111 protein-coding genes and 2 riboswitches (1 of these 113 running past the window's edge) are annotated in these 115,343 nt (G+C 44.5%); of the genes, 76 read left to right on the top strand and 35 right to left on the bottom strand.

Annotated elements, in window-relative coordinates; all coding sequences use genetic code 11:
- The 6 genes from J7I80_RS01230 to buk form a co-directional block, all read left to right on the top strand.
- A protein-coding gene (locus tag J7I80_RS01230) for a DUF2254 domain-containing protein (RefSeq protein WP_353050074.1) crosses the window boundary here: on the top strand, positions 1–1,091 show its 3' portion. The gene continues 211 nt to the left of window position 1, outside the view; the window shows 1,091 of its 1,302 coding nt (coding positions 212–1,302); its start codon lies off the left edge, out of view; the stop codon is at positions 1,089–1,091.
- Between the two features lie 177 nt (positions 1,092–1,268).
- On the top strand, positions 1,269–3,509 hold the full coding sequence (locus J7I80_RS01225; protein WP_214735609.1) for a GGDEF and EAL domain-containing protein: 2,241 nt from the start codon (positions 1,269–1,271) through the stop codon (positions 3,507–3,509).
- Positions 3,510–3,641: 132 nt separating this feature from the next.
- Entirely contained in the window at positions 3,642–4,766 is a 1,125-nt protein-coding gene (locus J7I80_RS01220; protein WP_214735608.1) for an NADH-dependent flavin oxidoreductase, read from the top strand.
- A gap of 321 nt (positions 4,767–5,087) precedes the next feature.
- Entirely contained in the window at positions 5,088–6,158 is a 1,071-nt protein-coding gene (locus J7I80_RS01215; protein WP_214735740.1) for a Glu/Leu/Phe/Val family dehydrogenase, read from the top strand.
- Between the two features lie 19 nt (positions 6,159–6,177).
- Positions 6,178–7,098, top strand: coding sequence for a phosphate acyltransferase (locus J7I80_RS01210; RefSeq protein WP_214735607.1), 921 nt, complete (start codon positions 6,178–6,180; stop codon positions 7,096–7,098).
- Positions 7,099–7,111: 13 nt separating this feature from the next.
- Positions 7,112–8,170 carry a butyrate kinase gene (gene buk, locus J7I80_RS01205; RefSeq protein WP_214735606.1) on the top strand — a complete coding sequence of 353 codons (1,059 nt, stop codon included), beginning with the start codon at positions 7,112–7,114 and terminating at the stop codon, positions 8,168–8,170.
- 62 nt (positions 8,171–8,232) lie between these two features.
- Here buk and J7I80_RS01200 read toward each other — a convergent pair whose 3' ends face one another.
- The 8 genes from J7I80_RS01200 to pepT all read right to left on the bottom strand — a co-directional run bounded on the left by J7I80_RS01200 (position 8,233) and on the right by pepT (position 16,391).
- On the bottom strand, positions 8,233–9,162 hold the full coding sequence (locus J7I80_RS01200; protein ID WP_214735605.1) for a ketopantoate reductase family protein: 930 nt from the start codon (positions 9,160–9,162) through the stop codon (positions 8,233–8,235).
- 70 nt (positions 9,163–9,232) lie between these two features.
- Complete coding sequence (locus tag J7I80_RS01195) at positions 9,233–9,385, bottom strand: hypothetical protein (protein WP_214735604.1); 153 nt, start codon at positions 9,383–9,385, stop codon at positions 9,233–9,235.
- 2 nt (positions 9,386–9,387) lie between these two features.
- Positions 9,388–10,839 carry a carbon starvation CstA family protein gene (locus J7I80_RS01190; RefSeq protein ID WP_214735603.1) on the bottom strand — a complete coding sequence of 484 codons (1,452 nt, stop codon included), beginning with the start codon at positions 10,837–10,839 and terminating at the stop codon, positions 9,388–9,390.
- A 140-nt stretch (positions 10,840–10,979) separates the two neighbouring features.
- Positions 10,980–11,135, bottom strand: coding sequence for a hypothetical protein (locus J7I80_RS01185; RefSeq protein ID WP_214735602.1), 156 nt, complete (start codon positions 11,133–11,135; stop codon positions 10,980–10,982).
- Positions 11,136–11,361: 226 nt separating this feature from the next.
- Entirely contained in the window at positions 11,362–12,093 is a 732-nt protein-coding gene (locus tag J7I80_RS01180; protein WP_214735601.1) for a LytR/AlgR family response regulator transcription factor, read from the bottom strand.
- 3 nt (positions 12,094–12,096) lie between these two features.
- Positions 12,097–13,830: a sensor histidine kinase gene (locus J7I80_RS01175; protein WP_214735600.1), complete on the bottom strand. Its 1,734-nt coding sequence runs from the start codon at positions 13,828–13,830 to the stop codon at positions 12,097–12,099.
- A 284-nt stretch (positions 13,831–14,114) separates the two neighbouring features.
- Positions 14,115–14,978 (bottom strand): LiaG family protein, encoded by an 864-nt coding sequence (gene liaG, locus J7I80_RS01170; protein WP_214735599.1) that lies wholly within the window; start codon positions 14,976–14,978, stop codon positions 14,115–14,117.
- 180 nt (positions 14,979–15,158) lie between these two features.
- Positions 15,159–16,391 carry a peptidase T gene (pepT, locus tag J7I80_RS01165; protein ID WP_214735598.1) on the bottom strand — a complete coding sequence of 411 codons (1,233 nt, stop codon included), beginning with the start codon at positions 16,389–16,391 and terminating at the stop codon, positions 15,159–15,161.
- Between the two features lie 125 nt (positions 16,392–16,516).
- Here pepT and J7I80_RS01160 point away from each other — a divergent pair, with 125 nt between their 5' ends.
- From J7I80_RS01160 to J7I80_RS01125, 8 genes are all read left to right on the top strand, one after another.
- Positions 16,517–16,654, top strand: a complete 138-nt coding sequence (locus J7I80_RS01160) for a hypothetical protein (protein ID WP_214735597.1) — start codon at positions 16,517–16,519, stop codon at positions 16,652–16,654.
- Positions 16,647–16,802, top strand: a complete 156-nt coding sequence (locus tag J7I80_RS01155; RefSeq protein WP_214735596.1) for a hypothetical protein — start codon at positions 16,647–16,649, stop codon at positions 16,800–16,802. Before J7I80_RS01160 ends, J7I80_RS01155 begins: the two co-directional genes overlap by 8 nt.
- A 57-nt stretch (positions 16,803–16,859) precedes the next feature.
- Positions 16,860–16,969: riboswitch (TPP riboswitch) on the top strand.
- 71 nt (positions 16,970–17,040) lie between these two features.
- Positions 17,041–17,802, top strand: a complete 762-nt coding sequence (locus tag J7I80_RS01150) for a 3-oxoacyl-ACP reductase (RefSeq protein ID WP_214735595.1) — start codon at positions 17,041–17,043, stop codon at positions 17,800–17,802.
- Between the two features lie 15 nt (positions 17,803–17,817).
- Complete coding sequence (gene thiM, locus J7I80_RS01145) at positions 17,818–18,627, top strand: hydroxyethylthiazole kinase (protein WP_214735594.1); 810 nt, start codon at positions 17,818–17,820, stop codon at positions 18,625–18,627.
- Positions 18,627–19,469 (top strand): bifunctional hydroxymethylpyrimidine kinase/phosphomethylpyrimidine kinase, encoded by an 843-nt coding sequence (thiD, locus tag J7I80_RS01140; RefSeq protein WP_251027522.1) that lies wholly within the window; start codon positions 18,627–18,629, stop codon positions 19,467–19,469. Before thiM ends, thiD begins: the two co-directional genes overlap by 1 nt.
- Positions 19,442–20,098 (top strand): thiamine phosphate synthase, encoded by a 657-nt coding sequence (thiE, locus tag J7I80_RS01135; RefSeq protein ID WP_214735593.1) that lies wholly within the window; start codon positions 19,442–19,444, stop codon positions 20,096–20,098. The genes thiD and thiE overlap by 28 nt, the downstream gene beginning before the upstream one ends.
- On the top strand, positions 20,095–20,598 hold the full coding sequence (gene thiW / locus J7I80_RS01130) for an energy coupling factor transporter S component ThiW (protein WP_214735592.1): 504 nt from the start codon (positions 20,095–20,097) through the stop codon (positions 20,596–20,598). Before thiE ends, thiW begins: the two co-directional genes overlap by 4 nt.
- Positions 20,599–20,702: 104 nt before the next feature.
- Complete coding sequence (locus J7I80_RS01125; protein ID WP_214735591.1) at positions 20,703–21,317, top strand: exonuclease domain-containing protein; 615 nt, start codon at positions 20,703–20,705, stop codon at positions 21,315–21,317.
- Between the two features lie 224 nt (positions 21,318–21,541).
- Here the strand turns inward: J7I80_RS01125 and trhA are convergent, their stop codons facing one another.
- Positions 21,542–22,189: a PAQR family membrane homeostasis protein TrhA gene (gene trhA / locus J7I80_RS01120; RefSeq protein WP_214735590.1), complete on the bottom strand. Its 648-nt coding sequence runs from the start codon at positions 22,187–22,189 to the stop codon at positions 21,542–21,544.
- A gap of 132 nt (positions 22,190–22,321) precedes the next feature.
- Between trhA and J7I80_RS01115 the strand changes: the two genes are divergently transcribed.
- Together J7I80_RS01115 and J7I80_RS01110 are read left to right on the top strand one after the other, a co-directional pair.
- Positions 22,322–22,906, top strand: coding sequence for a DUF1836 domain-containing protein (locus tag J7I80_RS01115; RefSeq protein ID WP_214735589.1), 585 nt, complete (start codon positions 22,322–22,324; stop codon positions 22,904–22,906).
- 5 nt (positions 22,907–22,911) lie between these two features.
- The gene (locus J7I80_RS01110; protein WP_483297678.1) at positions 22,912–23,142 is read left to right on the top strand and encodes an excisionase family DNA-binding protein; all 231 of its coding nucleotides are present in this window, start codon (positions 22,912–22,914) and stop codon (positions 23,140–23,142) included.
- Positions 23,143–23,185: 43 nt separating this feature from the next.
- Here J7I80_RS01110 and J7I80_RS01105 read toward each other — a convergent pair whose 3' ends face one another.
- Complete coding sequence (locus tag J7I80_RS01105; protein WP_214735588.1) at positions 23,186–24,880, bottom strand: PAS domain-containing sensor histidine kinase; 1,695 nt, start codon at positions 24,878–24,880, stop codon at positions 23,186–23,188.
- Positions 24,881–25,046: 166 nt separating this feature from the next.
- Positions 25,047–25,421, bottom strand: a complete 375-nt coding sequence (locus J7I80_RS01100) for a hypothetical protein (RefSeq protein ID WP_214735587.1) — start codon at positions 25,419–25,421, stop codon at positions 25,047–25,049.
- Positions 25,422–25,560: 139 nt separating this feature from the next.
- Between J7I80_RS01100 and J7I80_RS01095 the strand changes: the two genes are divergently transcribed.
- Together J7I80_RS01095 and J7I80_RS01090 are read left to right on the top strand one after the other, a co-directional pair.
- Positions 25,561–26,061, top strand: a complete 501-nt coding sequence (locus J7I80_RS01095; RefSeq protein WP_214735586.1) for an NUDIX hydrolase — start codon at positions 25,561–25,563, stop codon at positions 26,059–26,061.
- 4 nt (positions 26,062–26,065) lie between these two features.
- Positions 26,066–26,875: an alpha/beta fold hydrolase gene (locus tag J7I80_RS01090; RefSeq protein ID WP_214735585.1), complete on the top strand. Its 810-nt coding sequence runs from the start codon at positions 26,066–26,068 to the stop codon at positions 26,873–26,875.
- Positions 26,876–26,900: 25 nt separating this feature from the next.
- Here J7I80_RS01090 and J7I80_RS01085 read toward each other — a convergent pair whose 3' ends face one another.
- Positions 26,901–27,845 (bottom strand): Gfo/Idh/MocA family protein, encoded by a 945-nt coding sequence (locus J7I80_RS01085; protein WP_214735584.1) that lies wholly within the window; start codon positions 27,843–27,845, stop codon positions 26,901–26,903.
- A 248-nt stretch (positions 27,846–28,093) separates the two neighbouring features.
- Here J7I80_RS01085 and J7I80_RS01080 point away from each other — a divergent pair, with 248 nt between their 5' ends.
- Positions 28,094–30,445: an immune inhibitor A domain-containing protein gene (locus J7I80_RS01080; protein ID WP_214735737.1), complete on the top strand. Its 2,352-nt coding sequence runs from the start codon at positions 28,094–28,096 to the stop codon at positions 30,443–30,445.
- A gap of 130 nt (positions 30,446–30,575) precedes the next feature.
- A complete protein-coding gene (locus tag J7I80_RS01075) occupies positions 30,576–31,868 on the top strand; it encodes a GntP family permease (protein WP_214735583.1) in 1,293 nt (430 codons plus the stop codon).
- Positions 31,869–31,904: 36 nt separating this feature from the next.
- Here the strand turns inward: J7I80_RS01075 and J7I80_RS01070 are convergent, their stop codons facing one another.
- The 4 genes from J7I80_RS01070 to J7I80_RS01055 form a co-directional block, all read right to left on the bottom strand.
- Positions 31,905–32,255, bottom strand: coding sequence for a hypothetical protein (locus tag J7I80_RS01070; protein WP_214735582.1), 351 nt, complete (start codon positions 32,253–32,255; stop codon positions 31,905–31,907).
- 90 nt (positions 32,256–32,345) lie between these two features.
- Positions 32,346–32,843: a GNAT family N-acetyltransferase gene (locus J7I80_RS01065; RefSeq protein WP_214735581.1), complete on the bottom strand. Its 498-nt coding sequence runs from the start codon at positions 32,841–32,843 to the stop codon at positions 32,346–32,348.
- An 817-nt stretch (positions 32,844–33,660) separates the two neighbouring features.
- Positions 33,661–35,319 (bottom strand): glutamine--tRNA ligase/YqeY domain fusion protein, encoded by a 1,659-nt coding sequence (locus J7I80_RS01060; protein ID WP_214735580.1) that lies wholly within the window; start codon positions 35,317–35,319, stop codon positions 33,661–33,663.
- 150 nt (positions 35,320–35,469) lie between these two features.
- On the bottom strand, positions 35,470–37,122 hold the full coding sequence (locus J7I80_RS01055) for a M20/M25/M40 family metallo-hydrolase (RefSeq protein ID WP_214735579.1): 1,653 nt from the start codon (positions 37,120–37,122) through the stop codon (positions 35,470–35,472).
- A 276-nt stretch (positions 37,123–37,398) separates the two neighbouring features.
- Here J7I80_RS01055 and J7I80_RS01050 point away from each other — a divergent pair, with 276 nt between their 5' ends.
- The 5 genes from J7I80_RS01050 to J7I80_RS01030 all read left to right on the top strand — a co-directional run bounded on the left by J7I80_RS01050 (position 37,399) and on the right by J7I80_RS01030 (position 41,206).
- Positions 37,399–37,854 (top strand): OsmC family protein, encoded by a 456-nt coding sequence (locus tag J7I80_RS01050; protein ID WP_214735578.1) that lies wholly within the window; start codon positions 37,399–37,401, stop codon positions 37,852–37,854.
- A 104-nt stretch (positions 37,855–37,958) separates the two neighbouring features.
- Positions 37,959–38,558 carry a DUF421 domain-containing protein gene (locus J7I80_RS01045; protein ID WP_214735577.1) on the top strand — a complete coding sequence of 200 codons (600 nt, stop codon included), beginning with the start codon at positions 37,959–37,961 and terminating at the stop codon, positions 38,556–38,558.
- Between the two features lie 168 nt (positions 38,559–38,726).
- Positions 38,727–39,878, top strand: coding sequence for an MFS transporter (locus J7I80_RS01040; RefSeq protein WP_214735736.1), 1,152 nt, complete (start codon positions 38,727–38,729; stop codon positions 39,876–39,878).
- Between the two features lie 110 nt (positions 39,879–39,988).
- Complete coding sequence (locus tag J7I80_RS01035) at positions 39,989–40,747, top strand: threonine/serine exporter family protein (protein ID WP_214735576.1); 759 nt, start codon at positions 39,989–39,991, stop codon at positions 40,745–40,747.
- Between the two features lie 15 nt (positions 40,748–40,762).
- Positions 40,763–41,206 carry a threonine/serine exporter family protein gene (locus tag J7I80_RS01030; RefSeq protein ID WP_214735575.1) on the top strand — a complete coding sequence of 148 codons (444 nt, stop codon included), beginning with the start codon at positions 40,763–40,765 and terminating at the stop codon, positions 41,204–41,206.
- Positions 41,207–41,372: 166 nt separating this feature from the next.
- Here J7I80_RS01030 and J7I80_RS01025 read toward each other — a convergent pair whose 3' ends face one another.
- Positions 41,373–41,948: a hypothetical protein gene (locus J7I80_RS01025; protein ID WP_214735574.1), complete on the bottom strand. Its 576-nt coding sequence runs from the start codon at positions 41,946–41,948 to the stop codon at positions 41,373–41,375.
- Positions 41,949–42,151: 203 nt separating this feature from the next.
- Here J7I80_RS01025 and J7I80_RS01020 point away from each other — a divergent pair, with 203 nt between their 5' ends.
- Positions 42,152–42,787: a histidine phosphatase family protein gene (locus J7I80_RS01020; protein WP_214735573.1), complete on the top strand. Its 636-nt coding sequence runs from the start codon at positions 42,152–42,154 to the stop codon at positions 42,785–42,787.
- A gap of 57 nt (positions 42,788–42,844) precedes the next feature.
- Here the strand turns inward: J7I80_RS01020 and J7I80_RS01015 are convergent, their stop codons facing one another.
- Entirely contained in the window at positions 42,845–43,834 is a 990-nt protein-coding gene (locus tag J7I80_RS01015; protein ID WP_214735572.1) for an NADPH:quinone oxidoreductase family protein, read from the bottom strand.
- A 411-nt stretch (positions 43,835–44,245) separates the two neighbouring features.
- On the opposite strand from J7I80_RS01015, the gene J7I80_RS01010 reads away from it, so the two are divergent.
- The 7 genes from J7I80_RS01010 to J7I80_RS00980 all read left to right on the top strand — a co-directional run bounded on the left by J7I80_RS01010 (position 44,246) and on the right by J7I80_RS00980 (position 50,138).
- The gene (locus J7I80_RS01010) at positions 44,246–45,415 is read left to right on the top strand and encodes an MFS transporter (protein ID WP_251027520.1); all 1,170 of its coding nucleotides are present in this window, start codon (positions 44,246–44,248) and stop codon (positions 45,413–45,415) included.
- The gene (gene fdhF / locus J7I80_RS01005; protein WP_214735571.1) at positions 45,396–47,525 is read left to right on the top strand and encodes a formate dehydrogenase subunit alpha; all 2,130 of its coding nucleotides are present in this window, start codon (positions 45,396–45,398) and stop codon (positions 47,523–47,525) included. The genes J7I80_RS01010 and fdhF overlap by 20 nt, the downstream gene beginning before the upstream one ends.
- A gap of 14 nt (positions 47,526–47,539) precedes the next feature.
- Entirely contained in the window at positions 47,540–48,091 is a 552-nt protein-coding gene (locus J7I80_RS01000) for a 4Fe-4S dicluster domain-containing protein (RefSeq protein ID WP_192469519.1), read from the top strand.
- 238 nt (positions 48,092–48,329) lie between these two features.
- Positions 48,330–49,070 (top strand): Mrp/NBP35 family ATP-binding protein, encoded by a 741-nt coding sequence (locus J7I80_RS00995; RefSeq protein WP_214735570.1) that lies wholly within the window; start codon positions 48,330–48,332, stop codon positions 49,068–49,070.
- An 18-nt stretch (positions 49,071–49,088) separates the two neighbouring features.
- On the top strand, positions 49,089–49,616 hold the full coding sequence (locus J7I80_RS00990; RefSeq protein WP_214735569.1) for a QcrA and Rieske domain-containing protein: 528 nt from the start codon (positions 49,089–49,091) through the stop codon (positions 49,614–49,616).
- Complete coding sequence (locus J7I80_RS00985; protein ID WP_214735568.1) at positions 49,609–49,806, top strand: hypothetical protein; 198 nt, start codon at positions 49,609–49,611, stop codon at positions 49,804–49,806. Before J7I80_RS00990 ends, J7I80_RS00985 begins: the two co-directional genes overlap by 8 nt.
- Before the next feature lie 110 nt (positions 49,807–49,916).
- Positions 49,917–50,138, top strand: coding sequence for a hypothetical protein (locus J7I80_RS00980; RefSeq protein WP_214735567.1), 222 nt, complete (start codon positions 49,917–49,919; stop codon positions 50,136–50,138).
- 59 nt (positions 50,139–50,197) lie between these two features.
- Here J7I80_RS00980 and J7I80_RS00975 read toward each other — a convergent pair whose 3' ends face one another.
- Positions 50,198–50,479, bottom strand: coding sequence for a hypothetical protein (locus tag J7I80_RS00975; RefSeq protein WP_214735566.1), 282 nt, complete (start codon positions 50,477–50,479; stop codon positions 50,198–50,200).
- Complete coding sequence (locus J7I80_RS00970; protein ID WP_214735565.1) at positions 50,454–50,963, bottom strand: hypothetical protein; 510 nt, start codon at positions 50,961–50,963, stop codon at positions 50,454–50,456. The genes J7I80_RS00975 and J7I80_RS00970 overlap by 26 nt, the downstream gene beginning before the upstream one ends.
- A gap of 376 nt (positions 50,964–51,339) precedes the next feature.
- Here J7I80_RS00970 and J7I80_RS00965 point away from each other — a divergent pair, with 376 nt between their 5' ends.
- The 4 genes from J7I80_RS00965 (at position 51,340) to J7I80_RS00950 (ending at position 58,557) form a co-directional block, all read left to right on the top strand.
- On the top strand, positions 51,340–54,084 hold the full coding sequence (locus tag J7I80_RS00965; protein ID WP_214735564.1) for a dynamin family protein: 2,745 nt from the start codon (positions 51,340–51,342) through the stop codon (positions 54,082–54,084).
- A gap of 408 nt (positions 54,085–54,492) precedes the next feature.
- A riboswitch (SAM riboswitch) is annotated at positions 54,493–54,599 on the top strand.
- 102 nt (positions 54,600–54,701) lie between these two features.
- On the top strand, positions 54,702–55,799 hold the full coding sequence (locus tag J7I80_RS00960) for a sugar ABC transporter substrate-binding protein (RefSeq protein WP_214735563.1): 1,098 nt from the start codon (positions 54,702–54,704) through the stop codon (positions 55,797–55,799).
- Between the two features lie 267 nt (positions 55,800–56,066).
- The gene (locus J7I80_RS00955) at positions 56,067–57,551 is read left to right on the top strand and encodes a sugar ABC transporter ATP-binding protein (protein ID WP_214735734.1); all 1,485 of its coding nucleotides are present in this window, start codon (positions 56,067–56,069) and stop codon (positions 57,549–57,551) included.
- A 1-nt stretch (position 57,552) separates the two neighbouring features.
- Positions 57,553–58,557, top strand: a complete 1,005-nt coding sequence (locus J7I80_RS00950) for an ABC transporter permease (RefSeq protein WP_214735562.1) — start codon at positions 57,553–57,555, stop codon at positions 58,555–58,557.
- A gap of 573 nt (positions 58,558–59,130) precedes the next feature.
- Here J7I80_RS00950 and J7I80_RS00945 read toward each other — a convergent pair.
- The 3 genes from J7I80_RS00945 to J7I80_RS00935 form a co-directional block, all read right to left on the bottom strand.
- Positions 59,131–59,910, bottom strand: coding sequence for a formate/nitrite transporter family protein (locus J7I80_RS00945; protein WP_214735561.1), 780 nt, complete (start codon positions 59,908–59,910; stop codon positions 59,131–59,133).
- Between the two features lie 141 nt (positions 59,911–60,051).
- Positions 60,052–61,266, bottom strand: coding sequence for an MFS transporter (locus J7I80_RS00940; RefSeq protein WP_214735560.1), 1,215 nt, complete (start codon positions 61,264–61,266; stop codon positions 60,052–60,054).
- A 174-nt stretch (positions 61,267–61,440) separates the two neighbouring features.
- Positions 61,441–61,815, bottom strand: coding sequence for a VOC family protein (locus J7I80_RS00935; RefSeq protein WP_214735559.1), 375 nt, complete (start codon positions 61,813–61,815; stop codon positions 61,441–61,443).
- 174 nt (positions 61,816–61,989) lie between these two features.
- Between J7I80_RS00935 and J7I80_RS00930 the strand changes: the two genes are divergently transcribed.
- The 8 genes from J7I80_RS00930 (at position 61,990) to J7I80_RS00895 (ending at position 67,816) form a co-directional block, all read left to right on the top strand.
- On the top strand, positions 61,990–62,811 hold the full coding sequence (locus tag J7I80_RS00930; RefSeq protein ID WP_214735558.1) for a basic amino acid ABC transporter substrate-binding protein: 822 nt from the start codon (positions 61,990–61,992) through the stop codon (positions 62,809–62,811).
- Between the two features lie 129 nt (positions 62,812–62,940).
- Positions 62,941–63,597: an amino acid ABC transporter permease gene (locus J7I80_RS00925; protein ID WP_214735557.1), complete on the top strand. Its 657-nt coding sequence runs from the start codon at positions 62,941–62,943 to the stop codon at positions 63,595–63,597.
- Entirely contained in the window at positions 63,594–64,316 is a 723-nt protein-coding gene (locus J7I80_RS00920) for an amino acid ABC transporter ATP-binding protein (RefSeq protein WP_214735556.1), read from the top strand. Before J7I80_RS00925 ends, J7I80_RS00920 begins: the two co-directional genes overlap by 4 nt.
- A gap of 21 nt (positions 64,317–64,337) precedes the next feature.
- Complete coding sequence (locus J7I80_RS00915) at positions 64,338–64,490, top strand: hypothetical protein (protein ID WP_214735555.1); 153 nt, start codon at positions 64,338–64,340, stop codon at positions 64,488–64,490.
- Positions 64,491–64,736: 246 nt separating this feature from the next.
- On the top strand, positions 64,737–65,444 hold the full coding sequence (locus J7I80_RS00910) for an MBL fold metallo-hydrolase (protein WP_214735554.1): 708 nt from the start codon (positions 64,737–64,739) through the stop codon (positions 65,442–65,444).
- A 14-nt stretch (positions 65,445–65,458) separates the two neighbouring features.
- Positions 65,459–66,028: a TetR/AcrR family transcriptional regulator gene (locus J7I80_RS00905; RefSeq protein ID WP_214735553.1), complete on the top strand. Its 570-nt coding sequence runs from the start codon at positions 65,459–65,461 to the stop codon at positions 66,026–66,028.
- An 86-nt stretch (positions 66,029–66,114) separates the two neighbouring features.
- A complete protein-coding gene (locus J7I80_RS00900; RefSeq protein WP_214735552.1) occupies positions 66,115–67,305 on the top strand; it encodes a M14 family metallopeptidase in 1,191 nt (396 codons plus the stop codon).
- 82 nt (positions 67,306–67,387) lie between these two features.
- Positions 67,388–67,816: a hypothetical protein gene (locus J7I80_RS00895; RefSeq protein WP_214735551.1), complete on the top strand. Its 429-nt coding sequence runs from the start codon at positions 67,388–67,390 to the stop codon at positions 67,814–67,816.
- A gap of 36 nt (positions 67,817–67,852) precedes the next feature.
- Here J7I80_RS00895 and J7I80_RS00890 read toward each other — a convergent pair whose 3' ends face one another.
- Both J7I80_RS00890 and J7I80_RS00885 read right to left on the bottom strand, forming a co-directional pair.
- Positions 67,853–70,231, bottom strand: a complete 2,379-nt coding sequence (locus J7I80_RS00890; protein WP_214735550.1) for a M14 family zinc carboxypeptidase — start codon at positions 70,229–70,231, stop codon at positions 67,853–67,855.
- A gap of 215 nt (positions 70,232–70,446) precedes the next feature.
- Positions 70,447–70,815, bottom strand: a complete 369-nt coding sequence (locus J7I80_RS00885) for a DUF948 domain-containing protein (protein ID WP_214735549.1) — start codon at positions 70,813–70,815, stop codon at positions 70,447–70,449.
- Between the two features lie 268 nt (positions 70,816–71,083).
- Between J7I80_RS00885 and nirB the strand changes: the two genes are divergently transcribed.
- The 6 genes from nirB (at position 71,084) to J7I80_RS00855 (ending at position 77,309) form a co-directional block, all read left to right on the top strand.
- Positions 71,084–73,507 (top strand): nitrite reductase large subunit NirB, encoded by a 2,424-nt coding sequence (gene nirB / locus J7I80_RS00880; RefSeq protein ID WP_214735548.1) that lies wholly within the window; start codon positions 71,084–71,086, stop codon positions 73,505–73,507.
- A gap of 14 nt (positions 73,508–73,521) precedes the next feature.
- Positions 73,522–73,842, top strand: coding sequence for a nitrite reductase (NAD(P)H) small subunit (locus J7I80_RS00875; RefSeq protein ID WP_214735733.1), 321 nt, complete (start codon positions 73,522–73,524; stop codon positions 73,840–73,842).
- A 49-nt stretch (positions 73,843–73,891) separates the two neighbouring features.
- Positions 73,892–75,352: a uroporphyrinogen-III C-methyltransferase gene (cobA, locus tag J7I80_RS00870; RefSeq protein ID WP_214735547.1), complete on the top strand. Its 1,461-nt coding sequence runs from the start codon at positions 73,892–73,894 to the stop codon at positions 75,350–75,352.
- 27 nt (positions 75,353–75,379) lie between these two features.
- Positions 75,380–76,108 (top strand): sirohydrochlorin chelatase, encoded by a 729-nt coding sequence (locus J7I80_RS00865; RefSeq protein WP_214735546.1) that lies wholly within the window; start codon positions 75,380–75,382, stop codon positions 76,106–76,108.
- Positions 76,109–76,222: 114 nt separating this feature from the next.
- Complete coding sequence (locus J7I80_RS00860) at positions 76,223–76,849, top strand: precorrin-2 dehydrogenase/sirohydrochlorin ferrochelatase family protein (protein WP_214735545.1); 627 nt, start codon at positions 76,223–76,225, stop codon at positions 76,847–76,849.
- A 139-nt stretch (positions 76,850–76,988) separates the two neighbouring features.
- Positions 76,989–77,309: a YciI family protein gene (locus J7I80_RS00855; RefSeq protein ID WP_214735544.1), complete on the top strand. Its 321-nt coding sequence runs from the start codon at positions 76,989–76,991 to the stop codon at positions 77,307–77,309.
- Positions 77,310–77,365: 56 nt separating this feature from the next.
- Here the strand turns inward: J7I80_RS00855 and J7I80_RS00850 are convergent, their stop codons facing one another.
- Positions 77,366–78,856, bottom strand: coding sequence for a hypothetical protein (locus tag J7I80_RS00850; protein ID WP_214735543.1), 1,491 nt, complete (start codon positions 78,854–78,856; stop codon positions 77,366–77,368).
- Between the two features lie 19 nt (positions 78,857–78,875).
- A complete protein-coding gene (locus tag J7I80_RS00845) occupies positions 78,876–79,748 on the bottom strand; it encodes a hypothetical protein (RefSeq protein WP_214735542.1) in 873 nt (290 codons plus the stop codon).
- A 257-nt stretch (positions 79,749–80,005) separates the two neighbouring features.
- On the opposite strand from J7I80_RS00845, the gene J7I80_RS00840 reads away from it, so the two are divergent.
- From J7I80_RS00840 to J7I80_RS00785, 12 genes are all read left to right on the top strand, one after another.
- Entirely contained in the window at positions 80,006–80,923 is a 918-nt protein-coding gene (locus J7I80_RS00840) for a DMT family transporter (protein ID WP_353050069.1), read from the top strand.
- 377 nt (positions 80,924–81,300) lie between these two features.
- Positions 81,301–82,068 (top strand): 3-hydroxyacyl-CoA dehydrogenase, encoded by a 768-nt coding sequence (locus J7I80_RS00835; protein WP_214735540.1) that lies wholly within the window; start codon positions 81,301–81,303, stop codon positions 82,066–82,068.
- 164 nt (positions 82,069–82,232) lie between these two features.
- Positions 82,233–84,281, top strand: a complete 2,049-nt coding sequence (locus tag J7I80_RS00830; protein ID WP_214735539.1) for a sigma-54-dependent Fis family transcriptional regulator — start codon at positions 82,233–82,235, stop codon at positions 84,279–84,281.
- Positions 84,282–84,742: 461 nt separating this feature from the next.
- Positions 84,743–86,266 carry a class I adenylate-forming enzyme family protein gene (locus J7I80_RS00825; RefSeq protein WP_214735538.1) on the top strand — a complete coding sequence of 508 codons (1,524 nt, stop codon included), beginning with the start codon at positions 84,743–84,745 and terminating at the stop codon, positions 86,264–86,266.
- A gap of 27 nt (positions 86,267–86,293) precedes the next feature.
- On the top strand, positions 86,294–87,439 hold the full coding sequence (locus J7I80_RS00820) for an acyl-CoA dehydrogenase family protein (protein WP_214735537.1): 1,146 nt from the start codon (positions 86,294–86,296) through the stop codon (positions 87,437–87,439).
- A 30-nt stretch (positions 87,440–87,469) separates the two neighbouring features.
- Entirely contained in the window at positions 87,470–88,624 is a 1,155-nt protein-coding gene (locus J7I80_RS00815; RefSeq protein WP_214735536.1) for a thiolase family protein, read from the top strand.
- Between the two features lie 229 nt (positions 88,625–88,853).
- On the top strand, positions 88,854–90,425 hold the full coding sequence (locus J7I80_RS00810) for a fatty acid--CoA ligase (RefSeq protein WP_214735535.1): 1,572 nt from the start codon (positions 88,854–88,856) through the stop codon (positions 90,423–90,425).
- 18 nt (positions 90,426–90,443) lie between these two features.
- Positions 90,444–91,529, top strand: a complete 1,086-nt coding sequence (locus J7I80_RS00805; protein ID WP_214735534.1) for a CaiB/BaiF CoA transferase family protein — start codon at positions 90,444–90,446, stop codon at positions 91,527–91,529.
- A gap of 36 nt (positions 91,530–91,565) precedes the next feature.
- Positions 91,566–93,185, top strand: a complete 1,620-nt coding sequence (locus J7I80_RS00800) for a long-chain fatty acid--CoA ligase (RefSeq protein ID WP_214735533.1) — start codon at positions 91,566–91,568, stop codon at positions 93,183–93,185.
- A 219-nt stretch (positions 93,186–93,404) separates the two neighbouring features.
- Positions 93,405–95,129 carry an ABC transporter ATP-binding protein gene (locus tag J7I80_RS00795; protein ID WP_214735532.1) on the top strand — a complete coding sequence of 575 codons (1,725 nt, stop codon included), beginning with the start codon at positions 93,405–93,407 and terminating at the stop codon, positions 95,127–95,129.
- Positions 95,123–96,913, top strand: a complete 1,791-nt coding sequence (locus J7I80_RS00790; RefSeq protein WP_214735531.1) for an ABC transporter ATP-binding protein — start codon at positions 95,123–95,125, stop codon at positions 96,911–96,913. The genes J7I80_RS00795 and J7I80_RS00790 overlap by 7 nt, the downstream gene beginning before the upstream one ends.
- Before the next feature lie 389 nt (positions 96,914–97,302).
- Positions 97,303–98,598: an ATP-binding protein gene (locus tag J7I80_RS00785; RefSeq protein ID WP_214735530.1), complete on the top strand. Its 1,296-nt coding sequence runs from the start codon at positions 97,303–97,305 to the stop codon at positions 98,596–98,598.
- A 353-nt stretch (positions 98,599–98,951) separates the two neighbouring features.
- Here the strand turns inward: J7I80_RS00785 and J7I80_RS00780 are convergent, their stop codons facing one another.
- From J7I80_RS00780 to J7I80_RS00765, 4 genes are all read right to left on the bottom strand, one after another.
- Positions 98,952–99,203: an alpha/beta-type small acid-soluble spore protein gene (locus tag J7I80_RS00780; RefSeq protein ID WP_214735529.1), complete on the bottom strand. Its 252-nt coding sequence runs from the start codon at positions 99,201–99,203 to the stop codon at positions 98,952–98,954.
- A gap of 487 nt (positions 99,204–99,690) precedes the next feature.
- Complete coding sequence (locus tag J7I80_RS00775) at positions 99,691–99,876, bottom strand: YfhD family protein (protein WP_214735528.1); 186 nt, start codon at positions 99,874–99,876, stop codon at positions 99,691–99,693.
- A gap of 88 nt (positions 99,877–99,964) precedes the next feature.
- Positions 99,965–100,084 carry a YfhE family protein gene (locus J7I80_RS00770; RefSeq protein ID WP_214735527.1) on the bottom strand — a complete coding sequence of 40 codons (120 nt, stop codon included), beginning with the start codon at positions 100,082–100,084 and terminating at the stop codon, positions 99,965–99,967.
- Positions 100,085–100,151: 67 nt separating this feature from the next.
- The gene (locus J7I80_RS00765) at positions 100,152–101,048 is read right to left on the bottom strand and encodes a TIGR01777 family oxidoreductase (RefSeq protein ID WP_214735526.1); all 897 of its coding nucleotides are present in this window, start codon (positions 101,046–101,048) and stop codon (positions 100,152–100,154) included.
- Positions 101,049–101,148: 100 nt separating this feature from the next.
- Here J7I80_RS00765 and recX point away from each other — a divergent pair, with 100 nt between their 5' ends.
- Complete coding sequence (gene recX, locus J7I80_RS00760) at positions 101,149–101,961, top strand: recombination regulator RecX (RefSeq protein ID WP_214735525.1); 813 nt, start codon at positions 101,149–101,151, stop codon at positions 101,959–101,961.
- Between the two features lie 17 nt (positions 101,962–101,978).
- Here recX and J7I80_RS00755 read toward each other — a convergent pair whose 3' ends face one another.
- The gene (locus J7I80_RS00755; RefSeq protein ID WP_214735524.1) at positions 101,979–102,656 is read right to left on the bottom strand and encodes an SDR family NAD(P)-dependent oxidoreductase; all 678 of its coding nucleotides are present in this window, start codon (positions 102,654–102,656) and stop codon (positions 101,979–101,981) included.
- Between the two features lie 89 nt (positions 102,657–102,745).
- Between J7I80_RS00755 and J7I80_RS00750 the strand changes: the two genes are divergently transcribed.
- On the top strand, positions 102,746–103,081 hold the full coding sequence (locus tag J7I80_RS00750) for a YfhH family protein (RefSeq protein ID WP_214735523.1): 336 nt from the start codon (positions 102,746–102,748) through the stop codon (positions 103,079–103,081).
- A 64-nt stretch (positions 103,082–103,145) separates the two neighbouring features.
- Here J7I80_RS00750 and J7I80_RS00745 read toward each other — a convergent pair whose 3' ends face one another.
- The gene (locus J7I80_RS00745; RefSeq protein WP_023625563.1) at positions 103,146–103,328 is read right to left on the bottom strand and encodes a small, acid-soluble spore protein K; all 183 of its coding nucleotides are present in this window, start codon (positions 103,326–103,328) and stop codon (positions 103,146–103,148) included.
- A gap of 117 nt (positions 103,329–103,445) precedes the next feature.
- On the opposite strand from J7I80_RS00745, the gene J7I80_RS00740 reads away from it, so the two are divergent.
- Complete coding sequence (locus J7I80_RS00740; RefSeq protein WP_214735522.1) at positions 103,446–103,718, top strand: YfhJ family protein; 273 nt, start codon at positions 103,446–103,448, stop codon at positions 103,716–103,718.
- A 263-nt stretch (positions 103,719–103,981) separates the two neighbouring features.
- On the opposite strand, the gene J7I80_RS00735 is transcribed toward J7I80_RS00740, so the two are convergent.
- Positions 103,982–104,968: a metal-dependent hydrolase gene (locus J7I80_RS00735; RefSeq protein ID WP_214735521.1), complete on the bottom strand. Its 987-nt coding sequence runs from the start codon at positions 104,966–104,968 to the stop codon at positions 103,982–103,984.
- 129 nt (positions 104,969–105,097) lie between these two features.
- Between J7I80_RS00735 and J7I80_RS00730 the strand changes: the two genes are divergently transcribed.
- On the top strand, positions 105,098–105,394 hold the full coding sequence (locus J7I80_RS00730) for a hypothetical protein (protein ID WP_214735520.1): 297 nt from the start codon (positions 105,098–105,100) through the stop codon (positions 105,392–105,394).
- A gap of 81 nt (positions 105,395–105,475) precedes the next feature.
- A complete protein-coding gene (mutY, locus tag J7I80_RS00725) occupies positions 105,476–106,549 on the top strand; it encodes an A/G-specific adenine glycosylase (RefSeq protein WP_214735732.1) in 1,074 nt (357 codons plus the stop codon).
- A gap of 69 nt (positions 106,550–106,618) precedes the next feature.
- Here mutY and J7I80_RS00720 read toward each other — a convergent pair whose 3' ends face one another.
- Positions 106,619–106,843, bottom strand: a complete 225-nt coding sequence (locus J7I80_RS00720; RefSeq protein ID WP_192469471.1) for a hypothetical protein — start codon at positions 106,841–106,843, stop codon at positions 106,619–106,621.
- A gap of 184 nt (positions 106,844–107,027) precedes the next feature.
- Between J7I80_RS00720 and fabL the strand changes: the two genes are divergently transcribed.
- From fabL to J7I80_RS00680, 8 genes are all read left to right on the top strand, one after another.
- Complete coding sequence (gene fabL, locus J7I80_RS00715; RefSeq protein WP_214735519.1) at positions 107,028–107,777, top strand: enoyl-[acyl-carrier-protein] reductase FabL; 750 nt, start codon at positions 107,028–107,030, stop codon at positions 107,775–107,777.
- Between the two features lie 89 nt (positions 107,778–107,866).
- Positions 107,867–108,058: a gamma-type small acid-soluble spore protein gene (locus J7I80_RS00710; RefSeq protein WP_192469469.1), complete on the top strand. Its 192-nt coding sequence runs from the start codon at positions 107,867–107,869 to the stop codon at positions 108,056–108,058.
- A 214-nt stretch (positions 108,059–108,272) separates the two neighbouring features.
- A complete protein-coding gene (locus J7I80_RS00705) occupies positions 108,273–108,527 on the top strand; it encodes a YgaB family protein (RefSeq protein ID WP_192469468.1) in 255 nt (84 codons plus the stop codon).
- A 237-nt stretch (positions 108,528–108,764) separates the two neighbouring features.
- Positions 108,765–109,295 carry a nucleoside tri-diphosphate phosphatase gene (ntdP, locus tag J7I80_RS00700; RefSeq protein WP_041967592.1) on the top strand — a complete coding sequence of 177 codons (531 nt, stop codon included), beginning with the start codon at positions 108,765–108,767 and terminating at the stop codon, positions 109,293–109,295.
- 94 nt (positions 109,296–109,389) lie between these two features.
- Positions 109,390–111,138 (top strand): ABC transporter ATP-binding protein, encoded by a 1,749-nt coding sequence (locus J7I80_RS00695; RefSeq protein WP_214735518.1) that lies wholly within the window; start codon positions 109,390–109,392, stop codon positions 111,136–111,138.
- 329 nt (positions 111,139–111,467) lie between these two features.
- Positions 111,468–112,481, top strand: coding sequence for an ABC transporter ATP-binding protein (locus tag J7I80_RS00690; protein ID WP_214735517.1), 1,014 nt, complete (start codon positions 111,468–111,470; stop codon positions 112,479–112,481).
- On the top strand, positions 112,456–113,424 hold the full coding sequence (locus J7I80_RS00685; RefSeq protein ID WP_214735516.1) for an ABC transporter ATP-binding protein: 969 nt from the start codon (positions 112,456–112,458) through the stop codon (positions 113,422–113,424). Before J7I80_RS00690 ends, J7I80_RS00685 begins: the two co-directional genes overlap by 26 nt.
- Before the next feature lie 94 nt (positions 113,425–113,518).
- Entirely contained in the window at positions 113,519–115,120 is a 1,602-nt protein-coding gene (locus J7I80_RS00680; RefSeq protein ID WP_214735515.1) for an ABC transporter substrate-binding protein, read from the top strand.
- Positions 115,121–115,343: the final 223 nt, after the last annotated feature.

Here is a 115,343-nt window from a genome sequence, read left to right as displayed (position 1 = left end):
TTACTTTTTCAACGATCATGGTCGTATTGACTACATATTCATCTCAATTTTCTCCAAGGACGCTGAGTAACTTCGTCGAGGATCCTGTGACGCTGCGGGTGCTGGGAATCTTCATGGGAGGATTTGTCTACTCGATCCTTTCTTTGCTGTTCATGAGTGAAACCTGGTATGAGAGCGAGGTGATCTCGGCAACGGTTGGAGTCTTCATTGCGTTCATCTGTCTCGCGTTCTTCGCCTATTTTATCCATAATGTCGCCACCTCCGTCCAGGTCAGCACGCTGATCAGGGAGATTACGGAAGGTGCTTTAAAGGTTATTAGAAGACAGGAGGATACACTGGAGAGTGAATACACAAATGTGATTGATGACAGGAAAGATGCAGGGTTCACCTATGAATTTGTTCGGGATGTAAAATGCAGGGGATACGGTTATGTTCAACTTACAGATTATCAAGGGCTTTTGAAATATGCATCTGAAAACGAACTCGGGGTTGAAGCTAATTTCCTGAACGGTGATTTTCTGACAGAAGACAGCATTGCCTTCAGAGTCCACCATAGTGGTGAAATCAATGAGGATATTGATGCCGTCCTGAATCAATATTTAAGGCTCGGAAAAGAGCGGTCATCGATCCAGGATCCTGAATTTGCGCTGCAAAAGATTGTCGAGGTAGCCTTGAGGGCCATCTCACCGGGTATTAATGACCCGAATACCGCGAGAGTCTGTATTTCCTATCTGGGCATGGCCCTGTCCCATCTATGCCGGGTCCGTTCAAATGGACGGTATATTGCTTATTATGATGAAGATCTGCAGCCAAGAATCATCGGAAAGCAAAAACGCACGATGGATATCCTGTATTTATCCTTTTATCAAATTGTCCATTATGGGAGCCAGGACTTTTCCATTCTTACTGCTTTAATCGACGCTTTTCTGCTTATTGGAAAAACAGCCGACGATTCCCTGAAGAAAAGCATATGGGAGCTGTATATCTACAGCATGGAAAAATTCGATTCAAACGAGTTGAAGGAGCTCGACCAGATCTATTTGAACGAGAAAAAAAGAGAACTATCAACGGTGCTGGGGATCGCTCTTTAATGGATTCCTGCCTTTTCTAGACAAAAAATGACAAAATTCATCAATTTTATGGGCCATATGTAATAATTCCGTTGTGCGATACCAGGTTTGTTTGTTATTTTAATAATGGAACTACTTCAGAATATTTAAAATTTCCAACAGACATTCATGCGGCTAGGCACAGGAGGATTTATTTTAATGGGCAATGAAGGGAAGATACAACGATACACTGGATTATCTATACTTATTTTTCTTCTGTTCGCGGAGCTGATTGATTGGCTGACTTCGTTTTATTTTTCCATAAGTGAAGCGGAAGGCTTCTTGATTGATTTGGCTGTGTCCTTTGTTTACATCACATTGGTCTTCCTTGTAATTAAAGGATTAAAAAATGCAGCAGAAGATCTGGATGGGCACAAAAAAAGACTTAGAAACATATTTGATACCCTGGATGTAGCGATTTGGTCCCATGATTTAAAGTCGGGTACACTGCTGATCACAACTGGAATCGAAAAATTATACGGACATTCATCTGAAGAATTTTATCAAGACAATATGCTCTGGAAAAAGGTTATCCATCCTGAGGACCTGCACATTTTAGCCGAGAGGGAAGCTGGATTTTCAAAAGGGGAAGCTGTCACCAGTATCTATCGGATCATTCGTCCCGATGGAGAGGTGCGCTGGATTCAGGATAGAGGCATTCCTGTTATTGATGAAAATGGGAAATTTGTTGATTTTACCAGTGTCCTTTTCGATATCACCGACCGTCAGGAAAGTGAAGGACGCTACCGAAGCCTTGTGGAAATGTCGCCTGATTTGATTGCTGTTTACAGCAGAGGGAAGCTGGATTACATCAATGAAGCCGGCTGCAGGCTGTTCAAGGCGGAAAGTCCGGCAGAATTAGTCGGACAGCCGATCTCTAAGCTGATTCCCTCTGAAGTATTGTCCCGGATAAAAAACCGTGAATTGACAATAGATGAAGATTTTGGGGAAAAACTGTGGTTCGAATTTAAGGCAACACAGATGGATGGGCAAGAGATTGATGTTGAAATGTCCGCGATGCCGATTTTATATGAAGGCAGAATGGCTGAACAAATTGTTGGCCGTGATTTGACGCAGCGCAAGAAGGCAGAAAAAACCATTAAATATATGGCCTATTATGACGTGCTTACCGGGCTGCCGAATCGGAACATGGTAAGAAAGCACCTGAATGCAGCACTATCAAACAGCAGCGAGATGGTCGCAGTACTCTTCCTTGACCTCGACCGTTTCAAGATTATCAATGATACCAAAGGACATCGTTTTGGCGATCTGTTGCTAAAGATTGTTGCCAGCAGGCTGAAGAATGCAGTCAAGGATCAGGGGCTGGTATCACGCCAGGGCGGTGATGAGTTCATCATTGTACTCAAAGCTGTCAGCAGGGAACAAGTCATCGAAGTTGCGGACAGGGTCCTGAACGAATTTATTGAGGGAATCACCATCGAAGGCCAGGAGTTTTTTGTGACTCCAAGTATCGGAATCAGCATGTCACCAGAGGATGGCCAGGATGAGGAAACGCTGATCAAGCATGCGGATACGGCGATGTACCTGGCGAAAGACAGCGGAAAGAACAATTACCAATTTTACACGACTCAGCTGCACGGGCTTTCGTCACGAAAAATGGAGCTGGAGAATGGCCTTAGAAAAGCATTGGAGCAGAATCAGCTTATGCTTCACTATCAACCACAGTTTAATATGGAAACAGGGGAAATCATCGGAATAGAGGCACTTGTACGCTGGATGCATCCAGAGAAAGGTCTAATATCACCAACTGAGTTCATTCCCCTGGCCGAGGAAACAGGGTTGATCGTCCCGCTTGGCAAATGGGTGCTGGAAAAGACAGCGGCTCAAAACAAGGAGTGGCAGGAGAAAGGCTGCAAACCGATACCGATGTCAGTGAATATTTCTGTGCGGCAGCTCCAGGAAGAGCGATTCATTGATACGGTAAAACAAGTATTGAAAGATACGCAGCTTGCACCGAATTATCTAGATTTTGAGATCACAGAGAGTGTCATGCAGAACAGCGAGAAGACAGCGAGGACCCTGGACCAGCTGAAGGAGCTTGGCATAACGCTTGCGATTGACGATTTTGGTACCGGATATTCATCGTTAAGCTTACTGAAGCATTTTCCGATTGATAAAATCAAAATCGATAAATCCTTCGTTGATGATATCATCCATCATTCCAACCAAGGAGCGATGGTCAAAACGATCATTGACATGGGGCATAATCTGCAATTCGATGTCATTGCTGAAGGCGTCGAGGAACTGGAGCAGGTTGCATTTTTGCTCGAAAATGGCTGCGTGATCGGACAAGGTTACCATTTCAGCAGACCTTTGCCAGTAGAAGAAATGGAAGCAAAGCTTTTAAAAAATAGTAAGCATGAAGGCATTCTGCAGTAGCGGAATGTCTTTATTTTTTGTCCAAGTTGACAGACTTTTTTTCATGAAGGTTGTAAATAATAATCAGGATGTTTAACTGTAGCCTGTTTAGGCTATTACACTTTCGTATACTAAAGAAGGAGGATCACATCTATGAATGAAAAATATAAACCATTATTTGATACTTTTACGTTCCAGAATGGCATTAACCTGAAAAATAGACTTGTCATGGCGCCGATGACCAATTTTTCATCGAACGAGGATGGAACGGTTACGGATGCAGAGGCAGAATATTACGCCCGCCGTTCGCAAGGCGTCAGCATGGTAATAACTGCATGTACATATGTAACCCGGAACGGGAAAGGGTTTCATGGAGAATTCGGTGCCGATACCGATGAAATGATCCCAAGCCTTAAGAAGCTGGCAGCTGCAATCAAAGCAGAAGGTGCCAAAGCGGTGCTGCAAATTTTCCATGGCGGCCGCGAATGTCCTCCAGAGCTTGTGCCAAACGGTGATATCGTCAGTGCGAGCGATGTTCAATCAGAGCGCAATAGCGCGAAAGCACCGCGAGCATTGTCTGGAGAAGAAGTGGAGCAGATAATTACTGCTTTTGGCGAGACAACCCGCCGAGCGATTGAGGCAGGCTTTGATGGCGTTGAAATTCATGGAGCCAATGGCTATTTGATTCAGCAATTCTTTTCGCCTCATTCAAACAGACGTGATGATCAGTGGGGCGGCTCCCTGGAAAAAAGAATGGCATTTCCATTGGCGGTTGTTGATGAGGTAAAAAGAGTGACCGCAGAGCATGCAAAGGAACCGTTTATTGTCGGATACAGATTTTCGCCGGAAGAACCTGAGGAGCCGGGTATTACGATGGCAGATACTCTCGAGTTGATCGATGTCCTGGCAGATAAGGACCTAGACTACTTGCATGTTTCATTGAACGATTTCTGGTCGAAGCCAAGAAGGGGTGTCGACGATGACCGATCCAGAATGGAAATTATCCACGAGCGGGTCGGAAGTAAAGTTCCTGTCATCGGTGTCGGTTCGCTTTACAGCGCGGATGATGTAAACAAAGCGTTTGGAACTGGAGTACCATTGCTTGCCTTAGGCCGCGAACTGATCATTGATCCAGACTGGGTCGAAAAGGTTGCATCTGGCCGTGAAAATGAAATCGAAACAAAGATCGATACAGGTGCGCAGGCTCGGCTAGTCGTTCCGGATCCATTGTGGCAGGCAATCGTCAATACTCCAGGCTGGTTTCCAGGCATTCAATAAAAAATGCATTTATAAGAACCAAAACTGCTGTTTTGGTTCTTTTTTTCGGTCATTTTAAGCAGATTTTCCTTAACCGAGAGTTTTATTGGCGAGGTTCACAACTTTATTGGCTAACTGGAAACTATCCACTTTTTTTTCCAGTTCATTTGCCATAAAAGTGTAAGATATATCACCGTAAGCAGCAGGTGAAGTCTTTATAATGAAATTATGTAAGGGCTTACATTTACTTGGGACCTGAAACTGCCTAGACTGACGCAGCATTGCAAGGACCGATTACGGGAGGGGATGTTTGTGTTGCTAACAGAAGAACAGAAAATGGTGCTGGATATTTTTGAGGAAATGAAAAACCATGGGCATGAACAGGTGATTTTCAATTATGACAAGGCAACTGGATTGAAGTCGATCGTTGCAATCCACAATACGACGCTCGGTCCTGCGCTTGGTGGATGCCGGATGTGGGATTATGAATCGACTGAAGATGCGTTGCGGGATGTTCTGCGCCTTTCCAAAGGAATGACCTATAAATGTGGCGTTTCGGGAGTGACTTATGGAGGCGGGAAAGCGGTCATCATCGGTGATCCCAAGTCGGAAAAATCGGATGAGCTTTTCCAGGCTTTCGGCTCTTTCATTGAAACACTAAAGGGACGATTTTACACAGGAACAGATGTCGGTACGGTTGGCATGGATTTTGTATCCGCATCAAAGCAAACATCGTATCTTGTTGGGTTGCCTGAAGAATATGGCGGCAGTGGGAACTCTGCTGTCATTACCGCCTTCGGTGTGTGGAAGGCAATCAAGGCAACAGCGAAAGAGATTTTTGGCACAGACTCACTTCTCGGACGGAGAATTGCTGTCCAGGGCCTTGGAAAGGTTGGCCGCTTTCTCGTTGGCCACCTTCATGAAGAGGGCGCTAAGCTGATCGTCACCGATATTTTTGAAGAGAATGTAAAAGAAATCAAGGAACAATTCCCGGATATTGAAACAGTTGACCCTCTCGATATTTACAGCGTAGAGTGCGACATATTTTCACCAAATGCATTGGGTGCCGTCATCAATGATATTACGATACCGAAACTCAAGTGCCTGGCTGTTGCCGGAGCAGCGAATAATGTGTTGGCAGAAGAACGCCATGGTGACATGTTGCACCAGAAAGGCATCCTCTATGCTCCTGACTACGTGGCAAATGCAGGCGGTTTGATTCAGGTTGCGGATGAACTTAACGAGTACAGCAAAGACAGGGCGTTCAGGAATGCAAGCATGATTTACGACATTATAGAAAAAATTTACAAAATATCCAAAACTCACGATATCCCAACGTATAAAGCTGCAAATATATTAGTAGAAGAGAAGATTGAAAAAATCAGCATGATTCAGAGCAAGTATACAGGTTGAACAGCAGGAGGTGGGAAGCATGCGTTATAGAAGCTTTGCAGATGTTATTGATGCTGCACGGACGAGGCCGCCTGTGAAAATGAGTGTCGCAGCCGCACACGACCGGGATGTGCTCGACGCTGTCAAAGCGGCTGTGGAGCTCGGAATCATCGCACCTTATTTGGTCGGTGACCCTCAGAAAATTTTTGAACTGGCAAAGGAAATCGGCTTTTCTGTAAAGGAGTATCCAGTTTATCCTGCCTATACAGAAAAGGAGAATGCTTTTATTGCCGCTAAACTGGCAAGTGAGGGACATGTGCAGATTATCATGAAAGGATTCGTGAATAGCACGCCATTTTTAAAAGGGGTTCTTCATAAGGAGCTAAATTTAAAAACTGGCTCGGTCATCAGCCATATCTCCGTTTTCGATATCCCGGGGGCACAACGGCTGATCAGTATGAGTGATGGCGGCATCAATGTAGCCCCAGATTTTCAGCAAAAAAAGCAAATCATCCTGAATGCTGCAGAGTTCCTGGTCAGAATTGGAGTCGGCCGGCCGCGGGTAGCGATTTTGGCAGCCAACGAACGAGTCAGTGAGAAGATGCCGGTGACCGTGGAAGCCGACCATCTGGCCATGCTGATAAAAAATGAATCAAGCCTCAGCCTGCTGATAGAAGGACCGCTCCCGCTCGACCTCGCCATCAGCAGGGAGTCGCTCCTGCATAAAGAGCTGGAAAGCGAGCTTGAAGGCGAAGCGGATCTGCTTATTGTCCCAACGATCGAGGCAGGAAACTTCCTTGGCAAGGCGATTACCTATTTTGCAAAGGGAACAATGGCGGGAATCGTGCTTGGTGCGAAAGTGCCGCTCGTATTGAACTCCCGGTCAGATACAGCGGAGGCTAAATTGGCCTCGATTGCACTGGCCGTCGTTGCGGCATCCAATACAACGGTCAGCGTCTAGATAGGAGAGGTATATGAAAATCCTAGCGATAAATCCAGGGTCTACTTCTACAAAGCTTGCAATTTATGAAAATGAGAGTTTACTTTTAGAACAGATCATCCGCCATCCTGATGCTGAAATCATGAAGCTTCCGGAACTAGAAGAACAGCTGCCGTACAGGCTTGAGTCCATCTTGGAAACTTTACGGCAGCAGGATTTCACTCCTTCAGAGTTGGAGGCAGTCGTTGGCCGGGGTGGAATGCTGAAGCCAATGGACAGCGGTACATACATCGTTGATGAAAATTTGCTGAATGATGCACGCTCTGGCAAATATGGAAATCATGCTTCGAACCTTGGGTCGATGATTGCTGCCGAAATAGCTGGCGCTCACCAAATACCGGCATTTATTGTTGACCCAGTATGTGTGGACGAACTGATTCCTGAGGCAAGAGTTTCCGGCCTGGCTGATATAGAAAGAAAAAGCCATGTTCACGCACTCAATATCAAGGCCGTTTCCCGTAAAACTGCAGCTGAAATTGGAAAGGATTTAGTTGAAACAAGCTTTGTCGTGGTACATCTAGGAGGCGGCATTTCAGTCGCTGCACTTCGGAATGGCAGAATCATAGATGTCAACAACGCGGAAAATGAGGGACCGTTCTCTCCCGAACGGGCAGGCGGACTCCCGGCAAAACAGCTTGTCCAGCTTTGTTTTTCAGGGAAATATACCGAAAAAGAATTGCTTCAGCGGATGACAAAGCAGGGTGGGGTGTTTTCCTATCTCGGCACCAAGAATCTCATAGAAGTTGAGAAACGGACCGCTGAGGGTGACACGGAGGCTGGTCTTATTTTAAACGCGATGGTACATCAAGTTGGAAAAGAAATTGGGGCAATGGCCACCGTACTCGAAGGGAAGCTTGACGGAATCATTCTTACCGGGGGAATCGCCCATTCAGATATGATTACAGGTTTAATCAAAAAGAAAATCGGTTTTCTGGGAAGAGTTTTCGTCCTGCCTGGTGAAGCGGAAATGGAAGCCCTGGCTGCAGGTGCTTTACGAGTGATGAACGGGTTGGAAGATGCGAAAGTATATTGAAAAAGGCCTGAGCCCATGTGTTTTCCGTGGACTCAAGCCTTTTTTTCGTTAGAAGGAAAAAATTACTTTTCAGAAGCTAGCAGACTTTCATATACTTTTATATTTGCATAAACAGCAGATAAAATGGGAGCAGCCAAACCTAATTTCTGAGCATTCTCCAGCAAGTAGCCAAATAGGTGGTCGCCTTCTGTCAGCAGTGACTTTTCCATATCGCGCTGCAGGGAGGATTTCATTCCATGGCCGATTTCATTTAATTTCCCAAGGGTGGCTTCCATTGCGCCTTGTGCAAGATTCGCGCCGATCCTCTCCATGATTGCCGCAGCTTCATGCACTAGTCTATCGATTGTACTCCAGCCAGCTTCTTGGTCGCGAATGGGACCGATTGGTGACCTGAACAGGGAGGTGATGCCGCTCATTGAAGTGATGAATAAGTATTTGTGCCACATTTCCTGCTGAATCTTTTCAGAAAGACGGAGGCTTGCTTTCGTTCCGCTAAATGCTTCTTCCAGCTGTGAAATTCGTTCCGTTTTTTCTCCATTCCGTTCACCGAACACTAAATCATGGATTGGGCTGGTTTGAACTATTTTTCCATCCTGAGTCAGGGTTGTCTCAATAAAGCATAGGCCTCCAACTACCTTTTCAGCCCCGAATGCTTCTGTCAGCACATCAAGATGTGCAATTCCGTTCAATAATGGCAGGACCATCGTCTCGTTTCCAACATAAGGCTGGATGCTCTTAACCGCGCCATCCAGATGATAGGACTTTGTAGAAACAAGGATAGCGTCATAAGGTTCCACATTTTCCCCTGCCAATATAGTTTTAGGCTCCGGTAAATGCATATCTCCATGAATGCTTTCCACCACCAACCCATTTTCACGAAGCTGCTGCTGGCGCTTTTCACGGACCAAAAACGTGACATCTTCTCCTTTTTCCAACAGGCGGCCGCCGAAGTAACCGCCAATTGCACCTGCTCCTACGATCAATATTTTCATTTCAATCAACCTCCTAGACTATGTAAAAGTGCACGCCTGGAATCAAGCGTGCACAATCCTTATCTTATTATTATACGAGAAAGGCTGCCAGCAGCCCTCCTGCAGTAATGAGAACAATGATGATTTTTGCGAAAAGGGGAAGCTGCTCTTTCCCTTTGTCATTAACTTGTGCTTCCTTCTCATTGACCGATTTGCGGTATTCTGGACTGCAGCATCCGCTCATTGTTACGCCACCTTATTATAGCCAGAAATATCTTCTTCAAGCGGGATGTTTTTAGCCCGTGCTTTTTTAGCAGCGTTGAAGAAAATAACCGTGATGACAGCTGTTACGATTAACGCTCCAATATTGGATACAGTCAGCGACTGGCCGAATCCGATTTGGGCATTAAGGATATAGGAAGTCGTAGCTGCTGTCATGAACATACCAGGGATCATAGCGATCCAGTAGTTCTTTTTGGCGATGAACAGGTACATGGCACCGACCCAAAGAGCGATGACCGCTGTTGATTGGTTAGCCCAGGAGAAGTATCTCCAGAGAAGCGTGAAATCAATTTTTGTCAAAGCGAAAGAGATAACGAATAAAGGAACAGCGATCCAAAGACGGCTGGCGATTTTCTTCTGAGAAAAATTGAAGTAGTCAGCGATGATCATACGCGCACTGCGGAAAGCAGTATCACCTGATGTGATTGGAAGTACGATTACACCAAGAACTGCAAGAGTTCCGCCGATTGCACCAAGCATCAATGTTGAAGCTTCACTTACGATTGCAGCTGGCCCGCCGTTAGCAAGCATATCGTTCAAGCCGTTGTAGCCATCGAACAAGCTCATTGCAGCAGCCGCCCAGATCATTGCGATTACACCTTCAGCGATCATCATTCCGTAGAAGATTTTGCGGCCATTCTTTTCATTTTGCGTTGTACGTGAAATGATCGGTGTTTGTGTAGCATGGAAACCTGATAGCGCTCCGCAAGAAATTGTTAAGAACAATAGCGGGAAGATCGCTGCATTACCAGGATGGAAATTCGTTAAAGATAATTCAGGAATCGGTGCACCAGTGATGACAAGCATTGCGCCTACTCCAACAGCACTGATCAACAGCAATGCGCCGAAGATCGGGTAGAAGCGTCCGATAATTTTATCAACAGGAAGCAGTGTCGCTAAAATATAGTAAACAAAGATTGCTGCAATGATGATTCCCATTGTTACCTTACCGTCCATCAATGTATGAAGCAGACCAGCCGGAGCTGTGACGAAAACGGTTCCAACTAATAGTAAAAGAAGAATCGCGAATGCATTAACAACATGTTTCATGAACTTTCCGAGGAATTTCCCTGCTAGTTCAGGAAGATGTGCGCCTCGGTTACGGATTGAAATCATACCTGTAAGGTAATCATGGACAGCACCGGCGAAGATTGCGCCAAGAACGATCCAAAGGAAAGCAACCGGTCCGTAAAGCGCTCCCATGATTGGCCCGAAAATAGGTCCAACACCAGCGATATTAAGAAGTTGGATCAGAGAGTTCTTTGCTGTGGACATTGGCACATAGTCAACGTCATCCTTATGTGTATAAGCCGGAGTATTGCGACCTTCGTTCACGCCGAATACCTTTTCTACAAATTTGCCATACGTAAAATAACCAATAATTAAAAGTGCGATACCAGCTAGAAAGGTATACATATGAAACCTCCTCAAGATAAATTGTATGCGTTTACATTGAGTATAATAGAGAAGGTGGAATTATGGCTGTTTTGTGAACAAGATGCAGGAAAATGAGGCTGAAGTGCAAAATTTGTCGATTGAAATGCAAAAAAGCATCATTAAGATGCTTCAGACTGTAGATAAACTCGTTGGAAATCGTGTTTGTTTACAGTCTTTTTTGGGATTGGTGCTGGAATTTGGCTGTTGATTTCCGTTCCAGGCGCTTCGCTTTCCGCGGGAAGAATATGAAAAAGACCAACTGCCGTCTTTTTCATAAGCAATTCTTCCTTGGAGCCGGCGGTGAGCCTCCTCGTCGCCGCTGGCTCCTGCGGGGTCTCACCTGTCCGTCTGATCCCGCAGGAGTCTGCGCGCCTTCCACTCCAATCAACAGGGTTTTCAAATGTTTAGACACGGTAGAAAAGGCATCAACTAAAATAAAAATTTACAGTCCATGAGGAATGTCCTATAAATTTTGCTCTACATATACAACTTTTAAAAAACTCATAATTCCAGCTGTGTCCTCAGCGATTTTACATAATTCCGGCTGACTGACAGCATTTCTTCCCGGCCTTGGATTTCCAGTTGGTAGGCTCCATTGAACCATGGAGTGAGGCGGGTAACATAATCGAGATTGACAATATAGCTTTTATGAATGCGGAAAAAAGAATAGGCCGTCAGCCTGGTTTCCAGGTCCTTCAAAGGAATTTTGGTTTCATATTCCCTGGTTTTCGTCACGATTTTTGAATACTTTTCTTCTCTCGATATGTACAGGATATCATTTGGATCGAGATAAAAAATTTCCCCATCTCCCTCAACGGCAAGCTTGCCGGTATGCTTGACCGCCTCCTGTTCTGCAGGGACCAGGAAGTTCTTCTCAACCCTTTGGACAGTCTCCTTCAACTGATTCTCATCATAGGGTTTTAGCAGGTAATCAACTGCTTCATATCTGAAAGCCTCGGCAGCAAATTGAGGATAGGCGGTTGCGAACACAATCAGCGGTGTTTTTTTAAGTTCCATTAGTGCTTTTGCCGCTTCCATCCCATTCATTTTCGGCATTTCAACATCAAGGAAAACAACATCGGGATGGAGCTGCAGAGCCTTCATGACTGCAGATTCACCTGATTCAGCTTCCCCGACAACCTGGATGGAAGGGAAGGACTGCAATAAATGCTTCAGCTCATCCCTGCTGTATAATTCATCATCAACGATTAAAGTGCGTATCATCCTGTCCATCTGTCATTCCTCCGCTTGGGGAATCATAAAAGAAATCTTTGTCCCATTTCCTGGCTCACTTTCAATCCGCAGTGAGGCTGATTCCCCAAAATTCATCATTAGTCTTCTATTCACATTGAAAAGTGCGATTCCGCTTCCTGTTTCTGAATCAATGATTTGTTTACCTAACTGATTGATTCGCTCCTTGCTCATTCCCTGGCCGTTATCTCTAACCGTAACAATCGTGCTTTTATCTTCTTTATGAATGTCTATATTGATTTGACAGTCATGGTCCATGTTTTTAATTCCATGCTTTACGGCATTTTCTACAATGGGCTGCAGCGTCAGCGGCGGAATTTTTACCAGCAAAGCAGCATCCTCAATATTATAGGTAACCTTCAATTTTTCCACAAATCGGGCCTCTTCAATGGCTAGATAGGCTTTCACATGGGCTAATTCCTGCTCTAGAGTTGTCATCGAAACCGTCGTCGCTGTCAGGTTCTGACGCAGAAAATGGGAAAGAGACACTAACAGCTTTCTCGCCTTTGCTGGGTCAATCCTGATCAGCGAAGTGATGACATTCAATGTATTGAAAAGGAAATGAGGGCTGATTTGTGCCTGCAGTGCCTTTACCTCCGCTTCCTTGGCAAGCTGATAGGCTTTTTCGGCTTCGGCAATTTCAAGCTGGTTGCTAAGCAGATTGCTGAGTCCGGAGATCAGCTCAATGACGACATTGGTGATTTCTTTTTCTGATTTAAAATAAAACTTCAGCGTGCCAATCGTTTCGTCACGCAGTTTCAATGGAGCAATCACCGCCGCGCCAAGCGGGCAGCTCTGCTCGCGGCAATGGATTGTTTCATCGTTGGCGACGACAAGCTTGCCGCTTTTCAGGACATCCCTCGTAATCTGCGTCTGGATAGGACTTGTTGAGCGATGATGGTCATCAGCGAGCCCGATGTGGGCCAGGATTTCAGATTGGTTTGTGATTGCGACGGCGCTAGTCTGCACTTCGGTGTGCAAGATCTGACAGACAGCCCGTGCTGATTCCGAATTGATGCCCTTGCGTAGGTATGCGAGTGTCTGGTCAGCGATTCGCAGTGTTTTTTGAGCAAGCATCGCTCCAGTTTTTTCTTCTTCAGAAACAACATTCTTGATAACCATCAAAAATAAAGCAGATCCAAGTCCATTTGCAATAATCATTGGAACGCCGATAATTTCGACGAGTGTTTGCGCTTGGTCATAAGGCTTGGCAATCAAAAGGATAATCAGCATTTGCACCGTTTCGGCAATCGCCCCAACCAGGAAGGCGGTCCTCAGGTTGACATTGTTTTTCTTCTTATGAAAACGACCGGCGATGATTCCGGCAACGATAGCTGCGAGTCCGCAGGCAAGAGCGGTGAAGCCTCCAAGGGTGAAACGGTGCAGACCCGCGATCAGGCCGGCGCCAATTCCGACCTTGTAGCCGCCAAGCAATCCGGCAATCACGATTCCAATGACCCGGGAATTGGCAATCGCTTCATCCGATGCCAGATCTGCAGCCCAGGGGTTGAACTGCAGATTATCCGTTGAGAAACTCATGCCGGAATATGTGCCGATAATTCCAAAAAAACCAAAAAATACAATCGCAAAATACTGCTGTCGCCTGTTCAGGGAATCATGGTAAATCAACCCCCGGAAGAAGCGGAATCTCGTTAAAATAAAGGCAATCGTCACAATGATGCCAAGTCGTTCCAGCATCGTAATGAGTAATTCGAACATAACCGTACTCCTCAGGAAGTATTTGCACTTATTTTAAATGAATGGTTGAGAAAAACAAAGATACACTGTCCGATTTTAAATAAAAATAAGCCTGGCGTGCTTCTGCCAGGCTTTGTTCAGGGGGGAAATGCAATTTTGCTTGTGCAATTTTAGTAAAGATTTTATTTATATAGCGACTTTTTGGTTTTTATAGCGACTTTCTAATTTATATAGCGAAAATATGATTTTTATAGCGACTTGGAAATTTCGCATGATTTTTTCCAGTTCGCCGCCACTAAGAAATCCTAATTTATATTAATATTGCCGCTCGATACATCAGCTTTGATTTCAAACTTTCCGCTTCCGTGTTTGCCGCGCAGGCGGTTTTCGGACTGTTCTTTGTTCTGAAGCTGAAAATTGCTTGAAATGTTGCCGCTGCTTATTTTTCCGTTTAATGTGAAGTCGGCATCCTCGGGCAGATCCAAACCGATATAGCCGGAGCTGACGTCGAGGCTTACCTCATCCAGCAACTGGTCCATCTGGATTTCCAGCTTACCCGAAGAAACATCGGCATCCAACTTTCCAGAATAGTTTTTGACAAGGACCCTTCCGGAGCTGACATCAAATGAACCAGACACAGCATCAATGAGATACATTTCCACCTCACCGGACGAACTCTGGCTTTCAAGATTTTCAACATTGAAGTTTTCCAGTGTGAGCCTTCCTGAGCCAATATTGAGTGCCAGATTTCTAAGCTTCATAGGTTTGTCGGCGGACTGACCGTTAAAATCAATTTTCCCGGAACCGAGCTCGATGTCCATGTCTTTATCATAGTCTTCAGGGATATAAACGGTTAGGGAAGTCTGGTCCATCTCAAACCAGTTGAACCAGAAGAAGCCTTTCCGGTTGACAGAGACCTCTATTTCATCACCATGCCGCTTAACTTTTACCGTACCTTTGCCTTCCAATTCAGCGCGGACATCTTGAATGTCCTCTGGAACAATTTTCGTCTGTACACTGGAAACATCAATCTTGATTTTTTCTGTTTTATCAGTTACCTTAACCGAATCTTCCGCCCTGGCAAAGTTCATTCCATCGCCATCAAAGAGGTAATTCCAAGCAATATAAGCCCCGGTAATCACCAGGAAAATAACTAAAATCCGTTTCATTTTTAAAAATCTCCTCTCCAATCTCATTCTATATCCAGAATAAGGGTAATCGCTTTAAACACCAATGCACCTCCGATTTAAATCAGAATAAGACCTGAGACGGATTTTGGTTTAAGTCGAGCCAAAAAAATGAAGCCAGTTTCCATTCGCTTTGGGAAACTGACTTCTTGTTGTTATTCGTTAAGCTTTGGCTTCATAAAGTTTAGCTATTTCAACGATAGTTTCTACTGATTTAATCATGTTATCAACAGAGATATATTCAAATCTCCCATGGAAATTCTCTCCGCCTGTAAAAATATTCGGTGTAGGCAGTCCCATATAGCTTAGCTGGGAACCGTCTGTACCGCCACGGATCGGTTTGACGATTGGCTTGATGCCGAGGTTTTCCATTGCTTCGTAGGCGATATCAACGATTTCCTTCACAGGCTCGATTTTATCCTTCATGTTGTAGTACTGATCGTTCATTTCAAGTTCTACGCGGGTTTCACCATAAGTCAGCCTCAACTCATTGGTGATCTTCTGCACCAAGTCCTTACGTGCCTGGAAGCTTTCACGTTCGAAATCACGGATGATATAGTGAAGCGTCGTTTCCTCAACATCGCCTTCAATGGAACTGAGGTGGAAGAAGCCTTCATATCCTTCCGTATGCTCAGGCGCTTCTTCTGCCGGAAGCTTGCTGTTGAATTTCATGGCGATTTTGGCTGAGTTCACCATTTTTCCTTTTGCTGTTCCAGGGTGGACGTTCTTACCTTTGAATGTCACCTTTGCGCTGGCTGCGTTAAAGCTTTCATACTCCAGCTCGCCAAGCGGGCCGCCGTCAACAGTATAAGCAAATTTCGCATTGAATGCTTCAACATCAAACTTATGTGGTCCTCTGCCAATTTCCTCATCAGGTGTGAATGCAACACGGATTCTGCCATGTTTGATTTCCGGATGTTTGATTAAGTAGTTCATTGCAGTCATGATCTCAGCGATTCCGGCTTTATTGTCAGCTCCAAGGAGGGTGGTTCCGTCAGTGGTGATCAGAGTATGTCCTTTATATTGAGGCAGCTCCGGAAAATCCGCAGGCGACAGGATGATTTTCTGTTCTTCGTTCAGGATGATCTGGTTGCCATCGAAGTTTTCCACAATCTGCGGATTGACATTTTTGCCGGTAAAATCAGTTGCTGTATCAACGTGAGCCAGAAAGCCGATCGTGGGCACATCTTTATCCGTATTGGCAGGAAGGGTAGCCATCACATAACCATTTTCGTCAATACTGACTTCCTCCATGCCGATTGATTTCAACTCCCCGACCAGCATATTGGCAAGAGTGAGCTGGCCTTCCGTTGAAGGGGTGGTTTCACTGTTTTCATTCGATTGAGTATCTACTCTTACATAAGAGGTAAATCTTTCGATAATCTCGTTTTTCATTGACTTTCATCTCCCATTTGTATGTATATTTTCATATTAGCACAGAACGTCTGAAACACCATTTGAAAAAGAATGAAAATTCCATTTTTTGCATGTATAATGAATGGAAAAGGAGGCTGGGAAATATGGGTTATGTGTTCACGGCTATTGTACTGTTTGTTGTATTTTATTCAATATATAGAATCATCACTTCCGGAAAACTGCCTAGCAATAACTATACTCCGTTTGATGATCTTGCCGAGGGAAAAAAGAAAGATGATTGATATCGGCGTCATCATTGTCCTGATTGTGTCTCTCTGGTCCATCACGATCACATTGCAAAAATTGGCCGCAAGAATAACAGATGCGCAGGCCCGGCAACTCAAGCTTCTGGAAGAAATCAGGGAAGAACTGAAAAAAGACAGAATATGAACTTTTCCCTTTACATATATAAAAGTTAAGACTAGGATAAAGATAATTGAATATTTGATGTACTACTAGGGGTGCCCTGCTGCGGGCTGAGAGAAAGACGCTAAGTCTTTTAACCCTTCGGACCTGATCTGGGTAATACCAGCGTAGGAAAGTAGTGTGAGAGAAGTTTTCTTACTTTGCTTTTAAGCCAGGTCCATTTATGGATCTGGCTTTTTTATATTATAAGGAGGTTTTATCAATGGAATTAAAAGATCAAGTGATTTTAGTAACTGGAGGAAGCAGGGGTCTTGGTGCAGAAACGGTCAAAGCCTTTGCAAGGGAAGGCGCGAAGGTCGTCATTAACTATTTTCAGAATGAAGAAAAGGCTAAGAGTCTGGAAGAAATGATTGGTGAGAAGGCACTTGCTGTCGGAGCCGATGTAAGGAATCCAGCACAGGTCCAAAGCATGTTCAGGCAGGCAAAAGAGCATTTCGGGGCACCGATTACGACAATCGTGAATAATGCGCTTGTCAATTTCAAATTCGACCCTGTGGCGAACAAGGACGCTTTTGCAGTTGGCTGGGAGGATTTTCATCAGCAGTTTGAAGGAGCGGTTCGCGGCGCATTGAATACCACCCAGGCTGGGCTTCCGGGCATGAAAGAAATGAATTTTGGCAGAATCGTCAATATAGGCACGAATCTGTTCCAGAACCCGGTTGTCGCCTATCACGACTACACAACAAGCAAGGCTGCTTTATTGGGGTTTACGAGGAATATGGCGAATGATCTTGGAAAGTATGGGATTACGGTAAATATGGTTTCTGGAGGACTGCTAAAAATGACCGACGCAAGCTCTGCTACTTCGGAGGAAGTGTTCCAGCTCATCCAATCATCAACACCGCTTCGAAAAGTAACCGGACCGGCAGAAGTGGCTGATGCAATCATGTTCTTTGCATCTCCATGGGCGCGCGCGGTTACCGGACAGAATCTAGTCGTTGATGGCGGCCTTGTGATGGATTAAGGAGGAGGAATAGACATGGAAAAAAGAGAGATTGCTGGCTTGCTAGAAAGAGTCAGGAAGGAGAATCCGCTCGTACATAATATCACCAATGTTGTGGTCACCAATTTTACCGCTAATGGACTGCTGGCTTTGGGCGCATCCCCGGTGATGGCCTATGCACATGAGGAAGTCGCTGAAATGGCAGGCATGGCGGGGAGCCTTGTGCTGAACATCGGAACGTTGCGGCCGGAAGTCGTTGAGTCGATGCTGATTGCCGGGAGTTCGGCAAATCAGAAGGGAGTGCCAGTCATTCTTGATCCGGTTGGCGCTGGAGCGACTGCTTATCGGACCGAAACTGCAAGATGGCTGATGGAAGAATTAGAGATTTCGATTATCAGAGGAAATGCTGCGGAAATAGCGAATGTAGCCGGTGAAACCTGGAGTATACGCGGCGTTGACGCAGGAGATTCAGATGGAGAAGTAATCGAGCTGGCTGAATCCGCAGCGCAAAAATTGAACACGATTGTGGTGCTGACAGGAAAGGAAGACGTTATTACAGACGGGAAATCTACGTTCGTAGTCAGTAATGGACACCCACTCCTTACGAAGGTGACAGGTACCGGATGTCTGCTGACTTCAGTAATTGGGGCATTCACAGCAGTTGAAAAGGACTTTTTGAAAGCAGCAACTGCTGCACTGATCATTTATGGAGTAGCAGCGGAAGTTGCCGCTGACAAAAGCGCCATGCATGGACCTGGAAGTTTTCAAGTGGAGTTCCTGAATCAGCTGTACCATTTGGATGCTGAGGAAATCTACAATAGAAGTTCTTTTAATAAAAGGAGGTAATGATTATGAAAAAAGCACTGACAATCGCAGGCTCGGACAGCGGGGGCGGAGCTGGAATCCAGGCAGACCTGAAAACGTTCCAGGAGCTGGGTGTATACGGAATGTCCGCGTTGACAGCAGTTACAGCGCAAAACACTCTTGGCGTTCAGGGAGTTTATCCGTTGACGGCAGAGGCTGTGGCAAGGCAAATCCAGTCCGTTGGTGATGACATTGGGAGCAATGCCGTGAAAACTGGGATGCTTTTTAATGCGGAAATCATCGAAGCGGTCGCGGGGAAAATTAGGGAGTTCGGCTGGGAAAGGGTCGTGATTGATCCGGTCATGATTGCAAAGGGAGGAGCTTCATTGCTTCAGCAGCAGGCTGTTTCCGCCCTTAAAAAACATTTGCTTCCACACTGTCTTATCATCACTCCGAACATTCCCGAGGCCGAAGTGCTGACAGGCATGTCTATCAAGACGATTGCTGACAAAAAGGAGGCGGCTGTACGGATCCATGAGCTTGGAGCAAATAATATTGTTATAAAAGGGGGACATGATGAGGCAACAGCACAATCTGTTGATGTCCTTTTTGACGGAACGGATTTTACGTACTTCTCCACTCCAAGGATTGAGACGAAGAACACCCATGGTACAGGCTGTACTTTTTCCGCTGCGATTACAGCGCAGCTCGCGAAAGGGTCTTCGGTCCATGATGCCGTTTCTGTTGCGAAGGAGTTCATCCAGGCTGCCATTGCCACCCCGCTGCATATCGGGAGTGGACATGGACCTACTAACCATTGGGCCTACAAGATGAAAAAGGGAGGCGGGGTCAGCTCATGGCGAGAATCAGTCCTGAACAAATGAGAAGCTTGCTGAAGCTTTATTTTATCGCCGGCAGTACGAATTGCTTCGTGGAACCAGTCAGAGTGCTTGAAGACGCGATTCGCGGAGGAATCACGATTTTTCAGTATCGGGAAAAAGGGGAAGACTGTCTCGATAATTTCGAAAAGCTGGAGCTAGGCAAGAGGCTGCAAAAAGTTTGCAGGGAAAACGGCATTCCCTTCATTGTGAACGATGATATTGAATTGGCCTTGGAGCTTGATGCAGATGGTATTCATATTGGTCAGGAGGATGAGGACGCTGCCCAGGTACGGGAGAAAATTGGTGATAAGATACTTGGAGTTTCTGTACACAATCTGGAAGAGGCTGAAAAAGCAAAGCTTGCAGGTGCAGATTATTATGGGGTTGGGCCGATTTTTCCGACGGCAACAAAGAAGGATACAAGAGCAGTCCAGGGAACGGTATTGCTGGAGCAGTTAAAATACTATGGCATACCGATTGTTGGAATTGGCGGTATCAATGGGGACAATGCAGGAGCAGTAATGGATGCGGGAGCGGATGGTGTTTCAGTAATTACAGCGATCAGCCAAGCAGAAGACGTCCATGAAGCGGCAGCCACACTGAAGAAATTAGTTTACGGAGGTAAAAAATGAGACACACAAAAAAACTTACCCTCACCGCCATGATGATGGCAATCGGTACATTGACGAGCCATATGTTATTCATCCCGCTCGGAATCGTTAAGGTGTTCCCAGTGCAGCACTTTATCAATGTTTTATCAGCAGTACTGCTTGGACCCTATTATGCTGTTGCCCAGGCATTTGGCATTTCTTTGCTGAGGAATATGATGGGGACCGGTTCAGTTTTCGCTTTTCCTGGAAGCATGATCGGCGCTCTTCTAGCAGCCTATTTTTATAAAAAGACGAAGAGAATGGAGTTTGCTTTTGCGGGGGAAGTCGTTGGCACCGGGATCATTGGAGCGATTGCCAGTTATCCGATTGCTGTATTGTTCCTTGGCAAAGAAGCGGCGCTGTTTGGAATGGTACCGGCATTTTTGGCCAGTTCGCTTGCTGGTGGGGCAATCGGCTTCGTGCTTCTGAAGGTCTTCATGAAGAATGCAGCAGTTAGATTGGAGATGACCAACAGACTGTAGGCTGGAAATGATTTCATCCTATTGCCTTTAGCTGGAAAAGGGAGAAGTCCTGCTATATGATTATAAATAGATTCATATATACCAGCTGAAAAGGGTGACAATTTTTGAGCACAGAGAACAAGCTTGGATTGGTAGTGGACGTCGAGACAACTGGATTGGGACCAGATTCAGATGAAATAATAGAATTGGCTGTGAAGCTATTCTCCTTTCATGAGGAATCAGGAGAAATTATCGAAATTCTAGATGAAGATTCCTATTTAAGGGAGCCGCTGTCGACAACGGCACAAAGAAACTATGACAGGGCCTACCGAATTCATGGGATCCATTATGATATGGTGCGCGGAAAAACATTTTACGATGAGAATATTATGAATTACTTCAATCGCACCGATGCGATTTTTGCCCATAATGCATCCTTTGACAGAAGCTTTTTATTCAGGATGTATCCGGAAGTCAATGAGATGAAATGGTATTGCACGATGAAGAATGTCCAGTGGAAAAATCATGGCTTCCCGAACAGCAAGTTGCTGACCTTATTGCAGGCGCATAATATTTCGAAATTCCAGACCCATAGAGCGATGGATGATATTACATATTTGACGGAACTCTTGAAGCAGCAAAACCCGAACGGCGATTATTATTTAAAAGAAGTGCTGGACTATGGCCCGATGCGCAAATACCAGCCTGCCCAAAAGCAAAGAAGAAGGATGTTCTATTAGTAAGGCTCTTTTCTCAAACTTTGTTGCTATTGCCTACAAAATAGGATTGGATTACCTAAGTTTCTTCACAAGATTAACGCTTATAACGAGAAAAGAGCTTGCAAACTTGTACAGACATACAAAATAGATATTATCACGTTAAAATCGGCTTTAGGATTTTAACAACAATCATTACGAAACAGCCATTAGTTAAGGTGCCTGAATTGCAGGCACCTTTTGTCTTTTTACAAGACATATAGATAAATGCTCAGGAAATGGGCAGTGCTTCCTAGCATGATGAAAATATGAAAGATTTCATGGAATCCAAGGTACTTGGAACGGAGGAAATCAGGCTTCAATGCATAAATGACGCCGCCGATCGTGTACATGATTCCCCCGGCTACAAGCCAGAAAATACCGGCCGGGCTCAAGACAGATGAGAGGGGAGACACGACGAAAATGACCATCCAACCCATGACAATATAGATAGAGGTTGACAGCCATCTTGGACTCTTGAACCAGATCATTTTAAAAAGGATTCCGCACAATGCAGCGAATGAGATGATGCCGAACAATGTCCAGCCTGTCACTCCATTGAGACTGATCAGACAAAACGGTGTATAAGTTCCGGCAATCAGTACAAAAATCATCGAATGGTCAATTTTCCTGAGGAAGGCAATCACGCTGTCTTTGCTGATGACCATATGATAAGTGGCCGATGCCGTATACAGCAGGATCATGCTGATGCCGAAAATTGCAACAGAAGTAATTGCGAGTGCAGAACCGGTAGTAATCGAAGCTTTAATGACGAGTGCAAGCAGGCCTGCAAAGGATAGTAAGGCTCCTGCCAGATGGGTCAGTCCATTGATTGGTTCGCGGATGTAGCTGTTCATGTTTAAACCTCCATATCACTTTATATAGTTTTAATAACTACTTATAATGATATATGTATAATGATATGTAGTCAATGTTTACGATTGTCCTTTTTTGCATTATAATAAAATAAAAATGTTGAGGGAGATACTTTGAATAATCTAGCAGACTTGCTCGCCGAACTAGACCTTAAAAATAATATAGCACTGGAAGACATCCCGGAGATCGACTTGTACATGGACCAGGTCATCCAGCTGTTTGAAAAGAATTTCGGCAGTTCCACAAGGAATGAGGATGAAAAGGTCCTCACGAAAACGATGATTAATAATTACGCTAAGGGAAAGCTGTTTTTTCCGATTAAGAATAAAAAGTATTCGAAGGAGCACCTGATCCTGATCAGCCTGATTTATCAGCTGAAGGGCGGTTTATCCATCCAGGATATCAAGCAGACTCTCGAAGGAATCAACGAAAAGACTGAGACAGGGGATATTCCACTTGGCCAGTTTTATCAAAGTTTCTTGAATCTTCATGAAAAAAATATCGAGATTTTTAATGAGGATGTTCTCAAAACCGAGCAAGAAGTGAATCGAGAAGTGGAGAGGCTTGAGGCAGATGAACCAGAGGAGCTTGAAACGGTATTATTGATTGCTTCGCTCATTAATATAAGCAATTTTTACAGAAGGACAGCGGAGAAGCTAGTGGATCAGCTTGCCGCTAAAAAAGACAAAAAGGACTGAACCAGGTGTATTTGACAGTAAAAGAAGCAGCAGAATACTTATCGATTCCGGAAAAACAGGTGGAGAACATGATTTTCCAAAGAAAAATAAGAGCTATTCACGATGGCGAGCATTATTTGATCTACAAGGATCAATTCAACATGCATATGAAACAAGTTGAGAAATATAAGAAACTCGTTGAAGAAATAATGAATGAACCGGCGCCTGAGGATATCGACATTAAAGATGAAGATTAAAAAAACGCGAAAGGACTGATCCTTTCGCGTTTTTTGCTTCTCTCTATAGTCCAGCCTGAGTGCTTGCCATTGTGCTTTCGCTTTCCCTGGCTTCAATCCCTTTCACTTTGTCACCGTGCTTGATCGGCAACTGAACGATCACTTCTGTCCCTTTATCAGGCTCGCTCCTGAACTTGATTGTGCCATTATGGGATTGGACAATCTTGAAGCTGACCGTCATTCCGAGTCCTGTGCCTTTTTCCTTAGAAGAATAAAATGGTTCACCGATTCTTTCGAGCAGCTCTTTTGATATGCCCACTCCCTGGTCCTTGACCACTACTGTTATATTGTTATCCGCACTTTGCAGAGTGATGTTGACGACATCTCCCGCTGATGATGCTTCAATTGCATTCTTCACAATGTTGATGAACAACTGCTTAAGCTGATTTGGTTCACATTCGATCATGACAGGGTGGCTTAAAACCTGGAACTCGATCTGGATATTATGCAGGCTCGCTTCTGTTATTAAAAGTGAGATGACATCATGCAAAATACTCTGCAAATCTGCTTCCGTGTATTTAATTTGCTGAGGCTTGGCCAATAATAGCAATTCACTGACAATATGGTTGATCCTGTTCAGTTCATCGATCATGATCTGGTAGTACAGCTGGTGCTTTTCATCCTCCATCTGCAGTAGCTGGACAAGTCCCTTTAACGAAGTAAGCGGATTGCGGATTTCATGAGCCACGCTCGCAGAAAGCTCGCCGACTACCGACAGCTTGTCCGTCCTCCGCAAACGCTCTTCTGTTTGGCGCAGCTCGGTAACATCCCTTGAATTGCAGATGATTCCGGCGATTTTATCATTCACAATGATCGGAAGGGAAGTGCTTTGGAAAAAGATTGTCTTACCGCTCTTATGCATTAATTCCAATTCAAACATTTGCGGACATTGATTTTCCACAACGCTGGAAACCTTATCCAAAACAATGTGCCTGTGGGAATCGGGAATCAAGTCTGCCAGGTTTTTTCCGATAAACTCATCCCTGCTAAATCCGGTGATTTTTTCGAACTGAGGATTAAGGTTGGTAATTGTCCCATTCAAGTCGAGCATTGATACAATATCAGGACTGTACTCAAATAAAGACCGGTATTGCTGCCTGCTCTCCTCAAGAAGAGTTTCAACGTGTTTTCGTTCGGTAATATCCCGGCCCATTATGACAAGGCCTTGCCGGCTTCCATCATCATTGAACAGCGGCACCTTAATGGTATCAAATGTCTTGGTTGTCCCATCCGGCTGTGGAAGTACCTCCTCGACACGAATAATTCCGCCTGCTTTCCATGCCTCTTCATCGGAAATCTCACAATATCTCAATGCATCACTGAAGTAATTGCTGTATTCCGCAAGCTCCGAGTCTTTCTTGCCTCTATAATCTACATTTTCAATATCAAACAATTTCAAACCAAAATCATTAACCTGAATCCATCGGCCCTCTCCGTCCTTGAAGTTGACGAAATCAACCATTGAATTGATCAGTGTGGATAGACGCTCTTCTTCTTCTTTTGTGGCACTCAATTCCTCCATCTTCGAGATGAAGAAATAAAAAAACCAGCCTGCCAGCAATACATAAAGGACTTCCTTCGTATGTTCAATAATGGCAACAAATTCGGAAGGAGCGTATAAATTCAGCAGATAGTTTGTTCCAAATATCCAGGCAATGCTCAGTATGAAAAAGATCAGGACATATTGCTTTTTCTTCATCTTTTGACTCCTAAAGTAAGCATCAGCTCACGCAATTTAAAATTAGTGTTACTGTTCTATAGTAGCACAATTTTGTCATTTGAAATTAGGATTATTTTAATATATCTTCTCTTCTGTTTGGAAAATTATGCAAAGGACCGAATCGAATTCGGTCCAGAATAGCTTGTTAAAAATCACCATCAGTTGCCTGGAAGGGGATATTCAAACGGTTTTCCACAGCCCTGAGCCTCTGGTTCAAACGGTTTAGACGGCGTGTGTGACGCTCGTCGTTCTGATTTAAGCGAGTAACCTCATTGTTTAAACGGCCAATCTCCCTGTTTAGCCTTGCGATTTCCCTGTTTTGGCGGCCAATCTCTTTATTCTGCCGGTCCAGCTCTGTTTTTTGAACCTGGAACTGCCGTTCAAGCTGAGTCACTCTGCGTTCGAGAGCCGGCTGTCTTTCGTTGTCATTCGGATCCAGCTGTTGCGCGTAATAGTTAAAATCATAATGAGTATAAGGGTCAAATTGGTTCGGGTTGTAAAGATAATGATGTTGATACATGCGGGCACACTCCTTAGTTTCATCCTGAGTATAAATTCTCTATAAAATATGTAGGTTTATGGTGAGAGTGATAGGCATATGCCTAAAGAAGGAAAATACTGGTTGTCCGGCGAAAAGGTAAACAGGGGGTGAGGCCATTATGGGAATGTCGAATTACTATCAGAATCTTCGGGCCAAAGTGGGAAGCGGCCTAATTTTTATGCCCAGCGTGGCAGGAATAGTCAGGAATGAAACTGGAGAAATCTTATTCCAGAACAAAGGAAATGGAGAGAAGTGGAGCTTGCCGGCAGGTGCAATCGAATTAGGCGAGGCCCCGGCTGAAGCCGTTGTCCGCGAAGTATGGGAAGAAACAGGTCTTAAAGTTTTACCAGAAAAATTGCTGGGTGTATTTGGCGGGAAAGAGTTCCGCTATGAATATCCAAACGGACACAAGGTTGAATATGTTGTGTTCGTATTCGAATGCAGACCTGTCGGCGGTGAACATAAACCGATCGACAGCGAGACTGCGGAACTAAGATACTTCAGGCCTGATAACATGCCAGAATTGGCACTGCCTTATCCTGAAAGCATTTTTATCAAAACGGATGGTGAAAAGGCAAAGTTCCAGTGGGATGAGGGATGGTTGGGAAAGAGGAGATGAAGCTGTGGATTGCAAAGTAAGAAAGGGAAATATTCATTATGAAGTCAATGGGGAAGGGTTTCCCCTGCTGATCCTTCATGCTATGGGTACAGACCATCGTTCGATGAAAGGCTGGCTTGAACCTGTTTTTAATAAGGTTGAGGGTTTTCAAAGAATATACATTGATTTACCTGCCCATGGACGGAGTACCATTGACTACAGTGTGAAATCAACGGATGACTTGCTCGAAAATCTGCTAGACTTTATTGATGAAACTTTTGAGGAAAAAGAATTTTCGCTGATTGGTGCCTCCTTTGGCGGATATTTGGCACAAGGGATTTTACAAAATAGGAGAAGCCATGTAAAAGGTATTTGCCTTTTGGCTCCAGCATTGCATGTAAAGGAGAGGAATCTGCCACAACGAGTTGTTTTAGAGAAGAATGAAGGGCTGCTTTCAAGTCTTGAGCCTGATGTCCGGGCCGCATTCGATACCCTCTTCATCTTTCAAACTGAAGCGTCATTAGCCGCTTTTATAAAAGAAATCCAGCCCGGCAGATTATTGGCCAATCGTGAATTCCTTGCTTCGGATTGGAAGACAAACTGCTATTACATGACTGATGAACCTTTTCACGATGTGCAGGCTCTACCGAATTCTGCGCTGTTTATTCTCGGCAAACAGGATTATATTTGCGGATATAAAGATCATTTCTTTTTGTTTAATAAGTTCCCGAATTCCACAATGGCTGTATTGGATCGTGCAGGCCATATGCTGCATGTTGAGAAGCGTCAACTTGTCCAGGCTATATTTGAGGATTGGCTGACAAGCAGCCATTAAAAAAAGAGAGCGCAAATGTGCACTCTCAACCTTTCCTTAGTTGTTCCAATATAACCTGTGCCTCATAACCGGCGGCGAAGTCGATAATCGTCGCTTCCTCACCTTTGATCGCTTTAACAAGATGATCAACCAATGAATCTTCGAGGGAGTGATCAGCTTCCAATGGCAGGATATCCCCGCCAAGCTTGCCTCCTGCCAGCTGGCCCCAGTTCAAAAGTGATAATGTTCCTTCATCTCCATAGGCTGTGAAAGCAATTTCTTCCTTGCCGGCAATCTGGCTCATGCCATCAATCAATACTGGAGTACCATCCGCCAGCTTCAAAGTTGCTAGGATTGCATTTTCACTGGCGTGCCGGTCTTCAGGGAATTGTATCTGGACATCCTTTACCTCTACTGATCCAAAAATCTTTTGCAGCTTCTGGATGAAATGGACGCCAACCTCCAGGACATAACCACCCTGTTCCTTGCTCGCAACCCATGCATTCTGCTGCCAAGGGCGCGGCCATTGCGGGAAGTGCATCTTCAATTGAACTCTCCTAAGTTTGCCAATATAGTTATCCCTAATCAATTTTTCAAATGTCTTGCTGCCGGCACTGTAGTTCAGCGGGAAATTCATCGCGTGCACGACACCTGCATCCTGCGCCTGTTTTAATAGACTTTCAGCTTCCCCAACAGAGTTTGCCAGCGGTTTTTCACATAAAATATGTATCCCTTTCGCAAGAACATCTGATGCTACTTTATGATGGTATTTAGGGGGGACAGCGACATAAACAAGATCTAACTCAGCATTCTCAAGCATGTCCTGATGGTTCGTGAATTTCGGAATACCGCCAAGTTCGGCTGCCGTTTCCTTCACTCTTGCTTCAACCGCGTCACAGATAGCCGCAATTTCCATCTCCGGGTGCTTTTGAAATCCTTTTATCAAACGCTGGCCAATAGCGCCAAGGCCAATCACTCCGACTTTTAACATAAGAGACCTCCATTAATTCTTTTACACACTATTATACAGAAAATCTTAATCATAAAATAGTTTAGTAAGACGAAATAAATTAATATAAAATGTGTCTTTTGAACTATGGATATTTGAGTTTTTAGATATTTTAGAATATTGAAACATGTATTTTCAGTAAGTAAAATTATAGTGTAATAGACTAAATGACAGGAAGGGGTAAAACATTGAAAAAGAAATTAGGTCTTAAGGTCCTATCAAGCCTGACGATGACCGCTATGCTTGCAAGCACGCTATCATTTGCGGCTGCTGGGCCAGCCAAGGTCGATGCGGTTGAAAAGACAAGCTTCGCGTCACAGGGAGGAACACCAATTGATTTAGGCATCGCGAACGATGAAAGGTTAATAGAAATGCTGAAGAAGTCAGGAAAGATCGCCAAGAATGCAACTCCGGCAGAAGCGGAGAAAGCATTACAAAAGTATTTGCAAAATAAGGCAGCTGGGGCTTCCAAAGAGCCTGGGGAGTTACATAAACATGAGAAGGAATTGAACAGCACGCTGAACGAAAAGCTTGCTGGAACCGGACTGGTTAATGGTAAGGGAAACAAGGCAGGACAAACGAAGGGCACAACGGTTGAACCAGTAAAGGAAGAAGCCTGGAACGGAGGACAGAGACAGGATAATGTCCTTGTATTGCTAATTGAATATCCAGATCATCCAGCTTCACAAATTAAAGCAGAAGATACAGATATGTACTATGATGAATACCTTAAACAGCATTACACAGATATGATTTTCGGTGAAAATGGCTATGTTGGCCCTAATGGAGAGAAGCTTGTCTCTGTAAAGCAATACTATGAACAGCAATCTGGCGGAAGCTATACGATCAACGGACAGGTAGCAGGCTGGTACAAAGCATCTCAGCCAGCAGCATACTATGGAGGAAATAACGCAAGTGACAACGACAGTAATGCGCGAGGGCTAGTAAAAGAGGCATTGTATGCAGCAGCTGCGGACAAATCTGTAGATTTGAATCAGTATGACCAGGAAGACCGCTATGACCTTGATGGCGACGGAAACTACCGCGAGCCGGATGGGCTTATCGATCACCTGATGGTTGTTCATTCTTCAGTCGGTGAAGAAGCAGGCGGCGGACAATTAGGTGCAGATGCAATTTGGTCACACCGTTGGAATCTTGGTGGCGTAACGACATTGCCGCAAACAAAAACCAAAGTTCCATACTGGGGCGGCAAACTAGCTGCTTATGATTACACGATCGAACCAGCAGATGGGGCTGCAGGTGTTTTCGCACATGAATATGGACATGACCTGGGCCTTCCTGATGAATACGATACTATCTACAGCGGAGCAGGAGAGGCAGTTGCTTACTGGTCAATCATGTCCAGCGGCAGCTGGGCAGGTAAAGTTCCAGGTACTGAGCCGACAGGATTCAGTCCATATGCTAGAGAGTTCCTGCATGCAACAATGCCAGGAAGCAACTGGTTGACAGGTTCTACAATCCATGCTGATGATGTGAAGAGCACTGGTGTTGAGGTTTTATTTGACCAGGCAAACTCTAAAGGGGCGAATAACGATGCTGTTAAAGTGGATTTGCCTGATAAAGTAAACGTGATAAATACTCCTGCATCAGGTGCTTGGGAATTCTACGGCGGAAAAGGTGATGAAGCCGATCAACAAATGGTTACTCAAGTTGACTTAACAAATGCATCGAGTGCAATTTTAGAATATGATGCATGGTATGATATTGAATCGAATTGGGATTATGCTATGGTGCAGGTATCAACAGACGGGGGTACTAGCTGGAAGTCATTATCGACGGCGAATACAAACTCAGATCTTGTATCAGACGGCTACCCTGCCATTAAAGAAAACCTTCCTGGTTACACAGGATCAAGTAATGGCTGGATCCATGAGTCTATTGATTTAAGTGAATATGCCGGACAAAGCATCCAGCTCCAATTCCGTTATATGACTGACTGGGGAACTTCACTGAATGGATTCTTCGTAGACAATGTAAAGGTGACTGCTGACGGTGCTGAGCTATTGAACGACGGTGCTGAAGGAGAATCAGCTTTTGAATTTCACGGTTTTGAAAAGCACGAAGGTAAAACGGCTACAAAACATTACTACCTGTTAGAGTGGAGATCACATAACGGTGTGGATGAAGGCCTTAAGAATATCCGCCGCGGTGCAAGCTTGATGACTTATGATTCTGGGCTTGTTGTATGGTATGTTGACAACGGTTATGACAACAACTGGACAGGAGTACACCCAGGTGATGGATATCTTGGGGTTGTCGATGCAGACCAGACTATCAACAGATGGAGTGATGGAGCACTTGGCTCAACTCGCTACCAGATTCACGATGCAGCATTCAATCAAGGTAAGACTGAAGGCATGTTCCTTGATTATTCTAGTATCTTAGGAATCACTATGAAGGATAATGCTACTCAAAGAACACCAATCTTTGACGACAGTGCAAATTATACTTCGCCAGTATTGCCGGATGCCGGCCGCAACGTACCGACATACGGCCTGAAATTCCGTGTACTCGGACAAAGCAGCGATGGAACTGTTGGCAAGGTGCTAATTTCTAAGTAAGAATAAAGAAGCGCTGCCGGAACTTCCGGCAGCGTTTTTCCATGGTAGTGGCCTTCCTATGTTCATGATTGTCCAATTATATTAATATCTTATTAGAGTGTTTACTATTACATACGTTGGAGGAAGCATCATGACAGAGGCGGCAGTCCATTGGGGAGGTGCAGTGATTGGGTTGGTCATTGCCATCATCCTTATTTTCAAAAAAGTTAATCCAGTATATTCTCTGTTTGCCGGTGCACTTGCTGGCGGAGTGTTAGGTGGAGCATCACTGAATGAGACGGTTGGTATTGTTATTGAAGGTACGAATAGCGTCATGCCCGCAGTTGTCCGTGTGCTGGCAGCCGGTGTGTTGGCCGGAGTGCTGATTGAATCTGGCGCTGCAGAAAAAATGGCAGAAACCATTGTCGGGAAGCTGGGAGAAAAAAGAGCTGTATTTGCAATTGCCCTAGCAGCAATGATTCTCACTGCAGTAGGAGTATTTGTGACTGTTTCCGTTATCATCGTCGCTCCTATAGCCCTGTCCGTTGGAAGGAGGACTGGTCTTTCCAAGCCTGCAATTTTGCTGTCGATGATAGGAGGAGCAAAGGCAGGGAATATCATTTCGCCGAACCCTAACTCGATTGCTGTGGCGAAAGGGTTTAACGTCGAGCTTTCGCAGGTCATGCTTTATGGTTTTTTACCTGCGGTTGGCGGGATTTTAGTTACTATAATGATTGCAAAATTAATACGAAATAAGGGTTCAAAGATCACTGAACCGGAAAACCATGCCAATCAGGCAGAGATAAAGGATAAGCCAAGCTTCGGCAAAGCGATTGTCGGGCCTGCTGTAGCAATCGGATTGCTTGCCATTAGCCCTATAGGCAGCATGCTGCATATTGATGTTCTTGCTGCTGTAAAAATCGACTCGATGATCATTTTACCGTTTGCAGGCATAGTCGGTCTGATTGCAATGGGCAAGTTTGACAGAATCATAGAATATACAACATCAGGATTTAATAAAATGACTGGAGTAGCCATGATTTTGATTGGCGCAGGCTCGATTGCCGGCATCATCTCCAATTCGAATTTAAGTGAGGTTGTCGTTGACAGCATCCAGGCTGCAGGTGTTTCAGGGACTCTTCTAGCTCCAATTGCAGGTATTCTAATGTCGGGAGCCACAGCAGCAACTTCAATGGGAGCGATTGTTGCAGCGGGAACCTTCGGTGATGCCATTCTCCAAATGGGCGTCGCACCATTGAGTGCAGCAGTTATGGTGCATACGGGAGCAACCGTACTGGACCATCTGCCTCATGGCAACTTCTTTCATGTAACGGCTGATTCGGTTAAAATGAACATCAGGGAACGTATGAAACTAATCCCGTACGAAACGGCCATTGGTCTTACGATGACGGTTATTGCAACAATTTTATACGGATTCTTATAATAAAAAGGCTTTCCACAGGGGAAAGCCTTTTTATAGTTAGTCAATATCCGGCTGGAATCCAATTAACTTGGCCTTCTTGTCAGCAGTTGGATCTGCATCCGGGAAGGTGATCACTGAGGCGATATAATCCCAGCGCAGGAACATGTGGGTGATACAGGTTTCCTCAACCTGGTCTTCAGCTGGAATGGCGGTTCCATCCTCCTTCTGCACGGGAGTCCGCTTATAGCATGGGTTCTCAACCCAAATCCCCATATTCTCAGCATGTACAATTTTTACAAGGTACCATTCATCTGGCTGATAGATTCCCGTAATATCACCAATCATGCTTTCCGGAAAATTCTTCAGCTTAATTTGCACCTTTTGGTTAATATAAGCATCTAAAAACATGAGCAATCTCCTTTCCTAAAAGACTCATCCCTTTACCTACTTCCTTTTTCAGCAAAAAATAAACATGAAAAAAAGGCCAATTAAGGCCTGTTATAAAAATAACACCATCAATTCTTCATCATGATAGCTGCCATCAATGCGCATGGCATTTTTATCTACTCCGTATGTTTCAAAGCCAAGAGACGCATACAGCTTTTTGGCTGGTTCATTGCTGGCGTTCACTGTCAGGTAAATCTGTTCTATATTTGTTAACTCATTCGCCTGTTGAATTGCTTTTTTCATTAATAACCTTCCGGTGCTCTGACCTCGTTGTGCAGGAGTCACATACATGGCAAAGATATTAGCCCGGTGCTTTAATTTAACTTTACCTTCTGGCACAAGGGTAACAACTCCAACAAGTTGACTCTCGTTGAATGCTCCGAAAGTGTATGTAAATTTACTATCCAGTCTCTGCCTGTAATCCGATGCTGCATAATTCCTCTCATCCTCATAACTGGAGCCGAACGCCTCAGGATTTTTAAGTAAGGCTTCATGACGCAGGGCCCGATAACCCTCAGCATCCCCGCCATTTAATCGTCGAATTTCCATAATGCTCACCTCTGAAAAAATCGTTGCTGTATAGAATTCTAGATTAGCAGCAGGTTTTCCTTTTTTCAAAAAATTTGTAATTCAGGCAGAGGGAGAATTGCAGGGAAACATCGTTATTGTGACAGGTTTGGGGGTAAGCGCGGAAAAGTTGTCAAGAAAATGCTGTTATTGTGACAGGTTTGGGAGTGGGCGCGGAAAAGTTGTCAAGAAAAAGCTGTTATTGTGACAGGTTTGGGGGTGAGAGCGGTAAAGCTGTCAAGAAAAAGCTGTTATTGTGACAGGTTTGGGGGTGAGCGCGGTAAAGCTGTCAAGAAAATGCTGTTATTGTGACAGGTTTGGGGGTGAGAGCGGAAAAGCTGTCAAGAAAATGCTGTTATTGTGACAGGTTTGGGGTTGGGCGCGGAAAAGTTGTCAAGAAAAAGCTGTTATTGTGACAGGTTTGGGGGTGAGCGCGGTAAAGCTGTCAAGAAAAATCCGTTATTGTGACAGGTTTGGGGGTGAGCGCGGTAAAGCTGTCAAGAAAAAACCGTTATTGTGACAGGTTTGGGGGTGAGCGCGATAAAGTTGTCAAGAAAAAGCCGTTATTGTGACAGGTTTGGGGGTGAGCGCGGTAAAGCTGTCAAGAAAAAGCCGTTCTTGTGACAGGTTCAGCATTAAAAGGCGAAAAGCTGTCACAAGAAGAGCAAACTTCAGACAGGTTCGGCATCAAAAGGGGAAAAGCTGTCACAAGAATAGGGAAACTAAGTCCTCCGAAACCAGTCTTAAATAAAAACCTCCCCGAATCTAACTCACAACCGGGGAGGCCTCTAATTCAATATTAAAGCTTAAACGAGCTCTTCAACGATACGATGCGGTTGAATACCAATTTCTCTTCTGTTGTGTGCTTCGGATCGACGTTGAAGTAGCCGTGGCGGAAGAACTGGAATTTGTCCTGCGGCTTGGCGTCCTTCATGTTTGGTTCGATGTAGCCGTTCACGATTTCCAGCGATTTTTCATTTACCTGATCCAGGAATGATTTATTCTCAGCTTCATTTTCGGTCTCTTCTTCATCGTCCAAAATCAATGGCTCATACAGTCGGAATTCTGCCGGCAATGCATGTGTTGCATCAACCCAATGGAGAGTTCCTTTTACCTTGCGGCCAGTAAAGCCAGATCCGCTCTTTGTTTCTACATCATAGGTGCAGCGAAGCTCGACAACTTCGCCATTTTCATCCTTGATCACTTCATTACATTTAATGAAATAAGCATGTTTCAGACGTACTTCATTGCCAGGGAAGAGGCGGAAGTACTTCGCTGGCGGATTCTCCATGAAGTCGTCCTGCTCAACATAGATCTCACGTGAGAATGGGATTTTGCGTGTGCCCATTTCCGGATTTTCCGGATTGATATCGGCATCAAGCCATTCCACTTCGCCTTCAGGATAGTTGGTGATGACGACCTTCAATGGACGAAGAACGCCCATCGTGCGCGGAGCCTTCAACTTAAGGTCTTCACGTACAAAGTGCTCAAGCATTTGCGCGTCAACCGTAGAGTAACCTTTGGAAACGCCGGCTGCTTTTACAAATTCACGAATTGCTTCTGGTGTGAAACCGCGTCTTCTCAAGCCGGAAATCGTCGGCAGGCGAGGGTCATCCCAGCCATCGACATATCCTTCTTCTACTAGCTGCTTCAGTTTACGCTTGCTCATTACCGTGTTCGTCAGGTTCAGGCGGCCGAACTCGATTTGCTGAGGTGTTGCTTCCATTTCACACTCGCGGACAACCCAGTCGTACAGCGGGCGCTGGTCTTCAAACTCTGTTGTGCACAGGCTGTGGGTTACACCTTCAAGCGCATCCTCGATCGGATGGGCAAAAGCGTACATTGGGTAGATGCACCACTTGTCGCCGGTATTATGGTGTGTTGCATGGGAAATTCGATAAATGACCGGGTCACGAAGATTGATGTTTGGTGAAGACATGTCAATCTTCGCGCGCAATACTTTTTCACCATTACCGAATTCACCGTTCTTCATGCGCTCGAATAAATCAAGGTTCTCTTCCACTGAACGATCACGATACGGGCTGTCCTTTCCAGGCTCTGACAGTGTCCCGCGGTACTCACGGATTTCGTCAGCCGACAGGTCATCGACATACGCCAATCCCTTTTTGATCAACAGGACGGCTCGGTCGTACATTTCATCGAAATAGTCAGAGGCAAAGAACAAGCCTTCCCATTCGTAGCCCAGCCATTCAACATCTTCCTTGATGGCATCAACGAATTCCTGGTCTTCCTTCAGCGGGTTCGTGTCATCGAATCGGAGGTTTGTCTTGCCGCCGAATTCATCTGCAAGGCCGAAGTTGATGACAATGGATTTTGCGTGACCGATATGTAGGTATCCATTTGGTTCTGGAGGGAATCGAGTCACGACTTTATCGCGCTTGCCGCTCTCCAAATCTTCTTTAATGATCGTTTTTATAAAATTAGAGTTTTCTTCCAATTAAATCAGCCTTTCCTTTGATCAGTCTCATTATCTTTATTTTAATGATTACTATAATATATTTCCACTGAACTATATAGTAATAAGAAAAAAGCGGAAAAACAAGTAGTGAAATATCAAAAAGGTGCCTTAAATCAAGGCACCTGCTGATTATTCCGCTAAAAGATTCCGGATGACTTCACAAGTCAGATTGGGGACTATTTTAACAGAGTAGTCTATTTCCATCCGTTCGTACCGTTTATGTGCATCAAGCCCGTACGGACCGATGTTGATCACTGGCACGTTCAAATCGCGGATTTCCTGATAATCTACGAAAAATTTCGTTCCCCAGCTTGGATTGTTCCGTGACGCGACATCCAATGCTTCGTCATCATCGCTCAAAGCGACAAAACTCATATCAGATATATAAGGAAAGAAACTGCGGATCACAATTGGTTCTTCGTATTCAGGCTGAACACTTTTAACAGCAGCATCCAAAGCGTCTATCAGATTTCGCTCATCCTCGGTTTCTCCAGCCAATTCAATCCTTGGCGAGTAGAGCGAGGAGTAGAAGACGATGATGGCCGGACTCTGGTCGGGCATCCACTTCCAGGCTTCCTCGACGACTCTGGCTGCATACATTCTCAGATCCAGGCTGGCATCGAGAAGAAGGTTATCCTTGAACTCCACCATATGGGCCGTGTATTCAGAGCCATGGGCCTTGATGAGTTCAGATTCCATTTCTTCATACGTCATCACCCTTGGTTGCCATTGAAGCTCCCTGCATGGTTCCCCGCTAATTTTGCAAAACTGCTGATAACGTTCCTCGTACAGCTTCAATGTTTTTTCAAAAGCAATATTGGCTTGTTCTTTCAACTTCTCTAAAACATCCTTTGGTGTCCAGGAGTGAATGAAGAAATTGTAATATACATAAGCAGCGAGTGCTGTTTGAACGGTATAGTTTGGCTTGAGGTCCATCTGCTTCAGGGAAACCGGCGGCATCGTCGTCTCGCCGAATGCCTCATTGCACAGATCAGGGTTATAGTCGATCTGTCTCGTCAGTTCAGCTGCAATCAGGTTCGGATCCAGCCCTTCGAAAGCGGAACCGACATGGGTTTCAGACCCCGTAATGTAAAAAGAAGGAAGCAGTTTTCCGACAGTTCCTTTATAGATGTAACGGTTCTTATCTCCCGAAAACCGGGGTGAGACAAAGTCGCTGTTGACTGCAGCGACATATTCAAAATCATGATCTTCTTTCCAGCTCCTAAGGTCCTTGACTGCGGAGAGGATTCCATATGAGCTGTCCTCTTCATCACATTCTGCTAAGAAAACAAGGTTGCCATCGAGCTCCTCTGGGTGTTCGGAAAAGTATTTAAGAAGATATAGATTGGAAGCGACACCGCTCTTCATATCGAGCACCCCGCGGCCGAACATCCACTCTCCTGAATGTGCATGCTCGTCGACAAGTGGGGGCAGATTCTCTTTTTTTAGCTCAACAATCAGCTGGTCGGGATCGAACGCCACATCTGCCAGCTGTGTGAAATCGTCAATCCCTACTGTATCGAGATGGCCCATCAAAATGACCGTACGATTGCTATTCCCTTTTGTACCTTTTACAAAAGCCATGACATTATAGCGTTCGAGGACATCATTCTGGGTTTGCGGTCTGATGACCTGTGACGGATTTTCTATAAAATAAGGAAACGATGAAAGCATCGTATAAAGTGCCTGGGCAATCTCGTTCTCTCCATTGGTGTTGACAATGCTCCCGATGTTCACAAGCTGCTTCGTATAAAATAAAACCTCATCCCTGCAATCAAGCATCCAAAGCATCCCCTTTCAGAAAATTCAGCTTTTAATATCAAGCTAACGCATATCAGTGTGAAATACAATAGTAAAAAGTGGTTGAGGGAAATCCTCTATCGCAAAAGGGACAAGGTGGATAGAATCATAAGCGCAATCAATTGTTTGTACAGGTTGTTAACTATTTCACAATATGTACAATGCATGATGAACTCTTTGTGGACATTGCGTTATGGTGTATTTTTTAAAAAAGAAATAATAGAAAATGAAGATGTAGAAATAAAAGGAGGGAATATCATGCCAAAAGAAATTTTCAAAGCCACTGCTGCATTGCAGGAAGGGGTAAAGGTTGATGTCCAGGCCAGGGGGTTCCATATCACAATTGACGAGCCTGTCAATTTAGGAGGAACCGACCAGGGGATGAATCCTGTGGAAATGCTTCTTGGTGCTTTAGGAGCCTGCCAATCTATCGTGGCACGAGTGTACTGCCAAAAATTCGGCGTGGAATTGGAGGATTTCCGGGTTGAATTGGAAGGGAACCTTGATACCGATGGATTTATGAACAAGTCAGACGTGCGCCGGGGCTATTCAGATATTCGCTATACCTACTATATAAAATCACCATCTCCAGAGGAAAACATCAGGGCACTGGCAGATTTCATTGCTAAAACTTGCCCGGTGGATGATACAATCTCAAATCCTGTGAATGTCACCAGAACTGAAATTGTCATTGAAAATCCTGTTGCATTATAATGAACGTTTTTAGAGCGTCAGCCGTTAAATGGTGCCGTTTTTTTGTCTCATAAAAACCTCGTCAATGGAGAAATTAAAAATAATCATCTTTTTAGGAGGCGCATATGGATTTCACTTTTGTGTGGCAAACGGCTTTTTTGATTTTATCTGGAATTCTATTGTTGAGAATCGCCGGCAGGAAGTCCATTTCCCAAATGACGCTGGCACAAACAGTTGTCATGATCTCACTTGGGACAATCATTGTCCAGCCTATTGTGGAGAAAAGCATGTGGAAGGCGATTGCCGGGGCTGCTATTTTTGTCGCTGCGATCGTAATTCTGGAGTATTTGCAGCTTAAGTTCAATTTCTTTGAAAAGTTCATCACAGGGAAATCGAAGATCATCATCCAGAACGGTCAACTAAACATTAAGTCCTTAAAGAAGCTGCGGCTGACGGTTGACCAGCTGGAAATGAGATTGAGGAATAAAGGCATTACAAAACTCGAAGATGTTAAATATGCCACTATTGAACCTAATGGGCAGCTTGGATATGAATTGGAGGACGATGCAAAACCGCTTACTGTCGGAGAGTTTAAAAAAATACTGAATGACTATCTTCCAGCAATGGTCATGAAAATGGAAGATAACCCGGATTCGGCAAATCCTGATATTTTTGATGAACTAAAAAAATCGAATCCGCAGCATAATCCTAAATACCTTCAATGAACAAAATTTCCCTTTTATTTATCCGTTGGGCTGTGCTATTATTTAGAGATGCGAAATACACATGAAAATCTTCTTCTGCAGAAGATTTTTTTCTTTTTCTAGAAAAAGGGGAGATATACATTGTCACAACCAAAAGAACCATTATGGACATCATCGTTCATTAAATTGATGGTCGGGAATCTGTTCATTTTTATGTCATTCCAAATGCTGATTCCTACGCTGCCGCCTTATATAAAATCAATCGGGGCGAGCGGGACGGAGATTGGTCTAGTTACCGCGCTATTCTCGATCGGGGCTGTTTTGAGCCGGCCGTTTATTGGATTTATGCTTGAGTACAGAACAAGGAAGCCGCTCGTGCTGATCGGAGCGCTGATGCTTCTATTGATTACATTCCTATATCCGTTGTCTCAGGTCGTTATCATTTTCCTTGCGTTTCGATTGTTGCATGGCCTTGCATGGGGATGGTCCACAACAGTAAACGGAACGGCAGCAGTGGATGTTGTCCCTAACTCCCGGCTTGGGGAAGGAATGGGCTATTTTGGCCTTTCGATAACAATCGGGATGATTATAGCACCGAGTCTGGGAATCTTTTTGTACCAGGTTACTTCCTTTGAAAATCTCGTTTATATTTCGGGAGTACTGGGTTTCATTGCCTTGCTGCTGCTTGCATCGGTTCACTACCAAACTCCTGACCAGGTTTTAAAGACGAAGAAAGAAGACTTAAAGTTCACATACCTGGGATCGCTTGTTGAGAAATCTGGCTGGTTCCCTGCAGTATTGACGTTGTTGATCAGTCTGGGCTATGGATCGATTGTCACATTCATTGTCATTTTTGGCGAAGAACGCGGGATCGACCAAATATTCTTGTTTTACCTGTTTAATGCGATTTTTGCATCACTCTCACGTCCGGTTGCCGGAAAATGGTTTGACCAGAAAGGTCCAATCGGTCTTGTTATACTAACAATTTCTATTACATTTGCAGGTATGTGGGTGCTGTCATTTGCTCATTCTAACCTGATGATTGCCATTGCAGGTGTATTATTCGGCGTTGGATTTGGATCATTGATTCCAACCTTGCAATCCTGGACATTGTCCATGACACCGCAAAACCGCCGTGGTGTTGCGAATGGAATGTTCTTTTCATCCATTGACCTGGGGATTGGTTTGAGCGGACTGGTCTTCGGTGTGCTGGCACAGTATGTTGAGTTGGGGGCTTTATTCCAGATTTCCAGTGGATTTATCGTAATAGCATTGATTCTGACCATCGTAAAGGGCAGACGCAAAAAAATGATCAGCCAGCCGGAGGAAGCTATTTCCTGAAGCTAGGGCCAGCCGTTTCATGGCTGGCTTTTTCTATGGTTGCTAATAGGCACTCTTATGATTTAAACTGATAAAGAAATTTACACAGTTCGGATTGGTATGTGATCATTATGGATAATCAGGATCAAACATTTGAAGTGATGCGGGCCTGTTTGCTTGCCGGTAAAATCATGCTTCAAAGCGGTGCGGAAACGTATAGGGTGGAAGACACGATGTCGAGGATGGCTTCTGCGTTCGGCATTGACCAGACGCACAGCTATGTGACACCCACTGGCATTATTTTTTCAGTAGAAGGAGTTGGCCCGGAACGTACAAAACTTGTGCGGATTTCCGAGCGGACGACAGATTTAAGGAAAGTCGCCATGGTCAACAGCGTTTCTCGGAAAATCAGCAGCGGCGAGGTTGGATTGAAGGAAGCCTGCAAGCTCCTGGGGGAGATTGAGGAGGCTAACTTGACGTACTCGTTTATGATCCAAATCCTGGCGGCGGCGATTGCGAGCGGCTGTTTTACCATCATGTTCATGGGAAGCTGGCTAGACTTCCTGCCTTCGATGGCTGCGGGGGGAATTGGATTCTTCCTGGTCGTTTATTTTCATAGGATTGTCCCGGTCAAATTTTTCGCTGAATTCCTGTCCTCCTTTGTGATTGGGATGATTTCGTTTTTCTTTGTAAAATTCGGGCTGGGGCAGGAACTGGATAAAATCATTATCGGCTCAGTGATGCCGCTTGTTCCCGGCCTGCTAATCACCAATGCGGTCAGGGACCTGATGGCAGGCCATTTGGTCTCGGGTCTGTCAAAGGGAGCGGAAGCGCTGTTGACGGCGTTTGCAATTGGCTCAGGCATAGCGGCAATTTTATCTTTCTTGTAGTCAGGAGAAGTGGCGATGATTTATATAGAACACCTTATTACAAGTTTTATTGCTTCGGCTGCGTTCGGAGTTATTTTTAACGCACCAAGGGAATCCCTCATCAAATGTGGCATTTCCGGGATGGCTGGCTGGATCGTCTATTTTGCACTTGATACCAATGGGTTCGGTACTATTTTTGCGACATTGATGGCTTCATTCTTAATTGCCGTTGTCAGCCAGGTGTTCGCGAAGGCATATCGGACGCCGATCATCATTTTTAGTGTCGCCGGGATCATTCCTCTGGTTCCGGGGGGACTAGCGTATGATGCGATGAGGAACTTTGTGGAGAATGATTACAGTGTGGCCCTCTCGCTGGCAGCGAAAGCATCGATGATTTCTGGAGCAATAGCCGTTGGACTAGTCTTTTCTGAAGTGATCAACCAGGTGATCCGGAGGTCGAACATTGGGCCGGTAAAATAGAGGGGAAGACTCGCCAGTACTAGTAGTTCATAATGTAACAGACTGAAGAATATATGAATCCAAGTTTATTCAAGCAGTAGATAACACAAAAATCTCAGAGTATATTGACTCTGAGATTTTTTAGTATGATGATCCATTAAGACCCTGTAGATGAAGATGTTATTTATTAATGTTCATCAATTTTATGCCACTTATAATCTTCGCTCTTAAATACATTTGTATCTTTTGGATATCCGTAATAATAAAGTTTTTTTCCATCTTTATTAAATGCTGTTGGGTTAAGGAAGTCTAATTGCTCATTAAAAGGGAACAAGAATGATATTCGCTCTCCTTTGCTTATTGCTTTTCTTTCTACATAAGGATCCTGACCAGCCTCTATATATGCAACTTCTTCATCATACGAAATTACGCTCAATAAAGTGACTGCATCATTTTCTGTGGTGGCGCTAATACCTCCAACTGTTTGAACCTTATCCGAGCTATATGGAATATTGGTTGATACACTGCCGCGGAAGAACACACCTGACTTTTCAGATAGTACCGTTTGGTAGATCTGTTCTTCATTGTTCCTAAATAAAGAGATAACAGATGAATCCGTCTCATATTGTTCCATCAATTCTGCGTCTTTTGAAAGGAATGAATGACTTTTTGCCGCACTTAACGCTGTAAACCTATAGCCGCCTATAAAAACTATAAAAATGATGATAAATAAAAATGGTGTTATGAAAATCAATTTTTTCATTATAGACTCCCCCTGAAAATCCAGCTTCCCCTAATTCATTAAGCATCCACATCTAGAATATTTTAGCATATATTTCCTATTTTCGTTTATCTTGTTTTTAAGTTCCGTTTGAATGGGAGCCTTTTGACTTTTACGGCAAAGGGTTTTTTCTTAAATATAGAGAATTAATCTAGGTAGATTTATATAAAAGGGGATGAGATTTAATGGAGATCTTATTGATCAGACATGGAGAGTCGGAGGGGGATATCCTCCAGGTCCATGAAGGCCGGGCGGATTTGCTTTTGACGGATCATGGCCGCAGGCAGGCAAGGGAAATGGCGAAAGTGGTAAAGGAGAAATACATGCCGGAGGTCATTTTGGCAAGTACATTGAAAAGGGCGCGTGAGACGGCGGAAATCCTCAGCGGCGAAACGGGTATTGCCGTGATTGAAGATGAAGGATTAAGAGAATTCAATAATGGAGTTTTGGCAGGGCTGCCCTATGCGGAGGCCAAGCTGCGCTATCCCGAGCCAGAGGGCGGAAGGAAGCCTCATGTACCCATTGAGGAAGGAGAATCTGAACTGGATTTTCGATTCCGCGCTCAAACGGTATTTTCCAAGATTCTAACAGAAAGCGCAGGAAGGAAGAGAATTGCGATTGTCTCACACGGCGGGATGATCTCCAACCTGCTAAGGGCGTTTTTGAACCTGCCCGTTTTATCGGATACGTATTTCCCTACTGGAGATACCGGAATCCACTTGCTTAAACTGAATGGCAGCCAGAAGGTCGTGATGTTCATGAATGCCTGCGGGCATCTGGAAAAAATAGATTCAGAGCACCCAGTCATGCAGGGTTCCTAGATTGATTTTACATAAAAACAGCCCGGCTCCTAAGTGAGAAACCGGGCTGTTTGTCTTTTACATCTTTACGATGGTCCTGCCGCGGTTCTCGCCTTTGAAAATACTGGCAAGTGTACCAGGCAGTTCGCCTAATGTTGTTTCATTTTGAATTGTTTCGAGTAAACCATCCGGCTTCAAATCAGATGCCATCCGCTGCCAGAGGAGCTTTCTTGTTTCCATCGGGCAATATACTGAGTCGATGCCTAGAAGGTTGATGCCTCTGAGAATGAACGGGAAGACTGTCGCAGGTACATCTGTTCCGCCGGTCAGGCCGCTGACGGCAACGGAACCGTTATACTCAAGCTTGCTAAGAATCGCAGTTAATGACTTGCCGCCAACCGGGTCAACGGCTGCCGCCCAAAGTTGCTTATCCAATGGTTTTATTTTTTCACCGGCAAGCTCTTCGCGGCTGATGATTTCGGCTGCGCCAATTTCGCGAAGGTAGTTATGTTCTGATTCTTTTCCTGTGCTAGCTACAACATGATATCCCCGCTTAGCGAGCATCGCCACTGCCACGCTGCCGACTCCGCCAGTTGCTCCGGTCACCAGGACTTTGCCTTTCTCCGGTTTCAAACCGTTTTCCTCCAGCCGATGTACGGACAAAGCAGCGGTGAACCCGGCAGTCCCGAAAACCATCGCTTCTTTCAATGTAAGACCTTCTGGCAATGGGACAATCCAATCTCCTGGAATCCTCGCATACTCGCTGTATCCGCCATAGTGGGAAACCCCTATTTCATAGCTTGTGGCTATGACTTCATCGCCTTCCTTATAGCGGCTGTCATCCGAACGGACCACGGTGCCGGCAAGGTCAATTCCCGGGATGAATGGATAGGACCTGACAATCTTGCCATTCGGGATGCTTGCAAGCCCGTCTTTAAAGTTGACGCTCGAGTAGGCCACCTTGATTACTACTTCACCAGCAGGCAAATCTTCCAATCCGATCGTTTTTACTTCTGCTGAAAAATCATCATCTGTCTTGTTCACGATAAAAGCTTTGAAATTGTCCATAACTCCCCAACCTTTCTCGATTGATAGTCTTAGTATAGGGCATATGCATGGCGGACTTCTAATAACTCAACTTACTCATGATTTTCCAGTTTACCATCGATTAATAAAAACTAAAAATGACTTTTGTTGTTGCTAAATGCCTGTCGACCAGGGCTAAAAAGTTAAGTCCATCACGAATTTATTACGATTTTGTGTCCACTTCTTTTGGTGTGACGGACTTCACATATCTTTTATTCTGCCTCCCTTAAGATTTAGATAAGTAAGGTACACAGTGGAGGTTAGGGCTTCTAAACATTGTTAAATCAATTTTTCACTATTCACAAAGTGTTTACAATTTAACCCTTTTTAGACTGTATTTCCATGATAAGATGATTTTTGAAATCGGAAACGATTCACAGGGAGGTAGCAAAGTTGTACAAATTCGAGAAATCTTTTTACTCCAAAACAAGCATGTATTCCTTTGTCGTTGTGATGATATTGTTCTTCTCAATGTGGTATTCAACATCGAAGTTTGTCCATATCGATATGGCGCTTCTGGGATATGCAATATCTTCAGCAGTCTTTGCGATTGGACTGACAATCCGGATGAGCTTCTGGATGTGGCGCAAAGCCACTAACAGGGTGGCGAAGCGGAGTGTTGATAACCTTTTTAATAAAGAAAGATTGAAAAGAAATTCAAAAGCGCTAGTTAAAACCTTAATCGATAATATCATTTTGCAAAAATTCATTTTCCAGCGGGGTATCTACCGCGGAATTCAGCACTTCATGATTTCATGGGGCTGCATCATCTCATTTGCGATTACATTCGGACTAACATTCGGATGGATGCGTTTTGACCTGATTGACCCGGAAACATACCAAATCATCGTGTTCGACATGCCAACCATCACAATGGCAGCTCATGGGATTTTCGCCGAGATCGTCTATAACGGCTTGAATATCGGAGCGATCATGGTGTTGATCGGAGCGGGGATGGCCCTTTACCGACGCATCACTGACTACGATGTAAAAGTAACCCAGCGATTCGAATTCGATATCCTGCCATTGATCATTCTTCTGGCAGTAACTGTTACAGGCTTGATCCTGACAATCCAATATACATTCCTTGATGGCTGGATGCATCATTATATGTCACTCATCCACCAGGTAACAGTCATCATCATGCTGATGTACTTCCCATTCGGAAAACTGTTCCACGTGCCGATCAGGCCGCTGGCTACAGCTGTACCAATGAGTTATCAAGAGGTGGTTAAAGTGGATACGAAATCATGTAAGAGCTGTGGACAGCCATACAGCAATGATGACCAGATTGCGGATGTCCAGGCAATTTTAAAAAGCCAGAATTTCGATCTTCAGCTTGCCGACGGCTCATACCTTTCAGATTATTGCACAGGCTGCCGCCGCAGGATGAGAGCATTGAAACAGATGAATCTTGAAGCGCCGCAGGGCAACCCATACGGACCAGTAAGCACAAATAACGGAATTCACTTATCAGGCTTCAGCAAGAAGCGTTCAGAAGAGTTTTACGGACTTGACCAGGATTCAAAGGAGGAAAAAATCGATGAGCCAGTTTCTCGTTAAAGAAGGCGTAAAAAATCAGATCCGCAAAGGTGAAAAGCTAGTCACAACCCATTGCTGCTACTGTGGGATGCAGTGCGGCATGCACATCCGTGTTGATGAAAAGAATAACAAGGTTGTCGGTGTTGAACCGCGTTATGACTGGGTTTTAACAAAAGGAAAGATGTGTCCTAAAGGGGTCACAGCTTACCAGACAATTGATCACCCGGATCGCATCAAGACACCTTTGATCAAAAAGAACGGCAAGTTCGTCGAAGCAACATGGGATGAAGCTTTGGATTTGATTGAGAGCCAGTATAAAGGAATTCAGGAGAACTACGGAAAAGATGCGGTCGGCGTTTACGGCGGCGTGTCGATGACAAATGAAAAATGTTATCTTGTCGGAAAGTATGCCCGCGTAGGACTTGGAACTCGCTATATCGACTATAACGGACGCTATTGCATGAGCTCCGCTGCCGGCGGATTCAACAAGACTCTTGGCATGGACCGCGGATCGACGCTTCCTTGGACTGAACTTGAGCACACTGATACTTTCTTCATGGCAGGTTCCAACACAGCGGAATGCCATCCGACAAGCATCCAGTGGTTCTGGAAGGCGAAGGACAAAGGCGCGAAATTTATCGTCGCCGACCCGCGTGAAACAGCAACCGCACGCGTGGCTGACGTCCACCTTGACCTTCTTCCGGGAACAGACGCTGCACTGGCAAACGGCATCATGCACCTTCTGATCAAGCATGATTATGTTGACAATGAATACGTTCAGGAACGCTGCAATAACTTTGAAGAACTAAAAGAAATGACGGCAAAATTCACGCCTGAATATACATCTAAGCTTACAGGTGTAGCAGCTGAGAAAATCATCAAGGCAGCGCACATCTTCGGAAGATCACCACGCTCAGTCGTCATGTTCGCACGCGGTGCGGAACAACAGACTTCTGGCGTTGACAATGTGAGTCTATATACATCAATGGCATTGTTGCGAGGCCAAATCGGCAAATTCGCATCAGGCGTTGCTACTTTTACAGGTCAGGGCAACGGCCAGGGCGGACGCGAACACGGTCAGAAGGCAGATGCTCTTCCAGGTTACCGTAAAATCGCCAACCCTAAAGATGTTGAGCATGTCGCTGGAGTTTGGGGCATCAAGCCAGAAGAGATGCCGAAGGAAGGTGTTTCCGCATACGAAATGTTCCACCTGATGCAGAATAAGACAATTCGTGCATTGCATGTCATCTGCTCGAATCCGGTTGTTTCATCACCAAATATCAACTACGTCCAGGATTCACTAGAGAAGCTTGACTTCCTTGTCGTAAACGACTTCTTCATGTCAGAAACAGCTGAGCTTGCGGATGTAGTTCTTCCGGCAACGACTTGGGCGGAGGACGAAGGAACGACTACAAACATCGAAGGCCGCGTCATCCGAATTCGTAAGGTCGTCGAGCCAATTGGAGAATCGAAGCCTGACTGGGAGATTATGCAGCTGATTGCCGACCGTCTTGGAAAAGGGAAATACTTCGATTACAGCGAGCCAAGAGAGATTTTTGACGAACTTCGCCACGCTTCAAAAGGCGGTAAGGCTGATTACTACGGTGTAACTTACGAAAAAATCGATGAGCAGGACGGCGTTTTCTGGCCGGCACCTACAGAAGACTCCAAGGGAACTCCATCCATTTTCCAGGAGCGCTTTGCTACGGAAGATGGAAGAGCGAATCTCGCAGTCTGTGATTTCAGGGGACCTACAGAGGTTCAATCCAAGGAGTATCCTTTATGGCTGACTACAGGCCGCGTTGTCTTCCATTACTTATCAGGCAACCAGACACGACGCGTTGACTTCCTGATGGAGCAATGCCCTGAGCCATTCGTTGAAATGCACCCAGAACTGGCTAGCAAGTACCAGATTGAAAACGGTGAAAAAGTGAAGCTTTCCACACCGCGTGGGGATATGATCACACCGGTTAAAATAACAAAAGCAATCCGCAAAGACACAATGTTCGTCCCTTACCACTGGGGCAAGAAGCTGGCAGTCAACCAATTGACCAGCCCGGCACTGGATCCATTCTCAAGGATGCCTGAATTTAAAGTCTGTGCTGTAAAGCTTGAAAAACTGACTAAATAGGAGGAACGGCCACTATGAATAAAATAATGTATCTAGAATTTGAGCGCTGTATAGGATGCCGTGCCTGCCAGGCAGCCTGCCGTGAGTGTGGGGACCATGATGCCAAGGAACGGAACTATGTAGAATACGTCGATTTCACTGAATCTCGCCAGACATTCCCGATGCTGTGCATGCAATGTAAAGACCCTGCATGTGCGCGTGTCTGCCCGGCAAATGCGATCCAGATCACGGATGAGGGCGTCGTGCTTTCAGCAATGGAGGAAAAATGTATCGGATGCCGCAACTGTACATTCGGCTGCCCATTCGGTATCCCTAAGTTCGATTTCGAAACGAACAAAATGTACAAATGTGATATGTGCTATGACAGAACTCGTCATGATATTGCGCCAATGTGTGCATCTGTCTGTCCGAGTGATGCAATCCGCTTCATCGACTTTGATGAAATGCAGCAGCTGCGCAGAAGACGTACCCAAATGAACCTGGTTGAAGGCAAAAAGCCTCAAGAGGGCAATAAATGGGATTACGTACCTGAATTCTTCGGAGTTTATACTGATTCACAGTCATAATTTAATGGAGCCGGCCGGAAAAGAGCGCTAAGTTCATTAGGGCCGGCTCTATTTTTGAATTGATTTTCACCATATTGGCGAAAATCTGATTTTATTGGCGGTTTTCACAAGTTTATTGGCGAAAATAAAAATATATTGGCGAACTGGAAATTTCAAGCGATTTTTTCCAGCGAAGGTTTCAACCAATTTTAGATAAGGTAGGGAATAATAACCCATCCAAAAAAAGAGGTGCTTTTAAATGTTAAAAGGAAATGTGCTGGCTGTGACAAGCGGCAAGGGCGGAGTTGGCAAGTCTTCATTATCAGTGAATCTTGCACTTGCGCTGCAAAAGCTTGGAAAGTCTGTTGCAATCATCGACCTTGATATATACGGATTCAGCGTACCGAAAATACTTAATATAGATGCAAAACCAAAAACCTTCAACGGAAAAATCATTCCTGTTGAGGCTCACGGAATTAAAGTAATGTCAATGGGCTTCCTTGTTAAAGATAATGAACCGATCGTCTGGCGCGGCCCGATGCTTGGAAAAATGATTCAGCATTTTACAGAGGACGTGCTGTGGGGAGAAATGGATTATTTCATCCTTGATATGCCTCCTGGAACGGGAGATGTCGCCCTTGATATGCACCTGATGATTCCGCAGAGCAAGGAAATCGTCGTGACGACACCCCATAAGGCTGCTTCATTCGTAGCGGAACGTGCCGGATCAATGGCGATCAAAAGCAAGCATGAAGTCATCGGCGTGGTTGAAAATATGTCGTACTTCAAGCCTGAAGACAGTGACCAAAAGTACTATATCTTCGGAAAAGGCGGCGGCGAAGAACTGGCTTCACAGCTTGGCACTGATTTGCTCGGCCAGCTGCCGATCCAGGAAGCGGATGAGAATAGTGATACGCCTGCTATCGCAGCAGAGAATACTGCGCTATTCAAGGAATATCTTAACCTGGCAGAAAAAATCGATGCAAAGTTTCAGCTCTAGGAACAGGAGGATTTGGCTATGAGTGATGATAAGAAAAAGACCCATCATGAAGATGATAAAGATATGATCAAGCTGATCGATAACCTGAACAGGAAAGACGATGTCCATTTGAATCGAAGAGCATTCCTGAAGGCATCCTTTGGCGCAACTGTTGCGATCGGACTGGCAACGACTCCATTCGGGATCTTCACCTTCCTGCGCGATGAAAATGGTGAAGTGAAGCGAGTGGAAATCACCGATATTGATGACCTGGCAGTCGGAGAGTCAAGAAACTTCAACTATCCGACGAAGAATGAGCCAGCAATTTTGGTGAGGACACCTGAGGACAAGTTCGTCGCGTACAACAATAAATGTACACACCTGCAATGTCCGGTCTTTTACGAGCATAAGGAAAATGTCCTTCTTTGCCCATGCCATAAAGGATACTTTAACGTAGACAGCGGGCATCCGATGGCAGGACCGCCGCAGCGCGAGCTTCCGAAAATCCTTCTTGAAATCAAAGATGGCAAGGTGTTTGCAGTAGGGAGGGAAGTAAGGCATGGATAAAAAACGAATTGCGTTTTTCTCGATTTTCCTGTTCCTTGCCATCAATGTATTTTCGCTTTCCAATGCAATCGAGGGCTATTATGGGCACGAAGACGAGCGCGTATATGGCGCGGTTGCTGTTGCGCTGATTTCCACTATCCTGGCAACAATAGCCTTCTTCATCTGGAGGAAGGCAGAGTATAAAAAGTAAGCTGCTGGCGATGATAAAAAGAGAGCTCTTTTGGGATTGGAACAAGTTCCGCAGTAGTTGGAATTGGTTGCTTAATCACTACGAAAAGAGTTTTTAAGGGAGGATTGAGCATGGTTTCCCATTCTTTTTTTCATCACGACAGCAAAAAAGAATCAATTGAGGAAGTACTTGATAATTCTGTCGAAATTGAAGAAGATTTGATGCGTACTTACTTGATTACGGCTGAACGAGTCCATGACGATCCTGAGCTGAAGGAGCGTCTTGAAAACTTCGCAGAAGGCAATGCGAAACGGACAAAACAGCTGCTCGATGAATTGAATAAAGAAAAATGAAAAAGCAGCGGAATTGTCCGCTGCTTTCAGACTATAGACAAACTTGATGAAAACCGTGTTTATTTACAGTCTTTTTTTTGGATTGGTGCAGGAATTGGGCTGTTGATTTCCGTTCCAGGCGCTTCGCTTTCCGCGGGGACGGCGGTGAGCCTTCTCGTCGCCGCTGGCGCCTGCGGGGTCTCACCTGTCCGTCTGATCCCGCAGGAGTCTACGCGCCTTCTACTCCAATCAACAGGTTTTCTAAACTCAGGAAGCAGCGGAATTGTCCGCTGCTTTTTCTTATGAATTGTCGTGGCAACAAAGATGCCCACTTTTTTAGCTAAACTGATTCGTCGGTACAATCCTGATATTTTCTCCTTCAAATTTCCTTTCCCCAAATAGGGTAATCAGCGTACAGCTTGTGATTCGGAATGGGCTTTCGGCGATTTCATATTCAGCAAGCAGGCCGGACCCAATTTCTTCGCCTTCTTGATTCAAAGCCTGCACGTTCTGGCCCTCTAGTGTCTTTAGTTTGGCTTTCATCAGGAATACCTTCCACTCTTCCCAATTCTTAATCAAAAAGGCCTTCTCACCGTTCTCCAAATAACCTAGCTGGCAGCCTCTTTCGTCGATGGCGGCTTCGTTCCCATAGCTGAGCTCCATGATCAAATCCCGTAAAAATTGAAATTCATCAAGGTCAAGATAGGGGTCGATCTGTAACTCAACTTCATTTCCTGTTTCCTTGATTATAGCAAGTGTTTTGTTGTTCAGCATGACAGATTTGTTTTTAATATGTTCTGATTTAATATGTTCGAGGGGTGTTCCCATAAGTTTCAAAGTAAGCATAATAATCTCCTTTTTTTCGATCCTCTTGTTACCTTCATTATAATGATTTTGCCCTATCTGCGGTGTGACAAACTTCATTTCTTACCCATAAATCGCAGGTATAGTTCGAAAGGTATAGGCAGCGGCATGATTCGACGGTAACTGGCAAATAATTGGATTATTTATTAAAAAGGTTACAAATTTTGCGATGCTTGTAGCGAAACTGAAAGCTGGCTGAAATCTTGAATGAAAAATTGTTTGATAGAATACAATGATAAGGTTTGAGGGCAAGCCACAAAAGGGAAAAAGAACAGTTAGCTAATACAAATTTTTAATGCCTGAAGGAGTCCGAAGGCTTTTTTTGGGATTGATCATTATGAGAAGTCGGAGGAAAGTCATGACATTTGAAGAGCAATTAATCAAAAAGTCGTATTTTGAAACTTTTATGGAATCAGGGAACAGGGCACACCCTGTCCGTGTACTCGGGGAGCTTTACCTTGAAGAGCAGAAGAATGATATGCCTGATTTGTCATACATCCGTTTTGCTCAGGGAGAGGTCTATTTTCATAACAAGGACTACGAAGCGGCGATTTTTAAATGGGAAAATATCACGAATGAGCTGGAGCCATGGGCTAAAAAGAACATGGGGGATGCATTCCTGGAGATTGGTCTGCTCACATCTGCAGAGGACCTGTACCTGTCGATCGAAACGGAGAGCACTATTCTCCGGATTGAAAGCGGCCTGCAGCTATTGACGCTTTACATAGAGCAGGGAAAGCTTGACAAAGCAGTTGCTGTCATCAAGAAATCAGTGGCGCTTGATCCGGATTATCCGGGTGTAACGGAAATAGCCCGTGCTTTCTTTGAAGAGCATCAGGACTGGGATAATGCCGTCGAACTCGCGGTCAATGAAGGTGTTCGAACCGGTTCGCCTAAGTGGTTCGACGTCTTGAATCATTATGTAGAACAGGGGCATACCGGCAAATTCTCGCCGGATTATTTTAACGAAGCATTATCCGTCCTATTCCAGGTTGACCGAAGCCGGTTTGAACAGCTTGCTGTCTCATTGTGGGAAAGCTATAAGAACCAAAGTTCATACATGACATGGCTGAGGGAATTCAACCAATTGTTCAGCGGGATGGACGGCAATAGAAGAGACGGCTGGACTCATCTTTCGGCTGTCTATCAGGATACCTATTTCGAGTTGATTAATGGGGATCGATTGATTAAGGAAATTTCTCCGCTTATTCCTGAGTTGCTGACTAACTGGCTCAAAATAACAAGTCCAGTTAACAGCCTTGTGTCGGCATCATCGATTATAGCGTGGAATGAAGTATTTCCAGGAACCATTACTGCGTCGGCAATTCACGATGCCGAGAATCTTGTGCTGAATTCACGCGAGTACCATGATGGCTACGAGGATAGCATGCAGCTATTCGAAACAATCATCAACTGGGCAGAGGATCATGAGATAGAGGTAGGCAACAGGATTAAGTGGCTGGTCCAGGAGCTGCAAGAATCCAATGTCCATAATCTGCTGATCGCCGGTTTGTCTGGCAATGGAAAGTCTTCCTTCGTCAATACCATTATAGGAGAAGAACTAATCACATCTCCTACTGCCGCGGTCATCCGGTTCACGAACGAAGAGAATCCGGAAATTCAGGAAATCACCGATACGGACGTCCGCCAAATCACGGATATCGAGGACTTCAAGGAATCTGCAGGAGTTCGCCGACAGAACCATAAAAATGAAACGATCATTGATTTCAGAGCTGAATTCCCCTTCCTGCGCGACCATGAACTGGCGCTGATTGATACTCCTGGAGTCAATCGCAATAACTATGACAATCACCCGTTGTACAATTACCTGAGGTTTGCAGATAGCTTACTTTTCGTGCTCAATGCAAATGATCCTTTTACGGAAAAAGAAAGGGAGATCCTCTCGAAAATTTCAGAGTACTTCCCTCAGCTTCCAATACACTTCTTGCTGAATAAAATAGATTCAATATACAGTCAGCAGGAGGCAGTAGAAATTTTTGACCAAACTTGGGGTGAAATCAGTCAATACTATCCTGACGCAAAAATGTTTGCTTTCTCAGCTAATTATGACAAAGGAAAGCAGCTGAGAGACTTCTCTGAATTTATTAAAACAAACAACAGGAAAGTCGACATCGAGCAGGAGCGCACAGCAAAACTGCAATTCTTTGTCAGAAGGGCCATTACGTATTTGCTTGATAAACGGATTGAAATTGAGAATACCCATATGGAAACAATCAACTGGAACGAAGAAATGGTGAGCAAGCTGAACGGTGCCATCAATCAGCTGGGAGACATTGAAGAAGAGAAATCGAAATCCATTCAGAAATCATATCGTAAAATCAAGGATGAAACCCGCGCTGAAATCATTGAAAGAATCCCGGAAATCCTGCGGAGTTGTTCTGAATTGGTGACAGAGGACAGCGATTTTGGAAAAATCCATACTGAAATGGATGAAGCAATGAACAAGAAGATAAAGGACTATCTCGATGAAACTGTATTGCCGAAATTCCATGAAGATTTGCAGGGCTGGATTCAGCATTCGAAGGACGAATTCGAGCATAGCCAAAACTACTTGAATGAAATGGCCGAGGGCTTTAACTCAATGTATGGAGATGAACGGATCAGTCTTGACTGTGATTTCAGGGTGCTTGATGACTGGCGCCGTGATGCAAGCCGGATGACGAACGGTGTTCACTATGAAAATGTCAACATCATGAACCGCTCGACACCGCAGCAGTTCTTCCTGAAGAGCGCCGGCAAGCTGCTTGGCGTGCTGCCGCAAAACAATGCGATGCTTTATAACCGATACAAAACCTATCTGGAGACAGAAGACTATTATGATATTGGCGTAACCATCGCGAAAAGGTTCCTGCAGCAATTCGAGATTTTCGAAAAATCGATTGAACGCGATGTGAATCTGTTCTTCAAAAACCCATTCAACGTACTTGAAGCAGCAGTAGAAGAAGCCAAATCGGAAATCGATTATGGCAAGAACGAACTTGAAAAAATGAGAATCAACCCGGAGCTGTACCGCGATCCATTGACACTATACGAAGTAAAACTCCGACAGTTTGAATGGATGACCGCTGCAGGAAGAGGTTAAGCGAAAAAGGAGACTCCGTTTTGGGGTCTTCTTTTTTGTTGATAAAAATAAATGGCTCCGATAAAGCTGTATGTTGTTTTTACATCCTGTTGATTGAAGTGGAGGCGCGAAGAGTTCTCCGAAAATGCTAACGCATTTTCATCGTGCGTGGGCAGTTTCGGGGAAGCCCATTCAATGTCCTGCGGGAAGAGCAAGTCATGGGGAGGCCCCCGCAGGCGCTTGAAGCGCCGAGGAGGCTCCCAGACTATCCGCGGAAAGCGAAGCGCCTGGAACGAAAATCAACAGTCTTGTATAACAGAGCCAAAGTAAAAAGAATAAAATTTAATTTTCATAATAATGTTGACAATATGAGTATAGGAGTTTAAAGTAAAATTTATCGATTTGCAACATTAACTCAATAAAGAAATTCTCTTATCAAGAGTGGCAGAGGGACTGGCCCTGTGACGCCCAGCAACCGTTCCATTGGAATTGGTGCTAAATCCTGCAAAACAATTATTTGTTTTGAAAGATAAGAGAGGAATCCGACTTTGCATTTTCTTGCGTTTGAAACCTCTCTTTTCTGGAGAGGTTTTTTTATTTGTTTTAGTTAAGTAAATCAATCAAAGGGGGAGAATTAGATGAAAAATGGAATTAAAAAAATATTTTTAGGTGCAGTTGCTTCTGCATTGCTTCTTACAGGCTGCGGCGGCGGAGAGACGAAAACGGCCAGCGGTCCTGTGGAAGGAGTTCCGGAGCGATTTGCAAAAGGTGAGGAAGTCAAAATCAAAGTCATCCGCAAGATTGGCGGAGATGACCATACAGCGCAATTTTTAGCCGGAGCGAAAGCTGAAGGGGAAGCGCTCGGCTTCAAGGTAGACGTCTTCACGGCGAATGGAGATACAGCCAAATTCCATGACGCGATCAACCAGGGACTGCAGCAGGATTATGATGGATTCATCATTTCCCATGGTGATGACGCGGCAACAGTAGATGACGTGAAAAAATTAAGGGATGAGGGCAAAAGTGTTGTTACATTTGACTCGAATCCGGATTTGTCCCAGGTCGAAGGCGTAACACTTACTTCACAGGATGATGAGGCTCTCGCAACGCAGGCACTCGACCAGCTTGTGAAGGACCAAAATGGAGAAGCGAATATCGTGTACCTCTGGGTTGATGGCTTCCCGCCAATGGTCAGAAGAAATAAAGTTTACCAGGAAACCTTGAAGGCAAACCCGGGAATCAAAGAGGTTGAGAGATTCGGAGTGGCCGCTGCTGATACAAGTGTACAGACGCAGAATGCTGTGGCCGCGATGCTCAACAAGCATCCAAAAGGAGAAATTGACGCGATTTTCGCGACGTGGGATGCGTTTGCGATCGGCGCAGCACGTGCCATCAAGGAAGCTGGCCGCGATGAAATCAAGATCTACGGAATTGATGTTTCCAATGCTGACCTCCAGGAAATCCAGGGAGAAGGCAGCCCATGGAAATACACTGCAGCTGTCGATCCGAAGCTGATCGGGGAAGTGAATATGAGATTGGTGGCGAAAAAGCTGGCTGGCGAGGAAACACCAGCGAGTTACGACCTCGAAGCCTCATTGATTTCACAGGAACAGCTGCAGCAGTCAAAAAATCCGGTAAACATGGTCAATCTTGCTGAAATCATCGAAGGATGGGGCGAATCAGACGCATTTTTGGAAGATTGGATGGAGAAATTGAGGGATCACTATAAAAAGTAAGAAAAGAAGCAGAGAAAGTGATACTGGATTGATGGTATGGAAGTTTTTATAGCGAAAAAAATATTTTTATAGCGACTTTTTCAATTTTATAGCGATTTTTTTGATTTTATAGCGACTTTTTCATTTTTATAGCGAAAATTTCATTTTTATAGCGAATTGGAAATTTCACGGAATTTTTTCCAGTTCAGTGAACAAAGCAGACACTCTCAAAAAAAGAGTGTCTGTTTTCCAGATTGATAGGGAGGAGGAACCCGGGTGAAACTTCAAATGAACAACATCAGTATTGATTTTCCGGGGGTGCGTGCGCTGAACGAAGTTAATTTCAGCACAGAAACGGGCAGCATCCATGCGTTGATCGGCGCAAATGGCGCGGGTAAATCGACATTAATGAAGGTGCTTTCCGGTGCCCACGATCATTACACAGGGGAAATCCAGCTAGGTGGCAAGAGTGTGGAAATCAGGACGCCGGCCGACGCGCAGAAACTCGGGATCCAGACGGTTTACCAGGAGGTTGATACAGCGATCATTCCGTCGCTGACTGTTGGAGAAAATATCATGCTCAATCACACGGTGCAGGCAATGGAAAACAAGCATTGGGTGAATTGGAAGCAGCTTTTCAAACAGGCAGAGGATATTCTATCAGGAATGAACCTTCAGATTCCTGTAAAAAAACTTGCAGGGGAGCTGACGCTTGCGGAGAAGCAGCTTGTCCTGATTGCCCGGGCGATTTCAAGTGATTGCTCCTTTTTGATCCTCGATGAACCAACCGCTCCGCTCAGCCATACCGAAACATCTGAACTGTTCCGAATCACGAGGGATCTGGCTAAAAGGAATGTGGGCATCATCTTCATCTCCCATCGAATGCCCGAGATCTTTGAGTTGTGTGATGTGCTGACCATCATGAGAAATGGCGAGCTTGTAGTGAAAAAGGGTATTCCTGAAGTTGACACTCATCAGGTGATTGAATATATGTTGGGCCGGAAGCTGGAAGACCAATTTCCGGCAAAGGTCAGCACGTATGGAGATACTCTGCTGGAAGTCGAAGGTTTAACTGATGGGGACAAGGTGAAAAATACTTCCCTCTATGTAAAAGCAGGTGAGATTGTTGGACTTGCCGGCCTTGTGGGAGCGGGAAAGACAGAGCTGTGCAAGACGCTGTTTGGCGCGGCACCGATAAAGAGCGGAACTGTAAAGCTAAAAGGAAAAACCCTTAAGCTTACGAGTCCTCATGCTGCTGTAAAAAGCGGGTTGGCTCTGGTGCCCGAAGAGCGGCGCAAGGAAGGCGTCCTTGTCGCAGAATCCGTTGTCTCCAACCTGACAGCGGTCAATTTGAAAAAGTTTTCCCGAATCTTTGATTTTATCGACAGGCGGGCTGAAAAGAAAACGGCTCAGGAGTACATAAAGGCTCTAGGCATCAAAACGGCATCTGAAAATGCCAAAGTTGAAAATCTCTCAGGCGGGAACCAGCAGAAGGTAGCGATTGGCAGGTGGCTGATTGCCGATGCGGATGTGTATATTTTTGATGAGCCAACCAAGGGTGTTGATGTAGGTGCGAAGCGGGATATTTTTGAATTGATTGCCCAGCTCGCAGCTCAAGGGAAGGGTGTCATTTATGCATCCTCCGAGCTCTCAGAAATCGTCGGCATCACGAATCGGGTTTACGTGCTCTATGACGGTGAACCAGTCAAGGAGCTAGAAACGGCCGCAACAACAGAAGAGGAACTTTTATTTTATTCAACAGGAGGAAGATAGGATGGAAGCGAAACTCCCATTCCAGCAAGAACCAACGCGGAAAAAGACATTCGAACTGTTTCAGTTCCTATATAAATATGGGACGATTTTGACAATATTTGTCCTCGTCGCAGTCTTTGCGGCAGTCAATCCTTCTTTTATCAACGGTGATAATATCATTAATATCTTGCGTTCAATTTCCATCGTGACCATCATTGCGATCGGCATCACCATCTCATTGACGGTTGATGGCTTTGATTTATCTGTCGGCTCGGTTGCATCCTTATCGAACGCCATCGTCATCTCGATGTTTGTCTGGTTTTCACAGAACACTTTAATTGCGGTATTATCCGCGATTGCAGCTGCCTTGATTGTAGGGGCAATCAATTCATTGATGATCGCAAAGCTGAAGATTCCGGATATGCTGATGACTCTGGCGATGATGTTCATCATCCAGGGAACGGCGCTGACTTATACGAAGGGTGCGACGGTTTCGGAGAATATGATTCTGCCAGATGGAAGCTTTTCAACAGGAAGTATCAGCCCATTTTTTGCTAAAATAGGGCAGGTTCCGTGGATCATCTTGATCATGGCGATCGCTGTCATCATTGTCCATATATTCCTGACGTATACAAAACACGGCCGCTATATGTATGTAATTGGCGGAAATAAAGAAGCAGCCAGACTTTCAGGTATCCCGGTAAATCGCTATAAAACAGCGGCGTATCTGCTGTCTGCTTTATTCGCAGCAATTGGCGGCATCGTCCTTGCTTCACGTGTCATGACTGCGGAAATCAATGCTGGTTCACCTTATCTAATGGATTCAGTTGCTGCTGCTTTCATTGGCTTTTCCGTTCTGGGAGCAGGCAAGCCGAATGCATTCGGAACCTTTGTCGGCGCCGTGCTGATCGGCATTCTGCAAAATGGCCTCGTTATGATGTCGGTCCCATACTATGCGATGGATATCGTGAAAGGGACTGTGCTGGCATTTGCCCTTGGGATTACCTATTACAAGCAAAAACATTAGTCGCAGTTGCTTACGATAATAAAATTGAAAAATACGTCCAACAGGATATAGAATATTTCTATATCCTGTTTTATTGTAGAGGAATATGGTTTTCGAAAAAGAAGTATAAAGATACATGCTTTTTTGGGAGGAGGGATAGAAAATTTACAAAAAGGTCTTTATATACATAGCAGAATGGATTTTATTATTCATTGCCGTTTTTTATTTTCTAGTCTTTCAACTGATATTTCTAGTGGACTTCGCTTTGGTCGATAATGTTGAAGATAGTGTAAATTTTCCATACAGTTATTCGTTCGTAGTTTTGGCCGTATGTATATTGTTCTATTTTTACATAAAGCATCTCCAGGGGAGCCGTAGGTATCGGAAGGTCAAGGAGATCATCTGGGGGCTGTTTTTTGCATCAGTTGCAGTGAGCAGTCTGTTTTGGTTTTCTGTGAATGGAGCAGTGTATTCACAAGAGTTTTTGAGTAATCAAATACTACTTGCCGCCATCTTTCTAGGATCCATCTTGCTGGCAGCTCAAATAGCGATCAAATTCAAAAGGGAAGGCTCAGAAAAAATCTGAGCCTTTAATCATTCTTCAAAAAACGGCCTGTTCGCATAGTAATACATCCAGCCCATCATGATACTACCGCCAATGAGATTGCCAATCGTCACAGGAATCAGATTATGGATCACGCCGGCAAAGGTAACAGACTGCGGGTCATCGAGGACCATGCTGATCGCAAAGGTGCACATATTGGCGATGCTGTGTTCATATCCCGAGATGAAGAAGCAGAAGACAAAGAAGACCATGGCGAACATCTTTGCGCCGTCGCCTTTCATCGACATCGGTAGGAAAAAAGCCAGGCAGACAAGCCAGTTACAGAGAATGGCCCTGAAAAAGAGTTCCGACGCAGGAGCGATGGTTTTCTGTTCTGCGACGCTTAAAAGAAATCCGTTGACAGAATGGTCATCAAACAATCCTGTTGTATATATTAAAAAAGCAAAAGCAGCAGCGCCAATGATATTCCCGATATAGCTGTATATCCACATCCTTGTCACCAGAAGCCAGGACATTTTTTTCCTAAGCGCGGCAAAAGTATAGTAAAAAGTATTGCCAGTGAATAAATCACCGCCGCCGTAGGCAATCAGGATAATGGCTGCACCAAAAGTGATGGCTGCGATTGGATAAGCGAACGGGGAATGCTCTACATAAAAGAAGTTCCCTGTTTTGAATGCGACGATCACCCCAAAGCCAATGAACATCGAAGCGAGGGCCGCCCTGGCCAGATAGCGTGTTTTGCTCTGTTTAAAAATTTCGTGCTTTTTTAAGGCGAGATTCTCGACCTCCTGTAAGGCTTGGACTTCCAAATAAAATCACCACAACTGTCATTAAGATGAACAATATTCTTTCCCAAACCTTCCATCCATATGTAATGGTTCTGCAGACTGAACATGTGAAACGGGATAGACGAAAAAAGACTGGATCCGCGATCCAGTCTTTTTTGCCTGTTAAAATGTATCTCTGACGAATTGGGGATTGCGCTGCATCGAGGCAAACAGGACAATACCGCTCACCAATAGAAGTCCGCTTGTCAGGACGAATACCGAGGTAAAGCCAAAGTACCCTGCAAGAAAACCGCCGAGCACTGGACCGACAATGTTTCCAAAGAAACGCAGGCTTGTGTTGTAGCCGAGTACTTCTCCCTGCATGGCAACAGGTGCTTCCTGTCTGATATAGGCCACCCTGACAGGGATAATGCCGCCGATGGTGATTCCGAGCAGGAACCGGATCAGGACGAGCTGCCAGATGTTATCGACAAAACCGCCCGGCAGATAGATGATTGCTGATAAAAACAGGAGCACGACAAGTATTTTAATATAGCCAATCCGGTCGGCAATTTGGCCCCACTTTCTTGCCATTAACAAATTGCCAAGCCCTGCTGCCGAAAAGGCGATTCCAGAAAAGAATGCCAAATTTTCCGGTCCATGCAGCTCTCCCACATATAGTGAAAGGATTGGCTGGATACTGAAATGGGCAATCTGCACAAGCATCGACATGAGCAGCACATTCACCATGATTGGGTTTTTGAAGATATGCTGAAGAACTTCTTTGCGGCTGTAATTTGTTTTGGTTCCTTTATTGATATCGACTCTGTACTCCATGACCAAGAATACGAGCAGACCAGAAAGAACGATGAAGGCAGACGTTGATTGGAAGGTTGCTCCATAGCCGTAGGAGTCAGCAAGAACCCCGCCAAGCATTGGGCCAAGCAGTGAGCCTGTGATGCTGCCTGTCTGCAGTGTTCCCAGCACTTTTCCTGCTTCTTCTTTTGATGTCTGCGTTGAAATAAGTGCCTGTGACACGGGAATGAAGCCAGAGAATAAGCCCATGAACATTCTCAGTAAAAATAACTCCCATACGGAAGTTGCAAATCCTAGCAGAAAGACGGATAATCCCATCCCGATTCCCATGAAGATCAGGATTCTTTTGCGCCCGAATCGATCACCCAATCTTCCGATCACAGGTGAAAATAGAAAAGCTGTTACGAACGTAATGCTGAATGTCAGGCCTGACCAGTTCTGGACATACCTTTCTGAAAAATCACCAAAGGTTTCGATATACAATGAGAGAAAAGGCATGACCATTGTCATGCTGCCGGCGATGAAGAAATTTGCGAACCACATGATCATCAAGTTGCGTTTCGCCTTTTGCTGCTGGGTCATTCCATCAACACTTCTTTCTCATAACGAATATTTCGCTTTTCTAAATATGATACCAAATTTTTGCTGTATTGAAAACCAATCGAGCAAGCAGCGACTTTTTAGGATATTCAGATTCCGAGAATAGTCAAGCTCTGGCACCGGTCAGAACTGATTAAACCTTTTACACATTGTTACTTAGTTCGATATCCATTCCAGCAATTCAATTCTATTGCCAAATGGATCGTATACATAGATCCTGTTCGCACCTGGAAGCTTGTCATCTTCAATATATTCAATTCCTGAAGAGGACAAATGCTGTTTCAATTCATCAATATTCTCAATTTCAAACGCCGGATGGGCTTTGCGTGCGGCTGCAAATGGTTCCTCAATGCCGACATGAATTTGGCAATGTCCGTATTTAAACCAGGCCCCGCCTCGCTTTTTCAACTCTGCAGGTTTTTCGACTTCTTCAAAACCTAATATTTCCCCGAAAAATTTCCTTGCCTGCTCTTCTGAACCCTTAGGTGCTGCAAGCTGTACATGATCGATCGCTTTAAATTTGAATGCCATATTGAATCCCTCCCTGGTAAAATCTTAATCTAAAAGGAAGTATAAGGAAATAACAAGGTATGAATCTATAAAGATAAGTTTTTCTTATCACGGTAAAAAGTAATACAAGCCTGTTCCTCTACATATAAATTATTAAAAGTTAGGTACGTTTTTTAAAAAGAGGGGGAAGTAAAAATGAAAAAAAGATTCTTTGCGATTGTGATGATGGCGATCACAGCGCTTGTAGTGTCGGCCTGTGGTTCAAGCAGCTCAGGAGGAACAGGATCCGAGGCTGAAAAGAAGGAATTAAGGGTGGTCACGGACGCAGCATATGCACCATTTGAGTACTTGGAAGGGGACAAGATAGTTGGTTTCAACATTGATTTCCTGAAGGCTACCGCAAAAGAAGCAGGGTATGAGCTGAAGATCGAGAATGTCGGCTGGGATCCGATTTTTGTTGAGATCAAGAGCAAGCGAGCCGATCTGGCAGTATCCTCGATCTCAATCAATGATGAACGAAAACAGACTTACGACTTTTCATTGCCATATTTCCTATCCACCAATAAAATCCTTGTCCGTGAAGACAGCGATATTAAAAGTGCAGCAGATTTGAAGGGCAAGATAGTGGCTGTCCAAAACGGCACCACCGGGCAGGCAGCGATGGATAAACTTCTCGGTAAGAATAACAAGGATATCAAGAAATTCGATAACAACAACCTGGCAATCATGGAAATGCTCTCTGGGGGAGCAGATGCAGTCGTTGCGGATAACGGAGTTGTCGAGGTATACGCAAAAAACAATCCGAAGGAAAAATTAAAGGTAATTGAAGACAGCGGCAGCTTTGAGGCTGAATACTATGGAATCCTGTTCCCGAAAGGCACAGATTTGAAGGCGGACTTTGATAAAGCAATCAAGACAATCGTCGAGAATGGAACGTATGAAAAAATCTATCAAGATTGGTTCGGCCAGGACCCTAACCTGGAAATGCTGAAGGCGGAACAGGAAGCATCAGAATAATTTCTCATAAACTATGATCTTCGATGATGCGTAACTCTTGAAAATAGTGTTACGCATTTTTTTGTAAAACTCTTTTCGTAAAAGCTATCAAAATCTAGTCCCAGGCCTGGGGGCTTTGGAGGGCAAGCTATGGATTTTCGTTTTGATATTATCATTGAATATTCTCCTTATCTAGTAAAAGGCACGCTGCTGACAATTGGGCTATCATTGGCGGGGATTTTAATCGGGACCATCCTCGGCCTGTTCATCGGGCTCGGCAAGATCCAGCGGCGAAAACTGCTGGCATGGCCTTTTGTCTGGTATATTACTTTCTTTCGGGGAACCCCGTTGTTTGTGCAAATTTTGCTGATTCATTTTGGTGTCGTCCCTATGCTCATAGGGGAAACGAACGGGATTGTCGCGACAATCGTCGCCCTGTCACTAAATGCAGCAGCATATATCGCAGAGATTTTCAGGGCAGGAATCCAGTCGATCGACCGCGGCCAGATGGAAGCCGCCCGGTCACTGGGAATGACCCATGTACAGGCGATGAGGTATGTGATTTTACCACAGGCCTTCAAACGGATGATACCGCCTCTTGGAAATGAGTTCATTGTACTAATCAAGGAATCATCACTTGCGGCGGTTGTCGCGACTCCGGAAATCATGTACTGGGGCCGGGCGATGTCAGGACAGTACTCCCGTGTTTGGGAGCCATACCTTACCGCAGCAGTCATTTACCTCATCCTAACGCTGTCACTTAGCTTTTTACTAAATCTCCTCGAAAGAAGGCTGAAAACAGAATGATTAAAGTCGCTAATCTGCAAAAAGCATTTGGCAGCCACAAGGTGTTGAACGGAATAAATGTTGAGGTCCAGCCACAGGAAGTCGTTGTTGTGATCGGTCCATCTGGTTCCGGCAAATCCACCTTTCTCCGCTGCATAAACCTGCTCGAAACGATTACGGACGGGCATGTGCTGATTGAAGATATAGACATTACTGATAAAGGGACGGATATCAACAAAGTGCGTGAGGAGGTCGGAATGGTATTCCAGCACTTCAATTTGTTTCCGCATAAGACAGTGATTGAAAACATCATGCTGGCTCCGTTGAAGGTACGAGGTGTTTCCGAACAGCAAGCAAGGGAGAAAGGAATGGAGCTGCTGAAAAAGGTAGGTCTCGAGGACAAAGCAGAGACCTACCCAGACTCACTATCCGGCGGGCAAAAGCAGCGGGTGGCCATCGCCCGTGCCCTTGCGATGGAGCCAAAAATCATGCTTTTCGACGAACCAACCTCAGCGCTTGACCCAGAAATGGTCGGGGAAGTTTTGGAGGTTATCAAACAGCTTGCACGCGAAGGAATGACGATGGTTGTCGTCACCCATGAAATGGGCTTTGCCCGTGAAGTCGGTGACCGCGTCATTTTCATGGACGGGGGATTGATAGTGGAAGAAAACCAGCCTAATGAAATATTTGAAAACCCGCAGCATGAGCGGACTAGAGCGTTTTTGAGCAAGGTTTTATAGTTAAAGGAAGGAAGCCCGATTTTGGAGTCGGTGCTTCTTTTTTGGTCAATCGTAAATAAAACGGATGTAACCGGAGATAAAAGTTATGCAACTGGAGATAAATCTGCCGCAACTGGAGATAAATCTGCTGCAACTGGAGATAAACCTGCCGCAACTGGAGATAAAGTTGTGTAACCTTAAATATAAATTGAGCAACCGCAAATACACTTCGCAAATCCAGAAATAAGCATCGGAAAACTGGTAAGGTCACTTCCCATCACACAAAAGGTAGCCATTAAAGCAGTCTAATACCAGCATTAACCTAAGATAGCCGGAGAAACTGGCCCATTTTTCATAATTTATCCAATCAGTGCTTGCTAAAACTAATGACGTTAGTTAAAATAAAACTAACGATATTAGTTTTATAGGAGGTTCATTAATATGAGAGTGATCAAAGAGGGGTATTTATATCAGCTGACGTTCATGCCAAGGTTTTTTCCGGTGAATTGTTATTTTATCGAGGAGGAGGATGGGTTGACTTTAATTGATGCTGCGCTTCCATATAGCGCAAAGCCGATTTTGCAGGCTGCTGAAAAAATCGGAAAACCAATCAAGCAGATTGTTTTGACCCATGCTCATGGCGACCATGTAGGTGCACTTGATGAACTGAAAGCGAAACTTGATGTTCCGGTTTATATTTCTGCCCGTGATTCCCGCCTTTTAGCTGGTGATACCTCTCTTGACTCAACCGAGCCTCAGACACCGATTCGCGGAGGTGTGCCAAAGAAAATTAAAACACAATCGGATATGCTCCTAAAGGAAGGGGATGTGATTGGTTCTTTACTGGCAATCTCAACTCCGGGTCACACACCCGGATCGATGGCATTCCTTGATCAGAGAACCAGCTTGTTGATTGCGGGCGATGCCTTCCAGACCAGGGGAGGGACTGCTGTCTCAGGAGTGACTATCCCATGGTTTCCTTTTCCGGCAATGGCAACCTGGAATAAAGAAACGGCACTGCAGAGTGCCCGGAAAATCCGTGAGCTAAAACCAACCCTTCTCGCGGTTGGTCACGGGGAGCTGCTCAGGAATCCTGCAGCACTAATTGAAAAAGGAATCGAAAAAGCAGAAGCAGCTTTTTCAAAATAAAGGAGTTCGAAAACATGTCACCGAGACCGAAAATTGCACTTGATAAAAATACAATTATGATTGCAGCAGCTGAGCTTGCCAATGAGCATGGAAGTGAGTATATAACTCTTGCAATGCTTGCCAAGAAGCTCAATATTAAACCGCCATCAATATACAATCACTTTGACGGTCTGCCGGGGATTAAAAGAGAACTGACCATTTTTTCTCTTGAAAAACTCTTCAATAGCCTGGCAGAGGAAGCGGAAGGCCAGGCTCGAGGGGAAGAAGCAGTGATGGCCTTAAGTCGGGCGTATTTAACCTTCGCAAGAAGTAATCCCGGTCTGTACGAGTTCGCATTATCAGCCCCTGATCCTGCGGATGAATATGTTCATGACGCCGGCAAAAACATCGTTGAACTCGTCGTATCTGCGATTCGGCCTTTTAAACTGTCAGAAGAGGAAGCGATTCATGCTGTACGCGGGTTAAGAAGCCTGATGCATGGGTTTTCATCGCTAGAGCAAAGGGGTGGCTTCGGTATGCCGCTTGACTTGGATGAAAGTTACCAGCTGGCAGTCACTGCTTTTATTAAAGGCTTGAAAAAATAAAGCGAATTTCCATCTTCTGAAATAGATTCCAAAGCTACTCATATACATATGTATAGATGCAACTTTGAAAGAACAGGAGGCGCACTATGGATATATATGTGAGAAGAGGAGATTCTTTTTGGTATTTCAGCAATATTTTCAACATCCCTCTCCAGTTGATTATAGATTCCAACCGTGATATCGACCCAAATGCTCTGGATGTGGGACAGACGGTGAGGATTCCTGGTTTTGCAGCGGTGGATTATCGGATCCGTGCAGGGGATACTCTTTGGAAAATTGCCCAAAGCAGAAATCTGCAGGTGGATGCGCTGCTGCTGGCGAACCGCAATATTAATCCGAATGGTCTGTACATCGGACAGATGGTCAAGGTTCCGCTAAGAATCACCTGGCGGATTGTCCAGGGGAAGAAGAATTATGATTATGCCTCACTGATGAGTGATTTGAGAAGATTGGAAAATGTCTATCCGTTCATGAGGGTGCCTTCGATTGGCAACTCTGTTTTAGGGAAAAGCATACCGGAAACATTGATTGGGAACGGCAATAAGCGGGTTCATTATAATGGGTCTTTCCATGCCAATGAATGGATCACCACTCCCATCATCATGACGTTCCTGAACGATTATCTGCAGGCGCTGACAAATAAGTCCACCATAAGAGGCTTGTCCATGCAGAGCTTCTATGGGCAGACGACATTATCGGTTGTGCCGATGGTCAATCCAGATGGAGTCAATCTTGTGCTCAATGGGCCGCCTGAAGCAGAGCCATGGAATGAAAGAGTAGTAGAATTGAATAGAGGAAGCCAGGATTTCAGCGGATGGAAGGCTAATATCAGAGGTGTGGACCTGAACGACCAGTTCCCGGCAAAATGGGAGCTTGAAAAAGAACGCAACCCAAGCCAGCCGGGCCCAAGGGACTATGTTGGGCCAAATCCATTATCCGAGCCAGAAGCAATTGCGATGGCAGAGATGACGAGAAGGCGCGATTTTGCCAGGGTTCTAGCTTTCCATACCCAGGGAGAGGTCATTTACTGGGGCTTTGAAAACCTTGAGCCGCCTGAATCGGAGGCAATGGTCAATGAATTTGCCCGGGTGAGCGGTTACCAGCCGGTAAAAACGATTGAGAGCTATGCCGGCTATAAAGACTGGTTCATCCAGGATTGGCGCCGGCCAGGCTTTACAGTCGAACTTGGTTTCGGGATAAACCCGCTGCCGCTGTCCCAATTCGATGAGATATATGAAGAAGCCCTGGGAATCTTCCTTGCAGGACTTTATCTATGAAAAAGCAGATCACCTGAAAAGGTGGTCTTTTTAAATTGTATTTATATGGTAAAATTGAAAGAGTACGAGAGGGGGGAGTTAATTGACTTATACAGGAAATATATCCAAAGATATTTTGTGGAGTATCATTATCATGAGTGTATTTATCCTGCCTAATTTAAGCTGGATGGTCCGGGCTTCTATTACTCTTGCTGTGCTGGTAATTACTTTACATCAAATCCAATTAACGATTACCCCAGATTACCTTGAATATAAAATTAAATTCTTTAAATTTACAATTTACCGGAAACTGCTGACTCCGGATAATATCAAAAAAATAAAATTCGGCCGGATTGGCTGGTCGACTAAGAATGCAGTGGTGAAGGTTAGAAGGGGCTGCAATTTCAGCGTTGGATACTTTCACAGCGAACAGCTGATAAATGAGCTTGAAGAGTTCGCTCTTGCCAATAATATCGAAATTCAAAAGACGCGAGATTATCTGCTGCTGGAAAAATACTATTCTCATAACTAAAAGCATCGGGCAAATAGCCCGATGCTTTTGCAATGTTTATTTTTCAAAAATGCTGTTGGACAGAAGTCGGAATAGATAATCGGTATGGTCACGGAAACCAGCTTCGAGGCCGATCATTGTTACATCCTTATCCTGTTCTTTAACGATGACTGCCTTGCCCTGTGCTTCATTGTTGTTTTTCCAGTGGCCGGCTACAAAGAAGTCGGAGTTGTCATCGAATGTTGCGGATACTTCATCGTTATCGGTGTTTTCATACCATACAGGACGATAAACAAAACCGAGATCGTCCTCGCTATATCCTCCCGTCACACCTTGGCCGCTGTAATCAACTTTTGCAATACCATTGCTGCTGTAGCCTGCAACGACAATATCGTCATCAGTAAGTCCCAATGTCTTTGTCGCGAGGGAGGCACCAGCCCCAACTGCGATATATTTTCCGCCATTATTTAAAAATTCATCTACATTTGCTTTGAAACTATCAAACTGAGCTGGATTTTGGAATCCGAACTCTTTATTACCCGCGCGTGACTGAGTTTTGGCAATCAAGCCTTCCGTTCCGCTGTATACGAATACGTCGAAGCTGGAAAGACCTTGTTCTGCAACGTCTGAAGGAGTTACTTCAGTAACGGTGAAGCCAAGACGTTTCAGAGCGAGTTTTGTACCTGAGTGAGATTGAGCCTTGTTCATGCCGCCGTCTTTCAATATAGCGACCTTCATGTCAGCCACTTCAACTGCATCGGTTGGCACTTTTGCTGATTCAATGTGCAATCCGGATGCTTTTATTGCTGCTGAAACTACATTCGCAGCTGCTTCTGTGTAAAAGTTGCCTTCAGAATCACGCTTTACAGAAACGCCTTGCTGAAGAAGAGTGTTTACAAGATTTACGGCTTTCACAGAACTGTTCGGAATCAAGAATGGACCTTTACCAATGACAGAACCTTGCCCCTGGATTTGGTTCACTTTAGTCGCTGTCACATCAAATTCACTTTTAACCGCAATGGCCTCAAAGCCCCAGAGTTCTGGCAGGCTCCATGCTGAGATATCATACATGGCATCAACGTCTTCGGTGATGTCCTCGCCATCCCAGAGCATCGTATTGGCTAGGCCGGCTTTTGCCTGATCCATTTTCACGAGGTATGTGCCTTTAGGATAAGACTTTCCGTCCGCTGTAAAAGCTTTGGAAGCCTGGACGACTTCGATGTCGTTTTTTTGCAGATGATTAACTGCCTTTTGTGTTACGGTTGGATCTTCAGAATCAACAGGCAGCACATAGGCAGTCGGGAAGAAGCCTTCTTCATGGAATGGGTGATCAAAGTTGATGCCACGCTTGAACATCTCAATCTGATCCTTGATCATATCCTGCTTGTTATCCGTAGCATTTTTCAGGGCGCCCATGATGGCGTCATACATCCAGCGAACGCCGTCTTCATCATTTGTTGGCGCTTCTAGGGTGTGGCCATATGCGCCGTGGTACATTGCATACATCGGAGTGAAAATCGGCGGATAATCATCCCAGCCTTCCGCGTCATCACGCTGAGGAATGTAGGTTCCTTCCATTGACTGATAGAGGCTGCCGGTAAAGCTGTTCTTGTTGGACATAATTTCTGTTTCCATCGCTTCTGCCTGGTCCATTGCCCATTTTTCATAAAGGTCATATTCGTAATTTGGATTATGGGGAACTGTACATGGTTCAATAAGACCCTGCTTGTTCGGTGCATAATTTTTTACATAGCCATGAGTATCAAGGAAGACCATGGGATTCCATTCCTTAATCAGGGCTACAGTTTCCTGGGTTTCTGGCTGTGACTGGGTGATGAAGTCACGGTTTAAATCGATTCCTTCTCCGTTAAAACGTGTAGCATCAATCCGTCCATCAGGATTCTGGACAACATTGAAAATCAAGATGTTATTTTCCAGGATTTCTTTCGTGGTGTCATCATTCTCAAGTGCAAAGCGCTCGATCAGCTGCATGACCGCATCACTGCCGATAAACTCGGTACCATGGATGGAGCCATTGATCATGATTGGCACCTTGAAGTCAGGGTTATTTTCAATCCATTCCTGTGCTTTGCCAGGGTTCTTGAACATTTGTTTTCTTAATGCCTGAATCTTGCCAAACTTGCCCTGAGAGTCAGGTGCAGCTATCGTAACGACATAAAGGGGCTGTCCTGTTGATGATTGGCCCTTTACATCTACCTTCACACGATTGGATTGCTTCTCGATTTGTTCAAGCTTGTCGCCGATTTCCGAGAATTTCATAAAATCATAGTTTTCACTGTTGAATAAACTTCCGTCCTTTTCCTCATATGCATTTACATAATTCCATTTGAGTGACTCAGCGAGCGCGGGAGTCCATGGCGAGGATGCCAGTAAGCTTGCGGCGACAACACCAGAGATAATCTTTTTATGCTTCATTTATGTATTCCTCCAAAATATGTTTTGTATATTTATTCATAATAAGTATTAAAAATTATTTCGGCAATCGTACAATATTCCTAAATTTTAGTACCGGTATCATAACCCTTGATTCTGTTGGATTTTTGACTGGTTGGGAAATAAATCAGAATGAGGATATAGGAAGATAGTCACCAGGCAGAGGCAAATAAAAAAACAGGGCGAGTTGCCCTGTCTTATTGCGGCTGCATTGTTCGGTTGCGACGCTTACGGTTCCACTGTCTTGCTTTATACTTCTGTTCAAGTTCAGCCACAGGTTTTGCAACAAGTGCGTTTTTGAATTCTACCGGTGTCTGTTTTACTGAAAAAACAACGGTATTGACGGCTTTCTTTTTCTTTTCAAAATCAGTCATCAGCTTCTGCTGCTTAAACTTCAGTGAATCGGTTTCTTCTTTGATAGCATTCGTTTTGTTCTGTACCCGGGTTGCAGTCTCTTGAAGACTATCGATCGTTGGCTTGGCATCTTTATATGTTTTATAAACAACATAACCAAGATAACCCAGGGCTGCCACGATGACAGCAATACTTATATAGACAATGATCATGAAGCCTGCCTCCTTTTACATTTGGATCTAAATCTAATCATTCCATTACAAGTACAATACCCAATTTAAGCTGAGACATAACTGCTATTCAAAAGAAAGGTGGAAATTGCTAATTTTGAAGTATTTGTGAAATAGTACACAAACTCTAGTTGAAATGTGACGAACTTCACAAACAGGAGACTTAAATCACAATACAATTTATACATAGAGGAAATATCATTAATGAAAACTCCGGGACAGAAGCTTTAACTATGGGAGGACAAACGAAATGAAAAAGAAACTAGTCATGATAGGAAATGGAATGGCAGGAGTAAGGACGATTGAAGAATTGCTTAAACTTCGGCCAGATAGATATGAGATCACTATTTTTGGGAATGAGCCACATCCTAACTACAATAGAATTATGTTATCCACAGTCCTTCAGGGAGATAAGTCCATCGAAGACATTATCATGAATGACTGGGATTGGTATAAGAATAACGGTATCCAGCTTTATACAGGGGAAGCTGTAGTCGGGATAGACAAGCAGAAGAAGCAGGTCCTATCTGATCAGGGACGCAGGGTAGATTATGATGAGTTGGTCATCGCTACAGGCTCCAGCTCGTTTATTCTTCCTATGCCCGGATCTGATAAACAGGGAGTAGTCGGGTTTCGTGACATCCATGATTGTGAAGTGATGATCAAAGATTCCAGACAGTATAAAAAGGCAACTGTAATCGGCGGCGGGCTGTTAGGCCTGGAGGCAGCAAGAGGCCTGCTGAATTTGGGCATGGAGGTCGATGTTGTCCATTTGATGCCGCATCTGATGGAAAGACAGCTTGATGAAACAGCTTCTGAAATGCTGAAAAAAGAGCTGGAAAACCAGGGCATGAATTTCTTGCTTGAAAAGCAGACTACGGAAATTCTAGGAGACGATAGAGTAACCGGACTAAGATTCTCTGACGGTTCCGAAATCCAGGCAGATCTTATCGTCATGGCTGTCGGCATCCGCCCTAATGTCCAGCTGGCCAAAGATAGCGGCATTTATGTCAACAGAGGGATTGTTGTCAATGATTATATGGAGACAGATGTGCCGAATATATATGCGGTCGGGGAATGTGCGGAACATAGAGAAATCGTCTATGGACTTGTCGCTCCGCTGTATGAACAGGGAAAAGTACTTGCAGCGAAGCTCGCCGGTATCTTCACGACTCCTTATGAAGGGACGATTTGCGGCACCCAGCTGAAGGTATCTGGGTGTGATTTGTTCTCAGCAGGTGAAATCGGTGATGACGAAGGAACGAAATCAATCAAGGTCCACAATGAGTTTGATGGAATCTACAAGAAAATTGTCATTCGTGACAACCGGATTGCCGGGATTGTACTTTATGGTGATACAAAGGACAGCAACCGGCTGTTCAGGATGCTGACGAAAAGAGAAGACATCAGCGGTATAACAAGTGTCTCGATTCTTGAAGCAAACGGCTGCTGTGGCGGTGGAGAAGCAGGCGATGTAGCAGCGATGGCTGATGACGAGCTTGTCTGCGGCTGTAATGGTGTCACAAAAGGAACGATTGTTGACGCGATCCTTACTAATGAGTTGACTACTGTTGAAGAAGTAGGTGGCTGCACTAACGCGGGCCGTTCATGCGGAAGATGTAAATCACTCATATCCGACATCCTAGCATATACACTTGGCGACCAATATGATACTTCGGCGAAAAAAGCAGGGATCTGCGGATGTACAACTTTAAGCAAAGACGAAATTGTTGCCGAAATCAGGGCTAAAGGCCTGACGAATGTCAGGGAAGTCATGAATGTTCTGGGCTGGTCCCAGGAGGAAGGTTGTTCGAAATGCCGTCCAGCGATCAACTATTACCTTGGTATGATCAATTTTGACGGCTATAAGGATGAACGAGATTCTAGGCTGGCTAATGAGAAAATGCATGCCAACATCCAGAAGGATGGGACATATTCAGTTGTTCCAAGAATGTATGGCGGTGTGACGACTGCTGCAGACTTGAAGAAAATTGCCGAAGTTGCCGAGAAGTACGATGTGCCTTTGGTAAAACTGACGGGTGGACAGAGAATCGGCCTCTTCGGTGTCAACAAAGAGGATCTTCCTTCAATGTGGGAAGAACTGGGAATGGCATCAGGCTATGCGTACGGAAAAACATTGCGTACCGTAAAAACCTGTGTTGGCGAAAAGTTCTGCCGGTTTGGAACTCAGGATTCAATGGGGCTTGGAATTGAGCTCGAGAAAAAGTTTGAGCGCCTTGATACACCGCATAAGGTCAAGATGGGAGTTTCTGCTTGTCCAAGGAACTGTGCGGAATCCGGAATTAAAGACATTGGTTTTGTAGGGGTCGATGGCGGCTGGGAAATCTATATCGGGGGAAATGGCGGAACAGACCTGCGTGCTGCCGATCTGCTTGATACCGTTAAGACAAAAGAAGAGGTAATGGAAATTACCGGAGCATACCTCCAATACTACCGAGAAACAGCTGCCTATCTTGAAAGGACTGCTCCTTGGCTTGAGAGAATGGGACTTGAACATGTCAAAGAAGTCCTCGCCGATGAGAGGATGAGAAAACAGTTAAACGAAAGACTGGATAAGACATTGGAGCGCTATAACGAGCCGTGGCAGGAAGCGATTTCTGATAATGGAATAAAAGAAAAATACTACCAAGTACGAAACGTAACAGTTGAATAGGAGGATGGATGATGATGCAGGAAACAATGGTGAGAATCAAGCTGGCGGATTATGATTCCCTTCCTGTGGGGGCTGGGCAGGCAGTTACAGTAAATGGCGAGAACATCGTCTTGTTCCGGATATCCAATGGAGATGTCAAAGCGGTTGAGAACCGCAGTCCCCACAGAAAAGGCGGGACCCTTGCCGATGCACTCGTAAGCGGGAAGTTTATCTATTGTCCAGTCTACGACCTGAAGATCTCCCTGGAAGACGGGAAAGTTCAGGCTCCAGATACAGGAGAAGTAAAAACGTATCATGTTGAAGTAATCGAAAATGAAGTGTATTTAACTATATGACCTAAGAGGGGGGACTTTCCTTCTTCATAATTGAAAGGGCGGGAACACAATGGAAGAAGGAAGAGCATTTTTAGTTGGAGCAGGACCAGGAGACGTACAGCTGATAACAGTTAAGGGGATGGAAGCAATTAAAAAGGCGCAGGTCATTCTATATGACCGCCTTGCCAACCCGAAACTGCTGGATTATGCTCCTGCAGATTGCGAGCTGATCTACTGCGGCAAGCTCCCGGACCGGCACGTCCTTCGCCAGGAAATGATCAATGACCTTCTGGTTGAAAAAGTGCTTGAAGGTAAAATCGTAGTCCGCCTCAAGGGCGGCGATCCTGGCGTGTTTGGGCGCGTAGGCGAGGAAGCAGCTGCTTTGGCCGAAAATGGCCTTTCTTTTGACATTGTTCCGGGAATCACATCAGGAATATCTGCACCGCTTTATGCAGGAATTCCCGTCACACACCGTGAATTTGGTGAATCCTTCGCGGTTGTGACTGCCCATGACAAATCTGAAAATGGCCATCCAAAACTGGATTGGAAAGGGCTTGCCACCGGCATTGACACAATTGCCTTTTATATGGGGATTTCAAATCTTCCATATATCAGCGGAAATTTGATTAAGCATGGAAAACCGGAGGACACCCCGGTGATCCTCATTCAGTGGGGAACCTTCTCCCGGCAGCAGACTTTGGAGGGAACTCTGGCTAATATTGCTGCCAAAGCGAAGGAAGTGAATTTTACGAACCCTGCAATCACTCTTGTTGGTGACATTGTATCGCTTCGAAAGAAGTTGAACTGGTTTGAAAAGAAACCTTTGTTTGGTAAACAAATAATGCTTGCACGAACAGGAACGGATGAGAGTGAACTGGCGAAGGAATTGATGGACCAGGGAGCAGATGTGATTGAATTCCCGAAATGGAAGAAAGTTTCCGTACCTGTTGATCAAACAGTGATCAAGCGAATTGCTGATTACGAGCAAATTCTTTTTACCTCTCCTGAAAGTGTTGGGGAATTCTTCGAAATCTTATTTTCAGAAGGAATCGATATCAGAAGGGTGAAAGCAGACTTTTACGGCTGTTCAACAAAGTCTGTCAAGGCATTGAATGAAAAGGGCTTTTTTGCAGAAGTGGATGGGAAGATGTCTCAAGAAGGAAAGCTGTTAATCGTAGGTGACAGTGATACCGCCTATAAGCATCCTCATGCTGAAAGGTTCGTCACATCCAAAAAGGTCATCGACGAGCAATTCACGCCTATTATTAAAAGAGTACTTGAGGAAGCTTCTGTAAACACAGTTATTTTGCCAAGCACCAGGTCTATCAAAACAATGATAGAAGAAGGGATCCTCAAAGAAATCATTCCGCAGCAGCTTTTGAAAACAGCAAAGATTGTTTGCATGGGAGTTAAGACGGCAGAGACTGCAGGCGAATATGGTATTGCAGCTGATAAAGTGCTGGAAGCGCCGGATAAAACTGCTGTGGTCGATTGTTTGGCTAATAAAGAATCTGAACTGGCATCCGTGTAATCGATTTGTTTTAAAGGAGAGAAAGATATGGAAGCAACAGTATTCATCAGCCATGGCAGCAGAAGTGAGCAAGGAAACAAGGTGTTTGTGTCATTCATCGAGAAGATAATATCCACAGGGGAAAGAACGAATGCAGCCTATGGATTCCTTGAAAATGCCCGGCCAGCCATATTCGAAGCGGTCGAATCATGTATTTTAAAGGGTGCATCATCAGTAACCGTCGTTCCGGTATTGCTGCTTCCGGGAATCCATGCGAATGTGGACATTCCGGCTGAATTGGAAAGAGTCAGACAAAAGCACCCAGAAACAAAGATTTTCTATGGCGAGCCACTCGGTGTAAATGAAACGATCCTGGAAATCGTTCTGGACCGTTTAAATAAACAAGGATTTTCAGGCATGAACTCAGAGACCGTCCTGCTCGTCGGACATGGCAGCAGAGATCCCCTGGCAGCGGTGGAATTCGAGAAGCTGGCAGGCAGGGTTCAGGAGAAAGTCTCGGCAAAAGTTGATACTGGATATATAACAACACAGCCATTTTATGGAGAAAAGCTCTTGGGAAGCTACTCGTCATCAAAGATTTATATTTTGCCATTCTTGCTGTATACAGGCGGTTTTACCGCTAAAATAGAGGAAACAGTACACAATGTGTTGGATCAATATCCTGAAAAAGAGATTGTCCTGTGTGAACCAGTAGGCTTTGATGAACGATTGGGCGAACTGCTTCTGCAAAGAGTTGATGAAGCAAGAGCAAGGTGAACTTAAAATCTCGGTCTTAACTGCTAAATTTGTGAACATCGCCAATAAAATTGTGAACTCCGCCAATAAAATATATTCCGTAGTCAACATAGCCAATAAATGGAGAGTGAAAGCATGATATACCCTATAAATGTACAGATACGGGATCGGAATGTCGTAGTGATTGGCGGGGGCAGAGTTGCTCAACGTAAAGTCTATGGCTTGCTGGATGCTGGAGCGAAAGTGAAGGTAGTGAGCCCGGAATTAACAAGCGAATTGCTGCGGCTATCCGAAATCGGCGAAATTTCCTGGCGGCCTGAACCTTATGCAAAGGAAGATCTTGAAGGAGCTTTGCTCATCGTTGCCGCCACTAATGACGGAGAGACGAACCTGGCAGTTAAAAGGGATGCAGCACCATATCAATTGGTTAACCTTGCAGATCATCCGGAGGAATCGGACTTCCAGGTCCCATCCGTCATGAAAAGAGGCACATTGACCATTGCCGTCTCTACATCGGGAGCAAGTCCGGTACTGGCAAAAAAGATTTGCCGCCAGCTAGAGCAGATGTTTGATGAACAATATGAGAGCTACGTGGAGTTCCTGGCATCCAGTCGTAAAGAAATCAAGGCGACTGTCAAAGATGAAACAGTAAGAAGGAAGCTTCTGAGTACAATAGCAGACGAAAGTTTCTTAAAGGAGCCCTATCGAGAAGAAAGGTTTGCCAGGCTGCTTGAAGAAGCGATAAGTGAGGAGGGAAGGTAAAGCGCGAATGCGCACAATTACTGCCCTCTTTTTTTTGTTCAAATGTTCAGTTTTAACAAGGAATCGGTCCATACATGCAGGGAAATGCCGGAAATGATATGATGAAATGGAAAATATTATAAGATTGGAGTACCGTTTTATGAAAAAATTTGTCGTGTTCCTAAAAGATAAAAGGAAAGGCAAACTGGAACCAAGCCTGTTGACAAGGCATATTGAACACCTCAGGAATTTAAACCGGGAAGGGAAACTGATGGTTGGCGGCCCGTTAAAAAATAACGAGCAAGCAATGATCATCCTTAATTGCGATGATATTGATGAAGCACTCAAACTTGTCGAAAGTGACCCGTTCATAAAAGAGAAATATTACAATACATATGATATCAACGAACTTATCGTGGCCAACGAAGAAAATAACTGGCTGATAGACAGCCCGCAGACGACAGGGAATCTGGTTCATTAGGAATAAAAAAGGACTTCCAGCAAGTGTGGAAGTCCTTTCCAGGATACTATATCCTATTATTTTGTTTCTGCTTCAACGATAACTTCTTCAGTAGTTTCTTCAGGTGCTTTTTCAAATACTGCAAAGACAGCAGAGATCAATGCAGCAAATTTCTTCGCGATTTCACTTGCATATTCACTCGCTTTAGACGCAGCTTTATTAGCAGCAGAAGGGTTAACTTTAGCTTCTTCAGTCACTTCTTCAGAAGCAGTTTCATCAACAACAACCTCTTCAGTCACTTCTTCAGTAACAGTTTCGTCAGCAACAACTTCTTCAGTCACTTCTTCAGTAACAGTTTCGTCAGCAACAACTTCTTCAGTTGCTTCTTCAGAGGCAGTTTCATCAGCAACGACATCTTCAGTTGCTTCTTCAGAGGCAGTTTCATCAGCAACGACTTCCTCAGTCACTTCAACAGACAAAGCAACAGCTGAGTTTTTGTTAGCTTTTTCTTTAGCGACATCACTTGCATTAAAAGCTTTAGACTTCATTTTGTTAGCAATAGAAGGAGATACTTTTGCGTCTTCTTCGGTAGCTTCTTCTTCAGTGACATCTTCTTCAGTGACATCTTCTTCAGTGACATCTTCTTCAGTGACATCTTCTTCAGTAACGTCTCCTTCAGTAACGTCTTCTTCGTTTACATCTTCTTCAGCAACTTCTTCTTCACTGAATTCCACAGACAAAGCTACAGCAGAATTTTCGTTAGCTTTCTCTTTAGCAACATCGCTTGCATTGAAAGCACTAGACTTCATTTTGTTAGCGATAGAAGGAGATTCCTTATCTTCAGTATCCTCTTCCTCTTCGTCTTCTTCTTCAGTTTTCACTGTTGCATCTGTATCAAGATCGATGTCTTCAGAATCAGAGTCATTTTCTTCGTCTTCTTCAGTTTTTACAGTTGCGTCTGCATCAAGGTCAATGTCTTCAGAATCCTCATCGGATTCTTCTTCATCTTCCTTTTTCATTTCAGTGTCAGCGTCAAGCTCAGCATTTTCTTCTTCTTGTTCTGTTGCTGCATTTTCTTCAAGCTCAGGAGTTTCTTCTGATTCAGCATCTTTTTCAGTGTCATCAGTTACAACTGGCTCTGCTTCAACAACCTCTTCAACTACATCTTCTACAACTGGCTCCTGAGTAACAACTTCTTCAGTTGGAACTTCCTCAGCAGGTGCTTGCTGAATAGTTGAGTGAACTGCTGCGTTTGGTGCTGCGTTCTTTTTAGCCGTTTCACTTGCATGAGTGCTAGCTTGTGATTTTGCTGCTTTTTCCTTAGATTCTGCTTTTGGTGCTTTTACTTGTGGCTTGGCAGCAGGCTTTGCTGAAACAGCAGGCTTTGCTTTTTCAGCTTTTTCAGCAGACTGACCCTTTGCTGGTTTCACTGCGTGAGATTGTTCAACCTTAACTTTTTCAGGTCCTGCTGCTTGGGTGAATTGCCCTCCAGTCAGTACCCCGATTGACATTACTCCAGCTAACATAAAAGACTTCACAACTTTTGTTCCATTCATATAGTTATTCATTTTAATAATTCGCTCCCTTTTATTTAACGTTTTCCGTGGCTATTGCGTCGGTATACGGTAAAAAAGCAGGAGCTTTGAGCGGTGGCGGTGATGGCGGGGCATTGACCCACTGGCTTTGAAAAACAGCAACTCGCGATGTATACGGCTGCAGGAGATTTAAATTAAATGATTCATCCCAAACAAACCACTTATCGTTAATGAAAGTGCTCGCGTTTCCATAACTTGTCCTGTCACTTGACGGCCCCCCTGAAGCCTTCGTGCGTGAAGGAGGGTTAGGAATGTTGTCACCCTTAGGATACCTCTCGTTCTTGGATGAATCCTTTTCATCATCTTTAACTAAAGGCGTTTCTTTGCTTGCCGTCTTTGCTGTAGATTTAACTACTGACGGTATCGCTGCTGACTCCTTGGATGGCTCAACCTTTTCCTTTAACCTAGGTGATCTGCGCTGTGTTTCTTTTGCGTAATTCCCCTTATTATGTTTGGACTTTAAAGCATCTTTATTGCTTAGTTTATTGCTATGCTTTGTTCTATGTTTTTCCTGTTTTGACTTCTCGTTGATCAAAGCTTTTGCCTTTTGAGGCAGGGGCGCTTTCTCATTTTTCTTGAATGATTGAGCTTTCCTATTTGATTCCACTGCTTTAGCAGGCTTCTGTTTCGGTTTTGCCTGGGCTGGTTTTTGAACGACTGGCTTCTGCACCGGCTGGTTTTTGGCAGCAGGTTTTGCTGGAGTCTTTTCAGAAGTCTGGGAATTCTCAGCCTTATCTGGCAGAGTAACTTGTTCAGCAGCCACAGGCTTTCCGGCATTTGACCCTTTTTCAGCAAAAGCGATGTCAGGTACCAACATAGCTGCACCCGCAATAAAGCCAGTAATGATCAGTTGTCGGAAGTGCATTCTTTCACCTCCCTTCATAGCGGTATCTATCTTTCCGAAATAGCATTCAGATTTTTAAACCTCTTTTTGTCGGTTTTTGAAGGATTTTATAACAAACCGTTCTTTTAACCTAGCACCCTATGAGACATTTATCCTTTATTTTTGGTACTTATTATTCTTGGTGGTAAAAAGTTGGTATTCCTCTCTCTTGCCCTTTTAAAAAAAAGGAGTAGAATGTTAGTTATGCTTTAACCGTTTAAATGAAAGAAGGAAACAACGTGAAAAATCTTCAAATCTATTTAATACTTACTGGGGTCATGTTTTTGTGGGGAATGAATGTAACGGCCCTAAAAGTTATAGTAGGGAATTTTCCGCCAATCACAATCACTTCTCTCCGCGTCTTCACGGCTGGAGTCTCGGTGTTTATCATTCTATTTTTCTTGAAAAAAGTACGGATGCCGTACAGGCAGGAGTGGAAATATATATTAGGCGGGGCAATCCTGAATGTCACTGGCCACCATTTATTCCTTGGCATTGGTTTAAAAGTGACATCTGCTGTTAACGGTGGTCTGATCCTCGGCATGGGCCCATTGCTGACGGCTTTGATGGCAATTTTATTCCTTGGGAAACGTCTGACATTTGTACGGACACTCGGTTTTATCTTTGGAGGGATTGGCGTCTCGTTGACTGTGATGGCAGGGAGCACAGGACTGTCAGGCATGTCGATTGGTGATTTTTATGTATTTCTGTCCATACTATCTCAGGCGATCAGCTTCATCATTATTTCAAAAGCAGCAAAAACACTGGATCCCCGTCTGCTAACAGGATATATGCTGATTTTCGGCTCAATCCTGATGTTTTTTATCGGACTATGGAAGGAACCAGGTGGATTAGCAAGCTTAAGTAATGGTTCCCTAGGAGTGTGGAGCGTGTTTTTCGCTTCAGCAATCTTCGCGACCGCAGTAGGGCACATGCTCTACAATTACGCAATTGGCAAAGCCGGACCAGCGGAAGCATCCATTTTCCTGAACCTGAATACATTCCTGTCAATCATGTTCGCAGCCATCTTCCTCGGGGAGCATATTACCTCTTCGCACCTGCTGGGATTAATTTTTATCGTTTCCGGTGTCATATTCGGATCAGGAGCACTTGAGGAATTGTTGCTGAGAAACCGGATAAAACGGAACGCAGCTTAATATCGAAATTAAATGCAGGGCTTATGCTCTGCATTTTTTTCGCTAAAAAGAAACCCTAGGTATTAAAATCGACTTTAGGCCAACGGGGAATAAATTAGCTTCAACGGTGAATAACTCGGGATCAACGGGGATTAAATTCGATTCAACGAGGATAAAAACCAATCCAACGGGGATAAAGCATTCTATCTAGTAAAAAATGACACAAGCCTGGATTGAAGTCTGCAGCTCAAAGTCTCCAAGTGTCCATTTTTCCATGAAACTGTCCTATAACTGGACACTTATCTCTAATAACCCCTTAATGTTCATGCAAAACAGACCTGGCACGATTCTTGCTTTATATAAAACTAACAATTTTAGAGAAGTGGGGGTCAAAAATTATGAAAATGAGTGAAGTAAGAGCGATTGTTACAGGCGGAGCGTCTGGGTTGGGAGAAGCAACTGTCAGGAGAATCGTAGAGCAAGGGGGGAAGGCAGCGATCCTTGATTTATCTGTAGAACGCGGGGATGCTCTCGTTAAAGAACTTGGAGAACAGGCAATATTTATTAAAACGGATGTAATAAGTGAGAAAGAAGTATTGAATGCGATCAACAAAGCAATTGAATCATTGGGGTCGATCAACACGGTTGTTAACTGTGCAGGAATTGGAGTTGCAGGCAAGCTGTTATCACGAAAAGGTGTCCATTCCCTGGACATGTTCTCAAAAGTAATTTCCATCAACTTGATAGGAACCTTTAATGTCATCAGGCTTGCTTCAGAACAGATGTCAAAAAATGAGGCGAATGAACTTGGCGAGCGGGGCGTCATCATTAATACAGCATCTGTTGCCGCGTTTGATGGCCAGATCGGGCAGGCTGCCTACAGTGCTTCAAAAGGCGGTGTTGTCGGCATGACGCTGCCAATTGCCAGAGAGCTTGCTGCATATGGGATCAGGGTCATGACAATTGCACCAGGGCTTTTTCATACGCCAATGTTCGATTCTCTCCCAGCAGAAGCAAGGGATTCTCTAGGAAAAATGGTACCATTCCCGCAGCGTCTGGGTTATCCCGAGGAATATGCGCTGCTTGCTGAAAGCATCCTGACCAATCCAATGCTGAATGGCGAAACAATCCGCCTAGACGGAGCCATCCGGATGCAGCCGAAATAATTTCATTGTAACGCATTTATATTGATTAAAGTCATGCACCTTTAAAACCTGCTCCTCATCTGGGAGCAGGTTTTTTTACATTCAATAAGTGTACCTTTCCGCAGCAGTGCTATATAATTGAAGTTATAATATTCAGAAATCTCTCAACTGAAGGAGGGAAATGAATGATTGAATTCAAGAATATTGTGACGCCTGTCGACTGCAAGGTCACGGAAAAAACAACATTAAGAGAGGCAATTGGAATTTTCAAAGAAATGAAATGGAATCTTCTGCCCGTGACAGACGCCGAGCGGAATTTGCAGGGCGTTTTTACCCGGAGCGGGCTTTATCAAATGATTCTGGATGGCAGTCCGCTGGAGGCACCAATCCAGCCATACATAAAGAAGCAAGCAAGGTCCATCCGTATTGACACCCCTTACCGTGAAATCGAGCAAATTGTTAAAACGAGCAAGGTTGGGACAGGGGTCGTGCTTGATGAGCAGGATAAGGTCATCGGTTTACTGACCAAAACCGATATGGTGGTCGCTCTGTTAAAATCTGCGAATACACTCAAGGACCAGCTGGAAACGATCCTGAAGCATTCCAATATCGGTGTGCTCATGACTGACGGCAGGATGATGGTGGTGTATGCAAATGAAGCATTTGCCAAAATCAGCGGCCGGTCCGTTGAATCAATCATTTCTAAGGAGATCGGCGAGGTTTTTCCCGGCTTGTTGAATGAAGAAAATTCACCCCATCATTATGAAAAGTTCAAATCAATTCTACATATCTCTTCCTATGAAACAGTGAATCATGAGGAAGGGAAGATTCTGTTATTCCAGGATATTTCTGAATTTGAAAAAATGGCAGAAGAACTGGAGACGGTCAAAAAGCTGAAGCTGACAATCGAGACGACGCTCGAGAATGCATATGATGGAATCCTGATGACAGACGAAAAGAACATGATCACGATGGTCAGCCCGCCGTTGCTTGAATTGTTCAATTTGGAAAAAAAAGAAGTTTTGTATAAACCGATTGATCAAGTACTTCCTCAGCTGAAGCTTGGCAATGTATTTAGCTCAGAAATGGCGGAGGTAAGCGATTTTCACCAGATAAACGGAATAAGATATATTGTACATCGGATTCCAATCAAAAAGGATGGCAAGGTGATCGGAGCGATTGGAAAAGTGATGTTCCGCCAGCTGAATGAGGTCAACGATCTGTTCAAGAGACTCCAGAAAGCGGAGAACAAGGCAAGCTTTTACCACCAGCAGCTGCAGAAATCAGAGTCGGCGAGGTTCACCTGGGATCATATTTTCAGCGAAGATCCTTATATGGAAAAATTAAAGAAGAGTGCTGCCAAAGCAGCGAAAGGAAGGTCAACTGTCCTGGTCAGGGGTGAAAGCGGTACAGGGAAAGAATTGTTCGCGCATGCCATCCATAACAGCAGCGCCCGGAGCGAAGGCAAGTTTGTTGTTGTCAATTGTGCCGCGATCCCGGAGGACCTGCTCGAATCAGAGTTCTTCGGATATGAAGAAGGTGCCTTTACAGGGGCAAAGCAGCGCGGTAAAATCGGGAAGTTTGACCTTGCGAATGGCGGGACGCTTTTCCTCGATGAAATCGGCGATATGTCACTCTCCCTTCAGGCGAAACTATTGAGGGTCCTGCAGGAGCGGGAGTTTTACAGGGTCGGCGGAAATATCCGGGTGAAGGTCGATGTCCGTATTATCGCAGCGACAAACCGCAACCTGGAAGAAATGGTGAAGCGGGGAGAGTTCAGGGAGGACCTTTATTATCGCCTGAACGTCATATCGTTGAATATTCCGCCGTTAAGGGAACGTGTTCATGATGTCGAGTATTTGATCATCGGTTTAATGAAAGAATTGAATTCGATGCTGGGCACGAGCATCACCGGTATCTCTTCAAAGGCAAAGACCGCACTACTACGATATGAATGGCCGGGCAATGTGAGGGAACTGCGAAATGTTCTTGAACGCGCGATGACCTTTGCCGAGCATGGGAAAATTCAGGCTGAGGACCTGCCGGACTATCTAATCTCTCAGTTATCCAGCCCGCTTGGCGAACAGATTAGCCTTGCAGAAGATGCCGAGCTTGGAGCCATCAGAAAAGCGCTCTCCCAGGCGAACGGAAACAAAGCAAAGGCAGCAAGGCTTTTAGGCATCAGCCGCTCAGGACTTTATGAAAAAATAAAGAAATACCAGCTGAGCGTGTAAGAACTATATGTATTTTAAAAAATACTGGCATGATGCCGCCTTTCTTTTTGTTTGGACTGCTGCTATTCGTCTTATTACCTGTGGAAAAAAGTAAATTTGCACATATCTTCTGCGAACTGGAAAAAATTAATGATTTTTTCCAGTTCGCCAATAAATTTTGGATATGGCCAATAAAGTTGTGAACTTCGCCACTAAAAAAATTAAGGACATGAACTACCCTGTAAACTGCTGAAACGAGCAATAAAAAAAGATTTCTCCCGGAATTTTTTGTTTTATTGGTTCAATAACCACCTTCTATTTAAATGTCCAAATACAGTGTCCAATTTTCGGACACTTTGCAGGGCACATATGCTTATTCCTCCTTGGTTGTCACTGTCTTCTCTATTTTTGGAAAATTGGCATAATTATTGCATATAAAATGATGAAGGCGTTTTCGAATTTGACCAGGGGGGAAGTTCTGTATGGATATCGGTTCATATTTAGCGCAAAATGCAAGGAAAACACCGGAGAAGCTCGCGATTCAATGTGAAGACAGGAGCTTTACATACAAGCAGTTTAATGAGGAAGTGAACAAGTTTGCCCACGGTCTGCTCAGTCTGGGGGTTAACAAAGGCGACAGGGTTGCTTTAATGATGAAAAACTCTGATCAGTTTGTGTTTGCTTTTTTTGCAGGAGCTAAAATCGGTGCGGTGATTGTGCCGGTGAATTTCCGCCTGACAGCATCCGAGGTCCATTACATACTCGAACAGTCCGGCACTGTGTTGGTGATTTGCGATGATGAGTTCGAGGATATCATTACTTCAGCACGTGAAGGAACAAATACAGCGCATGTTATCACTACTGGAACCCCTAAAGCAGTTGGACATCATTCATTCGATAAAGTCTTTTCCAAAAATGCCGATGATCCACAAATTGAAGTCAGCAATGATGATGATCTTGAAATCTTGTATACGTCCGGGACAACCGGCAGGCCCAAGGGTGCCCTGTTTGACCATAAACGAGTCTTCAATGTCGGCCTGACGATGATGATCAGCATGGGAATCAACCAGGAGGAAAGAATCCTCCATATCGCTCCGCTGTTCCACTCGGCACAGCTTAATCTATTCCTGTTATCAGGCGTCGTTCTTGGGGCAACCCATATCATCCATCGGGACTTTCATCCGGTTACAACGCTTGAAGCAATCCAGCAACATAAAATCACCCACTTTTTTGGAGTCCCGGCGATGTACAACTTTATGCTGCAGGTGCCGAATGCTTCTGATTATGACCTATCTTCGATCAAAAGATGCGGTTATGGTGCTGCACCAATGGCTCCAGAACTTGTCCGCAAAAGCATGGAGCTTTTCAAGACTGACCAATTTTACAATCTATGCGGCCTGACCGAGGCTGGTCCTGGCGGCATTCTGCTCGGTCCGGAAGGGCACAGGCACCACCTTGGAAAGGGAGGAAAAGCCGCGTTCCTGACAGAAGCTAGAGTGGTGGATGAAGAAGGTAAGGATATTAAGCCTGGGGCAGTCGGCGAGTTCGTCATCAAAGGCGAGTCCATCATGAAAGAATACTATAAAAAGCCTGAAGAAACGGCTAAAACAATCAAGGACGGCTGGCTTTATACCGGTGACCTAGCAACCGTCGATGAAAACGGATATATCACCCTGGTCGACCGGAAAAAAGACATGATCATTTCCGGCGGGGAAAATGTTTATTCAATTGAAGTAGAAGAGGTTCTTTATGAACACCCTGCCGTACTGGAGGCAGCAATCATCGGTCTGCCAGATGAGGTGTGGGGAGAAGCGGTCTGCGCAGTCATCGTGCCAAAGCAGGATGCAGTCGTTGATGAGCAGGAACTTAAAGCTTTTTGCCGCCAAAAACTTGCAGGATACAAAGTTCCGAGAAAAATATTTATCGAAGAGGCATTGCCAAGGAATGCTTCTGGTAAAATCCTGAAATACCAGCTTCGCCGGAAACTGAATGAAGTGAAGTTTTAATTATTTGAGTGAAAGGGGAGAGCATTTATGAAACATCCTTATTTAACGGATGACCATGAAATTTTTCGCAGGTCACTGAGGAAGTTTTTAGAGAAGGAGGCATATCCATTTTACGAACAGTGGGAGGAAGAGCGAATGATACCGCGATCCTTCTGGGAGAAAATGGGCGAGCAGGGCTATCTTTGCCCTGATATCGATGAAGATTACGGCGGCAGTGAAGTCGACTGGGGATTCGCAGTTGTCATCAATGAAGAACTTGAGAGGGTGGGCTCAGGTCTGGTTGGAGTAGGGCTGCATAACGACATTGTGGTCCCATATATTACTGCCTACGGGACAGAAGAACAGAAAAAACGCTGGCTGCCAAATTGCACGACAGGTAAAGCCATTACGGCGATTGCGATGACGGAGCCAGGGACAGGGTCGGATCTGGCAAACATAAAGACAACAGCAATCCTTAATGGAGACCACTATATTTTAAATGGGCAAAAGACATTCATCACCAACGGAATCCAGTCTGATTTGATTGTCGTAGCCTGCAAAACCGATCCAAAAGCGAACCCAAAGCATAAAGGTGTCAGCTTGCTAGTCGTTGAGCGGGATACACCTGGTTTTTCCCGTGGGAGGAAGCTGAATAAAGTGGGGCTTCACTGTCAGGATACGGCAGAGCTTATATTCGAAGATTGCCGTGTTCCAAAGGAAAACCTGCTAGGTGAGGAAGGGAAAGGCTTCCTTTATTTAATGGAAAAGCTCCAGCAGGAACGACTGCTTGTTGCGATTGCCGCCCAGACCGCATCCGAGGTCATGCTGAAGCAGACAATAGAGTATGTAAAAAGCCGTGAAGCATTTGGCAAACCGGTCAGCAAGTTCCAGAATACGCAATTCAAGATTGTCGAGATGGCGACAGAAATCGAAATGGGCAGAGCTTTCCTTGACCAGCTGATTGCCGAGCATATCGAAGGCAAGGATGTTGTCACAAAGGTATCGATGGCAAAGTGGAAGCTGACAGACAGCGCGAGGAAAATCGCCGCCGAATGCATGCAGCTCCACGGTGGTTATGGATACATGGAAGAATACGAGATTGCGAGAAGGTTCCGTGATATCCCGGTTGCCAGCATCTATGCCGGAACGAACGAAATCATGAAAACCATCATTGCTAAAAACCTGGGTTTGTAGAAAATTAGATTTTCAGAAAGGAAGATGAACATGCGTGAAGTTGTAATCGTCGAAGCTGTCAGGACGCCTGTCGGCAGAAGAAAAGGGTTATTGAAGGATATCAGGCCGGATGAGCTGGCTGCAGGGGTTTTAAAAGAGGTTGTGCAGCGGGCCGGAATCGATGCAGGACTTGTTGAAGATGTCATCCTCGGCTGTGTGACACAGTCAGGCGAACAGGCCGGGGATATTGCCAGGGTAGCGGCTTTGACAGCCGGTTTCCCGATTGAAGTACCAGGAACAACGATTGACCGTCAATGCGGATCAAGCCAACAGGCAGTCCATTTTGCTGCCCAGGCAATCCTTGCTGGGGACATGGATGTCGTCATTGCCGGCGGCGTTGAGAATATGACACGTGTTCCAATGGGCTCCAATTACCAGGAGGCAAACCCGTTCAGCCCTAAATTAAGAGAACAATACGAGATGATCCATCAGGGATTATCTGCAGAACGGATCGCGGATAAATATGGTTTTACCCGTCAGGAACTGGATGAATTTTCTGCTGAAAGCCATCGTCGGGCTTTGAAGGCGCAGGCAGAGGGTTATTTTAAAAAAGAAATCATGCCGCTCGAGGTCACACTTGAAGATGGTGAAACAACTTTGATGACCGAAGATTCAGGTCCTCGCGAAGGAACGACGCCTGAGGTTTTGGCCGGGTTGAAAACGGTCTTTAAAAAGGACGGTGTCATCCATGCCGGGAACTCGAGCCAGATCAGCGACGGAGCAGGTGTCCTGCTTCTGATGAGCCGTGAAAAAGCTGAAGAGTTAGGCTTGAAGCCGCGGTTCAAGGTTCATACCAGGGTTGTGGTAGGTTCAGATCCGACATTGATGCTGACAGGACCGATTCCGGCAACGGAAAAAGTCCTCAAAAAAGCCGGCCTGAAGCTGGAGGATATCGATGTCTTCGAGGTGAACGAAGCATTCGCTCCTGTACCGATGGCATGGCTGAAGGAAACGGGAGCGGACCCATCAAAACTCAACCCAAATGGCGGAGCAATCGCGCTTGGCCACCCTCTTGGAGCGAGCGGCGCCCGCCTGATGATTTCGATGATGTCCGAACTTGAAAGGACCGGCGGACGCTACGGCCTGCAGACCATGTGCGAAGGGCACGGCATGGCAAACGCCACCATTATTGAACGTCTCGATTAAAAGGATGCCAGCATTTATTGGTGCTTTAAAAACAGCAAAAACTGGAAAAAGAGATCACCAATAAGGGTTATTGGCGTCTGAAAACAGCAGAAATTGGAAAAACAGATAAACCAATGAGGGCTATTAATGCCCGTAAATTCCAAAGTCGAAAGACTCAGGTCACCAATAGGTCTACTATATACAGCTGCTCTGTAAAGCATAAAATGACATTTTAATAGGAGGAATGCAAATGAGCACGACGATCGGAAAAATTTTTGACCTGACCGTAATGAAATTCCCGAACAAGGAAGCCCTCTATGATGTCCGCAGAAATGTCCGCTTTACTTATAGTGAATGGAATGATGAAGTGAACCGACTTGCCAATGCGCTCCTTGCTGAAGGAGTAAAGAAAGGCGACAGAGTTTCCACATTCACATTTAATACCGAGGAGTTGGGTACTACGTTTTTCGCCTGTGCGAAAATTGGGGCAGTCTTCAATCCAATCAATTTCCGTCTGATGGGAGAAGAGGTCGCGTTTATCCTTAGTGACGCCAGGCCAAAGGTCGTCATCTTTGAAAAGGCGGTCGAGCCAGTCATCGCGGCTATTGAGAAGCGATTCCCGCATATCGCTTTCTGGTACATCGACGAAGATACGCCAGAGTATGCCCAGAGCTACCATGAAAAAGTGAAAGCTGCGGAAACGAAGCCAGTTGAGATTGAAGTAGACGAAAATGACCTGTACGCGATTATGTACACAAGCGGGACAACTGGCAGGCCAAAAGGCGTTATGCACAAGCATCGCAATATGGTCGAGCAGAGCCTGATCGTTGTAGGAGCAACCAAACTGGGGGCAAATGATGTTGGCCTCGTAACTGCGCCAATGTTCCACTGTGCCGAGCTCCACTGTGCGTTCCTGCCTAGAATCCATGTGGGCGGCAGCAATGTCATTCTCCATCAATTCGCGCCAAAGAAGGTTCTTGAGCTGATTGATTCTGAAAAAATCACGAAGTTCTTCGCGGCTCCTACGATGTGGAATATGCTTCTTCAGGAGAACCTGGATGACTATAATATCGAAAGTCTAAAACTGGGACTGTACGGAGCTGCCCCAATGGCGCCGTCGCTTGTCCATGCCTGCCATGACAAGCTAGGCATCAAGCTAGTCCAGGCTTATGGAATGACGGAAATGGGTCCTGCAATCACTTTTCTTTCTGAGGATGACCAGCTGACAAAAGCTGGTGCGGCAGGCCAGGCTTGCCTTAACCATGAAATCAGGATTGTCCGGCCGAACGAGGATGGGCCATCCAATCCGGACGATATCCTGCCTCCAGGCGAAAGTGGTGAAATTATTGTCCAGGGTCCATGCATGATGTCAGGCTACTTCAACCGCGCAGAGGCTTCTGAAAAGGCGATGCATAAGGGTTGGTATCATTCAGGGGATATCGGCTACCTGGATGAAGAGGGATATCTCTGGGTCAAGGACAGGGTGGATGACATGATCATCAGCGGTGGTGAAAATATTTATCCGCGTGAGGTAGAAGATGTGCTCCATGCCCATAAAGGTGTGCTTGACGTTGCGATCGTCGGCCAGCCGGATGACCGCTGGGGCGAAACGGTGACGGCTTTTGTCGTTAAAAAAGATTCAAAGGTAACAGAAGAGGAATTGGATGAATGGTGCAAAAACAGCGACAGCCTGGCAAATTACAAACGCCCGCGCAAATACCTCTTTGTGGATGCACTCCCTAGGAATGCGAGCGGGAAAATCCAGAAATTCATGCTCAGAAAGCAAATGGAAGAATTGTTTTCAAAAGGGCAGCCGACGTAATGGAAAGGGTTTTTTAATATGCTGGAAGGAATTAAAATAATAGACTTCACCAATTATATCCCCGGACCTTTTGCGACGCTGAGACTGTCAGAACTGGGGGCTGAGGTTGTTAAAATCGAAGCTCCGGAGGGAGACCCGGCGAGGAATACAGGCGAAGGGTATGTATTTAACGCCCATAACCGCGGCAAGAAGAGCATTGTCATCAACCTGAAGCAGGAAGAAGGAAAGCTGCTGGCCCTTGACTTACTTGCCAGGGCGGATGTAGTTGTGGAGAGCTTCCGGCCGGGAGTGATGGATAAGCTTGGACTCGGTTATGAAGCGGTAAAAAAGGTCAACTCAGGAATCGTCTATTGTTCGGTGACAGGTTACGGCAGGGACGGAGAGATGAGCAGCCTGGGCAGCCATGACCTGAATTATATGAGCTTGAGCGGCGCTTTGGCCCAGATGAAGGACGATAAAGGAAGACCGGTTCATCCAACCCATACTTTTTCTGATTATATCGGGGGAATGGCTGCCAGTGAAAGGATCCTTGCTGGACTTGTAGGCAGGGGGAAAACCGGTGAGGGCAGCTATCATTGCATTTCCATTGCTGACAGCATGGCAGCCTTGATGGCAAACCATGTATTGATTGAAAAAGAAACAGGCTATCCTAATGGCGTTTCCGTTCTGAACGGCACCGTCATTGGATACGGGCTATACGAAACCAAGGACGGCCGCTATGTCAGTCTTGGGGCACTCGAGCCCAAGTTCTGGAGAAATTTTTGCCAGGCTGTCGGCAGGGAGGATTGGCTCTCGGCGCATTATTCCAGGCTGGAAAACTCAAACCCTGTTTACATCGAGCTTGTAGATCTGTTTAAAAGCAAGTCGCTCTCACAGTGGGCGGATTTCGGCATGAAGGTCGACTGCTGCCTTACACCTGTACTTGAGGTGGGCGAACTGGCTCACTATCCATATTGGCGAGAAAAGAATTTTGTATTGCCAGAAGGCCAAATTAAAATGCATGGAGATATGCCATCGCAAACAGAAGCAGGGCCGCCCAAAAAAGGAGAACAGACTGATGAGATTTTACAAGAATGGCTCAGTATAAAAAGCAGTAAATACTAGAGTCCTATTTTAAAAAGCGGAAGGGGAAATGTCGGTATGATGAATGTTCCATTGACAGTAGGGTCGCTATTGGAAAGAGCAGAAAAATTTTTCCCGAAAAAGCAGGTGGTATCTCGTACACTGTCAGGTATTCACAGGTTCACTTACAAGGAAATTGGCGAGAGGACCCGCAGGCTTGCCAGTGCGCTTGAAAAGCTGGGTGTGGAAAAGGGAGACAGGGTCGGCACATTTGCCTGGAATCACCATCGCCATCTTGAGGTCTACTTCGCCGCACCGGGTATGGGGGCAGTCCTTCATACAATCAATATCCGCCTGTCACCAGAACATGTCTCTTACATTATCAATCATGCAGAAGACAAGGTGTTGCTTGTCGATGAAGACCTGGTGCCGCTGATTGAACGGAGCAAGGACCAATTTAAAACAGTAGAGGCATACATCATCATGACCGACAAAGACGAGCTGCCAGACACAACTTTGGAGCCAGTTTATTCCTATGAAGCGCTTCTTCGCGAGGGCAGTCCGGAGTTTAAATTTCTGAAAAATATTGATGAAAATGCACCAGCAGGGATGTGTTATACATCGGCAACCACTGGCAATCCTAAAGGCGTTGTTTATTCTCACAGAGGCATCGTCCTCCATAGCTACGCATTTGGATTGGCAGATACTGCTGCGTTATCCGAAACAGATGTCGTCCTGCCTGTAGTGCCGATGTTCCATGCCAATGCCTGGGGCATGCCATTCGCTGCGACTTGGTTCGGATCGACTCAAGTCCTGCCTGGTCCATTGTTCACACCTAAGCTGCTTGCTGATCTTATTGAACAGGAAAAAGTCACCTTTACCGCAGGAGTGCCGACGATCTGGCTTGGTCTGCTGAATGAGCTTGAAAATGGAAGCTATAATACCTCTTCACTAAGATCGATTGTCTGTGGCGGTTCTGCAGCGCCGCGAGGCATGATCAAGGCGTTTGAAACAAAATATAAGATTCCATTCCTGCACGCATACGGCATGACAGAGACCACTCCGCTGGCAACAGTATCACGCCTGAAGAGCTACCAGGTCGGCTTGGACGAAGATGAAATTTTAGATATCCGCTCAAAGCAAGGACTCCTTGTACCTGGGCTTGAAATGAAAGTTATCGGCGGAAATGGCGAAGTGAAGTGGGATGGAGAAGAAATGGGAGAACTATTGCTGCGTGGACCATGGATTGCCGATGAATATTATAAGGATGAGCGTTCGGCAGATGCATTCCGCGATGGCTGGCTGTACACCGGCGATGTGGCCACTGTTGATGAAGAGGGGGTCATCAAGCTGGTCGACCGCACGAAGGATCTGATCAAGAGCGGCGGCGAATGGATTTCATCTGTCGATCTTGAGAATGCCCTGATGGCTCACGAGGCTGTATTTGAGGCGAGTGTCGTTGCGGTTCCTCACCAGCAGTGGCAGGAACGGCCGGTTGCATGCGTCGTACTGAAGGAACAATATAGAGGAAAGGTCGATAAGCAGGAAATTCTCGAATTCATCGCTCCGCAGTTCGCTAAATGGTGGCTTCCGGATGATGTTGTATTCATGGAGGAGATCCCAAAGACCTCGGTCGGCAAATTCCTGAAACGCGCACTAAGGGACCAGTTAAAGGATCATCTGGTGCAAAATTCTTAAAATTATATGAAATACATTAAAAGCAGCATCGTCTTAATAAACGGTGCTGTTTTTATGTTGTAAAATAAAAAATTAAGCCTATAAATAAATTTCAGCACTCAAAAGCAAAATAAATTATTCTCTTTCAATTCAAAAAATTCACCAAAAGAGGTATTATAGAAGATATAAAAATTCGTAAGCCGAAATAATCAAGATCGTTTCAACGGGGGTCTTATCTTCATGAGTATATTTTCATTTGTAAAACCATATCGCATCCCGATTGCGGCTGCGCTAAGCTTGATGCTCGTCGAACTGGCGGTTGAACTTGTGCAGCCGCTGCTGATGGCCAAGATTATCGACGATGGAATTGTCGCCAGGGACCTGGATACTGTTATCAAATTAGGTGCAGTCATGCTCGGGATTTCTTTACTTGCTTTTGCATCCGGTATCACAAATTCGTTTATAGCTGCCCATGCAGGCCAAAGCTTTGGCTATGATTTGCGGGAAAAGCTGTTTGCCAAGGTCCAGTCTTTTTCTTTCACTAACTTCAGTAACTTTCCATCATCATCTTTGATCACAAGGATCACCAATGATGTGACACAGTTGCAAAATACATTCTTTATGAGCTTGAGAATTGCAATGCGCGCTCCTCTGTTGGTCATCGGCGGAATCATTATGGCCATGCTCGTCAATGTGGAACTGTCGCTTGCATTTGTCATCATTATCCCGCCTCTGTTGATATTCCTGATATGGATCATGACCAAGGCTGCAGGTTTATTCAAAAGTGTTCAAAAGCGCCTGGACAAAGTGAACGGTGTCATGAGGGAAAACCTTGTGGGAATGAGGCTGATCAAGGCATTTGCAAGAGGTGGTTACGAAGGTACAAGATTTGAAAATGCGAACAATAACCTTAAGGATAAAACCGTTTTTGCTCTAAGGGTGACCGAGGTAACGATTCCTGTCCTGATGCTTTTCATGAATATGAGTGTCATTGCCGTTCTTTGGTTCGGGAAAATAGAAGTCCAGACTGGTAGCGTTTCTGTCGGTGAAGTGGTTGCGATTGTGAATTATGCAGCAAGGATCACAACTGCTTTTTCGATGTTTTCTTGGATTATCATGGTTTATTCTCGTGCCAGAGCATCTGCTGAGCGTGTGACAGAGGTGCTGAATGAGGAAATCGACCTGGAAGATACAATAGAAAGCAGCAAGGATTATGGGATTACTAAAGGGAAAATTGAATTTGACAAGGTTTCATTCCAGTTTCCGAACACCAATATTCCGATCCTTCAAAATCTATCCTTTTCGATTGATCCCGGTGAAACTGTGGCTGTACTTGGGGCTACCGGGGCCGGGAAGACATCGTTGTTCCAGCTTATTCCCCGGTTATATGATGTAACGAGCGGGGAAATTCGAATAGACGGCCGGAGAATCAAGGACTTTAAATTTAAAAGTCTTAGAGAGGGGATTGGCTATGTCCCCCAGGAGGCTATGCTGTTCACTGGTTCTATCAAGGAAAATCTTGCATGGGGCAAAAAGAATGCCACCGATGAGGAAATGGTTAAGGCTGCGTCTGATGCCCAGATCCATGAAACGATTGAAAAACTTCCTAATCGATATAACACACTTCTGGGACAAAAAGGCGTCAATCTTTCGGGCGGACAAAAACAGCGACTATCAATTGCGCGGGCACTGATTAAAAATCCAAGAATCCTGTTGCTTGATGACAGCACGAGTGCGCTTGATTTAAAAACAGAAGCAAAGCTTTTGGATTCGATTACCAAATACCATTGCACAACAGTCATCATTACCCAAAAGATAAGTACGGCTAAGGAAGCGGATAAGATCCTGCTGCTAGAAGATGGCTCCTTAATTGGATATGGAGACCATGAGTACCTTCTTGAACATTCTGCCCTTTATCAGGCTATTTACGAATCCCAATTTGGGGAGGTGAAGGCAGGATGTTAAAAAAGCAGAGCAAGACTGAACAAAAAAGTAATTCTGTTAGGGGAATTGGGCCGACGGTTAAAAGAATCTGGTCATACCTTGCAGAACAGAGGAGCCTGCTGATCCTGGTTCTATTAATGGTTGTGGCAAGTTCTGCACTTGGTTTGATGGGACCATTCCTAATTGGATGGGGAATTGATGAGTATTTTGCGACAGAGTCCACTGACGGATTCATCTGGCTGTTAGCCGGTCTGGCCGTTGTGTATGGGCTGCACTCCTTATCCTTATGGCTCCAAAGCTACTGGATGATAGGGATTGCCCAGAAGACAGTCTATACAATGAGGAAACAGCTATTTACTCATTTCCATAAGCTGTCGATTGATTTCTTCAACAAGCGCCAGCATGGTGAATTGATGAGCAGGGTAACCAATGATATCGAGAATGTCAGTGCAACGCTGAACTCTTCTGTGATCCAGATTTTTTCAAGTGTGCTTACCCTTGTGGGAACTCTCGTCGTCATGATTTGGCTTAGCCCGCTGCTAACTCTTGTTACGATGATCATTGTGCCGCTGATGTTCATGGGGATGAAGTGGATTACGAGCCGGACAGGAAGGCTGTATAAAGAGCAGCAGCGTCGGCTTGGCGAAATGAATGGCTATATTGAAGAAACCATCTCTGGTCAGAAAATCATTAAATCTTTCTCGCAAGAACCAAAAGTTATTGAAGAATTCCGTATTAAGAATAAGCAGTTGAAGGAGTCCGGGTATTGGGCCCAGACTTTCACCGGTTTCATCCCTAAATTAATGAATATGCTCAATAACCTAAGCTTCACCATTGTGGCTGCTGTTGGCGGCTACTTCGCGCTTAGAGGCTACGTATCGATTGGGACAATCGTTATTTTTACGGAGTACTCCAGGCAGTTCACAAGACCGCTGAATGACCTGTCGAACCAGTTCAATACTTTACTTTCTGCAGTTGCAGGGGCTGACAGGGTTTTTGATATCATTGATACCGAAGAAGAGGCAGTCGATGAGAAAGAAGCTGCCTCACTTCAGAACATCAAGGGTAAGGTTGAGTTCAAGGATGTATCTTTTTCATATGAAAAAGGGGGGGATACAGTATCTGATTTGAACTTTAAAGCTGAACCCGGTGAAAGTATTGCCCTCGTTGGACCTACAGGCGCTGGTAAGTCCACAATCATCAACTTGATTTCACGTTTTTATGAGCCAAATGTGGGACTCATTTTAATTGATGGTTATGACAGCAAAAAAATCACCCGTGAAAGCTTGCGTACCCAAATGGGGTTTGTCCTCCAGGATTCATTCCTTTTTCAGGGAAGCATAAGGGAAAATATCCGCTACGGCAGACTAGATGCAACAGATAAGGAAGTAGAGGAGGCTGCAAAGGCAGCAAATGCCCATTCCTTTATCCGCCGGCTTCCAGAAGGATACGATACCGTGTTAAGCCAGGATGATGCGGGCATCAGTCAGGGGCAAAAACAGCTGTTATCCATCGCAAGGGCAATCCTTGCTGATCCATCGATTTTGATTCTTGATGAAGCGACGAGCAGTATTGATACAATCACGGAGCTTAAAATCCAGGAAGCACTCCAGCATCTGCTGAAAGGCAGAACAAGCTTCATCATCGCCCATCGTCTGAATACAATTAAAAGTGCTGACCAGATTATCGTCATTGAAGATGGGCAGATCATTGAGAAAGGCAGCCATGACGAATTACTGGTACAAAAAGGTTTTTACCATAGTCTGTACACAAGCCAGCTGGAAAAGAAAATGTTAATGAACTAGGCTCTTTTTGCAAACTTTGCTGCTATCAACTAATTGTCGCAATCCCTGTTCAGAGGTCTCCTCAAGAAGAGCCCCATCAGCTTTGGAAATGCAGGACCAAGTACTTCTTAGAAAAAATCAATCAATGCAAGACAGCTATCAATTATTTGGAGCCTCAGGGCTTCTTTTTTTTATTTTGATATAGTGTGTGGGATGCTCGCGAAATTATTTAATAGTATATACTCGAAGATTTGGGTTTTGTTTCTAGCATTTTCTCGTTAAATATGACAAATTTCCCGGGCAATAGAGGATTCATGAAAAGTTTGTCGTATTCCTAATACGAGAACGCTAACCAGTAGGAAAGCATCAGTCCGCCTTTATACAAAACCTCTTCGAATGGAGAAGATGAAATGCTTGCTGAGAAACTTCTTTTAAACGTCCTTATTATTCTGCTGCCAATCTTCATTCATAGTGTTCTTTTTGATAATAAAAGCATCGGGAAATCTCCTTATTTGTGCGGAGTGCTTCAAAGTGCTGCTGTGTTTCTCTCCCTTGCTTTTTCGTATGAGGAAGGCGGATTGTTCTGGGATCTTCGTTACGTCCCAATGGTACTGGCCTTTTTATATGGCGGTCCTATTGCAGGTGCTATGGTTTGGGTTACCTACCTTGGAACAAGGACAATAATGGGCGGTGATCTTCTGCTCGGATACGCGAGCGGTTTTCTGGCAGCGCTGATTCCATTCATATTCATGAAAAAGTTTTGGACGTTCGAAGCAAAGAAAAGAATAAGGACAGTGGTCCTTGTTGGTTTATGGCCTTCGTTTTCCATGCTGATGATTCTTGTGGTCAGCATTATCATTAATGGTGCCATAGCGGAAGACACGAACCAAATTATGATGAATGTAGCCATTTTCGGTGCCATACAGGTTTTTGCGGTATGGATTGCGGCGATTCTGCATGAGTCCTTGATCGAGAAGGATTTAATGAGAAAAGAAATCCTTCGCGCTGAAAAACTGAATACACTGGGTGAATTAGCTGCATCAATTGCGCATGAAATCAGGAATCCCTTAACAGTTGTAAAAGGATTCCTGCAAATGATGCACAAACAAGAAAAAGGAAATAATCATTATTATTTGAGTCTCGTCCTAACAGAATTAGGCAGGGCGGAGTCCATCATTAATGACTATCTGAATTTCGCCAAGCCACAATTTGAAAAACTTGAAGATGCCGAACTGGCAGAAATCATTGCTGAAGTCACATTGCTTTTAGAGGCATTTGCTGCAAAGGAAGGTGTGCAGGTGAATGTCCAGTTTGAATGGGCGATATATGTAAAGACGGACAGGAACCAGCTGAAACAAGCTCTAGTGAATATTATAAAGAACGCAATTGAAGCTACGGATGATGGAGGGGAAGTCAACATCAGCCAGGTGTCGGGCGTTAATGAAACATATATAGTAGTTTCGGATACGGGAAAAGGAATGGATAGTGCCCAACTTGCCAGACTAGGTACATTATTTTATACAACTAAAGATAAAGGTACGGGGCTCGGAACCTCCGTTTCAATAAAAATCATTGAGGCTATGGGCGGTGCGATTTCATTCAAGAGTGAAAAAGGAGTTGGGACAGAGGTTACCATTATCCTGCCGACCTACAAGCAGGAACCATCTGATAACACTGAACATGACAAGGTGAATAACGCAATCTAAATCTAGCTTTTCACAATAGAAAAAGCGAACCGGAACCCGGTTCGCTTTCAAGTAACTTGCTACTCCACAAGATGTATAAAAAATCATCCATTATAAACTTTTGCCGCGGTACATAATTCCACTTGATCCATTTTTTAACCTAAACGACACAAGCCCTACCTCTCTTGCATCCTTACGGCTCCGAAGCCGATCCAGTGTGAATAAGTTGTTACCGAAAAAATAAAAGCAGAACGCCATTAATTGTTTACATAATAATTTATTGTGATTCAAGTTACTTCTTTTTGGCGAAGCTTTACTAGTATATTTCATTTTCCAGCAGATGTCAATCATTTTTGCGAACAGTTTTGAAATCCTTACTTCTTACGCAGGTTTTCCTGTGCCATTTTAACGAGCTCGCGAACCATATTTCCTCCCAGTCTGCCGCCAACCCTGCCTGCTTCCCGGGTCGGAAGATTTCCGTTATATCCCTTGTTCAAGGGAACTCCAATCTCCCTGGCCGTCTCATATTTGGCATCCTCCGGTTTCATTGTTCCGGCTACTTGAGCCTTCAAGTCATCCAATGCCTTTCTAGCTTCAGGTACAAGTATTTTATTCCTCCTTGCCATTAGGAATCCCTCCGTGTTGTTAAATATCACTCCAATTAGGAATAGTATTTGATTTGTTCATGTAAATTATTTACGCCTTCGTTAATGAATATGGTTTGCGGCTTTAGAAGTAAGGGTAATATTAATAGCGATTATTTATCACCATACTTATCAACAGGTAAAATCACTATTTTTCGAGTACTCCACAGACTTATGCACATTATCCACAAAAATGATGTAAAAAAGTTAGCGTATTAAAAATCTAATAATAGTAAGCGGTCGGAAGAGTTATTAACATTGTCCACAGTTGTGTTAATAACTGGATCATATTATTTTTGAACAATTGGTGAAAGTCATTGTATTAGTTGGAGAGAGAGCGTATAGTGAAGATATCAAAAGTTAGTGAAAACATTCACAATATATATCCCCATGCTAACTGTTGATATTCCCCTTCCCCTTAAAAGAGAAAGCAGAACCCTTGATGGATTCTGCTTTCTTTTTTTATGGGTTATTTCCGGTGTTTTTTTGCGCGTTCGTCAGCAGCCTTAGATCGAGCCATTGCCTCAAGGTCCTCATGATCGGCAAGGTCCCTGTCAAATTCTACGTCAAGTCCATCAGATTTCATATTTTTAGGCACCTGAGGAAGAGAAGCTTTGTTTCGGTCACGTGTTTTATGTCCATGAGCACGACCCATTCGAAAAAACCCCTTTCACGATAAAAGTACGGAAATAGGATCATTTCCGTACTTTTATATTCCGCAATAAAGGGGTGCTTAATGCTTATTATCTCTTTCCATTTGTATAGCCGCCAGCTCTGTCGGCTTTCTTGAATTCATGGCTGTATGTAACTTCCTGCATGCTTGATAAAGTGCTTTTAGTCTTGTCTCGTTTTTTCTTATCCATTGGTTACCCACCCTTTCAAATTGTTTTACTTTACCAGTATTTCCTTGTTGAAAGGGATTAAACAGCATTATTTGCCGAAAATTTCTATAAGTGCATCTTGGAGTTCGGGATACCTGAATGTAAATCCTTCTTTTAGGAGTTTTTCAGGAATTGCACGCTGTCCTTCCAATACAAGGATGCTCATTTCTCCCAGCAGTACTTTTAAAGCAAATGAAGGCACAGGCATCCAGTGGGGGCGTTTTATGACTCTGGATAAGGTTTCACCGAATTGCTCCATCTTTACCGGGCAGGGGGCTGTGAAATTAACAGGGCCGCTTACTTTATTATTTTCGATTGCGAAAATAACACCTCGTACCACATCCTCTATATGAATCCATGAAAGCCATTGCTTTCCGGATCCGATTTTTCCTCCAGCAAAAAATTTATATGGGAGGACCATTCGCGGCAGGGCTCCGGCAGTTTTATCAAGGATGACTCCAAAACGGCAAAAAACGGACCGGACACCCATAACATTAACCTTGGCTGCTGAAGCTTCCCATTGATCGACCGTTTCGGCAAGGAAGTCACTGCCTTTATGTGATTGTTCCGTAAATTCTTTGTTTACAGATGTGCCATAATAGCCTACAGCACTTGCGTTGATTAAAACAGAAGGTTTTTTCGGCATCATTTCAATAATCCTTTTGACTTCATCAGTTGCCTTCAGCCGGCTGGCAATAATTTTATGTTTATACTCATCCGTCCATTTACTATTGATTGTGGCCCCAGCAAGATTGACAATAGTATCAATGCCTTCCAGTTCCTTTTCAGGTTCGTCTCCAGGATTGAGCCATTGGACAAACTTAGGGTTGCTGCTTTGTGATTCTGGATTCCGAGTTAATATATAGACTTGATGGCCTTCTTGTATCAAATAACTGCTCAGAGCTTTGCCAACAAGTCCAGTTCCTCCGGTTATCGCTACTTTCATCAAACCCCTCCTCAATAAAGCCTCTTGTTAATATAGTACTTCTTTTAAAATGATAATCCTCCTTTGAATGTGTTAAAGTTTCATTAGAGGTGAAAATCACATGCCAGTGATCACAAAGATTTCTGTTCAAAAACATAATAAGGAAAGATACAGCATTTTTACCGACAGCGGCAGAGGGGAAGAGTATTCCTTCAGCGTTGATGAAGATGTGTTGATTAAGCATAACCTGAAAAAAGGGATGGAGCTCGATGATTTTTCAGTAACAGAGATGCTTTTCCAGGATGACATCCGGAAAGCTTATAATGCAGCCATCAATTATTTAGCCCATCGCATGAGGTCTGAAACTGAAGTACGTGATTACCTGTTAAAAAAAGAAATGGCTGAACCAGTTATAAAAGAAGCAATCCATAAATTATATGAATTCAAATTCCTGAATGACGAGGAATTTGCCAATGCCTTTGTCCGTACTCAGCTGAATACGACTGACAAGGGAGCAGAGGTGATTAAGCAGGAATTGAAGAATAAAGGAATATCACGTGATCTCATTTCAAAGATCATTGAAGAAGTTTCATTTGATGAACAATTAGAAAAAGCGATTAAGCTTAGTGATAAATATGCACAGAAAAATAAGAAGGATTCATCCAAAATCCTGAAACAGAAAATAGAGCAGATGCTTCAGCGTAAAGGGTATTCCTTCACGATTATCAGGGCTGCACTGCAAGAAACAAATGTGGTGAAGGAAGAAGACGATGAAATGGATGCATTAAGGGTCCAGGGGGAGAAGCTGCACAACAAATACAGTAAACTGCCGGAACGGGAATATAGACAGAAGCTGAAGATGGCGTTGTACCGCAAAGGGTTCCCAATGGAAATGATTGATGATTTCATTTCTGAAAAAGAGAATGAGGAATAAAAAAATCATGACATGTGTCATGATTTTTTAGATTCTATAACAATTTCGTCTTTGTTCAGATTTTCGATTATGATTTCGGCTACCTCGGCAGCTGACCGAAGTCTTGCTGGGTCAGCCACATGTTCACTATCATCCCAGAATGGAGTATTCATTCCCCCCATATAAGCAGCAACGAATCGGATTCCGGTTCCTTCATACTCCTTCTGCAGGCTTTCAGTGAAACCCCTGACAGCGAATTTACTGGAGCAATAAACAGCTTCATTCTTTTTCCCGCGCAGCCCGGCAGTAGAAACAATGTTTAAGACCAGCCCTTCATGATTCTGTTCCAGATAAGGGAGGATGGCCTTCGTCAGATTAATGGTGCCAAATACATTCGTCTGGAACATCTCCTCGATTTCAGTATCTGAGACTTCGGAGAACGGGCCGAAGTAACCAAGACCTGCATTATTCACGAGACCGAAAATTTCATGCCTTTTACTGATCAACAGAGCTTTTTCCTTGATATCCTCAAGGTTTCGAAGGTCAAGTTGGATTGCCGTGGCACTTCCTCCTGACTTCTCGATTTGCTCTTTGACTACATTTAGCTTTTCTTCAGTTCTTCCTGTTAAGATCAAATGGTAACCTTGTTTGGCCAAAAGCAAGGACAGCTCTTTTCCTAGGCCTGTACCGGCACCAGTCACAATGATTGCTTTCATGATAGCCTCCTTAATATAACATGCTATAATTTAGTTATATCTTAAATGCTTGAATGTTAAAAGCGAGAACAATCCAGGAGTGATTATAAATGAGCAGGGAAAAGCGTTACAGTGAGTTATCTGCATACGAATTGAACCAGGAAATTGCCAGTCTGCGTGATAAAGCTAGAAAGGCAGAGCAGATGGGGATGGTAAGTGAGCTTGCCGTTTACGAACGTAAAATTGCTATGGCTAAATCTTACATGTTGAATCCTGATGATTTTAAGCCAGGTGAAATCTATGGGATCGATGGGGACCCGGGCACCTATTTTAAAATTGATTATATGAATGGCGTTTTTGCCTGGGGTGCTCGTCTTAATGGAGATGGAAAAGAAGAAGCACTGCCGATTTCCTTATTATTGAAATTGGAGCAAAACCAGAATTAAGTATCTGGTTTTGCACCTGGGTTTTTGCTGACTTTAAAGCTTCCAGCTGTTCGGCAAGAGCTTTTTAATGGTCTTTTATGACCGCTGAAGTGTCATCTTCACGGTGAGATGAGGCGTACATGCGCTCCTGCGGATGAGTATTGATCGTACCATCAGCTCTTCTTGAAGCATATTCTGCTTTTGCCCGGGGTTCGCCCTCAAGCTTATTGTTGTTCTGGTTTGGGAAGTTGGTTACTTTATTTCGCATATTGCCCTCCGTGACGGGTAAATTACGTGTATGCCAAAATAGCTGCACGCATTTATAGTATTGGATAAAATCAATCATTCATAACTACATTAAATATTGGCAAAGAGGTGTTCACAATTGCAGGAAACTCTTGAGAATCTGGCAAGCCTGCTGCAGGAAAAAAATAATGGCATCACTTATGAGCAGGCATTGACATGGGTGGAGCTTTTATGGGGAGACTTTGAGTCAACCTACGCAAAAGCTGGACATAAATATATGGGCAGCGAAATGACTGAAAAAGTGGTCCGTCAATGGATCGAAAATTACGGCGGACAGCTGCATGAATTTGTCGCCAGGAACCCGAAGTATAAGCATCTATTGGATCAGCAGGATCCTGATAATACACATTAAATTGAAAATCCCCATTATGGGGATTTTTGTGTTTTGTGAATAAAGTATGTTTTAAGGTCATTAAAAGAGCAGATATGTGCCCGGTCAGGAGGAGGATTCAGAAAACGGGTAACAAAAAAAGTGGATATGTGCCCGGTTAAAGGGAGAGTATGTAAAATCGGTCACATAAAATGTTTTTTTTTGCTAAAAGTGAATACCCGAAACCAATCCTCCTTACTCCCCTGCCCAAAACAACACAAAAAAACCGGGCAATACGCCCGGTCTTAGCCTTCTCCAGGAAGGAATTCCAATTTCTTTCTTAGTTTTTCCTCACTGTAGATCCAGCCGGTGTAGGAGCTGAGAATTTCCAGGTCCTTGCTCAGATTCACGACAGCGACGAATGGATAATGCCCGTTGCTGCGATAGCGAAGGTCAATGAATCTAACCTCGTAATAGTCATCATATTCATCGCATTCCCAGCGGTATACTGGTGAGAAGGACAGGAACGCTGACAGGTTCTTGTCTTTTTTTGCTGCTTCCAGCACCGGAGTTTCCGGGACAGGTACACGATTGAATTGATCGAGAATCCTCACATGATGCTTGTGCCCCCGGCCGACAAAGAACTGGTGCTTGTTCATGACCGCGACCCGCCAATGATTGAACCTCATGGTCGGGGCGATGATGATATCTGTAGCATCCGGTACAATATGTTCAACTGCCCGTCGGATTCGAAACTTCATGATAAAGCGGTAAATATAGTAGAACACCAAAATGGCATAGATTGTTAAAAAGGTATATCCAGGGTGATATCCAAATGCCCAGAGGAACAAACCAACGACATGAAGCGCGAAAATAATCGGGTCGAATGTATTGATTACCCCCAGAGCGACCCATTTCGACGAAAAAGGACGCAAAGCCTGTGTCCCATAGGCATTGAAAATGTCGACGAAAACATGAAGGAAAACAGCAATAAATGTCCAAATCCATAAATGCAGCAAGTTTGCTTCTGGATAGAAAAAGTAGATTGTCCCAGAAATAAGCAGCGGCCACAGGAGGACTGCTGGAATTGAATGGGTGATGCCGCGGTGGTTCCGGATATAGACAGCATTATTCCTCAATTTCAATACAGTATCGATATCAGGGATTTGCGAGCCAACAAGAGTCGCGATCAAAACACTTGATGCAGTGACGGTGCTTTCGCTAACTGCTGGATCAAGTGTCGCTAACCCGCCTAGAGCGAATCCCATTACAACATGGGTACCAGTATCCATGGAAACAGCCTCCTTTTCATAATAATTACCTGGCAGGCAAAAGTTCTTGTCACAAAACGAATAATAGTTTACTTTTAAAGGGCTGTATCAATCAGTCCCTTCACGAAACACATAAAGGAGCTGAATAAAATGATCCAGATGATTGTGCAATATGAAGTAAAACAAAATCTGCTGAGCCAATACCATGAAACAATTGATAAAATCTCAACTATGCTGCCTGATTTTGAAGCTGATATGTTTTCATGCAGCCAGTCGGATGATCGTAATATGTTCATCGAATCATTCTATGTCCCGACTGAAGCCCATTACCATGCGTTGAAAAAAATGCGGCGATCCCGGGACCATTCCGTTTTTGGTATCTTTGAGGACTTTGTTCCGGGCGGATTGGAACGAATAGGCTTTATGGCGATTAAGCAGAAGCGTTAATATTATATTCCCAAATTTCCGTAAAGTTTAACACCTGGAGGAACGAAAGTGGCAATTGATATCAAGAAATGTATAGATAAAATGGATATAAAATCCTTTCAGGATGACTTGATAGGATGGTTTGTGAGTGAGCAGCGAGAACTGCCATGGAGAAAGGACCAGGATCCTTACAAAGTGTGGGTATCAGAAATCATGCTCCAGCAAACTAGAGTAGATACTGTCATCCCTTATTTTAATCGATTTTTGGATAATTTTCCAACAATAGAGGCGCTTGCAGCCGCTGATGAAGAAAAAGTCCTTAAAGCATGGGAAGGACTCGGTTATTATTCCCGTGTACGCAATTTACAATCCGCTGTTAAAGAAGTTAATGAAAGATACGGCGGCAGAGTTCCAGATTCACCAGCAGAAATCTCTGCATTAAAAGGCGTTGGTCCGTACACTGCCGGTGCAATTCTCAGTATCGCCTATGGAAAACCTGAGCCAGCAGTAGATGGTAATGTCATGAGGGTATTATCGCGTATCTTGTTGATTCGGGAGGATATTGCCAAACCGGCATCCCGTAAAATTTTTGAAGCGGCAGTCAGGGAGCTGATCTCCCACGAAAATCCATCCTATTTCAATCAAGCTTTGATGGAGCTGGGAGCCCTTATTTGCACCCCGACTTCTCCTTCCTGTCTGCTTTGTCCGGTCAGGGACCATTGCGAAGCTTTTCACGAAGGCGTGCAGAGTGAACTGCCAGTAAAAACTAAAAAGAAAAAGCAGAAAAATGTCCAGCTTGCTGCCGGGATTTTTAAAGATGAGGAAGGAAGAATCCTCATACGGAAAAGACCTGAAACCGGCTTGCTGGCAAATCTGTGGGAGTTTCCGACAGTTGAGCTGAGTCTTGATTTCCAGAGACAGAGAGACCAACTGTCGGAGCATTTCGAAGAGACTTATGGGTTAACACCAAAGATAACTGATTCCATAGGGGAGATTGATCATGTATTTTCCCATCTAGTGTGGAATATACAGGTGTTCAGCGGCCAGTTTAAAGGAGAAATCGTTGAGTCACCGCAGTTGAAACTGGTTACCGAGAAGGAAATCAAGGAGTTTGCCTTCCCGGTTCCATATCAAAAAATGCTAAAACAGTATCTGGAATTAACAAAGGCTGACTAACCTACGGGTTAGCAGCCTTTGTTACTTTAAAAGAAGTATCAGCTTTTGTACTCACAGCGCTTTCGTATCTTAATCGTAGCTCACTTTCGTTCCATGTGTGTAATCGGCTTCACCGCGGTTCAAACCGCCCCGGTTTTCGATTTCTTCAACGATTTCCCTGTGAATCGTCTGGCCTTCGGCATTCAGGTACGGAACCATTTGCTGGAGAGAGTGATGGAAAAAGGCAAGCTCGCTATCCTTCCAATCGGTTTTGGGCATCATCGATAATTCGGTCATATCACGTCCTACATACATCGGGAATCATCCTTTCATAAGATTATTAACCTAAAGATTAGTGTTTTCAGTACGGTGGTTTTTTATCAAAGGTTTCATTGACAAGGAACATATCCTTATTGTCATATATACCTGAACAGGCTAAAATGAAACAAAATTAAGGTTTTGCTTTTTAGCAAGAACTGGATGGAAAGGGATTTTGTAAATGACACAAAAAGTTGCACTTATTACCGGAAGCAGCCGGGGAATCGGGAAAGCGGCGGCCCTCAAACTCGCAAAAGAGGGATATGACATCGTCGTCAATTATGCCCGCAGCAAGAAGGCAGCCCAGGAAACAGCAGAAGAGATCGAAGCTCTTGGCAGAAAAGCCCTTGTCGTTAAGGCGAATGTTGGGGATGTCAGCAAAATCAAAGCAATGTTTGAACAAATCGAGGAAGAATTCGGAAGGCTCGATGTCTTTGTTAATAATGCTGCTTCAGGTGTACTGCGACCGGCAATGGAGCTTGAGGAATCACATTGGGACTGGACGATGAACATCAATAGTAAGGCTTTGTTGTTCTGTTCACAGGAAGCGGCGAAGCTGATGGAGAGGAATGGCGGAGGTAAAATTGTCAGCATCAGTTCTCTTGGCTCGATTCGATACCTTGAAAATTATACGACAGTGGGGGTTTCAAAGGCGGCTCTGGAAGCACTGACAAGATATCTTGCTGTTGAACTGGCACGCAAAAACATCGTTGTCAATGCCGTGTCAGGCGGGGCGGTCGACACCGAAGCATTGACGCACTTCCCGAATAGAGAAGAACTCCTTGCTGAGGCTCGAGAGAAAACACCTGCCGGACGAATGGTCGAAATTGAGGATATGATAAATGCGATTATGTTCTTGCTGAAGGATGAATCCAGCATGATCCGAGGGCAGACAATCATTGTTGATGGTGGTATCTCTTTATTGGTTTAAGGAAAATTGTTCTGGATGAATTTGGTATAAAAAATTCGGATAGCACCTTCCGCGGATGGTTAATCTATTATTCGTGGAGGTGATAAACAATGGCAAAACAACCTAACCAATCTCAAGCTGGAACTAACATTCAAGAAGTAAGACAGCAAAACGCTCAATCTGCTGGACGCCAAGGCCAATTCGGCACTGAATTCGCGAGCGAAACTAACGCTCAAGAAGTACGCCAGCAAAACCAGCAAGCTGAAGCTCGCAAAGGCCAAAACTCTGGCCAACAGCGCTAATATCACCTTACTGAAAGGCACTCTAATTCGCAGAGTGCCTTTTCTATTATTGTACAGGAAATAGCTTCGTTAACTGGTATTAACTCCCAGATAGATAAAAATCAATACCCTCCATTCGACAAAGGTTCCAATTCCTCTACATAACTAGTCAAAGGATTTTCATCGCCACCCAAGAATACATTTAGAAGATAAATTTTACAGGCGGTGGAAAAGCATGGATAAATTTAACGAATTGGTCTCTACACAAATGCAAACGATGGAAAAGCTTCTATATCTGCAGTCTGAATTAGAAAGATGCCAGGAGATTGAAAAGCAGCTGGATGCCCTTAAGCAAAGCGCTGAACTAGAAGATCTTCGGATGGAAATTGACCGGAAAAAGCAGGACCTTAAGGAGATACACCGGATGTTTGAAAAGCAGACGGAGGAAGTCATCCATACTTATCAGGAGCTTGCCGTTACCTTTCGTTAAGGCTTCTCTGTTTATTTGATTGTAATAAAAAATAGTGGATTTTTATAAAAATTCAAGCAAATTTATTGGGCGATCGAGGAAATCGGTGGCTCTTTTGTTTTAAATTCTCTCGTTAACCGTTATAATAATAAAAAATAGGAATCGTTCTTTGTTGCCTTTTGTCGTTTTGAAGGAAATAGATACATATACATAAATAGGTTGCAAAGTTTCCGGGAAAGGAAAGTAGGGGAGAAGAACATGGGCGTACCCACAGAAGGTGAACCGATCCAAATCCATAGTTATAAGCATAATGGGCACATCCATCGAGTCTGGGAAGAAACTACCGTCTTAAAAGGAACGCAAAATCTTGTGATAGGCGGAAATGATCGGACAGTCGTGACTGAGTCAGACGGAAGAACTTGGATTACGAGAGAGCCTGCAATCTGTTACTTCCATTCTCAGCTATGGTTCAACGTTATAGGCATGATTCGGGAAGACGGCGTGTATTATTACTGCAATATCAGTTCTCCATTTATTTTTGATGGAGAAGCGCTGAAATATATTGACTATGATCTCGATATTAAAGTTTTTCCTGATATGACGTTTAATCTGCTCGATGAAGATGAATATGAGCGCCATCGTAAAGAAATGCAGTACCCTGATGTAATCGACAAGATATTAAAATACAATGTTGAAAAGCTAAAACGCTGGATCAGGCAAAGGAAGGGACCCTTTGCGCCAGATTTCATCGACATTTATTATGAACGGTATTTAACCTATCGTCGTTAACCATACAGGGTAGACAAGCTTCAGCCTGTTGATTGATTCAACAGGTTTTTGTTTCGTGTCTAGAAGGCAAGGCTCCATAAGGGGGAACTATAAATTGGGCAGCATCCGCAGATACTTAAAATTCGTCAAACCATATCGGCTGCAAATCATTGGAACTATTCTAATCGGCATACTAAAATTTGCGATACCATTGTTGATTCCACTTTTAATAAAATTTGTCCTTGATGATGTCATTGGGAATGAAACAATGGCCAAGGATGAAAAAATAGACAAACTACTTTGGGTAATGGGCATCATGATCGTTATTTTTGTCGTGCTCAGGCCGCCTATTGAGTACTATCGTCAATATTTTGCCCAGTGGACAGCGAGTAAAATCCTTTATGACATAAGGGACAGACTGTTTACCCATATGCAGAGGCTCAGTTACAAATATTACTCCAATACGAGAGCAGGAGAGGTCATCTCAAGGATGATCAATGATGTCGAGCAAACCAAGACCTTCGTTGTTACTGGACTGATGAATCTGTGGCTTGATGTTGCTACGATTATGATAGCGGCTGCTATCATGTTCTCGATGGATGTCCAGCTTACATTTGTTTCATTGATCCTGTTCCCTTTTTACGCTTTTTCGGTAAAATTCTTTTTCGGGAATCTTCGGAAGCTTACGAGGGAACGGTCTCAGGCACTCGCGGGGGTACAAAGCTATTTACATGAAAGAGTGGCTGGTATCTCGGTCATCAAAAGCTTTGCGATTGAGGATTATGAACAGACACAGTTTGACCAGCAGAATAAAAACTTTTTAACAAAAGCGCTTGACCACACAAGATGGAACGCAAAAGCATTTGCGGTAGTCAATACGATTACTGATATAGCACCGCTTCTGGTAATTGGCTTTTCCGGTTACCAGGTCCTTCAAGAGAATCTCACTATAGGGGAAATGGCCGCTTTCATCGCGTATATCGACAGACTGTATAACCCTCTGCGCAGGCTTGTGAATTCATCAACTACATTGACACAGGCGATTGCATCAATGGACCGGGTTTTTGAATTCATGGATGAAAAATATGATATAAAGGATTCTCCTGATGCCATTGAATTAAAACAAGTTCATGGGGATATATCTTTTAGAAATGTAAGCTTCTCTTATGAGGAAGACGGGGAGACGGTCCTTAAGAAATTGAATATAGAGGTCCAAAAGGGAGAAACAATTGCCCTGGTCGGCATGAGCGGCGGCGGAAAATCCTCGTTTGTGAGCCTGATTCCAAGATTCTTTGATGTCACCGAGGGTGAGATTCTGCTCGACGGGAAGGACATCCGTTCGTTCAAGGTCCGTTCCCTGCGCGATAAAATCGGCATGGTTGCGCAGGATAATATTTTATTCAGTGAATCCGTCAAATCGAATATTCTTTTAGGAAGGCCCGGAGCCAGTGACGAGGAAGTGATTAAAGCGGCAAAAGCTGCAAATGCCCATGAATTTATTATGAGTCTGCCAGAAGGCTATGATACGAAAGTCGGGGAAAGGGGCGTCAAGCTTTCCGGAGGCCAAAAGCAGCGTGTCGCGATCGCGCGCGTGTTCCTGAAGAACCCGCCGATCTTGATTCTGGATGAAGCAACATCAGCGCTTGACCTTGAGAGTGAGCATCTTATTCAGGAAGCGATCGAAAAGCTGGCAAAAGACAGGACAACATTCGTTGTAGCCCACCGTTTATCCACGATTACACATGCTGACAGGATTGTCCTGATCGAACACGGTGAAATCGTAGAGGACGGCAGCCATGATGAATTGATGGCAAAGAAGGGTGGCTACCACAGACTATTCCAGGTCCAGCAGCTTGAAAGTTAAAGTATCCACCGTAAACCGAAGCTTTTCGCTTCGGTTTTTATTTTGCCTATTACAATACATCTATTCCCCGACATTGTTCGGGGAATTTTTTATTCTAAGAGAGATTCACTAGAAAAATATTACTTTCACCGCATTTCTATAGTGTCATAATTTATCAGCTTTTGACATACAAATAGTTCCAATTACCTAAAATAATTCTAAATTATTATTATATTTAAATAATTAAGAAAAATCAGTGGACTATCCTGGTCTTTTTAATATAAAATGTTTTACACAGACATAGATTTTTATTCAGCAATAATATTTCGGTAATAGAAAGGAGTAGAAAAGTGGTACATGCTCCGGTTTTGGATGTAAAGAACTTAAAGACATCATTTATCACTAAAGATGGAGAGATTCCTGCAGTCGATGATGTCAGTTTTTCAGTTAACAAAGGAGAAATCCTTGGGATAGTCGGAGAATCGGGCAGCGGGAAAAGCGTTACTTCCTTATCAATCATGAAGCTGATTCCCCAGCCTCCGGGGAAAATTGCTGGAGGGGAAATTCTCCTGAATGGGGAAGACCTGGTTCACGCTTCCGAAAGGAGAATGCGGGAAATCCGTGGAAATGAGGTCGCGATGATTTTCCAGGAACCGATGACTTCGTTGAATCCATTATTTACAATTGGTGAACAGCTCGTTGAGGCTCTGAAAATACATAAGAAGCTCGGCAAAAAGGCCGCCTATCAGCAGGCTGTAGAAATGCTTAAGCTTGTCGGGCTGCCAAGGGCAGAACAAATCATCAGAGAATATCCTCATCAGCTTTCAGGAGGAATGAGACAAAGGGTCATGATTGCAATGGCACTGAGCTGCCATCCGCGGGTGCTGATTGCTGATGAACCGACAACGGCGCTTGATGTGACCATCCAGGCGCAAATCCTGGCTCTAATGAAGGACCTGAATGAAAAGCTTGATACAGCGATTATCATGATTACTCATGACCTTGGCGTTGTCGCCGAGGTTTGCCAGCGTGTCGTCGTCATGTATGCCGGGAAAATCGTCGAGGAAGGATTGGTCCAGGATATTTTTAAAAATCCGAAGCACCCCTATACGCTCGGCCTCCTAAAATCGATCCCGGATATAAGGGATAAGCAGGAAAGATTATACTCCATTCCTGGTAACGTTCCGAAGCCAGGGTCAATTAAGGTCGGATGCAGATTCGCGGCAAGATGTGAATTTGTCATGGACAGATGCCTGAGCGAAGATCCTGAACTCTATGAAACTGGCAGTCCAGGCCATACTGTTCGATGCCTGCTGCACGAGAAGGAGGGAGCAGCCGATGTCCGAAGTACTGTTAAAAGTTGATGGATTAAAGAAATATTTTCCGATTACCGGGGGTATCCTTGGCAAACAGACTGGAAGCGTCAAAGCGGTTGATGATATCAGTTTTTGGGTGAACAAAGGTGAAACGCTTGGTCTTGTTGGCGAGTCAGGCTGCGGGAAATCAACTACAGGAAGAATGCTGATGCGCCTGATTGACCCGACAGAAGGGCAGGTCGTTTTCGAAGGGAAAGATCTTGTCACCCTGTCGGACAACGAGATGCGCAAGGCGCGGAAGGATATGCAGATGGTCTTCCAGGATCCATTTGCATCACTGAATCCAAGGCATACAGTTGAGAAGATACTTGAGGAACCTTTGATCGTCCATGGAATCGGCACTAAGAAGGAACGCAAACAGATGGTCAAGGAAATGCTTGAGGTAGTAGGCCTCAGCAGTTATCATGCCAAAAGGTACCCTCACCAGTTCAGCGGCGGACAGCGCCAGCGAATCGGGATTGCCCGGGCGCTGATGACAAGGCCGAAGCTAATCATTGCAGATGAACCTGTGTCCGCACTCGATGTTTCGATTCAATCACAAGTACTGAATCTGCTGGAGGACCTGCAAAAGGAATTCCAGCTGACTTATATTTTCATAGCCCACGACCTTGGAGTGGTAAGACATATCAGTGACAGGGTAGGAGTCATGTATTTAGGAAGACTCGTAGAAATCACTGAAGCTGATAAGCTGTATGGTAAACCACTCCATCCGTACACGAGAGCTCTGCTTTCAGCGGTGCCGATCCCGGATCCTGATATAAAAAGGGATCAGGAGCTGCTGACAGGAGATATTCCTAGCCCGGCGAATCCGCCTCAGGGTTGTGCATTCCATACAAGATGCAAGGAATGCATGGAAATCTGCAAGACTGATAGACCTGTATTGAAAGAAATTGAACCTGGTCATTTTGCTGCCTGCCATCTGTATTCCTGATAATTTAGGTATGCCTGCAGGGAAAACAGCATAGATGATAAATATTATGGACCTGAATACATAAAACTGGTCCGAAAAAACAAGGGGGAAGAATATGAAAAGGCGTTTTGGATTAATGTTTTTTGCTTTTATCCTTATCCTTAGCCTGGGGCTTGCCGGCTGCAGTAATGAATCCGGAGGCACAAAAACAGGCGGGGAGTCTGGTTCTGATGGTGAATCATCATCTGGAGGAACTCTTGTATTTGGCCGCGGCGGCGATTCAACATCACTTGATCCAGCCGTGACAACTGAAGGTGAAGCTTTCAAAGTAACAAAGAACATCTATGAAACTCTCATCGAGTTCGGTGAGCAAGATACAGAAATCCACCCTGGACTTGCAGAAGACTGGGAAGAATCTGAAGATGGTTTGAAGCATACTCTGAAACTTCGTAAAGGTGTCAAATTCCATGACGGCACTGACTTCAACGCTGAAGCTGTAGTCTTCAACTTCGAGCGCTGGAAGGCCGGTAATAAAGAACAATTCTACTACTATAACTCACAATTTGGTGACGTAATCAAGGAAGTTAAGGCGGTAGATGAGCATACAGTTGAATTTACATTAAACCGTATTCTTGCTCCATTCTACAAAAACCTTGCAATGTCTCCATTCGGAATTGCAAGCCCTGCTGCAATCGAAAAGCACGGTGATAAATTCATTGAAAATCCAGTAGGTACTGGACCATTCAAGTTCAAAGAGTGGAAACGAAATGACAGAGTAACGCTTGTGAAAAACGAAGATTACTGGGAAGAGGGCCTTCCAAAGCTTGATGAAGTTATCTTCCGTGTCATTCCAGAAAACTCTGCACGTTTGAATGCATTGAATACTGGTGAAGTAGACATTATCGATGGAGTGAACTTCAGTGATGTTGAAGCGATTGAAGGAAATGCAGACTTGCAAACCTTCTACCGTCCTTCTCTGAACGTTGCTTACCTGGGATTGAATAACGAACGCGGGCCTATGAAAGATAAAAAGGTTCGCCAGGCATTGAACTATGCGGTCAATAAGCAAGCGCTCATCGATGCTTTCTATGCTGGTGCTGCTGAGCCTGCGAAAAACCCAATGCCGAAATCGGTGGCTGGCTACAACGATGATGTAGAAGCTTATGAATACGACCCAGAAAAGGCAAAGGAACTTCTTAAGGAAGCTGGATATGAAGATGGTTTTGAAATGGAACTATGGGCAATGCCAGTTGCAAGACCTTATATGCCAGACGGAAAGAAAGTTGCTGAAGCACTTCAGAAAGATTTTGCTGAGGTTGGCGTAAAAGCAAAAATCGTTTCTTATGAGTGGGCAACATATCTAGAAAAAGCACGTATGGGTGAAGCAGATACATTCTTGCTTGGCTGGACTGGTGACAATGGTGATGCTGATAACTTCCTGTATGTCCTTTTAGACCAGGATAACATCGACAGCAATAACTACGCACGCTACGCTAACCAGGAAGTTCATGATCTATTCATTAAGGCTCAGTCTACAAATGACCAGGCTGAACGTGAAAAACTGTATAAAGAAGCTCAATTGTTAATCAAGGAAGATGCTCCTTGGATTCCGCTTGTTCACTCTGAGCCTGCACTTGCAGGAAGAGCAGACGTTACTGGCTTCAAGGCACATCCAACAGGATCTGACCTGCTTGCAACCGTTGAATTCAAAAAATAATGCATCTGAAAAGGGAGAACATATGCATTCTCCCTTTTCTTTTGAAAAGAAAAAGTATTAAATCAATTTGAGTAATGTCTAGCTCCAGCGCCTAGCCCCTCGAGTCGCTTGTCTAGTTCGCCTCCTAGAAACTCCGAAACTTCGACTCCGCCGGCAGAAGCAAAAAGCGCTTCTTTGTCGGAGTCTCCAGTTTCTGCGTTTCTGGACAGTCGGCTATACATTT

The sequence above is a fragment of the Bacillus sp. ISL-41 genome (assembly GCF_018613235.1).
Classification (GTDB): domain Bacteria; phylum Bacillota; class Bacilli; order Bacillales; family Cytobacillaceae; genus Mesobacillus.
This window is presented reverse-complemented; position numbering and strand designations above follow the sequence as displayed.

Excerpts from the sequence above, each read along its gene's own strand:
- J7I80_RS01225 (WP_214735609.1), top strand. The coding sequence starts at position 1,269 with ATGGGCAATGAAGGGAAGATACAACGATACACTGGATTATCTATACTT.
- J7I80_RS01220 (WP_214735608.1), top strand. The coding sequence starts at position 3,642 with ATGAATGAAAAATATAAACCATTATTTGATACTTTTACGTTCCAGAAT.
- J7I80_RS01210 (WP_214735607.1), top strand. The coding sequence starts at position 6,178 with ATGCGTTATAGAAGCTTTGCAGATGTTATTGATGCTGCACGGACGAGG.
- buk (WP_214735606.1), top strand. The coding sequence starts at position 7,112 with ATGAAAATCCTAGCGATAAATCCAGGGTCTACTTCTACAAAGCTTGCA.
- J7I80_RS01200 (WP_214735605.1), bottom strand. The coding sequence starts at position 9,162 with ATGAAAATATTGATCGTAGGAGCAGGTGCAATTGGCGGTTACTTCGGC.
- J7I80_RS01195 (WP_214735604.1), bottom strand. The coding sequence starts at position 9,385 with ATGAGCGGATGCTGCAGTCCAGAATACCGCAAATCGGTCAATGAGAAG.
- J7I80_RS01190 (WP_214735603.1), bottom strand. The coding sequence starts at position 10,839 with ATGTATACCTTTCTAGCTGGTATCGCACTTTTAATTATTGGTTATTTT.
- J7I80_RS01185 (WP_214735602.1), bottom strand. The coding sequence starts at position 11,135 with ATGAAAAAGACGGCAGTTGGTCTTTTTCATATTCTTCCCGCGGAAAGC.
- J7I80_RS01180 (WP_214735601.1), bottom strand. The coding sequence starts at position 12,093 with ATGGACAGGATGATACGCACTTTAATCGTTGATGATGAATTATACAGC.
- J7I80_RS01175 (WP_214735600.1), bottom strand. The coding sequence starts at position 13,830 with ATGTTCGAATTACTCATTACGATGCTGGAACGACTTGGCATCATTGTG.
- liaG (WP_214735599.1), bottom strand. The coding sequence starts at position 14,978 with ATGAAACGGATTTTAGTTATTTTCCTGGTGATTACCGGGGCTTATATT.
- pepT (WP_214735598.1), bottom strand. The coding sequence starts at position 16,391 with ATGAAAAACGAGATTATCGAAAGATTTACCTCTTATGTAAGAGTAGAT.
- J7I80_RS01160 (WP_214735597.1), top strand. The coding sequence starts at position 16,517 with ATGGGTTATGTGTTCACGGCTATTGTACTGTTTGTTGTATTTTATTCA.
- J7I80_RS01155 (WP_214735596.1), top strand. The coding sequence starts at position 16,647 with ATGATTGATATCGGCGTCATCATTGTCCTGATTGTGTCTCTCTGGTCC.
- J7I80_RS01150 (WP_214735595.1), top strand. The coding sequence starts at position 17,041 with ATGGAATTAAAAGATCAAGTGATTTTAGTAACTGGAGGAAGCAGGGGT.
- thiM (WP_214735594.1), top strand. The coding sequence starts at position 17,818 with ATGGAAAAAAGAGAGATTGCTGGCTTGCTAGAAAGAGTCAGGAAGGAG.
- thiD (WP_251027522.1), top strand. The coding sequence starts at position 18,627 with ATGATTATGAAAAAAGCACTGACAATCGCAGGCTCGGACAGCGGGGGC.
- thiE (WP_214735593.1), top strand. The coding sequence starts at position 19,442 with ATGGCGAGAATCAGTCCTGAACAAATGAGAAGCTTGCTGAAGCTTTAT.
- thiW (WP_214735592.1), top strand. The coding sequence starts at position 20,095 with ATGAGACACACAAAAAAACTTACCCTCACCGCCATGATGATGGCAATC.
- trhA (WP_214735590.1), bottom strand. The coding sequence starts at position 22,189 with ATGAACAGCTACATCCGCGAACCAATCAATGGACTGACCCATCTGGCA.
- J7I80_RS01105 (WP_214735588.1), bottom strand. The coding sequence starts at position 24,880 with ATGAAGAAAAAGCAATATGTCCTGATCTTTTTCATACTGAGCATTGCC.
- J7I80_RS01100 (WP_214735587.1), bottom strand. The coding sequence starts at position 25,421 with ATGTATCAACATCATTATCTTTACAACCCGAACCAATTTGACCCTTAT.
- J7I80_RS01095 (WP_214735586.1), top strand. The coding sequence starts at position 25,561 with ATGGGAATGTCGAATTACTATCAGAATCTTCGGGCCAAAGTGGGAAGC.
- J7I80_RS01085 (WP_214735584.1), bottom strand. The coding sequence starts at position 27,845 with ATGTTAAAAGTCGGAGTGATTGGCCTTGGCGCTATTGGCCAGCGTTTG.
- J7I80_RS01080 (WP_214735737.1), top strand. The coding sequence starts at position 28,094 with ATGACCGCTATGCTTGCAAGCACGCTATCATTTGCGGCTGCTGGGCCA.
- J7I80_RS01075 (WP_214735583.1), top strand. The coding sequence starts at position 30,576 with ATGACAGAGGCGGCAGTCCATTGGGGAGGTGCAGTGATTGGGTTGGTC.
- J7I80_RS01070 (WP_214735582.1), bottom strand. The coding sequence starts at position 32,255 with ATGTTTTTAGATGCTTATATTAACCAAAAGGTGCAAATTAAGCTGAAG.
- J7I80_RS01065 (WP_214735581.1), bottom strand. The coding sequence starts at position 32,843 with ATGGAAATTCGACGATTAAATGGCGGGGATGCTGAGGGTTATCGGGCC.
- J7I80_RS01055 (WP_214735579.1), bottom strand. The coding sequence starts at position 37,122 with ATGCTTGATTGCAGGGATGAGGTTTTATTTTATACGAAGCAGCTTGTG.
- J7I80_RS01050 (WP_214735578.1), top strand. The coding sequence starts at position 37,399 with ATGCCAAAAGAAATTTTCAAAGCCACTGCTGCATTGCAGGAAGGGGTA.
- J7I80_RS01045 (WP_214735577.1), top strand. The coding sequence starts at position 37,959 with ATGGATTTCACTTTTGTGTGGCAAACGGCTTTTTTGATTTTATCTGGA.
- J7I80_RS01040 (WP_214735736.1), top strand. The coding sequence starts at position 38,727 with ATGGTCGGGAATCTGTTCATTTTTATGTCATTCCAAATGCTGATTCCT.
- J7I80_RS01035 (WP_214735576.1), top strand. The coding sequence starts at position 39,989 with ATGGATAATCAGGATCAAACATTTGAAGTGATGCGGGCCTGTTTGCTT.
- J7I80_RS01030 (WP_214735575.1), top strand. The coding sequence starts at position 40,763 with ATGATTTATATAGAACACCTTATTACAAGTTTTATTGCTTCGGCTGCG.
- J7I80_RS01025 (WP_214735574.1), bottom strand. The coding sequence starts at position 41,948 with ATGAAAAAATTGATTTTCATAACACCATTTTTATTTATCATCATTTTT.
- J7I80_RS01020 (WP_214735573.1), top strand. The coding sequence starts at position 42,152 with ATGGAGATCTTATTGATCAGACATGGAGAGTCGGAGGGGGATATCCTC.
- J7I80_RS01015 (WP_214735572.1), bottom strand. The coding sequence starts at position 43,834 with ATGGACAATTTCAAAGCTTTTATCGTGAACAAGACAGATGATGATTTT.
- fdhF (WP_214735571.1), top strand. The coding sequence starts at position 45,396 with ATGAGCCAGTTTCTCGTTAAAGAAGGCGTAAAAAATCAGATCCGCAAA.
- J7I80_RS01000 (WP_192469519.1), top strand. The coding sequence starts at position 47,540 with ATGAATAAAATAATGTATCTAGAATTTGAGCGCTGTATAGGATGCCGT.
- J7I80_RS00995 (WP_214735570.1), top strand. The coding sequence starts at position 48,330 with ATGTTAAAAGGAAATGTGCTGGCTGTGACAAGCGGCAAGGGCGGAGTT.
- J7I80_RS00990 (WP_214735569.1), top strand. The coding sequence starts at position 49,089 with ATGAGTGATGATAAGAAAAAGACCCATCATGAAGATGATAAAGATATG.
- J7I80_RS00985 (WP_214735568.1), top strand. The coding sequence starts at position 49,609 with ATGGATAAAAAACGAATTGCGTTTTTCTCGATTTTCCTGTTCCTTGCC.
- J7I80_RS00980 (WP_214735567.1), top strand. The coding sequence starts at position 49,917 with ATGGTTTCCCATTCTTTTTTTCATCACGACAGCAAAAAAGAATCAATT.
- J7I80_RS00970 (WP_214735565.1), bottom strand. The coding sequence starts at position 50,963 with ATGCTTACTTTGAAACTTATGGGAACACCCCTCGAACATATTAAATCA.
- J7I80_RS00965 (WP_214735564.1), top strand. The coding sequence starts at position 51,340 with ATGACATTTGAAGAGCAATTAATCAAAAAGTCGTATTTTGAAACTTTT.
- J7I80_RS00960 (WP_214735563.1), top strand. The coding sequence starts at position 54,702 with ATGAAAAATGGAATTAAAAAAATATTTTTAGGTGCAGTTGCTTCTGCA.
- J7I80_RS00955 (WP_214735734.1), top strand. The coding sequence starts at position 56,067 with ATGAACAACATCAGTATTGATTTTCCGGGGGTGCGTGCGCTGAACGAA.
- J7I80_RS00950 (WP_214735562.1), top strand. The coding sequence starts at position 57,553 with ATGGAAGCGAAACTCCCATTCCAGCAAGAACCAACGCGGAAAAAGACA.
- J7I80_RS00940 (WP_214735560.1), bottom strand. The coding sequence starts at position 61,266 with ATGACCCAGCAGCAAAAGGCGAAACGCAACTTGATGATCATGTGGTTC.
- J7I80_RS00935 (WP_214735559.1), bottom strand. The coding sequence starts at position 61,815 with ATGGCATTCAAATTTAAAGCGATCGATCATGTACAGCTTGCAGCACCT.
- J7I80_RS00930 (WP_214735558.1), top strand. The coding sequence starts at position 61,990 with ATGAAAAAAAGATTCTTTGCGATTGTGATGATGGCGATCACAGCGCTT.
- J7I80_RS00925 (WP_214735557.1), top strand. The coding sequence starts at position 62,941 with ATGGATTTTCGTTTTGATATTATCATTGAATATTCTCCTTATCTAGTA.
- J7I80_RS00920 (WP_214735556.1), top strand. The coding sequence starts at position 63,594 with ATGATTAAAGTCGCTAATCTGCAAAAAGCATTTGGCAGCCACAAGGTG.
- J7I80_RS00910 (WP_214735554.1), top strand. The coding sequence starts at position 64,737 with ATGAGAGTGATCAAAGAGGGGTATTTATATCAGCTGACGTTCATGCCA.
- J7I80_RS00905 (WP_214735553.1), top strand. The coding sequence starts at position 65,459 with ATGTCACCGAGACCGAAAATTGCACTTGATAAAAATACAATTATGATT.
- J7I80_RS00900 (WP_214735552.1), top strand. The coding sequence starts at position 66,115 with ATGGATATATATGTGAGAAGAGGAGATTCTTTTTGGTATTTCAGCAAT.
- J7I80_RS00890 (WP_214735550.1), bottom strand. The coding sequence starts at position 70,231 with ATGAAGCATAAAAAGATTATCTCTGGTGTTGTCGCCGCAAGCTTACTG.
- J7I80_RS00885 (WP_214735549.1), bottom strand. The coding sequence starts at position 70,815 with ATGATCATTGTCTATATAAGTATTGCTGTCATCGTGGCAGCCCTGGGT.
- nirB (WP_214735548.1), top strand. The coding sequence starts at position 71,084 with ATGAAAAAGAAACTAGTCATGATAGGAAATGGAATGGCAGGAGTAAGG.
- J7I80_RS00875 (WP_214735733.1), top strand. The coding sequence starts at position 73,522 with ATGCAGGAAACAATGGTGAGAATCAAGCTGGCGGATTATGATTCCCTT.
- cobA (WP_214735547.1), top strand. The coding sequence starts at position 73,892 with ATGGAAGAAGGAAGAGCATTTTTAGTTGGAGCAGGACCAGGAGACGTA.
- J7I80_RS00865 (WP_214735546.1), top strand. The coding sequence starts at position 75,380 with ATGGAAGCAACAGTATTCATCAGCCATGGCAGCAGAAGTGAGCAAGGA.
- J7I80_RS00860 (WP_214735545.1), top strand. The coding sequence starts at position 76,223 with ATGATATACCCTATAAATGTACAGATACGGGATCGGAATGTCGTAGTG.
- J7I80_RS00855 (WP_214735544.1), top strand. The coding sequence starts at position 76,989 with ATGAAAAAATTTGTCGTGTTCCTAAAAGATAAAAGGAAAGGCAAACTG.
- J7I80_RS00850 (WP_214735543.1), bottom strand. The coding sequence starts at position 78,856 with ATGAATAACTATATGAATGGAACAAAAGTTGTGAAGTCTTTTATGTTA.
- J7I80_RS00845 (WP_214735542.1), bottom strand. The coding sequence starts at position 79,748 with ATGCACTTCCGACAACTGATCATTACTGGCTTTATTGCGGGTGCAGCT.
- J7I80_RS00835 (WP_214735540.1), top strand. The coding sequence starts at position 81,301 with ATGAAAATGAGTGAAGTAAGAGCGATTGTTACAGGCGGAGCGTCTGGG.
- J7I80_RS00830 (WP_214735539.1), top strand. The coding sequence starts at position 82,233 with ATGATTGAATTCAAGAATATTGTGACGCCTGTCGACTGCAAGGTCACG.
- J7I80_RS00825 (WP_214735538.1), top strand. The coding sequence starts at position 84,743 with ATGGATATCGGTTCATATTTAGCGCAAAATGCAAGGAAAACACCGGAG.
- J7I80_RS00820 (WP_214735537.1), top strand. The coding sequence starts at position 86,294 with ATGAAACATCCTTATTTAACGGATGACCATGAAATTTTTCGCAGGTCA.
- J7I80_RS00815 (WP_214735536.1), top strand. The coding sequence starts at position 87,470 with ATGCGTGAAGTTGTAATCGTCGAAGCTGTCAGGACGCCTGTCGGCAGA.
- J7I80_RS00810 (WP_214735535.1), top strand. The coding sequence starts at position 88,854 with ATGAGCACGACGATCGGAAAAATTTTTGACCTGACCGTAATGAAATTC.
- J7I80_RS00805 (WP_214735534.1), top strand. The coding sequence starts at position 90,444 with ATGCTGGAAGGAATTAAAATAATAGACTTCACCAATTATATCCCCGGA.
- J7I80_RS00800 (WP_214735533.1), top strand. The coding sequence starts at position 91,566 with ATGATGAATGTTCCATTGACAGTAGGGTCGCTATTGGAAAGAGCAGAA.
- J7I80_RS00795 (WP_214735532.1), top strand. The coding sequence starts at position 93,405 with ATGAGTATATTTTCATTTGTAAAACCATATCGCATCCCGATTGCGGCT.
- J7I80_RS00790 (WP_214735531.1), top strand. The coding sequence starts at position 95,123 with ATGTTAAAAAAGCAGAGCAAGACTGAACAAAAAAGTAATTCTGTTAGG.
- J7I80_RS00785 (WP_214735530.1), top strand. The coding sequence starts at position 97,303 with ATGCTTGCTGAGAAACTTCTTTTAAACGTCCTTATTATTCTGCTGCCA.
- J7I80_RS00780 (WP_214735529.1), bottom strand. The coding sequence starts at position 99,203 with ATGGCAAGGAGGAATAAAATACTTGTACCTGAAGCTAGAAAGGCATTG.
- J7I80_RS00775 (WP_214735528.1), bottom strand. The coding sequence starts at position 99,876 with ATGGGTCGTGCTCATGGACATAAAACACGTGACCGAAACAAAGCTTCT.
- J7I80_RS00770 (WP_214735527.1), bottom strand. The coding sequence starts at position 100,084 with ATGGATAAGAAAAAACGAGACAAGACTAAAAGCACTTTATCAAGCATG.
- J7I80_RS00765 (WP_214735526.1), bottom strand. The coding sequence starts at position 101,048 with ATGAAAGTAGCGATAACCGGAGGAACTGGACTTGTTGGCAAAGCTCTG.
- recX (WP_214735525.1), top strand. The coding sequence starts at position 101,149 with ATGCCAGTGATCACAAAGATTTCTGTTCAAAAACATAATAAGGAAAGA.
- J7I80_RS00755 (WP_214735524.1), bottom strand. The coding sequence starts at position 102,656 with ATGAAAGCAATCATTGTGACTGGTGCCGGTACAGGCCTAGGAAAAGAG.
- J7I80_RS00750 (WP_214735523.1), top strand. The coding sequence starts at position 102,746 with ATGAGCAGGGAAAAGCGTTACAGTGAGTTATCTGCATACGAATTGAAC.
- J7I80_RS00745 (WP_023625563.1), bottom strand. The coding sequence starts at position 103,328 with ATGCGAAATAAAGTAACCAACTTCCCAAACCAGAACAACAATAAGCTT.
- J7I80_RS00735 (WP_214735521.1), bottom strand. The coding sequence starts at position 104,968 with ATGGATACTGGTACCCATGTTGTAATGGGATTCGCTCTAGGCGGGTTA.
- J7I80_RS00730 (WP_214735520.1), top strand. The coding sequence starts at position 105,098 with ATGATCCAGATGATTGTGCAATATGAAGTAAAACAAAATCTGCTGAGC.
- mutY (WP_214735732.1), top strand. The coding sequence starts at position 105,476 with ATGGATATAAAATCCTTTCAGGATGACTTGATAGGATGGTTTGTGAGT.
- J7I80_RS00720 (WP_192469471.1), bottom strand. The coding sequence starts at position 106,843 with ATGTATGTAGGACGTGATATGACCGAATTATCGATGATGCCCAAAACC.
- fabL (WP_214735519.1), top strand. The coding sequence starts at position 107,028 with ATGACACAAAAAGTTGCACTTATTACCGGAAGCAGCCGGGGAATCGGG.
- J7I80_RS00710 (WP_192469469.1), top strand. The coding sequence starts at position 107,867 with ATGGCAAAACAACCTAACCAATCTCAAGCTGGAACTAACATTCAAGAA.
- J7I80_RS00705 (WP_192469468.1), top strand. The coding sequence starts at position 108,273 with ATGGATAAATTTAACGAATTGGTCTCTACACAAATGCAAACGATGGAA.
- ntdP (WP_041967592.1), top strand. The coding sequence starts at position 108,765 with ATGGGCGTACCCACAGAAGGTGAACCGATCCAAATCCATAGTTATAAG.
- J7I80_RS00685 (WP_214735516.1), top strand. The coding sequence starts at position 112,456 with ATGTCCGAAGTACTGTTAAAAGTTGATGGATTAAAGAAATATTTTCCG.
- J7I80_RS00680 (WP_214735515.1), top strand. The coding sequence starts at position 113,519 with ATGAAAAGGCGTTTTGGATTAATGTTTTTTGCTTTTATCCTTATCCTT.